Origin of the sequence: Paenibacillus sp. D9, assembly GCF_001188365.1 — a bacterium.
In the GTDB taxonomy this organism is placed as follows: Bacteria; Bacillota; Bacilli; order Paenibacillales; family Paenibacillaceae; genus Paenibacillus_O; species Paenibacillus_O humicus.
In genome coordinates this window covers 4,062,908-4,165,803 of the sequence record NZ_JZEJ01000001.1, presented here as the reverse complement: position 1 = coordinate 4,165,803, position 102,896 = coordinate 4,062,908, and the positions used below count along the sequence as shown (strand labels likewise).

The window sequence follows — 102,896 nt, the reverse complement described above, 5'->3', positions numbered from 1 at the left end:
GGCTTGGACTTCCATGCGGAAGGCTACGTCCACAAAGTGCTGGACTGGGCGCCGGAGCCGAACGCTTACGCGAGGAAATTCATCGAGGATGTTGCCGTGGAGGAGCATCTGGATGCGATGGAGAGAGAGCAGGAGGAGGACGGCGGCTGGCCGATGTCCTTCCCTGCCTTGAGTCCGGCGGCGGAGATGGAGTGGCGCGGCATCGTCACGCTCCAGCGCCTGCTTACGCTGCGGGCATACGGCAGGCTGTGAGATGGCCTTCTAAGCTCGGGCGGCGTTGAATAAGCTGGGGAAGACATTCACCTTACACGAAGGGGGAATTCCATGTCTTCCCACATTCAGCCGTCCCGGGCGGAGATTCGCGCGGAGGCCCGCTCCGCCCTGTCCGGCAGATGGGCCCGGGCGATCGCGGTCAGCGCCATTCCGGTGGTGGTCAGCTTCATCCTGCAGGAGTTCGGCAGGTTCGGAGGGCTGCTCGAGCTGCTTGTCGCCGGTCCGCTCGCGCTCGGCTCGGCCCTCTTTTACCTTGCGCTCGCGCGCAGGCGGGAAATCGCCGTCGGAATGATCTTTGACGGCTTCCGCTACTACGGCAAAGCGCTCGGGCTCTATCTCCTGATGGCGTTGTTCGTGTTTCTGTGGACGCTGCTTCTGGTCATACCCGGTATTATCGCGGCATACCGCTACTCCCAGGCCTATTATATTCTGGCCGACAATCCGGAGACGGGAGTGCTCGAGGCTCTGGACCGCAGCAAGCAGCTGATGACCGGCCATAAATGGCGGCTTTTCGTGCTCCAGCTCAGCTTCCTCGGCTGGGCCATCCTGGCCGTGATTCCGTTCGGGCTCGGCCTGCTGTGGCTGATGCCTTACGTCTCGGCGTCCGCTGCGGTTTTTTACAGGCATCTGATCGAGGAGCCTCTTGTACCCGCCACTTTTTGATCTGTCCTTGCCATCGTCGTCTTGAGCCGCCATCCCCGGCATGAGGATTGAACCGGCGTGAACGGCAAGCAAACCTGACAATCCTCGTCCCACCTGCCCGCAAGAACATTGAAGAAGCATGCGCACAATTTCATGAAATTTGTCTTGACATTTCCGTTTCTCAGCCTTAAATTTAGAACATACGATCGTACGACATGTGTAGGAACATGCGGAAGCACCGCAGCCTGCGGCTCTCCTAGAGAGCTGCTTGCTGCGGTGCTTTTTCGCGTTCTATCATTCGTGCGGAATTAGGAGGAGATTGGATTGTCGACGACCATTTTTCCGTCTTTACGCGCTTCGGACTGGCGGCGCGCAGGCTCGGTAGCGGCTGCCCTCGTTGTTGCACTCATGCTGCTTGCGGCCCCGTCCCCGGCGGCTGCCGCTTCTCTCGCCGTCAGCCCCGCAGCCAAGAGCGCCTTCGAGCGGACGGCCGCCGCCGCAGCAGCTCCTGCGGCAGCCAGATTGAACGCCCATTATGGCGCTTACGTCTCGCTCACCGCCCAGTTGGAGGAACGAAGCCTTCGTGCCGCCGAGCTCCATCTTCGCAACAGCCGGGACGCTGCCGCCATCCGCAAGTCGATTCCTTCGATTGACACCGATCTCATCGCCAAGCAGGAGGCCGCCGTGCAGAAGGCGAGGTCCGCCTACGAGCCTTTGTACGCGGCTTATACGGCCATGAACCATCAAGCTAGCGCAGCTTCCAAGTACGGCAGCAAGGAATTGGCCAAGCTCGTCCGCATGCAGGCAGATACGATGAAGGCCGCCGTTCAGCTGGCCCGGCAGCAGATCCGGATCCAGGAGGATCGGCTGAAAGCTCTCCGTGCAGAGCGAACCCGCAAGATGAACGCAGCACGCAAGGCATTGGGAGGAATGGACGAGTTCTCTCTCTCGATCCGATCCCGCCAATCCGCTGCCAAAGTTCCCGAATCCGCCGCAGCGGCCGCTCTCAAGGATTTTGGAGCCGCCGCACGCAAGAACGATGCCGCGGCCGTGGAGAACTCGCTGGCGATGATGAACGGTTATGCCAAGCAGCTGCTCGCCCACAAGCAGGCTATCGTCGATCTGGAGCTTAGAGGCGCATCCGTCGCTGCCGACGTGAAGAAACAGCTTGCGGCCCAAGGCATCCAGGTTCAGGCCTGATCGCCGAGGAGCACTGGAATGCGTGTGTTCCTGCCCTTATGAAGATCAGAGCCGTACCGGAAATGCCCCGCAATTCTTGCTCGATGGCCTTAAGGTTTTACGGGTAGATTCCCTATGTTTGCCCGGTGTCGGAAGCCTCGTCCCGAACAACAGCCTGCCCCTGGAACCTGCTTCGGTTGAGTCCGGCCAGGCAGGCCGTCAGCAGGTAGAAGGAACCCGTCATGGCATAGACAGCCGAGATGCCCCATCGGTCCGCCATCCAGGACAGAAGAACGACCGACAGGCCGAGCAGGGAGTATACCAGCGTATTTTCGGCGCTCATCACTTTGGGGAGCTGCTCGGGAGGGCAGGCGCTCTGGAAGACGGTTCTGCGCGTCACCTCGCGGAGCTGCTGAGGCGGCCCCATGAGGATGACCAGCAGCAGCGCGACCCATGGCGTTTCCGTGGCGGCATAGCCAAGCGTCATCAGGCCCATCAGACCCGCTCCGGCCATGATGGACAGAGCAGGCCGCCGCATCAGGCGTTTGGTGAAGGCAACGATGAGCAGGCCGCCGATGATGCAGCCGGCAAAATAACCTCCGTTGATGATTCCATACCATTCGGTCCCCCTGCCCAGCTGCTCGGTCGCATAGACGAGCATGAGCGCGCCGATCCAGGCCGCCCCGACCGTGCCTTCGATGGTATCCATCACAATGAGCAGCCGCAGGGTCTTGTTGCGCCAAATGTTTTGCCAGCCTTCCTTGACCGACGCCCAGGCACCGATCTTTTGGCCGCCGCTCCGGACTCCGCTGTCGCCGAGCTCCGGCAGGCCGGCAGCCGCCTCCAAGCCGGCTTCCCCTGCCGGGTCAGGTTTCTTTTGGCCAAGCGAAGCCGTTGAAGAAGCGGCCGGCTCCTTGAGCTGCAAGGTCAGCACAAGCGCCCCGGCATACATGGCAAGGGTCAAGCCCATGACAGTGCCTCCTCCCAGCCAGGTGACAAGGATGCCGCCCACTGCCCATCCGAGCAGCATGACGGTCTGGTCGGTTGTGGACATCAGCCCGTTGGCTTTCATCAGCTCGTTTTTGCCTGCATACATGGGGATGAGCGAATTGCGGACAGGCGTCGTAATGCCATCCGTGAACGACAGCAGGGCAATGAGGAGGAGAGCAATCGGAATTCCGCTGACGCTCATATTCGCCGCCACCAGAGCGAGTACGGCGAACAAGGCGACCTGCATCAGCTGGGACAGCTTGATCAGCGACGTAAGCCGGAACCGGTCCATGATGAGCGGTGCCATGATTCCGCAAGTGAGCTGGCCGGCAACCCGGCAGAGCGCCACGAATGCGGAGAACAGCGCCGAGCCGGTCAGCTTGTAGACCATTGTAATGACCGACAGCAGATACAGCGCATCAGCAAGATTGGAGAGGCTTTGTCCGGCCCACAGCAGCCGGAATAGTTTGGGATGGGTCATCTTCCTGCCTCTCTTTCTCGTTGATGGAGGATGATCGATTTAAAAAATCCTCTACTTTTGAAATAAATAACTTTATAAAGTCATCATATCTGTACCCTCCATGTAATGTCAACGATTTCCGGCGAAAGCCTCTGCGTCCACGTATTCGAACTCGCATTACGCTTGCCGACGATCATGATCCGTTGGACCCGATAAGCATAACGGTCTAGCGCACCAGTCCATAAGAAAAAAGCGGCCGTCCGGGATAGCGATCCCTGAACGGCCGCTTTGCAGCTGCCTCGATAGATTTACTTTATCCGTATCTTTCTGCTCCGTATCTGCTCCGTTTCTTTCTGCATTATGCTCGGCCTACAGCCCAAGCCTTTGTTCCAGCTCCCTCTGCTGGGCCCGATGATGACGGAAGTGCATGCCGGACAGCTCGAACCACTCCCGGGCGTTCAGCCAGCCGAATCCGCCATGTCTGACTTTGCTGTCCGGATGGATCCGATTCAGCTTTTTCTCCCATTCCTGCATCCGTTCCAGTACATGCTCCAGCCTGCGTGCCAGCTCCTCCTTGCTGTCCGAGTTGCAAGGCGAGTTGGCCGGCCCGTCAGGCAGCTTGATTTTCACCGGCGGGAAGCTACCGAGCGCAAACAGCCGCTCGCCCGCCTCCGTCTTCACTGCCTGCTCCTTCTCGCCTCCGTAGGCGCATTTCTCCACTTGATCCAAATAATCAAGGGCCGCAGCGATCATATGATCGTACATCTGGCCGAGCGACCAGACCTCTTCCGAGAATTTGAACCGGAGCTGCTCCGCCGTGTATTTCTGCAAATCATGGATGTAAGACTTGATCAGATCCGAATAAGTCATGGACTTATGGAGCTCCTTTCAAGACCGTCTTTATCCCGAAGCTATCGGGAAGCTTCTCCTCAAAAAGCTCTTCCCGCATGGGAGCCGGCAGTTCTGCTGCTTTTCAGTGATGTGCCGATAGCGATGTGTGGACCGTCAAAGGCTGCCGGACCGAACTCCGGTTCAGGAATCCAGCCACACCTTGCCCGTCTCGGAGCTGTCGCAGCCCGTAATGGCGCCCAGTTCCCTTCGGAAAGCTTCCGATTGAAGAATATCCATCAGCTTGCCGATCCACGGAGCGTTTTCCGGCTTTTTGACCACAACCAGATCATAGCGCTCGCGGATCAGCGGGATGAATTCCACGTTCCCGACCATCGAAGCCGCCTTCTCCATTCCGACTCCCGCGTCCGCATCGCCGGAGGCCACCTTGGCCGCCACTCCAAGATGGCTGTTCTGTACTCTTCCATCCTGCTCAAGGCTATGCGGAGGAATGCCGAGCAGGCGCAGCTGCTCATCGACGAGCACTCGGGCTCCCGAACCGCGCTCCCTGCTGACGAAACGGATTCCCGGCCTGGCCAGGTCGGCCCATCCGGAAACGCCCAGCGGATTGCCCGGCTGTACGTACAAGCCCGCTCGGCGAACGAGCAGGTTCACCACAAGCAGCGGGAACCCGGCAAGAATGCGGGTGATATACGGGAGATTGTACTCACCCGTATCCCCATCCCATAGATGCGTACTCACGATATCCGCTTCTCCCCTGTACATTTGAATCAGGCTGTCCAGACTGCCGGCATGGGAGCGCAGAGGCCTGGATCCGGTCGCCTTCTCCATGAAGGAAGCCAGCAGATCGAGACTGATGTCCTGTCCGGTAATGACGAGCTGATGCTGCGGAGTTCCCGCATGCGAAATTCTTCCCGCATGAGCAGAAGCCAGGTCTTGCCCATAGAGAATTCCAGCGCCGCTTATCCCTGCGGGAAGCCCCCCGAACCTAGCGGCCGGCTCGGGCCGGCGGTCCCGCGAGCCCCCTCTCCCCGTACCGTCCGCTCCCGCCCCGTCATTCATTGCTTCCATGCCGCTCTCTGCCGCATCCTTAAGTGCCGAGACAGCCGTCTGGCTCTTGGATTTCGCCTTGTAGGCCTCCAGATCGGAAGCGTCCACACGCATCTGCTTCCCTACCCGGTAAGCGGGAAGCCGGCCTTTCTTGACAAGGTCGTAGACAGTAAGCTTCGAGATGCGAAGCAGCTGGGCCACTTCCTCGACCGTATAGGATGGTTCCTGATTCATGGTTTGATCTCCTCTTTTGTCCCGCTATCGCTCTATGCCGTTTATTATAGCGGATGATGCCGGTTTAGGGATTTACAGCTTCGCTGCATCTATATATAATCATTCTAATTATAACTAGACCATACAAAACCATACTTGGAGTGAGAGAGAATGCTGAAATCAAAAAGAATCAAAACTTTCCTGATTCTTCTAGCCGGCCTCATGCTGCTGGTTGCCTCCGCTTGCGGCAGCAAGCAAGCCAATACCCAGCCGGACGGCAGCGGCGGCGCCTCCGCATCTCCGCCGGCCTCCTCCGCCCCGACCATCGAGCTGACGGTGTCCGCGGCGGCCAGCCTGACCGGAGCACTGGAAGAGATCAAGACCGCTTTTGAAGCCGCCCATCCAAGCATTTCCCTCCAATTCAACTTCGGCGCTTCCGGCACCCTGCAGAAGCAAATCGAACAAGGAGCTCCCGCAGATCTGTTCCTGTCCGCCTCGTCCAAAAACATGAAGGCTCTCGTCGATCAAGGTCTCGTCGCCGGAGAGGATTCCCGCGATCTTCTCGGCAACTCGCTTGTCGTCATCGTGCCCAAAGACGCGAACCCAAGCATCTCCTCCCTCGATGCGCTTGCCGGTCAGGCATTCAGCAAGATCGCCATCGGCATTCCGGAGAGCGTCCCGGCCGGACAATACGCCCAGGAAGCACTGGCCAAGGCCGGCCAGTGGGACGCCTTGAAGGACAAGCTTGTTCAGGCCAAGGATGTAAAAGCCGTCCTGCAGGCGGTGGAAACCGGCAACGCGGATGCAGGCTTCGTCTACCGGACCGATGCGCTGTCTTCCGTCAAAGCAGCCGTCGCCTACGAAGTGGATCCCGCATCCTACCCGTCCATCCGTTATCCCGCCGCCATCGTCAAGGCCACCCCGCACCGGCCCGAGGCGGAGCAGTTCTACTCGTATCTGCAATCCGAAGAAGCTATGGCCGTGTTCAAGAACTACGGCTTCACGGATCCGAAATAATGCCGGCGTCGATAGACTGGCAGCTGTTCTGGCCACCGGTCATCCTCTCCCTGAAAGTAGCTCTGCTGGCGAGCGTTGTCGCGCTCGCTGCCGGCACGGCTGCCGCAAGGCTCATGAGCAGATCCGGGTTCAGGGGGAAGCTGCTGCTTGAAACCGCGTTCCTGCTCCCCCTCGTGCTTCCCCCGACAGTCGTCGGTTTCGTGCTCCTCGTTGCGCTCGGCCGCCGCAGCTTCCTAGGCAAGGCGATCGAAGCGGTATTCTCCGCTCCGCTCGTCTTTACGCCATGGGCAGCGGTCGTCGCGGCCGTCGTGGTCTCCTTCCCGCTGGTGTACCAGACGATGAAGGCCGGCTTCGCCGGCATCGAGCCGGAGCTGGAGCAGGCAGCCCGGTCCGCCGGCGCAAGCGAGGCTCAGGTGCTTATCCATGTCGCGCTTCCGCTGGCTGCCCGGTCCCTGCTCAGCGCTCTCCTGCTTGGATTCGCACGCAGCCTCGGCGAGTTCGGCGCCACGCTCATGATCGCAGGCAACATTCCCGGCATTACGCAGACCGTGCCGACGGCGATCTACGTAGCGGTTGACGCCGGCCGCACTGCGATGGCCTGGGCATGGACCGCCGCCATCATCCTGATTTCCTTCCTGCTGCTGCTCTTCACCGGCAGCAAGCCGGTCAAGCGTTAGGCAAGCCGTCTGGACGCAAAATACGGAAAGCAAGACGATAGACTTATCCAAACACAAAAAGGCCGGGCAACGTCATTTGATGACGGTGCCCGGCCTTTTTTTCCTTGCTTCCATAACGTTTATGACTGCTATTATTGCTGCCGTTCGTTATTTGCCGGCCAATTGAGCCAGCTCGGCTTGCTTTTGCTTGTATACTTCCTGCCATTCTTCCTGGTAGCGGCGGTAGAAGGCCGGATAGCGGAAGCGAAGCTGCAGGATGCCGTGCATCAGCTTCTCGGGCTCGGCATCGATGCGGGACAGCACTTCTTCCGGAAGGCTCGCGCGAAGGCTGACGGCCGCCTCCTCGTTGAATTCGGCATAATACCACTCCATATTGCGGATGGCGATGCCGGGATGGATGCCTGCATCCTTGCGCATTTTCTCCAGCTCTTTGCTCAGTCCGTGCATCTCCTGCATCTGCTTGCGCAGCTCGCGAACCTCTTCGTTATGGCTGTCCATGCCGTAGGCCAGCTCGGCGTAGATTTCCGCTTCGCGGAAGCGTCCCGCCTGCATGTAAGCCTGGCACTCCAAGAGAAGCACGACGCGGGCGCGGAGCTGCTCGTTCTCGTCGGTCAGCGACTTGAGGTAACGGCGGACGCGAAGCTGAATCTTGGCCCACACATCCCATTTCTTGAGGTCGATGACACGGTTGACGGCCGATACGACCAGCGGAAGATGGACAACCGATTCCTGGCCTTCTTCCGGCAACGCCTGCTCGATGATGCTCCACGATTCTTCCGGGCGTCCCAATCTCACGTAGACGGCCGAGAGCAGCGGAACGAAGTCGGCCTCGCGTCCGGGAAGCTTCGCGATCAGAGCTTCCAGCTTCTCGGCAGCGCGGCCGTCATGGCCGAGCGCGCTCAGCTGGCTCGCCACCATGCCCTGGAAGTCGCCTGCCTGCTCCGGATTCGCAGCCATCTGGAGCAGCACTTCTTCCTGCTCCTTGACGCGGTCCCATTGCTGCTGCGCGATAATCGTGTATACAAGGGCTCCCTGAAGAGGAGCCATCCCCGGTTTGCGTTCCTTCATGGAGGACAGGAACCCTTCCGCCGCCGCATGCTCGCCGGCTTCCAGCGCCTGCCGCGCTTCGCCAAGCATGCCGAGCAGCGCTTCCGCCTCTTCTCCCGGAAGGCCGTTCTCTACTTCACGATCCAGTTCGCCGGAAATTGCAGCCAACAGATTGGCGATTCCAGGCTCTAATGTCCCTGCTTGTGTTTGCGGGGAAGTTTGATTTTCCATGTAAAGGTTCCTTCCTCTCTGCTTCCCGTAAGCAGCCTCGCTGAACGGGGTAAGGGGCTGCCCCATAGGGATAAGGGCAGATTCCCTAGTATTATACCATAGCCGGACCGAGATGCGGATACTGGTAGAATCAACTAGGACTCTGCTATTTGACGCCTTTTGCATGCAATTGGTTGCACGGCAAGCCCAACAGCCCCGGCCATGAAGGCAGAGGCTGGTTCAGAACGATAGACAGCTCCCAGTCTCCCAGCCGCACACCTCAGCGAACAAGTTCGCCGCCAGCAGCCGCCGGCTCTTAGGCGCGGACGTCGGCGTAGTCCTTGCGGCGCTTGAACTGCGCAGCTGCATAGGAGCATGCGGGCTCGATCTTGACGCCGGCTTTCCTGGCGTCGTCGACGACAGCCTGAAGGAGACTTCCAGCCAGCTGCTGCCCGCGGAATTCCGGATCCACGAATGTATGGTTGACGATCCATATTCCGTCTGACGGAATATACGTAATTTCTCCAGCAATCGAGCCTTCATGACGAATGACATAGCCGTTGCCTTCCTTGACCGGCTGATCCTGCGGCATGAACGCCGCCCCCTTCCCGGATTACCGTAGAATGCCTTGCCCGTTCATTTTTACCCGGAATCGGCCGGACTAAGCATCCGCGCGGTAATTCGCCGGACCCGATCGGCGGAATTTTTCTTTGATCGCGCTGCGCGGCATGGCCGGGGAAGCCTGCTTCCCGGGATTTTTCAACGCCTTGATATAATCGCTGATGCTGACGCCGTAGTTCTCCTTGAACAAGCGCATCAGATGCCGCGGGCTGATTCTCGACATTTCGGCCAGCTTCTTCACGGTCAGCTCCTGCTCGTAATGCTGCTCGATATAGGTGCGGACGACTTCCAGCGCCGCATCCAGCTCCTGGTCCGTTCCCGACTGGGCTTCCTTGAAGAGACGATGCAGCAGGTCAACGAACACCGATTGCCCGCGGAATCTCTCCAGCATGTCCAGACTGCCCCAGCAGGCGCAGATGGACTTGCACAGGGAGGTCAGCGCGACGGCGGGATACGCCGCCACCTCCTCTACACGGGGAAAGGGGTCCTGCACGGCCTCCGTTGCTCCTCTGTCTGCCGCGGAATCCTTCATGACCGAGAACCGGAAGATGAACATCTCCATCCGATGCGCCGAATCCGCCGTTGCCCGGAGCGGCTCCCCCGGAAAGCTGATGTACACCGATCCCGCGCGCAGCGGAATGCTCCGTTCCCCCGCTACAAGCCTGCCGGCTCCCGCCGTCAGGGCGATCAGCCGGAAGTCTCCCTCCCACTCCGGCTTCAGCCGGCCGTTATCCACTTCGATGCCGCATGGAGCGGCATCCCGCAGCTTGAACCACAAATCGTCCAGTGTATGAGGCACCGGCGCATCCAGTCTATGTCTCTCCACTCCGCTCATGAGCCTCCACCGTCCTTTCCTGCCATTCCGTAGTCGCCGGGCAGTCCAGCGCTCATCTCCGCCGGGCGACGGCCCGGGAAGACGATGCCGATTGTTCTCATCATAATTGATAATGATTCTCAATGTCAATTGAAGAAAAGCCCCGGCACGGGGATCTTTTCCAGCGTCTTCCTGCAAGAGAAATGCGCCTTGTTTTCCTATACGATCCGCAGCCGGGGAAAGATTGCAGGTTGCGAAAAGCTTCACGCAGCTGTCACAGTTGGGAGCGCTTCACCCGCGCAAGCCGCCCTTATTCTTCTTGGGCAGGAAGCCATTTCCTCCGGCTTCAGACTCCGGGAGGTTAGACGGCCAAAGTCCGGACGGCTTCGTAGCGGCGGGCGCTGAAGCGGGCGTCGAGCTCGCGCACGAGACCGAGCCGCTTGAAGACGCGCAGATAGCTGTAGACCATCGTCGCTCCCAGCATGCGGTGACTGCCGGACAGAATATCCACGAGCTCCTCCACCGAGACACTGGCATCCGAGCTATATATGCATTGCAAGAGATCGTACCTGGCGGCCGTCAGTGCGATTCCCTTCCTCTCCAGCAGACGCAGCGCTTCTTGAAATCCAGGCGGCCTGACGGCTGGATCTTCAAGCACAGAGACAGGCAGACGTTTCATCCTCAGGTCAACTCCTTAAATATAATCAATACTAATTTGTAATTATTATAATATAAGTGAGAATGATTTTCAACCTCTTGCCGCAAACAACTATGGCAGCGGGCCAGCCGTCATCCTGGTCGCGGGAGCGTTCAGCCACCGGAAATTCCCGCCTTGATCCGTGCACTTCCTCCGGCAATTTCCGTTTCAGGTAATCCGGAAGTTAATCGTAGCTATACGTCATTTAATCCCGGTTCATTTTCGGAACTCGGCCAAGAAGTTCCCATTCGGCCTGAGTCAATTGAGCGCCGTCGATGCTTGCCTGAGCTGCTCTTTTTTTGCCTTTGGCAACGCTCGCCACGACTCGTATGCCGATGCGAACGGCTCGCAAGCATCAGGTGGGCAGCAGCCGTTTTCCCAAGTCCCCCCGTATCGTTCACATTCAGTCCATAATCCTTCGGTAAAGTAGCCTCATTCCAATATTGAAGCGAGGTTGATTTCTATGTCCCTGCAGCCATCCGCGGCCTCCGCCGCCCGTCCCGCTGCCGGAGCGGCGACAAGCAGCCGCATCGTGCTCGCGGGAATACTGATCGGGCTGATCTTCTCCGAGCTCGACGAAACAATTGTCACGACCGCCATGCCTACCATCATCCGGGACCTGCACGGCATGTCCCTGTACGGCTGGGTCGCCGGCATCTACGCGCTCGCGCTGACCGCCTTCATGCCGATTCTCGGCAAGATGGCCGATCTGTTCGGCCGCAAGAAGATTTATCTCGCCTGCATGGCTCTGTTCATCATCGGCTCGATCGTCAGCGGAGCATCCGGCTCCATGCTGATGCTGCTGGTCGGCAGGGGCATCCAGGGCATCGGCGCCGGCGGCCTCATGCCGATCGCCATGCTGATCATGACGGATATGTATCCCGTAGAGAAGCGTGCCAAATTAATGGCCCTCGTCGGGCCGATCATGTTCATCCCGCAGCTTGCGGGTCCGCTGCTCGGCGGCGTCATTGTGGATGCCATCAGCTGGCATTGGGTATTCTTTATCAATATACCGGTCGGCGTCGTCGCGGCGATTCTGATCGGCAAAGGACTGCGGGAATCCAAGGGCGAAGGCAAGCCGGCCATCGACTGGGCGGGAGCCGCGCTTATCCTGGGCGCCATCGTCTCGCTCCTGCTGACTCCCGAGCTCGTCAACATGGGCTCATACACGTGGCATTCGCCGCTGATCGTCGGCCTGCTCGCCGCAGGCGCCGTCCTGCTCGCCGCCTTTGTCTGGGTGGAATCGCGCGCCAAGGAGCCGGTCATTCCGCTGCATCTGTTCCGCAACCGTACGATCGTCGCGCTGGGGGCTTTGATTTTCCTGACGATGCTCGGCATTCAAGGCTCCCTGGCTTCCTTTCCGTTCTACGCCCAGCATGTCATCGGCTTGTCGCCTACCGTATCCGGCTATATGACGCTCCCAGTCATGGCCGGCGGCATCGGAACCAGCATCGCCGTCGGCTGGGTCATCACCCGTCTTCCCTACAAGGATTTGATCGTGGCCTCTCTGGCGCTGCCGATCGCGGCGTTCGCGATGCTCTCGACGATCCATGCGGGCACCTCCATCGTCTTTATTCTGGCCGCGTTCCTGCTGCTGGGAGCCGGCTTCGGCGTGCTGTTCGGCTCCGACAACCTGATCGTCCAGGAATCCGTCGACAAGCGGGACGCGGGCAGCGCCATCGCAACGGTGCAGCTGTTCCAGTCGTTCGGCGTAACGATCGGCTTCAGCCTCTTCGGCAGCCTGCTGTCCGGAAGGATCGAATCGGGCATCGCAGGCATCGCGGACCGGCTGCCCGCAGGCTCCGAGACAGCCGTCGCATCGGGCGCCATGCCTGACGGCCTGTCCCAGACTCTCGTCCATGCCGTCGAGTCCGTTTACTGCAACGCCTTCGCCTTCATCTTTACGCTGGCCGGCATCATCGCCGCAATCGCCTTCGCCGCGAGCTGGCTGCTGAAGCGGGAGACGCTGTCCTCTTCTCCAGAGCCGTCCGGCGAGGAGCAGGCCGCTTGATTTTGGGGTGTCCCAAACGCTAAACTAGCTGTTATAACGAAATGGTTTAGTTCTAAACAATAAGCAGGGAGAGGATCCGAAGGATCGCAGCCCTCGAGAGGAGAGTCGAAATGAAACTGACCGACCGCATCTCGGCGCTGGTCATTCCCATGCGGGAAGGCCAGCCCGAGAGCGCCATTCACCCCGTTCTGCTCCAGGACGAGGACGGCGCGACATTGATCGATACCGGCATGATGGGGCAATACGACCTGCTGGTCCGCGCCATCGAAGCCGAGGGGCTGAGCGTATCCGACGTCAAGCGGATCATCGTCACCCATCAGGACATCGACCACATCGGCTCGCTGCATAATCTTCAGGTGTGCACTCCGCATCTGGAGGTGTACGCGCATGCCGATGAGCGGCCTTATATCGAGGGCGAGCTTCCTCTTATCAAGCTCAGCCGCGAGCGGTTGTCCAAGGCGATGCCGCCTGAGCAGCTCGAAGCTCTGCTCGCGAACCCGCCTCGCGGCCATGTCAACCGCCTCGTCGTCGACGGCGAGAGGCTCCCTTTGCAGGGAGGGATTCAGATTATCCACACGCCGGGCCATACGCCGGGACATATTTCCCTCTTCGTGGAAAAGGAGGGGCTGCTCATCGCCGCCGACGCCCTGCGAGTCGTAAACGGGGAGCTGGTCGGACCGAGCGAGCCCGTCACGCCGGATATGCCACAGGCGCTCCGCTCCTTGCTCAAGCTCGCGGAGCTGCCCGTCCAGCGCGTCCTTTGTTATCACGGCGGCTTGTATGAGAAAGAAGGAATTTCTGCACGAATCGCGGAAATAGCGGCGGAAGGGCTGCGCGACTGAATGCCAAAAGGGGTGGCTGCAGTGCTTCATGCGCTGCGGCCGCCCCTTTTGCTTCTGCGGGCTTTTCGGAGATGCTTCTTCGGGTTCTGCTTCCTCCGAGTTGGCATCTTCCGTTATGCTTCTGGCATGCATCGATGCCGGCTTGCTTATTCCGGCATGCTGCCGCTGCAAAACCATGAGCCGCCGCTTCTTATTACTGGCTGTAGCTTTCCCCCTTGGGCTTGGCTATCGTTCCCGGTGCCGGAAGTCCCGACCATGGCTTCACCATGGCGTTGTAATCCATGACCGCCTTCTCGATAGCGGCGCGAATCGTATCCGCTGAAGCCGTTATGCCGGTTCCCGCGCATTGTTCCTGGGCGTAGCCGATCGCAAGCGACAGCTTGCGCGGACCGTTGCCGTCCGCAAACGCCGCTTCGGCCAGAGCCGCCGCCTCGGATGCGATGCGATGCAGCGTTTCCCGCTGTTGATCGTTGCGTCTGGCGGTCAAGTATCGGAGCGCCCTGACGCTGAGGATGGGAATCAGCGCAGCCGCCGTCAGCGACAGCAAGACGGCTGCCAGATCGGCCATGAAGCCGGCCCAGTGCTGCCATGCATCTGACAATTTCATCATCGTTCTCCTTTGCTGATGGAAGATTCCAGGACGCCCTCCGTCCTTTCATTGCCGCCTTGCGCAAGCAAGGGCCTCATCATCCCCTCCCTTTCCTTGTCCAATATCGCCTGGAGCCTGTCCCGCTCCTCCTCGGCGCGGTCCAGCCTTTCCCTCGGCACAAGAGCTCCCGTTACGATAAGCTTCACCAAATGGAATACCGTCCCAAGCAGAATAAGCAGCAAAACGACGGAAAGGCCGTATTTATCCGCGACTCGGGCCGTCTGCTCCAACAACTCCAGCTGTCCCGTTTCCAAGTGAGTCCGCCTCCCTCAAAAGGCTGGATGGAATTCTGTATTAACTACTCTCCCTCCTCCCGTTTCCCTTCTTTCTCTCCGAATGTCAGGCGGCATCTCCTCCTTTCCCGATAAAGATAAGCTGTTTAGATAATTAATTTATCCAATTCGGCAAAGGATCGTTCTCTTCCTTTTATAGCGACTTTACAGGAACATGTGTTCGTGTTTTAATTATAGACAGCCATTCGCATTCCCGTCAAGATTTGGAATTTCAGAAAGGAGGCTCCCTCCGATGTCGTTCGCAAGCGTTCTGCTCCGGCTGCGCGAGGAGAAAGGCTGGACCCAATATGAGATCGCCGCCCGCCTCGGCATCAAGCGGGCCCGTTACAACGCCTGGGAGAACGGACTCGCGAAGCCCCGGCTGGACATGCTGATCAAGCTGGCCGGCTTTTTCGAGGTCACCCCCGGCTTCCTGCTGGAGCAGGATGCCATGGCTCCGATGCCTTCCTGGGCGACGGCGAGAGACCGCCGCGACATCAAGAAATTCATCCAGATGCCCGAGGTCCTTTATTTTGACGGCCATGAATTCTCGGCAGAGGACCGGCAGAAGATGCTGGAGCTCATGGAATCGATCGCCTGGGAGGCCAAACGGCTGAACAAGGAGGCGCGGAGGAAATCCGGCCCAGGAGGCGCCGGCCCGGACAGTCCAGACTAAGCTCGAGAAAGGGGCCCCGCGCATGATGAACATCAGACAGCGGACGCGCAATCTGTTCCGCACATACGGCGTGACCTGCCCTTTCCGGCTGTCCGAAGAAATGGGGATCTCCGTTCTGCGGCATCCGCTACCATCCGGAATGAAAGGCTTTTGCCAGCATGCGTTCAGACGCCGGTTCATCGTGCTGTCCGATCGTCTGGAGGAAGCCGAGGCCGTATTCGTCTGCGCCCATGAACTCGGCCATATGCTCCTTCACAAGGGCTTCAGCCATTCCTTCATCACGCTCCGCACCCGCTTCGTCCTGTCCCGATACGAGCGGGAAGCCAACGAGTTCGCCGTCAAGCTGCTTACCTGCGGGGAACGTCCGGAGGAGGGAGAGCAGCTCCAATCGTTTTTGCGGCGCTGCGGCATTCCTCCAGGCATGGACAAGCATTTCTGGTAGCGGCGGCTTTAATGCCAAGGAGGAGCAAGACGGCCCATTGGGCAAAGCGGACATGTCCGCTCTCTTGCTTCCCTGCTCTCTTGCTCCCTTGCTCCCTTGCTCTATTGCTCCCTTGCTCTCCTGCTCTCCTCCCTTTCAAGCTACGCATCAGAGGGTCAGTAAGCGAACAAAAAAACGCCTCTCGCCGCGCAAAGGCCCGTCCCTCTTGGACGCCCTTCACGCCCGCTAGAGGCGTTTCGTTCAATCGTTTCATTCCTAACGAGCGGCTGCTCCGCCCGCTCTTCCCGTGTCCGCAATCCGGTAGACGCAGCGGCGCCCGCCGGAGAGCATGTGCTCTGTGCGCTCGACCTCGACCCCTTCGCCGAGCACGCTGCCGATCATGCCCGTCTCATAGCGGCACAGGCTGACGCAGGCCGCGGCGGCGTCGCAGATGGGACAGTGCTTCTCCGTGAACGTATACGTTCCGTCCGCCTGCCGTTCGTATTCGGCCATGTAGCCCTCGGCCGTGCGGGCTTCGGCCAGACGCCGCAGCTTCTCCTCAAGCGCGGGCTCCGTTCCGTCCTCGCCGGGCGGCAAGGTGTAGACAGCGATCTGCTTGCCGTTGCGGACGGAAAGCAGCTTCTCCAGCCCCTCCTCGCCGAATGTTTCGCGGACGGAATCCATAAGTCCGATGGTCAGCTCCGCGTATCCCGCCGGGAAGAGCCGGTTGGCTTCCGCCGTCAGGCTCCACAGCTTGGCCGGGCGCCCCATCGCGCGGGGCTCCTCCTCGAACGTGATCAACGCCTCATTCTGCAATCCGTACAGATGCTGGCGCACGGCCATGCCGGAGACGCCAAGCATGCCTGCCAGCGTGCCGGCGTCCAGAGGCCCGTGCTGCTTGAGCAGGTTGACGATCGTTCTGCGGGTGCGGGTGGCGCTCGCGCCTTCCTGCTTGTTGTCGGACGGTGACATCTGCATCTCCCCCATTTGCCGGTCTTCTTGCCGTGCGTCCAGCGTAGTACTTATATACTAAAGAAATACGTTGACAAAGTCAAAGAAAAGCCGTTACGATGCTCCATAGCTGACATCATACGTTAAGGAGGGATGCCTGTGTCCCCCGTTAGAACGAATCGGAAAATCGTGACGGCAGGCTTGCTGCTCGGCCTGTTCATCGGCGCGCTCGACGCCACCGTCGTCAGCACCGCGACCAAGAGCATCTCGGCCGACCTGCAGGGCCTGTCGCTGCTGAGCTGGATTTTCTCCATCTACACGCTCACTACATGCGTCTCCACGCCCATCTTCGGCAAACTCGCCGACCTGTTCGGCCGCAGGAGCATCTTCGCCATCGGGCTGCTGCTCTTCGTGCTCGGCTCTGTCCTGTGCGGAGCGGCCGGCAGCATGGAGCAGCTCATCGTATTCCGAGCCATTCAAGGGATTGGAGCAGGCGCCCTGTCTCCTGTCGCCTTCACGATCGCCGGAGACCTGTATCCGGGCGAGGAACGAGGCAAGATCCAGGGCGTTTTCGCCTCCGTGTGGTCGGTAGCCGCTCTTCTGGGGCCGCTTGTAGGCGGCTATTTCGTGGACCAGATCAGCTGGCGCTGGATCTTCTTCATTAATGTTCCGATCGGCATCGTCTCGTTCGCGCTCGTATTCGGGTTCCTGAAGGAAACCGTGAGCCGAAGCGGCAAAAAGATCGATTACGCCGGCGCCGCCGCCTTCACGGTCAGCATCTCGGCCCTGCTCTTCGCCCTGCTCACGGGCGGAGAGACGTATGCCTGGGATTCTCCGCTCATTATCGGCATGTTCGCGGCTGCCGCCGTCTTCCTGATCGTCTTCATCCAGGTGGAGAAAAAAGCCGCCGAGCCGATGCTGCCGCTGGCGCTGCTGGCCGACCGCAGACGCTCCATCCCTTACACCATGGGCTTCTTCATGTTCAGCGTCTCGTCGGGCCTGACGATCTACGCGCCGCTCTGGATTCAGATGCTGCTCGGCAAGTCCGCCACCTTCTCCGGCCTGGCCCTCATGCCGATGTCGATCGCCTGGCCGCTCGCCTCCAATTTGTCGGGCCGCTATCTGCATCGCCTCGGCCCCCGTCCGTTCATCACGGGAGGCGTCATCCTGATCGCCGCCGGATCGATGCTGCTGCTCGCCCTGCAGCCGTCATCGCCGCTCGCCTATCTCATCTTCATCCTGTGCGTCATGGGCTTCGGCATGGGCTGCGTGAACACGCCGATTCTGGTCACGGTCCAAAACTCGGTCGGCTGGGAATCGAGAGGTGTCGCCACCTCGACCAATGCGCTCATGAACGCGCTCGGCCAGACGATCAGCGTTGCGATTTTCGGCCTCGTATTCAACCGATTCTACCGGGAAGGCGGTACCGCTCTTCAGCTGGAGAACGGCCTGCACATGATCTTCATCCTGCTGCTCGGCTTCGCCGCCGTCAACCTGCTGATGCTGTTCCTGCTTCCTTACGGACGCAAGAACGGCCGGCGGATGGCTGCGGAAGGCTGAACATTACGTCAGGCTACAGGACGGCATTTGCGTCCGGCTTGCCCTAAAACCACCCCCTGGCGAAGCTTCCTGCTAATCTGCGCACGGCGTCCGCCACCCTGTAAAGGGAGCTGCCGCAGTGCCTGTCTTGAAGGGAGGCCGATCATGAAACTTCGCGACTGGGATTCCAACCTGAAGCTGCGGCTCGGAGGCGAGTTCGTCCTGAACATCGTTTTCTGGACGTTCTTCCCGTTCCTCTCCATCGTATTCGCCCGCGCCTTCGGCAAAGGCACGGCAGGCCTGCTGATGGTGCTGTCGCAGTCTCTCGCCGTCGCAGCCAACCTGCTCGGAGGCTATTTCACCGACCGCTACGGCCGCAAGCGGATGATGGTCATCGCCGCCTCCGGCCAGGCGATCGGCTACGGCATTTTCGCGGCCGCTTCCTCATCCTGGCTGCCGGTCCCGGCTCTGGCCTTCACCGGCTTCACGATTGCCAGCACCGCTTCTTCGTTCTATTATCCGGCCAGCCAGGCGATGGTCGCGGACGTCGTACCCGAGAAGCATCGCTCGGAAGTATTCGCCGTCTTTTATACCTTTGTCAACATCGCCGTCGTCATCGGACCGCTGCTCGGCTCCGTGCTGTACGTCGGCCATCCAGCCGCCATGCCCGCAGCCGCGAGCGCCGTCTGCGTCACGATGGCCGTCCTCCTGTCGGCCAAGCTGCGCGAGACCAATCCGGCCCAGACATCCTCTCCCGAAGGAGGCACGGCTGCCTCCTCCTGGAAAGAAGCGATGCGGTCTCAGCTGCGGAATTACCGCATCATCGGCTCCGATCGGGTATTCCTGCTGTTCATCGCAGCCGGAATTCTGCTGTCGCAGACCTTCATGCAGCTGGACCTGCTGCTTCCGGTATATCTGGAAGAGACCGTCCATTCCGCAAGCGTATGGAGCAGCTGGGATCTGAAGCTGACCGGCGAGCGGCTGTTCGGCCTGCTTGTCTCGGAGAACGGGCTGCTCGTCGCGCTCTTCACCGTCGCCGTCGCGCGCTGGTCCTCGCTGCTGAAGGATCGCTGGATCTTCATCGGCGGCGCCCTCTGCTACGCCGCCTCCATGGCGCTGTTCAGCCAGGCGGGCGCCGTCTGGAGCCTTGCCGGCGTCATGGTCGTCTTCACGCTGGCCGAGCTCATGTGCGCAGGGCCGCAGCAGATGTTCGTGACGAGGCTTGCGCCGGAGCGGATGAGAGGCCAGTATTTCGCCGCCTCCAGCCTCCGCTTCACAATCGGGCGTACGCTGGCTCCGCTGTCCATTCCTCTGTGCGGCTTGATCGGCTTCAATTGGACGTTCGCGCTGCTGGCGCTGCTGGCCGTCGCGGCGGCCGTCCTGTACAAGATCATGTTTGATTGGTACGACGGCGCCGCTCCTTCCCCCGATGTCCAAGCCAGCGGCAAAACGATCCTCCCGTAGAGGCTACATTCGCCGGTAGAAGGCGCTGCGGTCCGCTCGGATAGACTAGACGTCCCTCCACTTGAAGACGGCAAACCAAAAACGGCCACCATGTGAATGGGAGACCGTTTTTTTTTCGTTTCATGGACAAGCATCCGAAACCATCAGGAATGGCGGGCAAAAATCTGCGCCAAATGATGATCCAGATGGTCGACATAATCATCTGCAAGCCAAGCCAGCGTGACGTTTCCATTCGGGCCTCCGGAGCACACCTTGTCCAGCTCCTCCTCCGACAGCCCTGCCATGACAACGGAAACCTGCCGGTTGAGCGAGGTCCATAGGCTCAGGATATCCTCGACGGGCTGATGATGGTAGTCCATGATGGATACCCACTTGTCCTGCTCATACTTCAGGATGGCATGCGGCTGAGGCTCGTATTGCGCCCGGACGAAACGCTGAAGATTCGTAAGCGCCGAATCGCATAAATGGCCCAGAATCTCCTTTCCAGACCATTTCCCCTCCTCCGGCCTGCGATCGAACCAATGAGGCGGAAGGCTGCGGATTTGGGCGGGCACCTCCCGAATTCTTTCCTCCAGCCGCTCCCTTGCACGGCACATAAGCATCCCTCCGGTTTTTCACCCATTCTACCACGCGTCCTGCGTTCCGGCATCTGCACCTGCCCTCCCTCTGTGTCGATGCTCCCTCCTCCCCCGGCAGCTACCCGCCCGATGCCGCCCGTTCCGCATTTACCCGTCCATGCGCCCAGTACATGCCGGTTCCCTCTATGGGATCGGCGGAAGCCAGCAGGCGTTCCCGGATAGCCGAGGCGTCGAGCCCTTGTCCAGCGAGCAGAGCGGCAACGCCAGACACATGCGGAGCGGCCATGGACGTTCCGCTCAGATACGTATAACGTCCGTACCTGTAAGTCGATACGATCTTTTCTCCCGGAGCGGCCACATCCACCCAGGCGCCGTAGTTGGAAAAAGCCGAATGGACGTCCTCCGCGCCTACGGATCCGACGGAGATGACCTCGTCGTAAGCTGCGGGATAAAGCTTCGCCGGGCTGCCGTCATTGCCGGCCGCCGCCACGATGACCGCGCCTTTGGATGCCGCATAGCGGATCGCATCGCGCAGAACCGCTGATCGGCCCGCTCCGCCGAGGCTGAGATTGATCACCTTCGCGCCTTGATCGGCCGCATAACGGACTCCGGCAGCGATCGTCGCGATCGCCCCCGATCCGTTGCGGTCCAGAACGCGAACCGGCAGCACGAGAGCGTCCGGAGCGATGCCGGCGATGCCGATTCCATTGCCGGTAGCTGCGGCCGCGATGCCGGCTACGTGGGTACCGTGGCCGTTCTGATCTTCCGGCGGCTGTCCGGGCTGCACGAAGTCTTGTCCAGCCAGCAGCTTGGCCGACAAGTCAGGGTGGCTGCCATCCACTCCCGTATCCACGACGGCAAGGATAACGGAAGCTTCGCCGGCAGCCTTGTCCCATGCCTGCTCCGCATGAATCAGCTTCGGACCGTACTGGAGCGGATAAAAGGCATCGTTCGGAGCCAGGCAGCTCCGATAGATATAGTTCGGCTCCGCGTACTCCACCTCCGGATGCTCGTGGTAGGCGTCGCGCAGCAGACGCGCGCTGCGGGAGGCTCGTCCGCCTTTGACATGATGCAGCTTCCCGTTTCCGCGCTCCGCGATGACCTTGCCGCCGCATTGCTCGTGAATCCGGCAGCGGGCCTCCTGCGCCACTCCGTCATGAAACTTCACGAGCAGTTCGCCGGGCACGTGCTCCGGCATGCTCCTCTCTAGTCTCCACCCTCGCCAAGCCGCGCCCGACCATGCGGCGGCAGCCAAAACCGCCGCGCCGGCGGCAGGCAGCCATGTCATGACATCCATTCCGATCACGCCTCCTTCGACCTTGCAGCCTCGACTGCCCTACTACTCTATGGATGCCGGGGAGGCATGGCATGGATGGATGCCTTTGAATCTATTAAATATGCGGATGCCCGCCGCTAGCTGCCCGCCAGCAAGTCCGAGCCGTCAAAAGAGGAAAGGAGTCCTTTCGCTTTTCCCCTTTACGCGCAAACAAAAACCCTCCTGTACCGGAGTGCCCGGCAGGAGGGCTGAAAACCTGCTTATGCTTTCTCTATCTCTATGCTCAATTCCGGCAAAGGCGAGGCAGCCAGCTGCAGACGCGGCGGCCGCCTTCATTTCCGGATCAAGGCGCCGAGAATCGCCAATGCATGCCATGTTTTCTTGACCGGCCGCCGCCGTGCCGCTCCCGGGCCTTTTTCAATGTCTTCCCACATTCGGAGCGGGTTCTCCCCCCTCATCTCCGACTGCTTCAGCTCCGCCATTTTTTCCATGAAGTATTCCTCCATCATCCATCATTCCTCCTTGGCTTCCCTGCTTTTATTATGCTCTGTGCAAAAAGGGTTAAAAAGCGTATAATCACCTCAATACTTTTCCCCTTTTAAACATCCGCACTGCATAGGAGGCCAACCTCAATGTATGCTCAGGAACGCTACTTGACCCTGCTTGGCCGATTTTCGGGCGATACGGACACGGCCCTGCCGGTCGAAGCGACGCTCGAGAATATTGCCGCGGCGCTGTTCTGCACTCCGCGCAACGCCAAGCATATTCTGCGCAGGCTGGAGGATGAGGGGCTTATCCGCTGGCTGCCCGGCCGCGGGCGCGGACACCGCTCGCAGATCGCATTTCTGGCCGACAAGCGCGAATACCTGCTCGAACTGCTGAGAAGCCTTGCAGGCAAAGGCGATTACAAGCAGGCCTTCGAGCTTTTGGAAGGATACGGCAACGAGGTCGAAAAGGCCGAATTCATGGCCTGGCTGGACGGCAGCTTCGGATACCGCAAGGAACAGGGAGAGGGAGGAGCCTATGCGGCGGATACGCTGCGCTTTCCAGTCGTCTCGTCCTTCTCGACCTTCGATCCGGCTCAAATCAACTATGCCCTCGACGGTCATTTGGCTCGCCAGATCTACGACCGCCTCCTGCAGTTCGACGATCTCGAGCAGGTCATGCTGCCAGGAGCGGCGCATCATTGGACTTCCAGCGACGACGCCAGGGAGTGGACCTTCTTTCTCAAGAAAGGCATCCGGTTCCATCACGGTCCGGAGATGACCTCCGCCGACGTGAAATTCACCTTCGACCGGCTTCGGGCCTCTGTGGACAACGGCTGGCTGATGAGGGGGGTGGACGAAATCGAGACGATCGGACCGCGCGTCGTCCGCTTTCGCCTCCGCAAGCCGAACCATATCTTCAGCCGTTTCGTCTGCGCCGCGGCCGCTTCCCTGCTGCCTGCCGGCTTCGGAGGCCGCAGCGAGCAGGACTTCTGGAAACTGCCGTCCGGCAGCGGCCCTTTCCGGATGATCCATGCCAGCGACAGCTGCGTGGAGCTCGCTGCCCATCCGTCCTATCACCAAGGCCGGCCTTACCTCGACGGCGTGGACATCGTCATCATGCCCAAGGATTTTCGGCCCCGGATCGAAGGCACGCCGGAGATCTTCCGGCCGCGGGACGGATTGGGAAAGAGCTGGGCGGGCGAACATGCCTCCGCCACAGCCGACTGGCTCGCGCTGCAAAAGCTGTGCCGCGGCTGCACCCTCCTGTCCTGGAATCTCCAGCGCTCAGGCCCGCAGCAGTCCGAAGCCTTCCGCAGGGCGGTAAAAATGATTTTGGATCCCGTCCAGATGGTCGCGGATCTGGGGGGAGACCGCGCGCTGCCGGCTTACAGCTTTCTTCCCGATGTCAGCATGGCACGCACGCCCGAGCCGCCGCGCACCGAACGCATCCGTGCGGCTTTGCGGGATTCGGAGTATGCCGGAGCTCCTCTGCGGCTGACTGCCAACCCCAAATACGCTGAAGATGTCCAATGGATCCAGAAGCGCCTCCAGGAATGGGGCATCGCGCTCGACACGCGGCTCAGCCCGACTGCTTCCTGCCGGAATCTAGGAACGCCGGAGACCGATGTGACGGTTTTCGGCCTTGTCCTTGCCGATGACGAGGTCGATGAAATCGAAGCTTACGAGCATGGTGGCTGCGTCATGTCGAACTACTTCGACGAAGAGAGAAGGTTCTGGATCCGCGAGCGGGTCGATGCCGCCCTGGCCGAATCTCTTCCGGAGAGGCGCAGCCAGATCATGCGGCAGATCGAGGAGCAGCTGCGCGACGAGGCCTCGCTGATCTTCCTTCATCATCAGCAGCTCCAGACCTACCTTCATCCCAGCGTTCAGGGCGCGAGGCTGAATACGCTCGGCTGGATCGACTTCAAGGAAGTATGGCTGGAGAGCTGCCTGGACGTCGGCGGCACCAGGGAAGCCGGGAAGCTTGTGTCCGGCTCCTTGAGCTGAATTGGACACGAAAAACTGCTAGCAAAAGACCCGTTCGCCATCAACGAACGGGTCTTTGTTATGGGCCTCTTGTTTAAGGGAAGAAGAAGTCATTCCGTCCGTTAAAAGCCAGAATTTGCTCGCGAGCAGCCCACGCTCAGGACTAGAGGGGCAGCCGCACCGTCATGACGGTCCCCCGCCCGAGCTCGCTCTCCGCTTCGACCGAGCCCCCGTGCAAGTTGACGATCCGCTGCACGATGGACAGTCCGAGCCCGCTGCCGCTGCCTCCTTCTCCATCGTGGCGGCGCGATTTGTCCGCTTTGTGGAACCGCTCGAAGATGCGGGAAAGCTCATCCGGCGCGATGCCCGGTCCCGTATCGCGGACCGATACGCTCCAGAAGCCGTCCTCTTGCCTGAGCTCGATGCCCAGGACGCCTCCCCGGCCCGTAAATTTGACGGCATTGCCGATCAGATTCAGCCATACCTCGTACATAAGGCTCTGGTCGGCGGCCACGGTCGTCTCGGGCAATTCCAGCTCCAGCTGAAGCTCCTTGTCTGTCCACTGCCACTCCAGCATGAGCAGCGCTTGACGCAGCTGCTCATCCAGCCGGTACGGCTGCCGGTGCAGCACCCGCTCCTGACGGTCGACGTCGGCAAGCATCAGCAGCTGGCGGCTGAGCGAGGACAGCCTCCGGCTCTCCTCGTCGATGACGGCCAGATAACGCCGGGTCTCCAGCGCATCCGGAGCCGGCTTGCTGTCCAGAAGGGTGCGGATGAAGCCCCGGATGGACGTCAGCGGAGACTGGAATTCATGGGACACATTCGCCACGAACTCCTGGCGCATCCGGTCCAGATCGCGGATGGACCGCGCCATCGTAGAGAAGCGGCGGCCGAGCTCGCCGATCTCATCGCGCCGGGACGTGTCGATGCTCACCTCGTAATCGCCTCCGGCGATGCGCTGCGCCGCTCTCGTCAGCCGCTTCACCGGCTGCACGATGAGGCTGCTGAGCGCGGCGATCAGCAGCAGGCTGATGCCGAACGTGCTGACGAGCAGCACCGCCACGATTACGCGCACCTCCCCGATCTGGCGCTCCAGATCGGGACGGATGAAGACGGCAGCCGTTCCTTCCGCCGTCTTCAGCGGAAAGCCGTACGTATTGCGGGCGCTGTTCTCGAAGTAGGCGAACAGCTTGAAGCGCCTGTTCTCCTCCGACATGCCATGGTAGGCGCCCCCCTCCCTCACCTTCTCCACCTGGCTTGCCGAAGGAAACCGCTCGTGGCGGAAAGCTGTCCCGTAGGCGTGCCTGTCGCCTGAGGGACCGACTGTATACAGCTGGTAGCCAAGGCCCGCAATGCCTCCGAGCAGCGTCGGCAGATCCTCCTGCGGCGCTCCGTCATGCAAGGCCTTGACCTGATCCGCCGCCTGCTCCATGTTCGCTTCATTATTGGCATTGAGCCGGTAATCGTAATAAAGGCTGGTGAGCAGCATGCCTCCGATGCTGCTGAGCAGCGCGATCAAGACAAAGGTAAGGACGATGCGGAAATACAGGCTCTTCACGATGGGCCGCCCCCGGTCTCCAGCTTGTAGCCGAGGCCCCGGATCGTCGTGATGACGAAGTCGTTCCGGCAAGGCTCGAATCTTTCCCTTAAACGCTTCACATGCACGTCGACGGTCCGGCTGTCTCCCTCATAGTCCGTTCCCCAGATCATGGAGATGAGCTGCTCCCGGGTATGGATTCGGCCCGGCTGGCTGGCAAGCTGAGCCAGCAGCTGAAATTCGCGCAGCGGCAGGACGATGCTCTGCCCGGCGGCCGTCACCTCGTAGCTCCCTCGGTCGATCGTCACGCCCCCCAGCCGGATGACCTCCGAGCTGGCCATCCGGTACCGGCGCAGCAGCGCCTTGATCCGGAACAGCAGCTCCTGCGGCTCGAAAGGCTTCACGAGGTAATCGTCCGTTCCGGCCTCGAAGCCCCTTTCCTTGTCCTCCATCGCTCCCTTGGCCGTCAGCAGGATGACCGGCAGATCGTAGTGGCGGCGAATCTCCTCCGTCAGCTCCAGTCCGTCCTTATGGGGCATCATGACATCGACGACGGCCAGATGTACCTGCCCGGCTTCCAGCATGGACACCGCTTCTTGTCCGTCCGCGGCTTCGCTCACGGCATATCCCTCGCGTGTCAGCACGAGCCTCAGCAGCTCGCGGATATGTGGATCGTCGTCGGCGACCAGAATATGGATACGCATAGGCATGAGCCTCCCGGTGGTTGGAATCCTTCAAATCAACTGTTGGTATCATGACGGATGTATGCTCCGATTTCAACTTTCACCTTAGACGGAGGATCAAAAAAAGCCAGGCAGAAATTCTGGCTGGCCTGATCGTACGAAAAGCCTCCTGCAGGCTTTCCGTAAAAATGGAGCGGATTTAGTTGATCTTGATCAGAGTCAGAGCGGCTCCTTGTCCGCCCTGCAGAATAATCGCTCCCAGCATGCCGCTCGCACTCAGCTGAACCGTAGATCCGGCTGAAAGGGTTACGATTCCGCTCGCTTGCCAAGTCGACCTCGACTGGTTAGGGATAATGGCCAAGCTGTTGACGCCAGTCCCGTTGACGAGAAGATTCGAACTCACCAGGCTAACCGCGGTCGTCTGGATCGAGTACGAAACATAGTAGGTTCCGGATTCATTCACGGTGACTTCCGTGTTTCCCGCATTCATGGTAAAGGAAGAATTGTATTCGACAGAGGGCAGCGGAATTGCAGTTCCCCCTAAGACAACGGCAACGACCGATCCGCTCGTATTGGCCGCGTAAAAGGCTTGCAGAGCAGCGGCTCCAGAAGGGCCGGGAAGGCCTTGTTCTCCCTGAATGCCTTGAGGTCCCTGAACGCCTTGAGGCCCCTGAGGTCCCGTTGCTCCAGCTGGGCCCGTGTCGCCTTTATCGCCTTTGGCGCCGGCAGGGCCCTGAGGACCTGCCGGACCCGCTGCTCCTGCTGCTCCTGTCGCACCAACAGCACCTGTCGACCCCGCCGGCCCCGTCGCTCCGGTGTCGCCCTTATCGCCCTTGGCACCTTGGGCCCCAGTCGGACCTGCCGGGCCGGCTGCTCCCGTCGACCCCGCCGGTCCCGCCGCTCCGGTGTCGCCCTTATCGCCCTTGGCACCTTGAGCCCCGGCCTGACCTTCCGGGCCGGCTGCTCCTGGCGTTCCCGCCGGTCCCGTCGCCCCGGTGTCGCCTTTATCGCCCTTGGCACCCGTGTCGCCCTTATCGCCCTTGGCCCCGGTATCGCCTTTTTCCCCTTTGGCACCGGTATCGCCTTTTCCAGCGGAAACAGAAGCATCCTTCTTGGACGGAAGAATCAATTGCTTCGCCGCAGCATTCCACTCCACGGTTATACCGAGTGCCATGGACAGGGCTCGCACAGGCAAGTACAGCGTGCCGTTAAGCGAGAGGGGCAGCACCTGCTTCCCGGCGGCATCCGTCAGTTGGGTCTGGATTCCGTTCAGATAGACCTGGACCGCTACCGGTTCCGCCGCGACCTGCTTACCGGCAGGAACCGATTCAACCGCAACGGGGGAAGACGCATCTTCCGATGAGGTCAGATAAACAGCCTTCTTCGCGCTGTCCCAATCGGCCTGAATGCCTGTCGCAGCGGCAATCAGCCGCAGCGGCACATACAACGTCCCATTCGCGTTGATGGAATTCGCCACCAACCGACTCTCGCCAAACACGATTGGCGTAGTACCCGTAATCGCCTGCTGCTTCGGCGCAGCCCCTGCAATCGTTGCCGCCAGAACGGAAGCAAGCAGCAAAGCGGACACGGCAGCGCCCGTTTTTTTCACCAGCATACCTAAACCCCCCGCAAGTGTGGAAATAAGCCCTCGAAAGAATGCATCGCCCAAATAATCTGAAGTAAGATAGGTATGGATGGAGCCCGCAATAATTGAGAGTCTGCATCTCACTTAGGACCATTTAAATATACCATTGCATGATAATCGTGAATATATATCCATAAATAAACACCTGGAACACAACTGCAGGCGGCAATCGGCGATGCAATCGTTGCTGTCAGCCGAATTCCTTCCTCTTTTCCTGCCGGAGTACTATACTTGCAAGAGAATAATACGCTCAGAAAGGAAGCCGCCCATGTCACCTAGCAAAACCGATCCGCGCGTGCTGCGGACGCGCCGGCTGCTGCGCGAAGCTCTCGTCCAGCTCATGGAAGAGCGTGGAATGGACAACTTCTCCGTCCAGGAGCTCGCGGATCAGGCGACGATCAAACGAGCGACATTCTATTTGCATTACGAGGACAAGCAGGCTTTGCTGGACGAATATATCGGCGAGCTTCTGCAGGAGCTCCGGGATGCCGTCTCGACCTCCGAGGCCGATGGCGAAGGGTTCGATTATCTCCGCGGCGAGCCGCATCCAAGCTTTGTGAAGCTGTTCCATCATATAAGCGACCGTTATTCCGTCTACTATGCCATGCTGGTCCGCAATCGAGTGCCCCAGCTTGCTTCGGGAATGCTGAATGTTATCCACGACTTCGTATCGGACGGCATGGCCTTTGCCCAGCCCGACGACAGCCTGCTCACGGCAAGGCGCGAGGTTGCCGTCAAATACGCAGAAGCCGCCATTCTCGAGGTCGTCATCTGGTGGATTGAGAAGCAGATGCCGTACGAGGAAAGGGATATCGCCGCCCAGCTGATGAATCTGTCCATACTCGGTCCCTATAAGGTGCTGCCGGAACAAAAAGACCGTACGACGTAAAAAAGGCTGTTCCTGATCACGCAATGCGATCTTGGAACAGCCTTGCTGCTTGTTCTGGCTTAGAGCGCCGTCCAGCCGCCGTCGATGACCAGCTCGGCGCCGGTCATGAAGCGGGCTTCGTCGGAAGCGAGGAACAGCACGCCGTAGGCGACATCCTCCGGCTTGCCCATGTAAGGAAGCTGTGTGAACGTCTGGTAGAACGGCATCGCGTCCTTCATGGAAGGCTCCGTCATCGGAGTGACGATGATGCCGGGATGGACGGAGTTGACGCGGATGCTCTGCTTGGCGTACTCGACCGCCGCTGCTTTGGTCAGCGTGCGGAGGCCGCCCTTGGCCGCCGTGTAGGCGCTCGATCCGGCCATGCCGACGATTCCGCCGATCGAGGAGATGTTGACGATAGAACCGGAGCCGGCCTTCTGCATCTCCGGAATGACAGCTTTCATGCCGAGGACACAGCCGGTCAGGTTGATGTCCAGGACGCGGTTCCATTCCGTCAGGTCGAAGCTCGCAATCGTGCGCGTCGACGCAATGCCCGCATTGTTGACGAGGATATCCACCTTGCCGTAGAGGCGGACAGCCTCGTCGACGACATGCTGCCACTCTTCCTCGGAAGCTACATTATGCTTGATCGCTGTTGCCTCGCCGCCAGCCGTCCTGATCTCGGCAGCGACCTTCTCCAGCTCGGAGATATTCACATCCGTCATCACGACCCGGGCTCCCTCGCGGGCGAACAGGCGGGCCTCCTCCGCTCCCATGCCGGTTGCCGCACCGGTTACAATGGCTGTTTTACCCTCTAAACGCGCCATATAAAAATCTCCTCTCGGATAAAGGTTGGTCCTGCAGCGGCTCTTGTAACCGCTTTAGCCTTGCAGGTTAAGTATAAGACATTACGTCCATTTTGTGAAGTAATGATCAATATGTATATTAAGTTGGGTTTGGAAAAAAATTCATGATCTGCTCCGCAGCCGCCTTCCTTCGACATTCCGTCTGTCATTTCCCAGGAAATCGACTTTTGATTCGCAGGAACATTACGGGGAGAAAGGGAAAGCCTAGATTCGCTTAAGACGGCCTTGATGGAAATGAACAGCGCAACGATTTTTGAAGCGAACCACAGCGGAAGGGAAGAAAAAACGCGGCGCAGATGAACTGCGGCGCGCTTTTGGATGGATTTATTTGGTATCCTTTTCAGCTTTATCGTTTTTCTCTCCTGTGCGGCATGCTTGTCCCAGAGCCTCGGCGAATTCAACCTCGTTGCTGGAGCCCAGCTTGGCTCCGAACTGATCCAGCCTTCCGGGATGCCCTGCGGGACCTGAGTTTTTCGGCTTGCTGTTTCGTCCTGACATAGATGTCGGCCTCCTAAGGAATCATAATGATTGCCCTATAGGTTCCCCGAGTGCGGGAGCGGATTATTCAGCCCGTCGATGATTTGAGGCGAGCTTGCCTCGCTTTCATTGGAGCCGGCCCGCTCAAACAAGCGAAGGGATGCCCCTCAGCCATTTTCATGACTTATGGGACATCCCCAATATGCGGGACAGGCAGGCCTTATGGCCTGTCCGACTAGGCTCTACTCGCGGATTTCGGCGATCAGCTCGATCTCTACGGGCGTATGGAACGGCAGATCGCTCGTGCCGATGGCGCTGCGGGCATGGCGTCCGTTCTCGCCGAACACCTCGATGAGCAGATCGGAGGCGGCGTTCATGACGTAAGGCTGATCGCCGAAGCCCGGAGCGCTGTTCACGAAGCCGAGCAGCTTGACGATTTTGACGACGCGGTCAAGGTCGCCAAGATAAGCCTTCATCGCCGCAAGCAGGTTGATGACGATCTGGCGGGCGGCCTCCTGGCCTTGCTGTATCGTCAGGTCGGAGCCGACCTTGCCCTCATGCATGAGAACGCCGTCGATGCGGCAGTCGAAGCCGGATGTGTAGATCAGGTTGCCGGTCTGATTGACCGGTATGTAGGAAAATTTCGGCGCCGGAAGCTCCGGGAGCGTGATGCCGAGCTCGGCGAGGCGTTGGTCGATTTTAGACATGTTCATCGATCCTTTCATCAGGAACTAGTAATGGGCAAGTGTTTGCGGCCTCAAAGGACTGCATGGGATGACGGCAGCCCGTTCATCCCGTCATGCTGTTCGGCAAGCTCGAATTGAATGGTCCGACTCCGAGACCTTGGCCGTCCGTTCGGCAGGGCCGTCTCATGGATGTCCATGCCCGCTGCCGCAGGCGCATGAGGCTGCGCGGAGGAAGCCTCCGGCGCGCTCTCCGGTATGCACGCCGTCCTGCATGGCGACGCGCCCGGAGACGACGACATGCGAGATGCCCTCCGGCTGCTGCTTGGGATCGGCAAAGGTCGCGGTATCCTGGATCGTATCCGGATTGAACACGACGAGGTCGGCGGCATAATCCGGCACGATCAGGCCCCGCTTGCCGAGACGGAAGCGCTGCACCGGGAACGAGGTCAGCTTGCGCACCGCATCCTCCAGCGTCAGCACCCGCTCCTCGCGCACGTATTTGGCAAAGACGCGGGGAAACGTTCCATACAGCCTCGGATGCGGCTTGCCCGTCTCGCAGGTGAGGCTGTCCGAGGCGATCAGGGAGCGGGGATAGGCGATGACCTGGCGGACGTCGTCATCCGACATGTGGAAGTAAACGATCGGCACCTGGCCGTCCTCTTCCAGCAGCAGATCCATCATGCAGTCGGCGGGATGGACGCCGCGCATCGCGGCGATCTCCTCGATATGCTTCCCCTCCAAGGTCGCATTGGCGCCGCCGGCCGAGGCAACGAACACGCTCTGCCAGCCGGTGGAGCAGACCAGATTGTCCCAGCCGTCCTGCTCCCGGCCGAGCTCCTCGCGGATGCGGCGCCGCAGGACGGGGTCGCGGAACGCTTCCAGCGCTCCCGGAATGCCTCCCTCCAGCACCCATGGAGGCAGGATCGTCGTCAGCGATGTCGATCCCGCCGAATAAGGGTAGACGTCCACCGTCACGTCCATGCCTCTGGCACGGGCGTCCTCGACGAGCTCCATCGCTTCAAGAACCTTGCCCCAGTTGATTTTTCCGGCCGCCTTGAGATGGCTGATGTGGAGCGGGATGCCCGCCTTCCCGGCGATCCAGATGACCTCGCGCACCGAAGGCAGCAGATTGTTGCCCTCGCCGCGGATATGCGTGCTCAGCAGGCCGTCGTAGCGTGGCAGCACCGTGCACAGCTCCGCAAGCTCTTCCTTGGACGTATAGCTGCCGGGGGAGTAGAGCAGGCCGATCGACAGGCCGATGGCGCCGGCGCGCAGCCCCTCCTCCAGCAGCTCCTTCATCCGGCGCAGCTCCGCGGCAGTGGCCGGGCGGTTGTCGAAGCCCATGACGGCGATCCGCAGGGCGCCATGGGCGACGTAGGTCGCCATATGTTCAGCCGGAGCGGATCGGGCGACATAGTCCATGTATTCGCCGACCGTATTCCACTGCCAGTCATGCCGGGTACTGCCGATGACGGGGGAAATGTAGCTGCGCAGCAGCTCCTCCCGGTCCGGGAATACCGGCGCCGGAGCGAGTCCGCAGTTGCCGACGACCTCGGCGGTGACGCCCTGGCTGAGCTTGATCTCGCTGAGCGGATGGTCGAGGATCATGAGATCCGAATGGCAGTGGCCGTCGATGAAGCCGGGGGAAATGACGCGTCCCTGAACATCGATCGTCTGCGCCGCCTCCGCGTCCACGCGGCCGACAGCGGCAATCATTCCATCCTTCACGCCTACGTCGCCGCGGAACCACGGATTGCCGCTCCCGTCCACGATGCGTCCGTTTTTGAGCACTAAATCCAGCATGTCGCCTTTCGCTCCCTTCTATTGAATGCAGCCGCGCGCGGCGACCGGAACTCTCCGCAGCCCGCCGTCTTTATCGCTGATGTACACGCTGGAATGAAGATTCACCGTGCTGCAGATATGGTTCGGGATGACGCGCAGCAGGTCGCCCGGCTGGCAGTCGTCCTCCGGCCGTACCCGGATGACGCCATGCTCCTCGTTCATCCGCTCGAACACGGCATGCGGCAGGCCGACGACATGGCCGAAGCCCTGCAGCTGCAGCGGCGCGCCGCCCGGCTGCACATCGGTCGCGAACGTCTTGCTGCCGCCGTCGATGACGATGCGGTCCGTCGCCGGCCGGCTGACGACCGTCACCCATACCTCGGCCGCGCAGTCGTCCAGCTTGCAGAGGCCGAAGGCCGCCTGCATCCGGTCGTGGAACACGTACGTGCCGGGCCGGATCTCCGTGACGCCCTCGATCTCGGCGGCATACACCGCCGTCGGAGTCGAGCCGACGCTCACGTCGCGGATCGGCACGCCTCCCCGGCGCAGCTCCTGTGCGACGGCAGCCATCATGCGGCCTTCCTCGTGGCCGGCCGCCCGCAGGTCCATCGTCGGCGCCCCGCCGAGCATCGCGCCGCGGTACGTGAAGATGCCCGTCAGGTCCAGGCCGGGCATCGCCGCGATCTCCCGCGCCAGCGGCAGCGCCGCCTCCGGCGCTACCCCCGTGCGCCTGAGCCCCGTCTCGATCTCGAGACGGACCTCCAGCGCGATGCCGGCGGCCTCGGCGGCCGCCGACAAATGCCGCGCTCCCGCGGCGCTGTCGACGCCGACGGCGAGCCGGCACCGCTGCGCCAGGCTTGCGGCGCGCCGCGCCTTGGCGGCGCCCATGACGGGATAGGCGATGAAGATATCGCCGATCCCGCCATCCGCCATCACCTCCGCCTCCGACAGCTTGGCGGCGGTGATGCCGACGGCTCCCGCAGCAAGCTGCCGGGCCGCAAGCTCCGGCAGCTTGTGCGTCTTCACATGCGGGCGCAGCTTCACGCCGCGCCGCGCCGCCGCCTCCGCCATGGACGCGATATTGGCGTCCACGCGGGCGCTGCGGATGAGGATGAAGGGCGTCTGCGGCCCTTCATCGCCGAGCTCCCCGCCCGGCAGACAGCCGCGCTCCGGCGCTGCCTCGACAGCTTGCCCCGCCTTATTTCCGCCATCCATCCGCTCCGGCGCCGCCCCGACAGCTTTCTCCGCCATATTTCCGCCATCCATCCGCTCCGGCGCTGCCTCGACAGCTTGCCCCGCCTTATTTCCGCCATCCATCCGCTCCGGCGCCGCCTTCCTTTCGCCATCCAGCCGACCGTCGCCTGACCCTATCGGCCCCTTCGACGCTTCAATCACCGCCTGGGCGGCGGCCTCCTGCCCCGACCGTTCCTCCTCCCGCTCAGGAGCGCCTGCTTCCATTGCTTCCCGTTCCTTCTCGCCCATCAGCTCTGCTCCCCCTCCGCATCCGTCCCCTTGGCTTCCTCCAGATCGCTGTACAGCGTGTACTTCGAGATGCCCAGATAGGCGCATACCTTCTCGCCCGCCTTCTTGATCAGAAACGCGCCTTTGCGGTCCAGCAGCGCGATGAACCGGATCCTCTCCTCGCGGCTCATGAGCGCAGGCGGCCTTCCGACGGCGTCCTCCGCCTCCTGGATCAGCGAATCCAGCAGATCGCCGACGTTGCTGACGAACGACTCCTGGACCGGCGGCAGCTCCTGCATGCCGACCAGCCCCTGCAGCGCCTTCTCGGCGGCGAGCAGCTCCGAGATGTCGAAGTTGATGCACAGGGCGCCGATCGCTGTTCCTGCGTCATTTTTCAAGTAGATCGAAGTCGATCTCAGCAGCCGTCCGTCCTTGGTCCGGGTGACGTAATTCTGCCGATGGCCGCCCTCCGACGTGCCTCTCATGACCTCGAGTCCGAGGTTCGTGCCGGGATCGCCGACCTTCCGTCCCGTCACATGGCCGTGCTCGATATGCACGATCGTGCTTTCATAAGGCTGCGACCAGTCGTGCACGACGACCTCGCAGCGCTCTCCGAACTGGGCCGCGATGCCCTGCGCCAGCTCCCGCAGCAGCGGCAGCGTTTGCGATACCGATTCCATTCCCACCGCTCCTCATGACCGCTTGAATTCTCTTTGCCTCCTATCCTACACCCGCTCCTTCTTCTCGGCAAACTTTTTTTCTGTTTTCTAACTTTTATTCATATCAAGATGGGCAACCAATTTGAAATTCAGCCGAGACGGATAAGCCGATCCCTCCCAACGGCCGCGTCCATGTCCCTCTGAGAACGCGGCGCCAGACCGGCGCCGCGGCGTCCGTCGACTGGGATCCGAAGCCAGGCCAGGTGCGGATCAAAATAAAGGAGGAGCTGCAGTCCTGCTGGAAGGAGCTCGTCTTCCCGATCGGCAAGCCGGGCCTTCTCAGCCCGCAAGGCGACATCATCGCGGACCCCGAGACTCCGGCGCCATTCCTGAGCAAGGGCATCACCCGTGCCGGTCGCCGCGATTGGGCATAAGCCCTTCCTACGCGGACGGAATGGTCCGACTGAACTGGAGCAGCAAAATGATGGAGAAGCTGAAGCCGTCCTGGAGCACCGATTCTGCCGAGACGTCCTTCGCCGTCCTCTATGAGAAAGGCTTCTACTCTCCAGATGTCATGCAGCCGCTCGGAGCCGGCGGAGGCGGCGGATCGAGCGGAAATTCGGCGGGCAAGGACATCAAGGTGGACGGACGCGTCTACGATCGCGCCTCCTTCACCGTCAAGCTGCTCCCCGTCGCCAATCTGTTTACCGTTGGAGCCATTTCGGCCGGCAGCGTCCCCATCTCCGTCGGCCGACCGTCTCCGATCCCGACTCCATTCCAGTCTCTTATACGGAAGAAGGGACGCTGAATCTGTCGCTGCCGGAGCCTTCGCTGCCGGAGCCTTCCTCCGGTTACGTGAAGCCTTCGCCGCCAGCGTGACGCTGAAGGAGCCGGGCCAGTACCTGATCTCGGTCATCAGCCCGGATGATATTCCCGCCCCGGGCGGTGCGGCTCCCACGACCTGGGCAGAAGTAGTCGTAGAGGTTGAATAGAAAAGACAAAAACGGGATGAAGCCGAATTCTCGGCTTCATCCCGTTTTGGTTCCAAAATCTAGAAGGAATTGATTTCTCTGATCTTCTCCAGTGCAATCTTGGGCTTGCGGTCCTCCGTCAACAGGCCGTTGACCTCCTGCTGCACATCCGTGATCTGGGTGTAGCAGTAGCCCGAGATATATTCGGTCTGCTGGATAGCCTCGTGGATGCTGCGGAACCGATCCAGGAAGCTTTCCTCCGAGCCGACCTGATTGCCGTAGCCCCAGCCTTCCTCGGATTGGAAGGCGATGCCGCCGAACTCGCTGACGATGACCGGCTGCCCCTTGTAGGCGTAGCTGTCCGCAAATGCGTATTTCCAGTGGTTGAAGCTGCGCAGGTTGCCGGTGATCTCGTCCTTGCCCGCATACCGCCGGCGGAATTCCTCTCCGCTCTCGACATAGTCATGCAGCGTGAGGATATCGGAGACGGTATGCTCCCAGCCGTCGTTGGACACGACCGGGCGATTCGGATCGAAAGCCTTCGTCAGATGGTAGATCGCTTCCGTGAACTTCTGCTGCCGGACATCCTTGGCGATGTTCATGACGCCCCACGATTCATTGAACGGCACCCACGTAATGATGGACGGATGATTGTACTGCTGCCTGACGACCTCCATCCATTCCCGGGTGAACCTCTCCACCGCCCGGTCGTTGAATTCGAAGGTGGCGGCCATTTCCGACCATACGAGCACGCCCTTCACGTCGCACCAGTACAGGAAGCGGGCATCCTCCACCTTCATATGCTTCCGGACGCCGTTGTACCCCATTTCCAGCAGCTTGTCGATATCCTCGAGAATGGCTTCCTCCGAGGGCGGCGTCAGATGCGTATCCGGCCAGTAGCCTTGATCCAGAATGAGCTTCTGGTAGATGGGGGCATTGTTCAGCAGGATGCGGTCTTTCTCGATCGAGATTTTCCTCATGCCGAAATAGGCGTATACATGGTCGACCTCGGCGCCGTTTTTGTACAGAATAAACTCGACGTCATACAGATTCGGATGGGCCGGCGACCAGTGGCAATGCTTCCAGGGGCCGTTGGCTTCATGGACGAGGTCGACATCGAGCTGCAGCCATGGACGGTCGATCGCGAGGCTCACCCTTTTGACCGGCTTGCCTTTCAGGCTGACGAGCGTCTCCAGGGTGATATCGTCCGCCGCTCCGGCCCCCTGCACCTGGTATTCGAACCGGATCGACCGCGCATCCAGATCCGGCGTCATCTTGACGGCCTCTACATAGGACGGCTCCACATACTCCAGCCAGACCGTCTGCCAGATGCCGGTCGTCTGGACATAGAAGCACTCGAAGCTGTCCTTCACCCAGCGCTGCTTGCCGCGCGGCTGGGCCGCGTCGAGGCTGTCCTCCGCCTTCACCGTAATCACGTTGCTCTGCCCGTACTTCAGATAAGGGGCGATGTCGAAATGGAACTCTGCGTAACCGCCTTGATGGCTTCCCACATAACTTCCGTTGATCCACAGCTTGGCCTTGTAATCCACCGCCTGGAAGTGGAGAAGGGCAAGCTTGCCCTCCGCCTCGGCCGGAACGTCCAGCTCGCGGCTGTACCAGACATAGGCATGATGGGACTCGTCGCCGATGCCGCTCGCCTTGGTCTCATAGGTGAACGGGACTTCAATCGTCCGATCTCCGCCGAACCGCTCCGGCCAGCCCAGCCGCTCTCCTTCGTTGCCGTCGTCGAAGCCGAACTGCCAGGCTCCGTTCAGATTGATCCAGTTGTCCCGCACGAACTGCGGCCTCGGGTAGTCCTTGATGTATCTTTTCGTTGTCATTGTCTTCTCTCCCGTTCCATTAACGCGCCTGGTCGCAGCGTTCTCTGTCATTCATGGCGGACCGGCCGCACTTCAAGACCGGAAAGGATCCAGTCCCGGGACGAGGAGCGAAAGCCGATTCTTCCTTGCAGGATCGCATCGGGGTCCAGCACATCCAGAAGCGGCTCCCCGTCTTCCCGAAATACCCGGATCCGGCTGCCCTCCAGCTTCACGGATACGTTGGACGGCTGGCCGGGCCGCAGCTCCAGCAAGGCCGAATCGAGCTCTTCCTTCCTCTCGTACACGATCTTCTCGAGGATGATCCTGCCGCTGCGGAACAGAAGCTGATACCCGATGAACGAGTCCGCCACCTGAGCCGGGTAGTCCGATTCCCGGCTCGTCCGCAGCAGCACAGCCGCTTCTCCGGCATCCTCCCCGTCCGCCTGAAGGCGGAAATCGAGCTCGTAGTCGCCCCACCGGACGTCGCCCGCGAGCAGCTTGCTGTCGCGGCCGGCTTCCGCGATCCGGCTGCCGGCCTCGCTTTGCTCCCAGCTGCCGAACAGCTCCTGCTTCTCCAGCTCGGCCTGCGCCGAGCCGTCTACCTCCGCCGATTCCAGCAGCTCGATATAACGGAGGCGGGAAACCCCGGAAGACGTCTGCTTGACGGTCAGCCACTGCAATCCGCCCTTCAGCTCCAGCTCTCCGAGCGGCACCTTCGTCCAGTCCGACTCCGAGGCGAACAGGGCGGCATCAAGCTCCGCCTTGAGCTTCCGGCCTGAGGCCTCCACCTCCAGCACGGCTCCTTCCGAGCCGAGCTCCGCCATGACGGCGATCCGGTAGCGGCCGTCCTTCTTCACCTGAACGGGAAAGGCCAGCTCCCCGTTCCCCCCCAGCTCCGCGGCCAGACTCCCGTCCGGCGTGCCGGCCGCGCCGGCCTTGATCGGAGAGGAAGGATTGCCGGAAGCATGGGCTGCCTCCAGCGTCCCGGGCACAGGCTTGACGGCGCTTCGGTCGCTGCTGCCTCCGGCTTCATTGGAAAAGGCGGTATAGGCAAGCTGCGGCTGAGAGCCTTGCGGCCATCGGTAGCCGATCTTTCCGGGCTGTCCCGTCCACGCCTTCACGTCGGCAAGCAGCAGGCCGTCCCAATAAATTCTCGTCCCGTCGCCATCCGATTCGGCCCGAAGCGCGTGGAGGACGTTCAGTTCCGTCCCCTGAGGCAGATCGGCCGAGAAGACAGTCTTTTCCGCCCCGCCCGCCTGCTCCGCCATGACCAGCTTTTTCTGCCGGCCGTCTACACGCAGGACTCGGCTGTTGCGTTCGTCCCGGTAGGAGAGCAGCACTTCCAGAGCCGCCTCGCCGCCCGCTTCAATCTCCTTGCCGTCCGGCTGGACGACGGCATTGAACTCGGCCGTATAGCGTGTGTCGGTGCTCAGCTTGCTCACCCAGGCATGGCCGCCGGAAGCAGGCATGGCGGCCTGCTCCCACTTCCCGGGCGAGGGAGCCGAGCCCGGCCGGTCATGGAAAATCGGCAGCCTGGGCGCTTCCGTCGGAATGCCCCAGGTCGGGCCCAGCACGCCCATCTTGTCGCCGCTGAAGGCGAGCCGGTCCATATTGAGATGGCGGACGGGAGGCCCTTCAGCCGATTTTCCTTCCAGATTGTGATAGAAGATATAGTAGGAATCGAGATCGGGTCCGAGCACGGTGGAGCTGTGGCCGAGGCCGTTGAACCCTTCCTCCGTGGAGATCAGGATCGGATTGTTGTCCGGAATCCGGTACGGACCTGCCGGCGATTCGTCGGAGACGGCGTAGTTGACGCGGTAGCCGCGGCTGAACACATGGTTGCCCGTGTAGGTCATGTAATACTTGCCCCCGCGCTTGATGATCATCGATCCCTCGGTCCAGTGGCCGAGCGAGGCGCCAAGCTTCTCTCCCGTGCCGATCGTATAGGGATCGCTCATCGGCGCGGCCATGATGCCGCCGAATTCGGCATGCGTGAACGTCCAGCTGCCGTCGTCGTCGATGAACACCGAGCCGTCGATCGTGAGGCCCAGATTGTCGGTCTGCGCGAGGAACGGTCCGGTCGGCTTCTCGCTGCGCAGGACGTAATGCCCCTTGCCGGCCGGAGAGGTATACATATAGAACGATCCGTTCCAGTAGACGACCTCGGGAGCGTACGCCCCTTCCGTGACCGGCTCCTCGGCGACCAGTCCCTCATAGGTCCAATCCGTCAGATTGGCGGAGCTCCAGGCTTTCACGCCGATCCGTCCGTCCTTCGTGCTGCAGTACAGGTAATACTGTCCGTCATGCCGCAGAACATAAGGATCGCCGATGCCGTAATCCTCCCATTCCTGCGGGAGCGTCATCGGATTTTGATAGGAAGTCCCCATCTGCACCGTGGTGCGCGCGGCCGGATTCATATCCATTTCTCCCCTTCCCCAAAGGATGGCTGCCGCTCCTGCCGCACATGCCATGCCGCCAAGGAGCAGCAGAAGCCGATTCCTTCTTTTGATTTCTGACGGTTCCATCCCCGCGGCTCAGCCTTTGATTCCGCTGATCGCGAGCGATTCGATGAAGTAGCGCTGGGCCATGAAGAACACGATGATGACAGGCACGAGCGCGATGAGCGAAGCGGCCATGAGCGAGGGATAATTGGATGTGGAGATATAATTCGACTGCATGCTGGCGATGAGCACCTGAATCGTCTGCCTCTCCGGCGTATGCAGGTAGATGAGCGGTCCCATGAAATCGTTCCAGATGCCCATGAAGCCGAGAGCCGCTTGAGCCGCGATCGCCGGCTTGGCGATGGGCAGCGCGACGGTGGCGAACGTGCGGAAATAGCCGCAGCCGTCGATTTTGGCGGCGTCGATCAGATCGTTCGGGATGGAGCCCTGCATGAATTGCCGGAAGAAAAAGATCGTCACGATATTCCCGAACAGCCCCGGAACGATGAGCGGCAGCAGCGTATCCACCCAGCCCAGCTCGGAGAATCCGATGTACTGGGGAATCATGACGACCGAATAGGGAATCATCATCGTTCCGAGCAGGGCGAGAAAGATTCCCTCCTTGAACGGAAAATGGAATTTGGCAAAGGAATAAGCCGCCATGGAGGCGACGAACAATCCGACCGACAGCACCGCGACCACGACGATGGCGCTGTTCAGGAAGCCGTGCAGCAGCGGAGCTTTGGACCATACATCCGTATAGTTGCTCCATGTCGACGGCTTCGGAATCCATTGGGGCGGAACGTCGAATACATGCTGCTGGGTCTTGAGCGAGGTCGACAGCGTCCACGCCAGCGGCCCGAGCATGACGATCGAGCCGGCCAGCAGCAGCACATAGATTAAGCTGTTCATCAAGCGTCTTTCTCTGGCCATAGTCTACTCCTCCTGTAAGGAACGCTTAGTCCTGGTAGACCCAACGCTTGGAGAAGCGGAATTGGATCAAGGTCAGAATGAAGATGATGACTCCCAGCACCCAGGCGACCGAGCTGGCGAAGCCCATATTGAAGTATTTGAACGCTTCCTGGAAAATGTAGTACACGATCGTCGCGCCGCTGTACTCCGGCCCGCCGTCCGCTGCGAGAATATACATCTGGCTGAACGACTGGAACGTGCCGATGACGCCCATCACCACGACGAAGAAATGGATCGGGGACAGCAGCGGCAGCGTGATATAGCGGAATTGATGCCACCGCTTCGCGCCATCGACTTCCGCCGCCTCGTAGTAGCTGGAGGATATCCCCTGCAGTCCGGCCAGATAGAGAACCATCGTGCCGCCGACTCCTCCCCATAATCCCATCAGCAGGAACGACGGCTTGACCCAGTTCGGATCTCCCAGCCAGTTCGGACCCTGCACGCCGAAGATTTTCCAGATGAATTCGTTGATGATGCCGTAATCGTAGTTGAGCAGCCACTGCCAGAGCAGGGAGACCGCGATGATCGGCGAAATGACGGGGATATAATAGATCGTCCGGAAGAGGCTTACGCCCTTGAGCGGACGGTTCATCATGAGCGCCAGCGCCATGGCTGCGATCATGCCCAGCGGAATTCCCAGAAGCAGATAAAACGTGTTGTACATGGATTTGTAGAATTTCTCGTCCTGGGCCAGCTTCCCGAAGTTGTCCAGGCCGATGAACTTCGCCGGAGACATCATATCCCAGGACATGAAGCTGAGGCCCAGCGAGCTTATGAGCGGCGCGAGCCCGAAGATGAGAAAGCCGAGAACCGGCGGCGTGACAAACAGCAGGGACCAAAGCATTTCTTTACGCCGATAGCCTGTCATTAACGTTCCTCCCCGGCACGAAGCCGGAAGGGGAGGCGGCAAAAGCGCGAGACTGCTGTAAAAGGTGGCGCCGCGTGCGCGGAACATTCTTCCGATCGCCGGTTGTGCCGAATGATTCCGCGCCGTTCGCCTGTTTTTCAGCGGCCTCCGTGTGAGCCGCTCTCCTTCCGAGCCAAGCCTGTTACTTGTTGTCTTCGTCGTAGATTTTCTGCAGCTTCGGCTGCTCTTCCTTGACGAACTCCGCTGCCGTCTTCTTGCCGGTCCACACCTGGCTGGCATCCTGCCAGAACGTGTCGATCCACTTCACGCTCTTGGAGTTCACCTCGATCGGGGGACGTCCGTAGTCTTCAATGATATCGAGGAATACTTGACGGCTCTGCGGCGCTTTGTCCATCTGGAGGAACTCGCCCTTGGCCATGTCGACGAGGTTCGGCACCGCCTGCCCGAGCTCGTAGTTCTGCTTCTGCGACTCCCGGTCGAGGCTCAGATAGGAAGCCAGCGCGAACGCATCCTCCGGATGCTTCGTCGATTTGGACACGACGAATCCGAGAGAGCCGAGCCAGGTCGCGGTTTTGCCCGTATTCGGGCTTGCCGGCCAGGCGGCGATATCCCATTTGAACGGAACGTTCCAGAAGCCGGGCTGATCCCAAGGACCCATCGGGAACATCGCCACTTTGCCCGCGACGAACCGGGCGTAGCCGTTCTGGGCTTTCTCGTCATCCGGGGATGGGCTGACCTTGTGGACGAGGCTGAGATCCGCCACGAACTGCATCGCCTGGGCGAATTCCGGCGTATCGATCGTCACCTTGCCGGTCTTGTAGTCGATCCAGTCCCCGCCGTTGGCCCATACCGCGGACTCCGTCGAATAGGCGGCGACTCCGAACGTGTCGATTTTTCCGCGCGCGTTGGCCGTCGTCAGCTTTTTGGCGTCGGCGATCATGTCGTCCCAGGTGTACTCTCCCGCCTTGGCGCTCGGGTAAGGCAGGCCGGCCTTGTCGAACAAATCCTTGTTGTAGGCAAGCGCCCACGGCCCTACATCCTTCGGCAGGCCGTACAGGCTGCCTTGGCCGACGGTCTTGCCGTCGTAGCGGTAACGGTCCAGCCCCTGCTTCCACACATTGTCCGGATCGATCGTTTGGTTGCCTTCTAGATAGGGGTCCATGTTCAGCAGCAGGCCGCTGCTGGCGAGCTTATTGAAGTGCGCGCCGCCGGCATAGAACACATCCGGCGTTTTCTTGGCGGCGATCAGGGTGTCGAGCTTCTGGTAATACTCGCCCGACGGAACGACGGTGTACTTCACTTTTTTATCCGGGTGTTCCTTCATGTAGGCATCGATCAGCTTCTGGAAGACGGCTTTCTCGCTGTCCCCGCCCCACCCCATGAACTCGATTTCGGACTTGGAGTCCGCCTTGGGACTTGCCGCTCCCGATGTCGGCGATGGAGACGAAGCTTCTCCGCTCGGAGCCGGCGCGCCGCCCCCGTTGCCGGAGCAGGCCGACAATCCCATTCCCGATACCAGCACAAGCGCAAGCGATACGGCGGACCATTTGCTTTTCAGAACCATGGATACGCTCCCCCTGACAATAGTGGCTTGAAACAAATAAGGACCAAACACCGGAGCCGCGTTTCCGTAAGGATCGGGCGCCGATTGCAATGGGCCGGATCATCCACTCCGAATATTTGTTTTGTTACAACTTATTTGTTTATATCCAGAATATAACGGTTTCAATCCCTTTATGTCAACGCTTTCTTTCCGTTTTTTTGTTTTTAAACGAGAAGGATGAGTTCTCTATCTCCATCCTAGGCGCGCCAACGGAAAAGGCCCGCAGTCCTTGACCGGACGGCGGGCCTTGCGGGAAACCATCTTAATCGTGCTGCAGCCTCATGACGATTCCTTGCGGATAATCGCCGAAGCCTTTGCCGAACAGATTCATTCCTCCCTGATGCTTCGCGTCGGGCCTCAGGCCGATGCGGAAGCTGATGTACGGCTTGTCCTGCAGGTCCAGGTCGTCCAGCGTGACGGATGAGCAGCGCTCGTTGTCGATCGTGCTGCGCCCCTCATCGACGCCCCATGTCTTGAGCAGGCCGTGCTGCGTGCTGTTGTCGTTCCACCAGGCCGGATTCAGCTTGCCCCGGTGGTCGCCGAAATCGCCCGGCGAAATCCAGGAGCCGATTTCCTTGCCGTTGATCCAGGCCGTAATTTCCGAAGGCCAATCGTTGTTGTAATTGGGCGCCTCCGAGCACAGCTCCAGGGAGAACTCCAGGGATGTGACCTTGGCTCCCTGCGGGAGCTTTTTGGGAAAGCGGTATTCGACCCAGCCCTTGCGCAGCCAGATGATCTCCGCCGAGCGGCTGTCCGGGTGATAGAAGTTGTCGGGATCGTCCTCGGCGAACAGCATGCCGGTGCTGCTCGCCATGCCGCAGGTAGGCTGGATGTCGAACTGGATGAAGTGCCCGATCGGCATCTCGACCTCGATGAGCTTGCTCGTGTTGTGATAGAACGCGATCGGATTCAGAATCATGCGCACATCGTCGAAGTTCCGGCTGCACACCTTCATCGCCCCTCGCGTAGCCGGCTGCAGCTCGGTGAGGATCAGCTCCGCCTCCTCCAGCACCTTCACGTTCGTCGCCGCCGTCGATACGGGAATATCCAGAGCTTCGGCAATCTCGATAATATTCACGTTCGGCTTGGACAGCAGCAGCCGGATGATTCCGATCCGGGTATGCGTGCTGAGCGCATGCGCCACCTTGACCAGCCGGTCGGGGTCTTCAATAGACAGCTCAAGCATGATCGAAACTCCTTTCCTGACATTCTTCCAATAATATAAGGCTTAATCCACTCATATGTCCAGTTTTATTGGAACAAACATTAAATATTGTTTTAATACATATATTTTAAAATTATATCTTCCGCATCGGTTCCGGTTTTGCTATACTCCGATCTGCAAGCGCTATCAAATCAAACGAGAGAAAGGAGGAGAAGTGAAGCCAAGCTCTCTGTTTCCATCCTTGTATAGCCGCGTTTCTCCCATCCGCACTTGCAAAGGAGATGAAGGTCCCGATGAAGAAATGGAAATCGTTTCTTGCCGCTGCCGCGGCTCTGCTCCTGCTCCCTTCCGCCGCCCATGCCTACAGCAATCCGTATGCCCTCGCTTCCTCCTGGAAGTGGGCCAATGGGGATTTTTACGGAGAAGGGGATCCTTACATCCTGAAATTCAACGGCGTCTATTACCTCTATGTCAGCACCGTGGATGACCAGATCGGCGTGAAGGTATGGTCCTCCACCGATCTCGCTTCGTGGACTTACCGCGGGCTGTGCGCCACGGATCCGGTGACCAAGGCCGCCTATGCGCCCGAGGTCGTCTACTGGAACGGAATGTTCTACATGTACACCTCTCCGGGCGGCGGCGGGCATTACGTCCTTTCGAGCGGCAGTCCCGTCGGTCCGTTCACGCCGCAGACCGGCAATCTCGGCATGGGCATCGACGGCAGCGTCTTCATCGACGACGACGGGAAATGGTACTTCTATTCCACCGGCGCGGACCGGATCGATTCCCGTCCGATGACTTCGCCGACCGCCTTCGGAGCGGCGGGATCGACCGGCCTGTCGATGGCGGGGTGGACGGAAGGCTCCACGACGTTCAAGCGCAACGGAAAGTATTTCATGACCTATACCGGCAACCATGTCTGGAGCACCGCCTACAGAGTCGATTACGCGTCCGGAACCTCTCCTCTCTCCGGCTTCGTGCCTGCCCGGAGCCAGAACCCGATCCTGATTTCCACGGAGGGCTCCAACGTCGGCCTGGGACACAACTCCATCGTGAAAGGTCCCGATCTGGATTCGGACTACATCGTGTACCATAGCCACGCTTCCCAAGGCAACTCTGTCTATCCGGGGCGCAAAATGAATCTGGACCGCATCGTCTGGAACGGAGACCGGATGTCCGTCCTCGGTCCGACGACGTCGAGCCAGCCGAATCCGGCCGCTCCTTCGTTCGAGGACCGCTTCGCTCGCACCGCGATCGGCTCCGGCTGGACCAATGTCGGCGGCGGAACCTGGGGCATCTACAACCAGGAGCTGATGTGGCAGGATACGATCGGGACGACGGCCTGGTACCGGCAAGTAACGGCGGCCTCGACAGCCGCCGATTACACGGCCGAGTTCCATGCCAAGCAGATGAAGATGGGAACGAGCTCCTCGCCGCTGTATGGAGCCGTATTCTCCTATACGGATGAGAACAGCTACGGAACGGCCGTCCTGAACCGCAGGCTGAATCGTCTCGAAACCCATTTCGTGGTCGGCGGCGTCAGCCAGGGCTGGGAATATTCCTCCCTCCCTGCAGGCTATGACTATACCAAGTGGCATCAGATCCGGGTGGAGAAGAGCGGTTCGGCCTTTGCCGTCTACGTCGACGGCATGAAAAAGCAGTCCCGCACCGTGAACGGTCTGGGCGGCGGGAAAATCGGCTATGCGACTCAAGACGCCCATGCCGACTTCGGCTACACGGCGTTCAGCAACGACGTCGGAGGGAGCAGCGCCTGGAATGCGTACAAGCCGCTTCCAGGGACGATCGAAGCCGTCCACTACCGCAAAGGCGGGGAAGGGACCGGCTATCACGATCTGACGCCTGCCAATATCGGCGGCTCCTATCGCAGCGATGCGGTGGACATCCGCTCCTCCGCGGCGGAGGGCAAGGAGGTCGTCGGCTGGAACCAGACGGGGGAATGGCTGCTCTACCGGGTCAATGTCGCGGAGAGCGGCACGTATGATATGACCGCGAGGCTCGCCACAACCTTTCCGAACGTCAGCTTCCGCGTCTGGGACGGGGCGGCGGATTTGACCGGAGTCGTGCAGGCGGCCGGAAGCGGCGGCTGGGAGAATTGGGTGAACGTCTCCAAGAAGGGCCTCTACCTGACCGCCGGCTATCATGAGCTCCGCTTCGAGACGGTCCAGGGCGAGTTCGACTTCAGCAGCCTGTCGTTCGAGAGGGGGCAGGCGCCCTCGCCGCTGGCCGACGACTTCAACGACGGCAACGACAACGGCTGGACGCGGTATGAAGGCGATTGGTCCGTCGTATCCGGCGAGCTGAGCGCGGCTGCCGGGGGTCCCGCCAAGACGGTCATCGGCTCCGGCCTTTGGTCCGATTACACGGTGGAGGCGGATGTGAAGCTGGTCGGGACGACCGGGGACGCCGGCGTGCTGGTCCGGGCGGCCAATCCGTCGAACGGCAAGGTGCTCGCGAACAATCCCGATTACATCCAGGCCTACTATGCGTTCATCAAGCCCGACGGGGTTTATCTAGGCAAAATGAATTACGGCTACCAAACGCTGGCCTCGGCGCCGGCCGCGCTCGCCGCAGGGGTCTGGCACCGGATGAAGGTGTCCGCCGAGGGGAACTCTATCCGCGTCTATGTGGACGATATGAATGCCCCCAGGCTGAGTTATGCCGACAACAGCGCCCTTCCGTTCCTGCATGGCAAGGCCGGCCTCCGCTCCATGAACAATGCCGCCCGGTTCGACAACTTCTCCGTCTACGCCAGCCCTAGCTGAACAAGCAAGGTTCAGGCTATAAAGCAAGCTTCAAGCATTCATTCGAAAACCTCGGGCAAATAAGCAAGCCCTGCCGGACCGCGATCCAGCGCGGTCCGGCAGGGCTTTAGGGTCGTTCCTTCGCATGCGGGCCCGTCAAGACGACGGCGTCAGCGCATTTTCGTCATGCTCGCCGCGCCGCCTTGTTGGACATGGCCAGGATCAATTGAGCTTCGCTGCCGGTCTACCTGCCGTCAACCGGCACATCCTGCGGATGCGGCTCCGTGACGAGCTTCACCGCATCTGCGTTGCCCTGCACCTGCTCGGGATTTTTGCAGCCGGGAATGACGGAAGTCACCGCAGGATGGCGAAGGCACCAGGCGAGCGCCCAGGCAGCCATGCCGACGCCTTCCGGCACTTCCTCCTCCGCGATCCGGCGAACCTCCTCCAGCCGCTGCCTCACCTGCCCGGCGTCCTGGCGATGGCGCACATCCGTCTCGCCGAATTCCGTGCCGGGCTTGTACTTGCCGCTCAGGAAGCCGCTCGCCAGCGGCACCCGCGCCAGCACGCCGAGATCCTGCTCCAGGCAGGAAGGGAATACCCGCTCCTCCGGCTTGCGGTCGAGCCGGTTGTACACGACCTGGATCGCCTGCGAGCCGACCTTCGAGGAGGCGGCCGTCTGATGCAGGTTGTCGTTGCTGCCGATGGACGTGCCCAGATGCCGGATCTTGCCGGCCTGCACCTGCTTGTCCAGCGCCGTCCACAGCTCGTCGCTGTCGAAGGCGGCATCGGGACCGGAGTGGAATTGGTACAGATCCACATAGTCCGTCTGCAGAGCCTTCAGCGACGCATCCAGCTGACGCACGACATCTTCCCCGGAAAATACGTCCGTACGCTTGAACCGCTCATGGAAATGATGGCCGAACTTCGTCGCGATGATCCAGTCCCCGCGTCTCCGCCTGCCGATGTAGTTTCCGATGAAAGCTTCCGACAGATGGTCTCCGTAACATTCGGCCGTGTCGATCAGGTTGATGCCGAGCTCGGCGCCCTTGTCCAAAATCGCGTCGACCTCGCCCTGCGCGAAATCCATGCCCCATTCCCCGCCGAACTGCCAGGTGCCGATGCCGACGACCGACACGTTCAGCTCCGTTTTGCCTAAACGGCGATACTTCATGTCCATCCCTCCTTATCCACAGATTACCTCCTGGAGAGATGCCCAAGCAACTTTCCCGGCCTGGCTTCCGGAATCTAGCCTGTCGGCCCGATTCATGCCGGTGTCCGCCTGCTGGCAATACTACAAAACCAACATATCCGCTAGGAATAATTATTTTTTCATTGACTTCTGTACCGTCCGGTCCGTATAGTAACGGCAGGAGGTGCGCCATGGCCGCCGCTTCAAAACGAAACGCCATTCTCCGCATCGCCTGCAAGGTGGTGCGCGAGCAAGGAGCCTCCAAGCTGACCTTGGACGCCGTCGCCCGCGAGGCGGGCATCAGCAAGGGAGGCCTCCTGTACCACTTCCCCACCAAGGAAGCGCTCATCCAGGCGACGCTGGACGATTTCCTGGACCGCTTCGAAACCCAGACGGAGGCCAGGGCTGTGGAAGGCTGCGGATCCCATCCATGGACGCATGCCTATCTGACCCAGAGCTTCCAGACAAGCTCCGAAGACCTGGAGACGAGCGCCGCCGTTCTGGCAGCCGCTTCCGGCAACCCCGCCCTGCTGGCTCCCATGAGGGAAAGGTACGAGGCTTGGCAGAGCCGGATCGTCTCCGAAAGCCGCTCCCCCGCCTTGGCTACGATCGCCCGGCTGGCTGCGGACGGACTGTTCTTCTGCGAGCTGTTCCATCTCGCCCCGCTGGAGCCTCGGCTCCGCTCCGAAGTGCTCGACGCGCTGCTTGAACTGGCGGATGCACCGTCGTCATCACCGGCACGGCAACGGCAAGGAGTTCCAACCGAATATCCCTGATTCGATCCGACCAACGGAAGCATCAATCCTCGCAGCTAAGGGATTGATTTTTTTGCGTTTCAGCCTATCTCATCCTGCAATTCCATCGTGCCCGGCGCCTGATTTCTCCATGCGCCGGCGCCGGAAGCCGCTTCGCCGGGCGGACTTGTTCCCCGGCAGGCCGTCCGTCTAGCGCTTCGGCGCCCCATTCCTTGCAGAAAGGAGCATCTCTCATGGCCATAGCCCCATCCGCCGCGAACAAAAGGGAAGCAAGGCGCAGCCGCGCCGAGTCCCGCTTGCTGCCGGCAGCCGTCTCGGCCGGCTCCGTCCTGGCCGTCCTCCTGCTCTGGTGGCTGTCCGGACGCTTCGGCTGGGTCAGTCCGCTGTTTCTGCCGCCGCCCGCCGACGTCTGGGCCGCCTTCGCGGATATCGCGCAGCACGGCTACAAGGACTCGTCGCTCGCCGCCCATGTCGGAGCGAGCCTGCGCCGGATTCTGATCGCCATCGCGCTGGCGGCCGTCACGGCCGTGCCGCTCGGAATCCTGTGCGGACGCAACCGCTGGCTGAGGGCCGTATTCGATCCGTTCGTCGAATTCTACCGCCCTCTTCCCCCGCTCGCTTACTACTCGCTGCTCGTGCTCTGGTTCGGCATCGCCGACGAGTCCAAGATCGTCCTGCTCTTCCTGAGCGGCTTCTCGCCTCTGTTCATCGCCGCCGTCCACAGCAGCCGCCAGGTGCCGGCGGAGCGCATCAACGGCGCCCGCTCCCTGGGCGCGCGCGGCTGGAGACTGTACGCCTACGTCATCCTGCCGTCCTGCCTTCCCGATGTGCTGACCGGCCTGCGTACCGCCGTGGGCGTCACCTACTCCACGCTTGTCGCCGCGGAGATGGTCGCGGCCATCTCCGGCATGGGCTGGATGGTGCTGGACGCCAGCAAATATCTTCGCAGCGACATCATCTATGCCGGCATCATTCTCATGGGAATCATCGCGATCATCATCGATTCCTCTCTCCGGCTGCTGATCCGCAAGGCATCGCCGTGGGCTCGGGGCTGACAGCTTCCCAACCCGTTCAGCCGACCGTCCCCCTCTCTTTTCCAAGCTCCCCATTCCCCGATCAGATCAGGAGGCTCCATCCTATGAACAGACTTTCCCATTCCACCGGATTCCGCCGACAAGGACGCGGATTTCTCTATGCCCTTTCCCTCGCGCTTCTCCTGCTTGCGCTCACGGCATGCGGCTCATCCAGCGAAGGAAGCTCAGACCAAGGCGGCGGAAGCTCCGGCCTGCCCAAGGAAATCCGGATCGGCTATCAGGTCAGCCCGAACGGCGAGCTGATGGCCAAAGCTCTCGGACTGGCCGAGAAGAAATTTCCCGGCGTCAAAGTCTCGTGGCTGAAGTTCGACGCCGGCCGCGACGTCAACACTGCCATGGCGGGCGGCAGCATCGACTTCGGCATGGTCGGCACGCCGCCGGGAGCTTCCGGCATCGCGCAGGGACTGCCCGACGAGATCTATTACATCCACGACATCATCGGCGAGAGCGAGGCGCTCGTCGTGAAGACTTCCGCAGGCATCGGCAGCCTGGAGGATCTGAAGGGCAAGACGATCGCCACCACATTCAGCTCTACTTCCCATTTCAGCCTGCTCTCCGCCTTGAAGCAGAAGAACATCGATCCGTCGGGAATCAAGATCATCGACATGCCCGCCCCCGAAATGGCCGCAGCGTGGCAGAGGGGCGACATCGACGGAGCCTACATCTGGCAGCCCGTGCAGTCCAAGCTGATCGCGGACGGCGGCAAGGTCATCGTCACCTCCAAGGAAGTGGCGGCCGGAGGCGGCATTACCGGAGAATTCGGCGTCGTGAGCAAGGAGTTCGCCTCCAAGTATCCGGAAGCCGTCAAAGGCTACATCGAGGTGCTCGACGAGGGGACCAAGTATTACCGGGACCATGCCGAGGAAGCGTCCGGCCTGCTCGCCAAGGAGCTCGGCCTGTCCCCGGAAGAGACGCTGACGGCGATGAAGCAGATCACCGTGCTGGACGCCTCCGAGCAGACTCTTCCCGAGTATATGGGCACGCCCGACAAGCCCGGCGCCTTCGGGGCGCTGCTGAAGGAAACGGCCGATTTCCTCGTCGAGCAGAAGTCGATCAAATCCGCGCCCGGCCTGAAGACGTTCCAGGAAGCGATCCGAAGCGATCTTTATTTGAAGTAACGGCCTGAGGCGGGCGTATCGCCCGCATGCCATTACCGTCCTTAAGGAGGATCCGCCATGACCGTGACAGCCCAACGAACGGGCGCCGCATCCGTGCCTGTGCCGCCGCCCGGCGAAGCCGCTGCGGGCCGCATCCGTCTGGAGCATATCTCCCTTCGCTACGGCCCGGCTTCACCGACTGCCCCTTCCGTGCTGCAGGACATCGGCCTGGAGCTGGCGGGAGATGAATTCATCTGTGTCCTCGGTCCGTCCGGATGCGGCAAGTCCTCCCTGCTGAACCTGATCGCAGGGTATATCCAGCCGTCGGAGGGACGCATCGTCATTGACGGAGCACAGCATTCCGCTCCGGACACCAAGGTCGGCGTCGTCTTCCAGCATGCCAACCTGTTCCCGTGGCTTTCCGTTGCCCGCAATGTCGAGTTCGGCCTGAAAATGGCCGGCATGCCCAAAGCCGAGCGCCGCCGCAAGGCACAAGCCTATCTGGAGCTGGTCGGCCTTGCCTCCGCAGCGTCCATGTATCCCCACCAGCTGTCGGGAGGCATGAAACAGCGGGCCGCCATCGCCCGCACGCTGGCCGCCGACCCCAGCATCATCCTCATGGATGAGCCGTTCAGCGCGCTGGACGCCCTGACGCGCGAGTCCATGCAGACTCATGTCGGCGAGATCTGGAGGAAAACGGGCAAATGCATTCTTTTCATCACGCATGATGTCGACGAAGCGCTGCTGCTCGGCCGGCGCATCCTGCTCCTGCATCCGTCTCCGGGAAGGATCGTCGAGGACTTCGCCAATCCTCTGCATGCGGAAGGAAAGGCTCCGCTGCGATCCAGCCGGGAGTTCGCCGAGCTCCGCGAATGGCTGATCGGGCGCATCGCGGACGGGGCGCCGTCAGGCGCAGCCCGGCAAGGGCGCACCGGACGAGCGGAAGCCATGCCGCTGGGAGGCCCGTCCTCCAGGCAGGAGCCGTACCGTCCTTAGATTCATCGTTCAGACGGAAAGACGGGAGCTATTCCATTCCTAGGTTGCCAGCCTGCCGGGTGCTTCCCGTTCATAAATTCGACATCAGGCAAATCGGACAATAATGCAGGAGGAGACATCATGGAACTATTCTGGTACCTCCCTACAATGGGAGACGGGCGCTACTTGGGCACGACGCAAGGCGCCAAAATAACCGACTTGCCTTATTTCCGGCAAATCGCCCAGGCCGTCGACAGGCTCGGCTATACCGGCATGCTCGTGCCGACAGGCCATGCCTGCGAGGACGGCTGGGTCGTCGCATCCGCGCTCATGACCGCCACGGAGCGCCTGCGTTTTCTCGTGGCGGTCCGCCCGGCAGGCGTCTCGGTGACGATCGCCGCCCGCATGGCCGCTACGTTCGAGAGGCTCTCCTCGGGCAGGCTGCTCGTGAACGTCGTCACCGGCGGAGATCCGCATGAAATGCGGGGTGACGGCATTTTTCTGAGCCACGCCGACCGGTACGAGGCTACCGACGAGTTCCTGCAAGTATGGCATCGCCTGATGGCCGGCGAGGAGGTCACCTTCCGCGGCAGGCATATCCAGGTGGAAGGGGCCCGGCTCCAATACCCTCCCTTCGGCCGCAAGTCGCCGCCGCTCTATATCGGAGCCTCCTCGGAAGCCGGCCATGCCGTCGCCGCCAAGCATATCGACACCTATCTGACCTGGGCCGAAACGCCGGAGATGGTTGCGGCCAAAATCGCCGACGTCCGCTCCCGCGCCCAGGCTCTCGGCAGGCAGGTCGACATCGGCCTGCGGGTGCAGATCATCGTCCGGGAGACGGCGGAGGAAGCCTGGGCCGCAGCCCGCCGGCTCATCCGCCATGTCAGCGAGGAGGACGCCCGGAGCGCGCAGGCCGTGCTGGACCGGTTCGATTCGGTCGGGCAGCGCCGCATGACACAGCTGGTCCGCGACAGCGAAGGGCAGGACGAGATCGCTCCCAACCTGTGGACCGGCATCGGCCGCGTGCGCGGCGGCGTCGGCACCGCGCTCGTCGGCGATCCCGAATCGGTGGCGCTTCGCCTGAAGGAGTACGCCGCGCTCGGCATCGACAGGTTCATCCTGTCGGGCTACCCCCACCTGGAGGAGGCGTACCGCATCGCGGAGCTTCTGTTCCCGCTGCTGCCCGTGTCCAGCCCGACCCGCCCCCCGGAGCCGGACTGGTCGCCGATGGGCGAGCTGCTCGCGGAAAATATCGCTCCCCGCTGACCGCCGGCCATAATCCCTCTTGCCGCTTCCCGATTTTCACGTTATAGTAAGGACAATTTCCATAGCATGCATGGGGGCTCGATGAAGTCGGGCTGAGACTGCGGCCGTATGCCGCTGACCATTGATCTGATCTGGGTAATGCCAGCGTAGAGAGAATGCACCGCGCCGCCGGGCTTGCGCCCATCCTGCGCGGATATGCCTTTATTCCCTCTGCCCGCCGGCTTCCGGCGGGCTTTTCCTATGCCCCCGGAGGAGGTCGGGCCGGGTCAGCAGCCATCTGTGGGGAACATTCCAATTTTCCTTGAGAGGGAGTCTGATTTCTTATGTCCACCGCCATGCCCAATGCCGACCGTCCAAAAGGACTGACGCTCGCCGACATTCTCGTCACGCTTGTCGTAGCCGTCGTTTTCGGCATCATCTACCGCATCTGGAATCCGATGTACGACATTCTCAAGCCGCTCGGCCTGCATGCGGAGCAGCTCAGCTACGGCATGTGGTTCATGGCCGGCACCTTCGCCTTCCTCCTGATCCGCAAGCCCGGGGCCGCGCTGCTCGCCGAGACGGCCGCGGCCGCGCTGGAAGCGTTCATGGGCGGATCGTGGGGAGCCTCGACGCTCGTCTATGGAGTGCTGCAGGGTCTCGGAGCCGAAATCATCTTCGCCGCCTTCCTGTACCGGAAGGCAGGTCCGATCGTGACGGTCCTTGCGTCCCTGGGCTCCGCCGTCGTCTCCATCTTCATCGACGCGCATTACAGCTACATCGATAAAATGACCGCCTGGAACTACACCTTGTTCGTCTCCATGCGTCTGCTCGGCAGCGTCGTCATCGCCGGCCTGTTCGCCTGGGCGCTGGCCAAGGCGCTGGAGCGCACCGGCGTGCTGAGCCTCATCCGCCCGGCATCGGCCAAGGATTACGAGGCTCTCGGATAAGGCGATGAAAGCTGCAGACGTCATCCTAAAAGGCTGCATTCGCAGCCACACTCCGACGAACGGCGGGGAGATCGGCGCGGCTTCGACGCCGCTTGCAGCTCTCGCTCCCGCCATCGGGAGCGGCCGCTTGCCCTCTATGAATGCCTCCGGAACCGGCACCGAACGGCAGCGTCATGCCGACGAGGCTGTGCCTGCAGCGAAACGGCCGATGGCGCCCGTCCAACATGCCGGGCCTGCGGCGCGCGTAGAGAACCTGCGGCTCCGATATCCCGGAGAAGACACTCCGCTCCTCTTCAAAGGGCTGAGCCTGACCATCGAACGCGGCCAGAAGGTGCTGCTGCTCGGACCGAGCGGCTGCGGGAAGTCGACGCTGCTGCAGGTGCTCGGCGGCCTGGTGCCGGCGGCCATCCGCATCCCGATGAAGGCGGACTGCTGCCTTGTTCCCGCCCGGCCGGGCTATGTGTTCCAGGATCCGGATTCCCAGTTCTGCATGCCGTATGCCGACGAAGAAATCGCCTTCGCGCTGGAGAACGCGGGCATTGCGCGCGAGGAAATGCCGGCCCGCATCTCTCGCTGTCTCGAGGCTGTCGGCCTGTGCCTGGCAGACCCCCATTTCCCGGTAGCCGGCATGTCCCAAGGAATGAAGCAGCGGCTTGCCATCGCGGCCATGATCGCCATGGAGCCCGATGCTCTGCTGCTCGACGAGCCTACCGCCCTCCTGGACGAGGAGGGCACGCGGCAGGTATGGAGCTCGCTCCGCTCCGTCTGGGGCGGGCGGACCGTCATCATCGTCGAGCACAAGATTGCCGGCATCGCGGAAGATATGGACCGGGTCATTGTATTCGGACCCGACGGAAGCATCCAGGCCGACGGCTCTCCTCGCCTCGTGTTCCGGGAGCACCGGGATCTGCTGCGGGAATACGGCATCTGGTACCCCGGCTTCTGGGAGGACTACGATCGGAATGCCGCCATCCGCCCCGCAGCGACCGCTCCGTCGTCTGGCGTCCGTTCCGCCGAGCTGCTGCTCGAGCTGGACGGTCTGGAAGGATGGCGGGGCGGCCGGCCCAAGGTGCGGACCGGCCCGCTCGCAGTGAACGCCGGCGACTGGATCGCCGTCACCGGCGTCAACGGAGCCGGCAAGAGCACGCTGCTGCTCGCCATCATGAAGCTGATCAAGACCAAGGGAAGCCTGTACATTCCCGGCATTCCGGTCCAAAGCCTGAAAAAGCCCGGGGATATGGCCAAGCATGCCGCGCTGAGCTTCCAAAATCCCGAGTTCCAGCTCGTGACGGACTCCGTCCTCGACGAGCTCGCCTACTCCTTGCCGCGATCGCTGCGGGAACCGGAGCGCAGCAGCCGGGCAAGGACGCTCATGGAGAACTACGCGCTCGACGGCCTCGGCGGCCGCCATCCCTATCAGCTGTCGATGGGACAGAAGCGCAGGCTCAGCGTCGCAACGGCCATGGTCGGCGGCCAGCGCCTGCTGCTGCTGGATGAGCCGACCTTCGGCCTCGACGCGAGCGGCACGGTGCGGATGATGGAGCAGTTGGAACGGCTTCGCTCGGGCGGCTGCGCCATTCTCATGATCACCCACGACCCGGAGCTGGTCCGGCGCTTCGCGACCCGGCAGTGGCTAGTCGACGGCGGGCTTGTTGCGGAAAGGAGCGGCGGCACGGCATGCATCTGACCTTTTCCCATCGCGAAACCTGGCTGCATCGCGTCAACCCGACGCTGAAGCTAGCGGTGTCCGTGCTGCTGTTCGTCGCCGCCCTGTTCGTCCACAACCCCAATGTCATGGCCCTGCTCGCAGCCGCATCCCTGCTGCCGCTGCTTGCAACCGGACATCCGCCTCTGCGCGTGCTGCTGTACGCTTCCCCGTTCCTGCTTGTCTTCATCTCGTCAGCCTCCGGCATGATCATGTTCGGGACCGGCGCTACGCTCTGGTTCGAGCTCGGCCTGATCCGGATCACGGAGGAAAGCTTCTATCGCGGGCTGCATCTGGGGCTCCGCTCGCTCCAGGTCGCGGCGGTCGGACTCGCCTTCGCGCTTACGACCCGTCCGGTCGCCTTGTTCTACTCGCTCATGCAGCAGCTCCGGATGCCGTCCAAGTACGCCTACAGCTTCCTGGCCGCCCTCAATATGGTTCCGCTGCTGGCGGATGAATTCTTCACGCTCCGCCAAGCGCTCCAGATCCGGGGAGCCGGCCCCGGACGCAAAGGAATCTACGGCCGCCTGCGGATGTATGCCCTGCCGCTGCTGGCCCAGAGCATCCGGCGCGCCCACCGGATGGCCGCCGCCATGGAGGCGAGGCGCTTCCGCAGCGGCAGCGGCAAGCGCACGTACTATTACGTCTATGGCTGGTCGCGCATCGATGCCCTGTATGCGGTCTCCATCGCCGCCCTCTGGCTGCTGGCTTGGCTGCTCGGCACCCATTATCCCTTGCTTGCCGCAACCGACGTTCGTTGACGGACGAAGGCAGGAGGCAGCCGTCGCGGCGGTTCCTAAAATACCCAAACAGACCCTGGAGAACTGCTCTCTCCAGGGTCTTTTTTGTGTATGGACGTTCCTGCTATTTAAAAAATGGCTGCCTAATATGCCCTGGGGGAATCTGCGCCAATCTCTATTCCCTGAGCAGGGCATCCGTTATCCTCAGCGCCGGCGTCGGCTCTCCCATGCAGTTCCCTTGACTCAAGTCAGGCCCTTCCAGTCGATTCCCTTCAGCAGCGCGGCCGTCTCCGCATCGTCAAGCTCCCATTTTGGAGACATCCCCGTATCCGTCATTACATAGGCAACCAGGCTGGCTTTGTAGTCCTTCCCTCCGGAGTTGAACGGGTACAGCACCGAAAAAGCCGTTCCGGCGCGATCATAGACCGTGAATTCCAATCCGTTTTTCAGAACCTCTCGAGATGGAATTGTATCGGAATTCTGCATGGACGAGCTTCCCTCTCCGTTCAGCACGGATAAAAACAGAACCGAACCATTCTCCCCTTCGTAGCTGAGACTCAATTCATTGATATCCTTTTTTTCAACTGTCTTGTCCGACGTATAAATCCGATTCGGCTCCAGATCATCCAGATTGCCCGCTCCGAAAGCTTTTTCGTCCAGGATGGCAATCACGCTCCGGAGAGAATAGCGCCCCACGCTCTGCGGGAGAGAATAACCCGGATATCGATTCTGGAACTCCACTTTATCCATGTTTTGATACGGGTTCGAGACCAGCTCCCGAATGTTCTGCTCTTTATTCTCGAACAGCTCGTACTGCTTGAACGCCAGTTTGGCCATCTCTCTTTGCACCAGCTGCTGCTTGACGTCCTGGTATTCATACATCGATTTCTCCCGGCCGAACGGATATAGCTCCGCGTGGTTATGCTCCAGCTTCGCCTCTTCGTCCTGCTTTTGGACAAAGTCGAGAATGATGCCGGAAATTCGCGACAGCTCCCCGTAATCAAGATTCTCTGCCCGGTCCCGGACCGTCCGCACGCTGTTCGGCTCCTCCAGCCCGAACGACACCGCAGGGAGCGAATAATAGCCGAAGGAAGCATGATCGCCGTCAAAGTTGTGGCGTATATCCGCATTGAAGCCGTCCTGCTTCAATACATCCGCCAGTGAGGTTACAAAACGATTCTTCGTGTTGTCGGTTAGCAAGTTGAGCTTGCCGCCTTTGACCCCCACCGCATCCAAGCTGACCGCAGAAAGGTGTACATTGGAATCATAGAGGGAATCGACGAGAGCCTGGCTTCCCTGAAGCCCGTTTTCCCTCCCATTGAAGGCGCAAAAGACGATGTCGGAATAAAACGGCCTCTCTTCCGAAAGGGCCTTCAGCGATTCCGCCAGCCCCGCGAGCACGCTGACAGCCGCAGCCCGGGAAGCGCCCTCATAGATCTGCCCGGCGTCCGAGCCCAGGGAATCGAGAGGCGCCGAAAGGACGAGGACATGGTGATCCGGTCCGCTTGCAGACGTGCCTGAGATTTTGCCGATGACGCTGGCGGCCTTCGCCTCTTCCTTGTCCTCATACTTCATTCGCAGAGAGATGCTTTCAATTCCCTCCTGCTTCTTCTTCAGAAAGATATATGTATCGTCATTGATCTCCACGACGGGCACATTAAGATTCCGCCGGGCGGGATATTGCTTGAGCATGTCGGTGCGGGCCAGGATGAACCGAGTGCTCCCCTTCTGCGCCCGATCGAGCTCCTCCTCCGATGCCGCCACGAATGCGGTACCGGCCGTCAGCGAGCCGATGGAATCCTCGCCCAGCTTCAGCTCGGCCGTAGCGTCGAGATCCATCCGGATGACGCGTTCCCGGAAATGCTTACCATACACCAGCTCCTTGACGCTGCCGTCCTTCATCGTCACCTTCAGGCCGATCTCCCTGCGTTCTGCCGATCGGTACGGAAATAGGACCGGGTAGTCGTCTCCGCTGTATTTCTCCAGGCCGATACGGGCAAATTCCTCTCCGATCGCTTGGACAGCCTCTTCGTTGCCGGCCGTCCCCGCCAGCCTGCCCTCCATCTTCTTCGCCGTCAGCAGCTTGACGATCCGCTCCTGAGGCGGCCGCTCCCCCGAGGCCTCGCAGGCGGCCAGCAGGATGGCCGAGGCGATGGCCAAAAGGAGTAAAGCACGCCATGCTCGCAAGCGATTTCCCCCTGTCTATTCATTAGTCAGGGCAATTTTACCAACAACAGGCCATTTTTTCTACCTGATATCCCCTATTGTTGTCGTTTTCTACCGCATTCGAGAGAAATCGACAACCCTATCTTAGGTTTCCTTTTCCGATTCCGGCCATAACCGCGGCCTCCGATCCATGTCCAAAAAGGGAATAAGTGATGCTGCTGTCTTTGAATCAATAGGCAGGATTGGGTTCATATCCATCCCTTGCTCAAAACAAAAAAACCGGGATCCCAAGATCCCGGTTCTCTTCGCAATCAAGCTTACAGCTTAACTACGTTTTCAGCCTGCGGTCCGCGGCTGCCTTCTACGACGTTGAACTCCACGCTTTGACCTTCGTCAAGCGTTTTGAAGCCTTCGCCCGTGATTGCGGAGAAGTGGACGAATACGTCGCCGCCACCTTCAACCTCGATAAAGCCGTAGCCTTTCTCGGCGTTGAACCATTTCACAGTTCCTCTTTGCATGTTGACACCTCCTGCCCTGGTTACCCTGGTGAAGATACGACATAAGCGAAGCGGGTTACGGCAGGCCTTTCGGTACGCTCAAGTAACTGTTCAGCTATGCGAATTCATCCGAGTAGATATTACGCCTATACTACCATAGGCAGAATTGTCACGCAACAAGTCTGTATCAATCCTTGCCCGAAACGGCCGAATTCTCCTCCAGCCGCCCCGTCTGTCCGTCCCAGAGCCAAGCCGGGCGGCTGCCCGCAACATGCGCGCCTCCGTACCAGTCGTCCCACTCCCCGCCTTCGCCGCGGTTGGCCGCGCCGTCCAGCACCCGTCGCCCGAATGCCGTCAATGCGAGCGTCCCCTCCCGGAATACCGCACGGTCAGACGGTGAATCACAGTCGCCGTCCATCCAGGCAAGCAGAGGCTCCGGCTGCTCCGCCAGCCCGTTCAGGATATGGCGGAATTGCAGATCGCCCATGCCGAGCAGCTGCATCTTCACGGTGAATATGCGGAACATCCCATCCGCCGCGAGATTTCCCTCCCTTGCCAGCTCCAGAATCGCGCGCTCTGCGCTGCCAAGCCCGTCCCGGGAGGAAGGGAAGCGCGCCAGATGGGCCCGGAACGCATCGTGGGCCAGCGGAAGAGCGGACGAATCGCCGTCCAGCAGCCGCTGCAGCCTCATCGGATCTGCGGACGCATACGCCTCCCATAAGCCGCTCCCAAGCTCAAGCTGCTCTTTCCCGATCGGCTGCCAAGTGCCGGACAATGCTCCCAGCTGCCTGCCCGAGAGCTGGCCGAGTCCGATGAAGGGCTCCACGCCCGGATACTCCCCGATGCAGAGCAGGCTGAGCCTGACCGATTCCGGCTTGCGCCGGGCAAGCTCATGCAGCAGATAGGCAAGCATGCTCTGGTCGTACAGATCATGCTCGAACCAGAGCACGACCTCGCCGAAGCGCTCCAGCTCTCCCAGCTTGGCTTCCTGAGCCTCGCAGGCAGACAGATATTCCTCACGCGGCACTCCCAGCGTCTGCTCCAGATAGTGCGCGCGAATCTCCCTGCCGTCCTTATCTGCGCCGTCTGCGAAGACAGGGCCGTGGTTGTACGCTTCCCGCCAAGCGACGATCTCGCCGCCGATGCCGGACTCCCGCAGCTTCTGCGCGGCGCAGTCTCCGTTCGTGATATGAAGCATGTCGTCTCCTCCTTCATATAGTTCCTTCAGCATGGCAGCGGCATCGGCTACCGGCATGGCGCGCCTGAGGGAACGGCGGGCATCGTGCAGCCTCTTCTTGAGCGTTGACGGAGACACGCCGAGGAAGGCCGACATCTCTCCGAGCGAATACCCTCGCCAGTAATACAGCTCGGCGGCAGTCCGCTGCTTCGCGGGGAGAGAGGCCAGCGATTGACGGAGCTCCTCTGCCTCCAGGCGCCTCTCCACCTGTTCTTCCAGCGACTCCCCGAACGCCGCCAGGAAGCCGTCGTCATAAGGGGCCGAGGGCAGCTTGCGGCGCCGGGTCATCCGGTAGCACTGACGCTCCACGATCCGCCGGAACCAGCCGGGAAACGCCCCTGGGTCCTGGAGAGAATGCCTGTGCAGGTACGCCTGCGTGAAAGCCTCCTGCACGGCGTCCTCGGCGTCGCCGGAGTCCATCAGCTTCTCCCTCGCGATGGCCATCGCCATCGGCGTGAACTTCCGGACAAGCGGCTCAAAATCCGATTGTTCCAAGATTGCCGTTCCCCCTTCGTCTCCATGCTCTCCTTAAGTGCCATCGAAGCGGCCGAAGGTTACCCGGAGGCAAAAAAAGAACACCTCTCCGTCTCCATCACAGGAAAATCCGGTAAGGCGCCTCTGCCGATGCTAAATATAAAGGGTCTCGGGGGCATGCAACGAGCTTACGTCCACGCCCAGAAAAATCCGTCCCGGTCCCAGGCGACTCTGCCCCGGTGCAGCTTGCGGAAGGCCTTCTTCACTTCCTTCTCCAGCGAAGCATGACCCTGCTCGTTGGTGAACACATACTGCTCCCCGAACTGCTCGCGCACATGGGCAACAGCTTCTTCCTGGCGAAGCATGCCGCGATTCTCGATCTCCCCGACCATCCACTTCGCAATCTGCTGCTCTACCTGCGTATCCTTCACTTCCTGTGAATGCTGCAACTGCTGTGCCGCATCCGTTTGCTGCGTCTCCCTGTTTCCCTTCGTTTCTTGCGTCTCTATCCTTTCCTCTGTCTCGATCGTTCCCTGCTCGTCCTGCTTGCCTTGCTGCTCCATCGTTTCCGCACCGCCTTCAGCCTGATTCTGTTGCCATCAGTATAGCATGTTCGGCTTCCGCCGCCGAATCCGGCAGGAGCTCGCGGTCCAGAAAAGGATACTCATATAGGGGCCCTTCAAAAATTTTATCGAGTCCGGGATGAAGGAGGAAATCATGCGGGGCTACCAGCGCTGGCGGCTTTTCGAACAGACCGAATCCGCTCCGTTCCAACGCCTCGGCCACGAACTGCGAGCAGAAGTAACGGTCGCGGGGCTCGATCCGAATATTCAAGGCGATTCCAAGCAGTCCGATCAGGTTGTATTTGCATCGCTCTCCGGCCCTTCCAAAGCCTTCAAGCACCGTGCCTGCATGCTTGTACTGCTCCTCGCTCAGACGAAGCAGCACGCATCTTGTATCGGGGTGTCGGCGGAATATGCCGCCATATATATCCTCTTCCACAAATCCGGCAGCGAGGGGGTTCGACAGGCTCTTGCGTCCAAAGCTGTACGCCCGATGCAGATCCAGATCAAGCGCCAGCGACGCGTGATTGTAAGGCGCTCCGGTAAAGCTTTTGATCAGCTTCGTAAACAGAGTGCCCGTGTCCGTAAGCAGAATGTACACATTTCTCGGCTTTCGCTCTTCTTGGCCGCCCATCCGTCCGCCCCCCTCGCTTTTTTGTTGGCTGAGCCTCAGGATAGCATGGCTGCGACCGGAGCATAAGCGTCTGGAGGTTGAGGATGCTCTGGACCTTAGGCGGGCATGTTCAGCCGCCGAAGTCCGGCTTATATAGGAGGAGAGGCTCTGCAAAGGGGCTTTGGCGCCCTTCGATATGCCGGCCTGGCCGGACCGAAACCTGAAACCCCCCGCCTGCTTGATCGGTACTATAGACATACCGCAACGAAAGGTGGACGCTTATGATCAAAAAACATCTGCTGCCCCTGCTCCTCGTTCCCGCCCTTTTCCTGCAGGGCTGCTCCTTTCTCGGGGGCGTCAGCGACTCCTTGAGCTACACGAACGAAACCGTCGCCTATATCAACGAAGCCGCCGACTTCTCGCAGCAGCTGCCCGAGATGACGCAGCAAGCCCTGTCCGATCCCGCCGCCCTGGACCGGCTCACGGCGGAGCTGCAAGCCATGCAGGCGGAAATCACCGCCTTCAAGGATCTCCAGGCGCCCGAATTCGCCTCGGAAATCGACCAGCAGCTGACCGCTTACAGCGATACGCTGAACACACAGATCAGCGGCCTGCTGAAGCAGGCGGAGGCGGGCGCCGTCAGCCTGCAGGCTCTGGAGCAGTCGCAGATCATGCAGACGGCATCGCAGATCACGGAGATTCTTGATCAGGTCAAGCAGTTGGGGTCGTAAGGCTCCATCTGCTTGGCCAGGGCCCGATTTTGCAACCCGGAAAGCAAGAGACCGTCCCGAAGCCAATGGCTGGCTCTGAGACGGTCTCTTTTCCTTGCTCCGGCAAGCCGGCTTCAGCTCAATAATAAGGAGCCATGAACAGATACACGATGACGCCCGTGAAGCTTACATACAGCCAAATCGGCATCGCCCAGCGGACGATCTTCTTATGCTTGGCCACCTGCATCGTCCATCCCCATACGAGCGCGAACAGCGCGAGGGGAACGATGACGGCCGCCAGGAAGCTGTGGCTGATCAGGATCGTGAAGTAGATCGGGCGCAGAATGCCTTCGCCGCCGTACTTCGCCGTCTCGGGAGAGACGTAATGGAAAGTCAGGTACGTGACAAGGAACAGCAGCGTCGAGGTGAATGCGGCGAGAATGAAGCCCTTGTGAAGCCGGATATTTTTCCGGATGATCGCGATAAGCGCGGCCACGAGGAAGATGAACGTGAAGCTGTTCAGAATCGCGTTGATCCGCGGCAGGATCGTGACGTCGAAGCTGACCTCGCCGCCGTATCCGATCGGACCGAAGAACAGCAGCAGGATAATCGCGTTGGCCGCGATGGATATGCCGATGATCCACGCCGTGAAGTTGCGGGTCGTGGACGGCTTGTACGAATCGGGGGATTGGCTGCTCAAAAGGAAACCCTCCTTGGGATGCCGCCGAACCGGCTGCGGCCGGATGCGGACTTGTCTTGTCTTCATTATAGGCCAAGACGAACAGCCGCTCCGCCGGCTTCTGTGACAACAACTTGAATCTTGCCTCTGTCAGGGCGGGCTGAGAGGCTCCCGATTGCCGGTGCGCTCGGCTGCTTCAAGCCGTATCCCAGCCAGGCCTGATCCGCGATGCCGGATGCACCGCCATCGGCGGAATCAGATCTTGTCCGCGACGAACGCATGCACGGCCATCGGCCTCATGGGCCGGCCCGATTCGGCATAAGCCCTCAGCAGCTTCAGCTGGGAGCGGACCAGCTGCTTGGCCTTGTCCGGCATCGGAAGCGGCGAATCGAGCTCCGCCGGGGCTTCCGCGAGAGTCAGCTCCGTCTCCCACCTCGCGTCGTGCATTTCCGGCGAGTGGACGGCCGTCTGGCGGGAGACGGTCCACCCGGCTTCGGACGCCAGCTCGCGTATATCCTCGGGCGTGAACAAGGTCCGGACGTTGGAGAAGCTGTTCATTTTGTAGCATTCCACCTGCGATTGGATAAGCACGGCCATATAATGCGCCAGCTGTTCCGGTTCGTCGACTCCCATATCCCACTCGGCGAAGCAGAGCTTGCGCGCCCAGCGCCGCACCTTCGTCAGGATAGCGGCCAGCTCCTCGAACGACTTCAGATACCAGGAGCAGTGGGAGAGTACGACGAAATCGAACTCGTTGTCCTCAAAGCCGACTTCATCCGACAAGACGTCGATGCCATAATCCATCCGGATTCGGCTTCCCAGCGGGGACGCCTTCAGCTTCGCGGCCGCCTCTCCAACCGTCATCGGCGACCCGTAATCCGGCGGCGCGATGTCGACTCCGTGCACGAATCCCCGCTCGCCGGCAAAGTGCGCCAGCACGGCCGTCGTGTCTCCTTGGCCGCAGCCGATTTCCAGAACTCGGCTTCCTTCTTTTATTTCCCAAAAACGAGCCAGCTTAATACGATGCTCGGTCTGAATCTGCTGGACGTCGGACAAATGGCCTTCCAGGCCCATTCCCTCCACGATCGCTTCGATAATGTCCTTATTCATAAGCAGCCTCTCCTTCCGCGAATCGTTTCTCGCTCTGCTCCCACTTTAATCCTCGACAGCCTTCAACACAATCCCTGAAAGGGCGGCCAACTATCAAGAAGAGGCGATCCACGCCAGTTATCGCGAGATTAGACGCATGGGCTTATGCAGTCAGAGGGACAGTTGTCGCGAGTTCAGACGCAGGCTAGAAGGACTTAGGGTCCGTTCGTCGAACAAATGCTAACCAGAACATGGCATAAAGGGAGTGTATCTCTAGATGGACAAAACGAACAAGGAAAGTTGGATAGAAGCAGACATCGTTTCGCTGCAGGCAGCCATGAAATCAGGCGCGCTGTCGGCGGCGGCTTGCGTCCGCTGGTACCTGGAGCGGATCGAACGGCTCAACCCGAAGCTGAAAGCCGTGCTGGAAGTCAATCCGGACGCGATTGCGGTCGCGGAGGCGCTTGACGCGGAGCGGTTGGAGCGCGGATCCCGCGGACCGCTTCACGGCATCCCGATCCTGCTCAAGGATAATATCGATACGGGCGACCGCATGCACACAAGCGCCGGCTCGCTCGCTCTTGCGGAGCATTTCGCTGGGATGGATTCGGCCGTCGCCGAGCAGCTGAGGGCTGCCGGAGCTGTATTCCTGGGCAAGGCCAACATGACGGAGTGGGCGAATTTCATGTCGGGCACGATGCTGTCGGGGTATAGCTCGAGAGGCGGCCTGACGCTCAATCCTTACGGTCCCGGCGAGCTGTTCGTCGGCGGCTCAAGCTCCGGCTCCGGTGCGGCGGTTGCCGCAAATCTGTGCGCGGCCGCCATCGGCACCGAAACCTCGGGCTCGATCATCAGCCCATCGTCGCAGAACGGTATTGTCGGCCTCAAGCCGACGATCGGACTCGTCAGCCGCAGAGGCATCATCCCGATCGCGCACAGCCAGGATTCGGCCGGTCCGATGGCTCGTACGGTCCGGGACGCCGCAATTCTGCTCGGCGCCATGACGGCGGCGGATCCAGCCGATGCGGCCATGCAGGAGAAAGGGCGAAAAGCATATGCGGATTATACGCCTTTCCTGGACGCAAACGGTTTGCAAGGCGCGAGAATCGGCATTCCGCGGCATTATTACCAAGGACTCGATGACGCACGGGCGATGATCATCGAGCGGGCGATCGCCATGTGCAAGGATCGCGGGGCGATCATCGTCGACCCGGTCTCCATGCCTTGCGAGAGCGCGAAATGGGATTGGGACGTGATGAGGTTCGAATTCAAAAAAGGGCTGAACGATTATCTGGCCCAAGCAGGCCCCGGCGCTTCCGTCCGGACGCTGGATGAACTCATTGCCTTTAATGAACAGAATCGCGAAGTCGCCCTGAAATACGGGCAAGACACGCTGATCTGGTCGAACGAAACAAGCGGCACTTTGTCTGAACCGGTGTATGCCGAGAGCTTGCGCCTTAACCGCGAATTAGCCCGGAATCAAGGCATCGATCATGCGATTCGCGCTTACAGGCTCGACGCGCTGTTGTTCCTGGGCAACGAGGAAGGGCTCGATGTGTCCGCTCGCGCGGGATACCCCGTTATCACCGTGCCGGGCGGGTACGCGGAAACAGGCATCATCGCTGAAGACGGCTGTACGACCAAAGGGCCCCAGGGGATTACTTTTGTCGGAACCGCCTACAGCGAGCCCGTGCTTCTACGGCTGGCCTATGCCTACGAACAAGCGAGCCTGCACCGGCTCGCGCCGGCCGATCCGGACTGAAATCGAAGCCGGAATAGAAAGGCTGAAATCGTTCATGCAGACGTTCTCCAAACGGGAGCGGAATAAAACAGCGGCGGAAGACAGGGCTCGCGCCCGGCTTCCGCCGCCTTTGCTTGGTTCAGGAGAACATTTATGGCGCCGCTATTCCAGCGTCACGTCGTCGATAAACACCTTGCCGCCGCCCGACGCCTTGGCGATCTGCACGCCGACCGCCTGGATGAACGACTTGTCGATCTTGCCTCCATTGGCATCCTTCGTGCCGTTGAGGTCGAGAGTGATCCACTGGTATTCGTCCGTCAGCTGAACGGTTCCCGAGGATGCCCAGGCCCATCCGCTGCCATGCTTGATGAACAGCTGGGCCGAAGCGCTTCCGCCGGAGATGCGGGCCTTGACCTTGATCCTCGAAGCGTTCGTGAAGTCGAGCGCCCCGTAGCGGGTCAGCTCGCTCGTCGCTTCCCCGGAGACGCTCGCCGGAATGGCCGAGCTGAGAGCCTTGCCGGCGCCGTCGTCCTCCAGAGCCGGAGCGGACAGGTTCAAGCCGTTGCTGTCGACGCTCCAGCTCGATGCCGAGGATTCGAAGTCGTACAGAACTCCAAGCGGAAGGCCGCCATTTGCGCTGCCGTTCGGCACCGTGCCCGCATTGGGGTCGGTCAGCGCCTTGATATCGTCGAAGTACATCGAGCCGGTCAGCTGATTGCCGTTCGGCACGGCGTTGGTGTAGATGGAGAACGCCTGCACGTTGGCCAGCTTCAGCTTGGTCAGCGTGCCGGTCGCTCCGTTGGCCGGAGCGAATTCATTGAAAGGAGCGATAATGAGCTTCGCTTCCGTTCCGGTCGTGTCCGGGTAATACTCGTAGGTTTTGCCGTCCGCATTGATCTGCATGACGAGCTTCTGGCCCTTGCCGTCCGGCTGGTACCAGAACTGGAGCGCATTGAAGCCCGACCAGTCCACGCCGCCGAGCGACTTGGTGATGCCGGCATACCCGCTGCCGGCAAGCGTGTACGTGTATTTTAGGCCGTAGCTGCCGCTGCTTTTGTGCGCGCTGTCCAGCGCGGTACTCGTGGAATCGCCGCCGGCATGGACGAATTTGGAGCCGAGTGCTTCGTTGCTGCCGAGATAGCCCTCGAAGTCGTCGACCATGGCCGGATCAAGCACGGCATCTGCATATGTGCTGTACAGCTTGATATTGTCGATGTAGACCGGAATGGAGTTGTCCGCATTCAAGCCGCTGCCGACAATGGACAGGGCAATCGAGCCGGCCTGCTTCAGCTTATCCTCGTTGGGGAAATCAATGACTGGCGTATACCGGTAGTAGTCCACGCCGCCGATTGCGACGATCGGAAGATCGCTCAGGGATACTTGAGTCGTGCCCATTCCGTATTTGTCTTCCCAATCCGGGGGCAGCTGGCCGACAGCCTGAAGGCTGCCTTTCCCTTCGCTTTTCGCCCCTGCGGACACAGGCACATAAGCCTCGAATTGGATTCGCTTGACGCCGCCCAGGTCTGCCGATCCCGCGACTTCCTTGGCGTTCTTCAGCTCCAGCTTCATCTCCTGCCAAGTATCGCTGTAGACGAGGTCGCTAACCGTCAGCTTCAGCGCCGTGCTTCCGTTGAAGTCGGCGGCATCGATCGCATCGACGCTAGCTTGATAGCCGCCGTTGTTCTGAACGCCTTGAATGCCGGACTCGAAGTCGTACGTCCCGATCTCAATCTCCGGAACCTTCACGAACACCGTGTTCGTCTGTTCATGCAGCACGGAGCCATCCTCTCCGTATACTTTCACGGTCAGGGCTGCCGTCTTGCCGTTCAGGGAACCGGCCGGCGACCATACAGCCGTATAATAGCCGGTGGCGGCATCCAGGGTCAGAGGCATCTCCCGGTTCGAGCCTTCGACGAGGTACACCGCTTTGGACGGCGCCGCGTCCAGCACCCGCACCCGGATCACGGCCGTGTTGGAGCGGATCGTGCTCTGGTCGGTCGGAGAGGCCACATGGACGAACGGCTGCTCCTCGGACGTGTCGGCCTTGCGGTTATAGGCTCCCGTTACGCCGGCCGCGAACAGGGAGTACGGCTCGTTGTAGAACTGGATGAAGTCGGGCAGCATCTGGTTCTCCTGCCCATCCGGCAGCGGGTAGGGAACATAGGTGGAATCCGGCCCGAAGTTGGCCCATGTCAGCATGTAGGCCATTCTTTTCGCGTCGGGATCCGATTGCAGCGCCGCGGACAGCTTCGTGAAGAAGTCCGGCGTCGAGTTGCCGCTGGTCATCATCTTCTGGTAGCCGAATTCCGTCAGGGCGGCGACCTTGCCCCGTTCGTCCGCGATTCCGGAGACCGTCCTCGCTTCCGTCACGACGCCGTCGAACCAAGTCTGTCCTTCGCCGTTGTAATAGCTGTCGAAGCCGATGATATCCGCATAGTCGTCGCCCGGATAGGTTTCCATGTAGCGGCTCTCGTCCGTGCCGAAGCCCCCGCCCGGCGAGAAGCCGTACAGGAAGTTGCGGACTTCCTTCTTGTCCCGCAGGTACTCCACGGTATAGCGGTAGATTTCCTTGTACTCGTCCTTGGTCGTGAAGGCGGCGCCCCACCAGAACCAGCTGCCGTTCTGCTCGTGGAACGGACGGAAGATGACCGGAATCGGATTGCCGTCGTCATCCTTGAGATGATGGGCGAAGTCGGCGATGTTGTCGAGGAAGGCGTTGAACTCCGCATTCTTGTCCCCGCCGGGGAGAATATGGGAGACGACATTGCCTTTCACGTCATAGAAGCTGCCGCCCGTGACGAAGTTCGGCATATGCGAGCTGAGCGTCAGCACGCCTCCGTCGTCATAAGCCTTTTTCATGACGCCGACCAGGTTGTCCCGGCTTTGCTCGAAGTCGCCGGCTACGCCCGGCTTCTCCTTGCCTTCCAGGCTGAGCGTGTCCCAGCCGAAGAGCGCCGGATAGTCGCCTACGGCGTTTTTGGCGTCGGACTGCGTGCCGTCGCGATCCGTGATCGACAGCCCTTCCGTCGTTGCGTGCTGCTGGCCGAACAGGATGTTTTTGCCGCGCAGCTCGTTCAGGTACAGAAACAGCGAGCGCGTCTGGGCGCTTGCGTTGCGGTCAACGAGATTGACCGCCGGAGGCGCCGGCGTCACGGTTGGCGCCGGTGTCGGCGTAGGGGCAGTCGTCGGCGACGGAGCGGCCGTCGGTGCCGGTGTTGCCGTTGGCTCTGCCGTCGGCGACGGATTGACCGTCGGCGCTGCGGTAGGAGCCGCAGTCGGAGCCGGCGTGACGGAAGGAGGCGTTGACGGCGCCGGTGTCGCGGTCGGAAGCGGACTTCCGGACGGCTTCAGAGCCCCGTTCTCCACGTAGTAGACGCCCCTCTCGATTGCGCTTCCGTTCCAGGTCGCTCCGGAGACATTCACGGCCAAGCTTCCGATGGAGAAGCTGTCGCTCGCCGTGATGGAGGCTGCCGCGTTGATCTCCACGGAACCGACTTTTGTCCCTCCTTCAAGCTCGACCTTGGACGGGCTGCCCACGACCAGACGGCTGATCTCCGTTCCGCTTGCCCATACGCGGACTTGTCCGTCCGGACGGTTGACGAGCACCTCGTTCAGCCTGGAATCGCGGATATGGACGGAGTTCGGGCCTCCGCCAGCTATAAAGGTTTTGCCTGCGGCCTTGACGCCGTCCAGCGTCGCGTCGCCGCTGCCGATGCCTGGCGTCAAATACAAATTGCCGCTAATGGACAGTCCCTTCAGGACGACGCCGTCATGATTGACCAGCGCATTGCCCGCCACCTTGCCTTCAGTGGATGTGCCTGCTTGCGCGTAGTACCCGGCAACGAGCTTGTTCAGCAGCGTGACCGCCTCGGCTCGGGTCATGTCGCCGGACGGACGGAATGAACCGTCCGGGTACCCGCTCACTATTCCTGCCAGCGCCTGGACCGCTTTTCGGGCGTAACCGCTGATTTGAGCGGAGTCGATGAACGTCAAGCTTTCGGAAGCGCTGTCATTTGCCTCCAGCTGAAAAACCCGGGAAAGCATTGCTGCGGCGTCCTGGCGGGAGATGGCGGCCAGCGGGAGCGCTTTGTTCCCGTCGCTGCCCTCATAATAGCCGGCGCTTCTGGCCGAGGAGAGCGCGGCCTGGTACCAGGCGCCTTCCTTGACGTCGCTGAAGGGCTGGCCGGATGAGCCAGAGAAGCCGAACACCTTGTTGATCAAGGTCGCGAATTCCGCCCTCGTAATGCTTCCATCCGGCTTGAAGGTGCCGTCCGGATATCCGGCTGCGACGCCGTTCGCCATCCATTGGGAGATCGCCTCGCGAGCCCAGTGTCCTTGCGTATCTGTCGCGCCTTGGCCGGCTGTCTGCCCTGCCGGTGCTGCGGCCGCTGCCGCCGACAGGACGGGCGCTGTCGCCAAAGCAGCTGTAAGGAGCGCAGCGAGCATTTTGGGAGTCCTCTTCATCTATATCCTCCTCGACTGGATGGAATTGAAACCGCCGCTGAAGCCTGCTTCGATATGTAAGCGGTTTATTTTTCCATTATATAAGTCCATGGCTAGCGAAAAACATGCTCCCGGTTATGATTAATAGCTCTCAGTTGTCTTTCTTTGTTAGGCCTCGTTAGCTGGCTCCGTTGCAGCGCCCAAGCATATAAGCAACAAAAAAAAGAGTCCGGATCCGGACTCTCTTGTTGCCTGAACGGGGCGGCAATGCCCGATCCGCGCCTGCAGCGCTTGGAAACGAGGCGATGCCCCGGCACTCCCGCGGCTATGGGCGCATAGGCTAAAAAGCATATTCAAGGATGGGGGAATGACCATGCACTGGCTCAGCATCATCGGCATCGGGATTGCCGCCAATCTCGACAATCTCGGCATCGGGATTGCTTTTGGCGCGAAGAGAACGCTGATTCCATTCCGATCCAACCTTCTGATCGCGCTCCTCTCCATGGCCGCGACATGCGCCGCTATGCTTGGCGGCCATTTCCTCGCCGACTTTCTCGATCCCGATGACGCCAACAGCATCGGCGGCGCGCTCATATCCGTCATGGGAATGCTGGCGCTCCTATCCGGCTTGAGAGAAGCAAGGAGAACTGGCCGGGCGGCTTCTCCAAGCGGAGGAACCCTCCTCCAAAACCCTCTGCAGGCCGACCGCGACGGCAATCAGATTCTGTCCTGGAGCGAATGCTGGGCTCTGGGGCTGGCCTTGTCGCTCAACTGCATCGCCAGCGGCATCGGAGCCGGAGCCACCGGACTGTCCGCAACGGGCGTGACGCTCTCGATCGGAATCTTCTCGCTGATCACGGTCGGAATCGGGGCCGGAATCGGCGTCCGCTTGGCCCGAACATGGCTGGGCCGCTACTCCAACGCGATCGGAGGCCTTCTGCTCGCGGCCATCGGACTCTACGAAATCTTCATCTGACCGGCTACCAGCGGATCTCCTTGAGCGCCGCCGCATACAGCCGCTTCCGTTCCTCCGCAAGCTCCCAGCCGTCTATCTCTTCCAGAATCCGCTGGCGGTTCGTATATCCTTTGGCCAGCCCGTTGAGACGGGCTGCCAGCGTGGAAGCCTCCCATTCCTTGCGGGACGGGAACAAGAAGTCGAGCTTGCTCACCGCATCGGGAAACCTTTTGAGGGCATGCTTCTGATGCCGCTCCTCCGCCACCCAGAATTCCGCCGCCTCGGCAATCTCCGTATCCGGGACGGGCTTTCCTTCGAGCGCCAGGCCGCTCAGCTTCTCCCGGATCGCCTCCAGCTGCTCCCGGCCGCTCCAAAAGACGATGGACTGGTACTGCCTGTCCTTGTATCCGTTGATATTGGCCGGATTATGGCTGCTCCAGAACAAATCGAGCAGCTCGCGATAGGAGATGACCGACGGATCGTATTCAAGCTGCACCGTCTCCGAATGGTCGCCCATGCGCCTGTAATCCGGGTCCGGCGACGTCCCTCCGGCATAACCGGTCACCGTACGCAGCACCCCGGGCAGCGAGCCGAACAGCGCCTCCGGCCCCCAGAAGCAGCCCATGGCGAAGGCGGCCGTTCCGCTCAGCCCCGCGTTTTGGCGGCTGCCTTGCTCCTGCATGTCTTTCCCCCCTCAAAAAGCTGTTTTTTCAATCTTAGTAGGTATACCCATTGCCGCTCCGGATTAAAAAAAGGCTAGCCCCCAAGTCATGAAATGACCGGGGACAGCCCTTGACTTGTTCCGGCGCATCCAAGCCTCAGGAGAGGAGGGATGCTTCTACCGGGTTTTCCGCCTGCTCAATGAGCCGCATGAGCGGACTGGCCGTCCTTGGCTTTCTCCGAATCCCGCTGGATCCGCTTGCCTCCGACCAGCAGCGCAACGAGGATGCCGAGCGCAACGAACACGAGCCCGGTCAGAGCGACCGTTTCGAAGGAATCGACCCAGGCCTGCTGGATGAACAGCACGACCTTGTCCTTGAGCTCCGCCGGAAGCGGGAACTTGTCGGGATACACGATGACGCTGAACAGGTCCACGCCGCTCTTCTCGATGCCCTCGACCGTCTGGACGACAGCTTCTCCGCCGCCGGCCTTCGCCTCTGCGGACATCGTCTCGACATTGGAGCGGAAGGTGTTGTTCATGACGACATTGAGCACCGTGACGCCGATCGTACCGCCGATGGAGCGGAAGAAGGTCGAAGCGGACGTGACCGTGCCGAGCCGGCTTTTCGGGAATTCGTTCTGCACGGCGATCATCAGCGTCGGCATCACGAGACCCATGCCGAAGCCGAGAGCGATCATGTACAGATAAGCGGTCCATTGGGCCGTGTCCAGCCCCATCGTGCTGACCAGATAGAAGCCGAGCGTCGTAATGATCATGCCCGCTGCCAATACGGTACGGTACTTGATGCGGAGCAGAAGCTGCCCGCCGACGACGCTTGCGACGATCAGAGCGATCATCAGCGGTGTCATCGTGGAGCCGGCTTTGGTCGGGGATACCCCCAGAATGCCTTGCATGTACAGCGGCACGAACATGATGGCGCCGAACATGCCCAGGCCCAGCAGGAAGCCGAGGCCGTTCGTCACGGAGAAGACGCGGTTGCGGAACAGCGAGAGATCGAGCACGGGCTCGGCCGCGAACTTCTCTGCCAGAAGAAATAGAATCGTAAAGAGCAGGGCGCCTCCGAAAATCAGGTAGCTTGTGCTCGATGCCCATGCGAACTTGTCGCCGCCGAAGGTCAGCCCGTACAGGAACAGGATCAGCGCCGGAACGAGCGTGATGATGCCCAGGTAGTCGATGTTGGCCTTGCCCTCCAGGCGGACCGTCTCCCGCTTCAGGCCGATGTAGATCAGAAGCGCGGAGATGATGCCGAAGGGCACGTTCATCAGGAAGATCCAGTGCCAGCTGACGTTGTCGACGATGACGCCGCCGATGAAGGGACCGATGACCGAGCTGAGGCCGAAGATCGCACCGAATACGCCCTGCCATTTGGCCCGCTGCTCCGCAGTGAAAATATCGCCGATGATCGTCTGGGACAGCGGCATCAGCATGCCTCCCCCGATGCCCTGGAGGCCGCGGTACAGCACCAGCTGCTCCATGGAGGCAGCTGTGGCGCACATCGCGGAGCCCGCTGCGAAAATAATGGCGCCGATCAAATACAGCAGCCTGCGGCCGTACATATCCGACAGCTTGCCGACGATCGGAACGACGACGGTCGAAGCGATCATGTAAGCGGTCGTCACCCAGGCGAAAATCTCGAAGCCTTGAAGCTCGGTAATGATGGTCGGCATCGCCGTCCCCACGATCGTCTGCTCAAGGGCGCTGAAAAACATTCCCATGATGAGGCCGGTAAGCACCCATTTCCGGTTGATGCCGGTTGATTGCATGTTGGTTCCTCCACTTTTTGACCGATCGGTCATGTGCTATAATGTTGGTAGAAAAGGATAGAAAATCTTGCTGATGACTGTCTTTACATTCACCCTTCCAGTCCTATCCATTCAAAACATAAAGCTTATTATAGTTCCGTTTGACCCGTCGGTCAACTGCTTTGGGGGCGAATTATTCATGGATAAAAGAGACCTGATCCTGCATTGCGCCATGGAGCAGTTCATGCAAAAAGGCTATCATCAGACGACCATGCAGGATATCGCGGACGCGGCCGGCATCGCCAAGGGCGGAATCTACTTCTACTTCAAATCCAAGGAAGAACTGATTCAATCCGTATTCGAATCCTATCTCGAACGGATGTCGGGCATATTGGCGGAAACGGCTTCCCGTTACGAGCCGGGCTCCAGGGAGAGCCTCTTCCAGCAGATCAAAACCCAACTGGACGAGCTGACCTCGCACAGCAAAATGCTGCTCCTGCTCTCCAGCGGCCAAATCAGCCTGAGCGAGCAGATGAGAGAGCTTTCCATGAACGCGCGGCTCCGCTCGTTCGTCTGGTTCCGCAACCAGCTGGTCGGCATCTACGGCGCGAGAATCGAGCCTCATGCCTTCGACCTGACCGTGCTCGTGACGGGATTGGTCCGCGAGTATATCGGATTCATCCTGTTGAATGGCGCGAAGCTGAGCTCGGCGAAGCTCGCCAGGATGATTGTCCGGCGGCTGGAAGACTCCGTTCGCGGGCTCGAGAATTCCGGGGACGAGCCTGTGCTGACTTCGGAGGCATTCCGCACCTTCTACCCCGAGGGGGACATCGGGGACGGGGCGGAACGGCGCCGCCTCGTCGAGGCGGCAGCAGCTCTGCTCAAGCGGCTGGAGCCGGAGCTCGAGAGCGATGCCGGCCGGCTCCATCGGCCTGCGGCCGGCATGCTCCAAGAGGAGACGGCTTCACCTGCTCCAAGGCCGGTCGTGATCGAGGGCATGCTGGCGCTGCTTCAGGCCGTGGACGGCTTGAGCGGATGGCCGGAGACGGCGGCGGTCCGGGCGGCGCTGGCCGCTTGGAAGGCTGTGCCTCAACACGAGCCGGATCCTATGGCGGCGCAGAAAACGTGAATGAATCGGAAAGCCCCAGCCCCTTTAGGCTGCGCTGCATGAATGGCCATGCGAAATGAAAAGGCCGCCAGCCGGATTACCGGCTGGCGGCCTTTCTTTTTGTTCACACCCATTTGCTCTGAAAATCCGCGATGCTCTTGTACTCGTCCTGCAGCAGCCGCGACACGCGGATATAGATCCGGGTAAGCTCTTGATAGATTTCCGTATGCCTTGGAATCGGCTCATGCCGGTAAGTGCCGCCGACCATCTCCGACACGACGCCGAGAGAATCGGCTTCCCCGATCGCGTACAAGCCGAGAATCGCCGCTCCGAGGCAGGAGCTCTCGACGCTCTCCGGCACATGCACCTCCTGGTTGAAGATGTCGGCCATCATCTGCCGCCACAGCTCCGAGCGGGCGAAGCCGCCGGTGGCATGGATTTTGCCCGGCTCTCCGATCAGCTCCTGCAGAGCCAGGAAGACGGTGTACAGATTGAGGATGACGCCCTCCATCGCGGCACGGATCAGATGCTCCTTCTTATGGTGAAGCCCCAATCCGAAGTAGGAGCCGCGGGCATTGGAATCCCAGAGCGGAGCCCGCTCGCCGGACAGGAACGGATGGAAGATCAGGCCGTCGGAGCCCGGCTTGACGCGCGCGGCGATATCCGAGAGCAGATCGTACGGATCGCGGCCGATGCGCTGCGCCGTCTCCTTCTCGGATGCCCCGAGCTGGTCGCGGATCCAGCGGAAAATCATGCCGCCGTTGTTGACCGGTCCCCCGATGACATACATGTCTTCCGTAAGCACGTAGCAGAAGATCCGTCCCTTGGGATCGACGCGCGGCTTGTCGGTCACGGTGCGGATCGCCCCGCTCGTGCCGATCGTCACGGCGACGACGCCGGGTTCGATCGCATTGACGCCGAGGTTCGAGAGGACGCCGTCGTTGGCTCCGACGACGAACGGAATCGCGGCAGGCAGGCCCATATGCTCCGCCCACGTCTCGTCCAATCCCGTCATGATATGGCGGGTCGGGACCAGACGGGACAGCTTGGACGGGTCGATGCCCGCCACCTTCAGGGCGCCGGCGTCCCAGTCCAGCTCATGGATGTTGAACAGTCCCGTCGCCGAGGCGATGGAATGGTCCACGACGTACTCCCCGAACAGCTTGTGGAACACGAACTCCTTGATCGAGATGAACTTGTCGGCCTTGCCGAACAGCCCGCTCTCCTCATTCCTCAGCCATAGCAGCTTCGCCAGCGGCGACATCGGATGGATCGGCGTGCCGGTGCGCAGATAAATCTCGTGCCCGTCATGCTCGCTCTTGATGATGTCCGCCCAGCGGGCGCTGCGGTTGTCCGCCCAGGTGATGCAGCGGGTGAGCGGCTTTCCCGTCCCGTCGACGGCGATCAGGCTGTGCATGGCGGAGCTGAACGACACGCATTTCACCTGTGCCGGGTCCACCCCGCTCTCCAGCATGACCTGCTTGATCGAGCCGACGACGGCGGCGAAAATCTCCTCCGGGTCCTGCTCCGCGGTCGCCGGCGTCGGCGAATAAAGCGGATACTCGATATGATTCACAGCCTTAAGCTTGCCGTCTGTCGTGAACAGGACGGACTTGGTGCTCGTCGTGCCGATGTCGGTGCCGATCATATAGGCTTGGCCCACTTTTCAACCTCCTCCGATGGATGACCGTCATGAACGCGGAAATGGATTTCTCCTTACGGCCGCTGAAGACGGATTGCTGCCCCTCGGCGAAGGCAAAGCTCGTCTTCAATGGCAAGCAGCTGCCGCTTACGGAGAAAAACGCTTCGTACGCATGCGACTGTTTCTCCTGAGCATCCATGTTCAGCGTTTTCCGGTCACCCTGCAAAGGGAAAAGCGAACGCTGGCGTCCGCCTCTCCCCGTTACTTCTTAAATAAACAGATCCAGCACAAGAATGAACCCGAGCGCCGCCACCGAAATGATCGTCTCCAGCGCCGTCCATGTCTGCAGCGTCTCCTTCACGGTCATGCCGAAGTATTCCTTGATCAGCCAGAAGCCGGAGTCGTTGACATGGGACAGGATCAGCGATCCCGCTCCCGTCGCCAGCACGAGCAGCTCGGGGCTGACGCCCGGCATGGCGACGGCGATCGGAGCCACGATGCCGGCCGCCGTCATCATCGACACGGTAGCAGAGCCCGTCGCGACGCGGATCAATGCCGCGATGCCCCAGCCGAGGAGAATCGGGGACAGATGGGACGAGGTCGCCAGCTCCGCGATGTAATCGCCGATGCCGGAATCCAGCAGCACGCGGTTGAACGCGCCGCCCGCTCCGATGACGAGCAGGATCGTCGCTGTCGGCGCCAGGCAGTCGTTGGAGAACTTCAGCACCTTCTCGCGGCTCATGCCGCGGAAGAAACCGAGGCTGAAGAACGAATAGACGGTGGCGATGAGCAGGGCGACTACGGGGTCGCCGACGAACTTGAAGAAATCGTACAGGCCGGCATAATCCGCCTTGTCCTTGAGGGATACGTCTGCGATCGATGCCGCCAGCATCAGGATAACCGGAACGAGAATGGTGAATACGGTGTTGAAGAAGCCGGGAAGCTCCTTGTTGTCCACGTTCTCCGTCAGCTGGTCGCCGATCGCCTTCGGCACTTCCTTATGGATGCGCTTGCCGATCCAGTTGCCGTACAGCGGGCCCGCGATAATGGCGGTAGGCAGGCCGACAAGGAGCGAAAAAAGAATCGTTTTGCCGACATCGGCGTTGAAGATGCCTACGGCCGTCATGGCTGCCGGATGCGGCGGCACAAGGCCGTGCACGACGGACAGGCCGGCGACGAGAGGCACGCCGATCTTCACGAGCGACACGCCTGTCTGGCGGGCGATCGTGAACACGAGCGGGATGAGCAGGACGAAGCCGACCTGGAAGAAGACCGGAATACCGACGATGAAAGCGACGACCATCATCGCCCAGTGGACGTTGCGCTGGCCGAACAGCCGGATCAGCGTTGTGGCGATGCGCTCGGCGCCGCCGGATTCGGCCATCATTTTGCCCAGCATCGTGCCGAGCGCCAGAACGATCGCCAGCAGGCCGAGCGTGTTGCCCATGCCCGTCTTGATGGAATCGATGATGCCGACGGGGCCGTCCTTGACGGAGAGCAGCGGCATGCCCGCCGCCAGTCCGACGCCGATCGCCGTGACGATAAGCGCGACGAACGGATTGATTTTCGCGACCGTGATCAGCAGGAGCAGCACAACGATGGCGAGAAGAACGATTACTAACAGCATAATACAATCACCTCTTGATTGTCATTTGGTTGGGGTGCCGGGTTGAACGTCCGCATACAGGTCCCGGTATTCCTGCGGCGTCATGCCGAACTGCTTCTTGAACGCGAAATTGAAGGAATGCGGCCTCTGGTAGCCGAGGCTGGCCGCGATTTCATAGATTTTGGCGGAGCTGCCCTTCAGCAGCTCCTCGGCCTTGGCCATGCGGGCCGCCTGCATGTAATCGCTCAGGTTCTCCCCCGTCTCCAGCTTGTACAGCTTGGAGAGATACACCGGGTGGAGATGGACCCGGTCCGCCACCGCCTGCAGCGACAGGCTGCCGGTAATCTGCTCCTCGACATACCTCTGGATTGAGCGGATCAGATCCGCCCGCGAGTCCTTCGTTTCCTTCTGCATGTCCTCCCGGATGCGCCGCAGCGTGCGCAGCGACCATTCCTTCAGCTGGTTCACCGAGCGGAATGGAGGCGCCTCGGTCATCGCCGCGTAATCGCCGCCGAGCAGATCCGACAGCTGGCGGCCGTTCTTGTGGGCGATGTAGGCATAAGCACCGGCCAGCGTGAAATAAACCTCGAGCAGCAGCTCCTGCGAGCCGGCTCCATCGGATTCCAGCTCGGTGAATACCCGCTGCAGCTTGTTCTCCATCTCGCTCCATTTGCCCGCGTCGAACAAGCGAATCAGCGCAGGCGGCTCATAGAGGCTCTCCAGCGGCTTGATGCCGGCATCGAGCCCCGTATCCTCGAGCCTCATGAACAGCTCCCGCTCGTCGCCGATGCGTCCGCGGAAGGAATCGACGAGCCGGCCGTACAGGCCGGGAATCTCCTCCGGGAACCGTCCTTCCTTGCAGACCATGACGGAAATCTTCGCCTTCAGGTACGAGGAGACCGCCGTCTGCAGATCCGCAGCCGTACGCTCGAACCAGGCGGCATCATGGCCATGCGGCGAATCCCGGCGCGGAGCCATGGCGTACACATAATATCCGTAGGCATCCTTGGCCGGCCAGATGGCGTAGCGCGGGCCGAACAGCTCTCCGGCCATGTTGCCGATCGCGTATTCCTTCCACTCCGGATTTTGCGGCCCGTACTGGAGGAACAGCTCGTCGAGCCGCACGACCATGAGCGAGCAGCGGCTCCACTCTCCGCCCGAGAGCTCCAGCATCCCCATCTTCTCCCGCAGGGCGGCCTCTTCGGGAATCCGCCCCTGCAGCAGATCGAGCAGCAGGGAAGCCCGCATGAGCGGCAGATTTTCCTTCACCACGTAGCTCAGCCGCTGCTGGGAGATGACCTCCTCCCATTCCTCCTCGAGCTTGCCGATGGCCGAGCGGACGGCGGCGGTCAGCTCCTCCTCCTTCACCGGCTTGAGCAGATACGCCTCCGCCTGATGCCGGATCGCTTCCTTGGCATAGTTGAAGTCGGAGTAGCCCGACAGCAGGATGCACTTCGTCTTCGGCCAGCTGCCGCGGATCTCCGCGATCAGCTCCAGCCCCGACATGCCCGGCATCCGGATATCGGATACGACGATGTCGATGGAGAACTGCCGCAGCAGCTCCAGAGCCTCCACGCCGGAGTAAGCCTTGAATACCTGCTCGACTCCGGCGGCCTGCCAGTCGACGGTAGCCGCCAGCCGGTCGACCACATGAGCCTCGTCATCCACGATGAGCAGCTGCGCCATCTTCTCCGCCTCCTTCTTCCTCGGTCGGGCCGCCGCCGCAGCGCCATCTCAGCTCCGCGCGGAAGCCCCCGCCTTGCCCGGCCTCCAGCAGCAGCCCGGAACGGTCGCCGAACTGGTACCGCAGCCGCTGATGCACGTTCCAGGTGCCGCAGCCGATCTCGTCCGACATCGGCTCGCTGAGCTGCCTGCGCAGCCGGTCCAGCCCTGCCGCGTCCAAGCCGGCGCCGTTGTCCTTCACGGTCAGGCTGCACCAGCCGCCTTCCTGCCGGCCTTCGATGACGATGCAGCCGCCTTCGAGGCGCGGCTCGATGCCGTGCACGATGGAGTTCTCCACGAGCGGCTGCAGCAGCAGCCTCGGGATGAGAACGTCCTGCATCTCTTCCGGCACGTTGATCTCATATTGAAGCCGGTCCATTCTCAGGTTGTGGATCGTCAGGTAGCTGCGGACCAGCTCCAGCTCCTCCCGCACGGGAACGAGCTGGTTTTCCAGGCGGGTCGAGTAGCGGTAGTAGTCGGCGAGATTTTCCGCCATCGCAATGACCGCATCCCGGTCCTCCATCATCGCCGAGTTGGCGATGAAGAACAGCGAGTTGTACAGGAAATGCGGATTGATCTGCGACTGCAGCTGCTTGAGCGTCGCCTCGCGGGAGCGAAGCCGCTCCGTATACACATCCTCGACCAGCACCTGGATTTTGCCCGCCATTTCGTTGTAATGCCCGATCAAATCGTCGAACTCGCTCCCCGCCTTGTACTCGATCCTCGAGGAGAAGTCCCCGCTGCTCATCCGGCGCACGCCCCGAATCATCTTCTGCAGCGGAATCTGCACGTTGCGGTAGAGCAGCAGCGCCGAGACGAATCCGATCAGCACGAGCGCCGCGATCGAGCCGTAAAACCAGTTGCGGACGGATGTAATGGGACTGAGAATCCGCTGGACCGGGACGTAATCGGCCAAATACCAGCCGAGCTGAGCGGATTTCACATAGCTGACCAGATAGGACTGGCCGCCGACCTCGATCGTCTGCTGGCCTCTGGGCGCCTCCGTCCGGCTCAGCAATCCGTCCCGGATCGCCTCCGCCATGGCGCGGTCCGAGCTGCTGCCCAGAATAAGCTCCTGACCGGAACGGTACAGGAAGGGATCGCTGCGCTTGTCCTTGCGGTACAGATCCAGCAGATCCCGCAGCGCCTCCGCGGGGAAGCGCACCTGGAACACCGCGTCCGCCTCGCCTGCAAGTCCGGCGTCCGCAGGCTCGGCCGTCTCGCGGAGGAACGTTCCCGCCGGGTTGCCCCGCGACAGATCCTCCTCGTACGTCCATTCCTTGCGGATGGGCTTGTCCCAGCCCCAGGCGTCCGCTCCGTTGACGTAGATGTTCGAGCTCAGCACCGAGCTCTGCCCCGGCAGAGCGATCGACAGGTCGTTCGTCCAGCTGCCGGAAGCGCTTTGCAGGCTGAGCTTCTCCCGAATCCGCGATTGCGCATTCAGCGGGTTGATCTGCGCCTCCCCCTCGCCGGCGACATAGTCGCGGATATGGGGGTCGTAGCTGAGGATGACCGGAAACAGCGACAGGCTCTCCATGACGTTGTCCATCCGGTTCGCGAAGAAGCCGAGCTCGCTGAGGTTGGAGGAGCGCAGCTGCTCCTCCACGACCTTTTCCGCCTGACGGTTGGAATAGCTGTACAGCAGCAGGACCGGAATCAGCAGCAGCGCCAGCACGGCGACTACCTTGGTGAACAGGGACACCCGGCGCCGGCCGGCGCTGCGGTTATTTGCGATCCAGAATCGATTGAAGAACCGCATTCTGCTCATCCGCCTTCTCCTTGATGTCCGGGTAGCCCGTCATCACCCGCTGCACGATTTCCCCTACCGCCTCCCTCGCTTCGGCTACATGGACCGCCACCGGACGGTCATGGTCGATGCCGGTATCTCCGTAGCCGCGAATCACAGCCGCCAGCTCCGGCGGAAACGCCGCCGTGCCTTCCGGCAGGCTCCATACGGACTTCCGGGCGCCGGTATTGCCCAGCGCCTGAGCGGCCAGGACGTTCTCCTTGCTGGTCGCCCAGCGGATGAACGCCCACGCCGCGTCCTTGTCGGCGGTCCGGGGGTTCATCGCCATGCCCCACGAGGTGATGCTGTAGGTTCGGGAGCCTCCCGAGCCCGCGGGGAACGGCGCGAAGCCGACCTTGTCCGCTACCTTGGAGCGTCCGGGGTCCGTCACGCTGTGGTAGATGGATGTCGCATCCGTATAAAAGGCCGCTTTGCCTTCTGCGAAAAACGCGATCGCCTGCGGCCAGGACATATTGATGACATCCGGGGGGCCGTAATCCCGGAGCAGCCCTCCGTACAGCTTGAACGCCCGGATCGCCTCGGGCGAATTGATGGCGGCCTTGCCGCCTTCGGTGAAGTCTCCTCCTTCGGAATAAAGAAACGACGAAACCTGCGTCACGAGCGGCGAGCGCTGGCCCCGAGAGACGAAGCCATAGATGCCGCTTGCCGGATCATGGAGCTTCCGTGCCGCCTCGGCCAGCTCTTGAAGCGTCTTCGGCACCGGAATTCCGGCCTGCCGGAGCAGATCCTTGCGATAATAAAGCACGCCCTGCTCCGTAACGACCGGAATGCCCGCCAGACGACCGTCCACCGTAGCGGAGCGGACCGCCTGGGGCGAGAAATCGCTCCAGTCGTACGCGAAGTCCTGCTTCACATAGCCGTCCAGATGCTCCAGCCAGCCGTTGCGGTCGAACATCCGACCTTCCTGCAGCGGCCGGTACATGAACACATCCGGCGTGCCCGTGCCGCTCGTCAGCTGCAGGATAAGCTTCTGAGTAAGCTGATCTTCAAAGTAACTTTGGACGATGACGTTCATGCCCGTCTCCGCCTCGAATTCAGGCAGGAGCGGCTTGATCGCATCCGCCCAGGGATGATTTGCCGCCGCGAACACGAGGGTTTTGCCTTGAAACGGCTTATCCGGCCCCGCTCCGCCTTCTCCGCCGGACCCTGGTCCCGCGCAGCCGGCGAGCAGCGCCATTGCCGCCAGCAGGCCTGTCCGGGCCGCTTTTCGCCCGTATTTCATGCTGCTTCCCCCTTGCTGCCCTTCGGCATGCTTAACGATACCCCAGCGCGCAAGCCCGGGATATAACGAATACTAAATATCATAACCACCGCTCAAGCAATTGTTGCGGGAAAGGGAGATTCAGGAAAAAGAAAGACTCCTCTCAATAGCGAAGATGCATTTTCACCAGGACTTAGGTCGACGCTGCACCCTTCGCATCCTGTGCACATTGGTGTATAGTCCTTCCCATTGCGAGGCCGTTATCCGATTGTTTCATGGATATCGCATCTCTATGGGTGATTTTGGCTCGGGTGCGGCTGCTTTGGGGTTGGAGGGGGTTGCAGGGGTTGTAGAACTTTAATGGTTATGAAACCTTTGGGTTTGCCGGTTTGTCGGGGTTGGGGTTTGGGGTTTGGGGTTTGGGGAACTTTAATAGTTATTAAACCTTTGGATTTTGTGGGTTTGTGGGTCTTTAAGGCGTTGTAGCAGTAATATGAGGTATTCGGCATACAAGACACGCCAGAAAAAGGGGGACTAGATGCCTTGCTGCCAGTTATCGGACATACGATCCGCTATTTGCACGAATTTACCCATTCAAAAAAATTTAACGGACATAGGATTCCTTATTTGGATGATTACCCCCTGAAAACAGGCTTTTTACCTCAAATAACGGATCCTATGTCCGATAAGTGCTCGGATTGGCGATTTCGCCAAAAATAACGGATCGTATGTCCGATACGATTTCATGGCCGACTCGATCCTAGTCCGATACGATCTTATGACTGACACGAAACCTCGGTCAGTTTATGGAGCCTTCGTCCTTTTCGACTCCTCTGCGTGCAACTGCAGACCCCGTCCGTTCAAATCCTCCGTGTGCAACTGCGGACCCTGTCGGTTTCAACTCCTGCGTGCAACTGCGGACCCCGTCCGTTTCAAATCCTCTGCATGCAACTGCGGACCCTGTCGGTTTCAAATCCTTTATGTGCAACTGCGGAGCCTTCGTCCTTTCCCAATTCTATCTACCGGAACCATGACTCGCATTCATATCCGGAACCTCGGCATCGCCAATAACCTCAGTGTGCAGCGCCCTTCAAATTCAGCACGACAACGCCGGCGACGATGAGCGCGATGCCGATCGCGGTCGTCATGCTCGCCGTTTCCTTGAACACGATGATGCCGATGGCGGCCGTGATGACGGTCCCGACGCCGGACCAGATCGCGTATGCGATCCCGAGCGGAATATGCTGCAGAGCGAGCGACAAGCAGTAGAACGCGATGCCGAATCCGGCCACCGTGCCGAGGCTCGGCCACAGTCTGCTGAAGCCGCTGGATGCCTTGAGCATGGACGTCCCGAAGATTTCGCTGACGATGGCCGCAGCCAGAAACAAGTACCCCTTCATGCCGAACACCTTCCCCGAAAGGCCCAAGTGAACACGGGCCGAATGACCAATCCGTTCCAGTATATCATCCTCTCCCGAGCCTCGCCCCTCGACCTCGCGTCCTTTCTTCTCAAACCGCAGGGCCAATGTCCCCTCGAAAAAGGCGTGCTCAACTACAAAAACCCCAAAACCCCGCTCAACTACAAACGCCAAAACCCCGGCCTCCCGGGCCGGGGTTCCTGTTAGCGAAACGGATTGTAGAACCGCGAGCCGTCGCGGAAGGTCAGCCAGGCCGTTACGGCAGCGATGGCGACGACCAGCGCCACAGCCGCGTAATCGCCCGTCCGGAAGGGACGGGCATTGTACCAGGTGCGGCCGCGCCCCCGCCCGAAGCCCCTCAGCTCCATCGCGGCGCTCACGGTCTCGATCCGCTGCACGCTCGTCAGAATCAGCGGCATGAGGATGCCGACGACGTTTTTCAGCCTCTTGAGCAGCTTCTCCTTGCGGGAAATATCGATGCCGCGAGCCTGCGCCGAGTGCGAGATGTTCTGGAAATCCCGCTGGATGTCCGGAATGTAACGAAGGGCGATGCTGACGGAATAGGCGATGCGGTAGCTGATGCCGATCCGGTTCAGGCTGGAGGCGAACTCGCCGGGGTGGGTCGTCAGGATGAACAGCAGCGCCATCGGAATCACGGTCATATATTTGAGGGCGATATTGAACTGGTAGAACAGCTGCTCCTCCGTGACCCAGTACCGTCCGGCCAGATGCAGCAGGTCGTGGCGGGTGCCGTAGATCTTGACGCCCTCCAGCGGTGAGAACAGGAAGATGGCGATATGGTTCAGCAGGAAGAAAAACAGGATCAGATAGAGCACGAAGCCGTAGTCGGCGAACTTGACCTTGGACACGGCAAAGGCGGCGACCGCAATCGCGAGCATGAACCCCAGCGCCCTCGTGTCGTACGTCATCATCGCCGTCACCGACCAGATGGCGAAGAACGCCAGCTTGGCGGCCCCGCCAAGACGGTGGATCGGCGAATCCTGATGGCGGTAAGCGATCATCCTGGCTTTCATGAGCGTCTCGCCTCCCTGTCGCGGACGATGAAGCGCCGCACGAATTCTCTCGGATCCCCGATGCCTGCGCGTGCTGCCAGCCGCTGGAGCGAAGTCTCCCGGAGACTCGCCTCCTCCACGAGAGCGGCATCCGTCAGCACATCCGCCGGCAGCGCGTCGGCGAGCACACGGCCCTCGCCGATGACCAGCGTCCGCTCCGCATACTCCAGCAGCAGATGCATGTCATGCGTGATGACGACGATGCTTTTGCCCCGGCGGTTCAGCTCCAGCAGGAATTCCATCATCTCGTTGTAATGGCGGAAGTCCTGCCCCGCCGTCGGCTCGTCCAGGATGATGACCTCCGGATCCAGGACGAGGATGGACGCGATCGTGACCCGCTTCTTCTGCCCGTAGCTGAGCGCCGAGATCGGCCAGCTGCGGAAGGGATGCAAGCCGCAGATCTTCAATGTCTCCAGCACACGTTCGCGGATCTCCTCTTCGCCGGCCCCTCGCAGCTGCAGGCCAAGCGCGACTTCGTCATAGATGAGATGCTTGGAGATCATATGGTTGGGGTTCTGCATCACGTAGCCGATCCGCTCCGAGCGCTCCTTGATCGTATCCCCTGCGATATCCCGGCCCCGATAAAGAATCCGTCCCGCGGTCGGACGTCCGAAACCGCAGATCAGCCTCGAAAGGGTCGACTTGCCGGCTCCGTTGCGGCCGACGATGCCGACCAGCTCGCCCTCTCCGATCGAGAGCGACAGGCCGGACAGCACCTCCTTGCCGGCATCGTAGGCATAGGAGATGCCTTCCAGCTCCAGCACCGGCTCCCGCGCCAAGAGAGGCTGCGCGGCCTCCGCCGCCTCGTGCCACGCGCGCAGCTGATCCGCTCCTCCGCTCTCCAGCGAGACGGTCTCGATGCTGGCCGGCTTCAGCTCCGGACCGATAGGGCATCCAGCGTATCTCAGCGCCGTCAGGTAAAGCGGCTCGCGCAGCCCCAGCTCGCGCAGCGTCGAGGAGCTGAGCAGCTCCTCCGGGCTAAGATCCGCGACAATCCGTCCTTCTCCCATGACGATGATCCGGTCCACGCTGCGATGCAGAACTTCCTCCAAGCGATGCTCGACGATGATGACGGTGCAGCCCGTCTGCCGGTGGATATCGTCGATCATTTCCACCGCGAGCCTTCCCGCTTCGGGATCGAGGCTGGCCAGCGGCTCGTCGAAGAGCAGGATGCCCGCCTCCCCGACGAGAACGCCGGCCATCGAGGTGCGCTGCTTCTGTCCGCCGGACAGCGACTGCGGAGATGACTCCAGATGTCCTTCCATGCCTACGCTGCGGGCAGCAGCCGCTACCTTCACCTTCATCTCGGCTTGCGGCATGCCGTCGTTCTCCAGAGAGAACGCGATGTCCTCGGCCACGGTCATGCTGACAAACTGCCCGTCGGGATCCTGCAGGACCGTGCCGACCTTGCGCGACAGCGCGAAAATATCCAGCCCGGCCAGATTCTCCCCGCCAATGAGAGCCTCCCCTTCCATTTCTCCGGCGTGGAAATGGGGGACAAGCCCGTTGATGCAGTGTGCGAGCGTGCTTTTGCCTGACCCGGAAGGACCGACGATGAGCACCTTTTCGCCTTCATGGATAACCAGATCGATATCGTGCAAGGTCGGCTCGCTCTGGGCGCGGTATTGAAACGAGAATCCTTTGAATTCGGCCGCCGGCCTGCGGTTGTCTCCCATGTTGATCGACCTCTTTCTGCTAGAGCCTCGGCCCTGTATATGAAGAAAAGCCGGCTGCTTGGCGCCGGCTTCGGAGCATGCTGGAAAATCCCATGGAGCAAATATGGAAAGCATGCGTTCCACAACCGCGGTCCAGCGCCGCGAATTACGCTTCCCGGGTCAGGCTGCCTTTCTTGACGCGGGTTCTGCCGTAGGCGGCCAGAAGGAGAGTGCCGAGGATGGCTACCGTCACCATATTGGATGCCCCGGCTACCAGTCCTTGCGTGTATACCTTGTTCGCCGGCTCGGCGTAGATGAGGATGTCCAGCGACGGTGCAATCACGAACCAGGCGACGGCATTGGCTGCGATCTGATAGAGATTGAAGCGAATGATCGTCTTGAAGCTGAAGTCCCCGTCGTCAATTACCGCTCTAACCTTGCCTGAAGCCAGGCCGATGATGAGGCCCACGGCAGCGGATGCGATGATCCAGCTGAACCATGGCGTGCCGTAGGTAAGATCCTTGAGCGTGTGTCCGATGAAGCCGATCAGCACCCCCGCCAGCGGTCCGTACAGGACGGCGAACAGCGCGAGCAGCGCATAGGTCGTCTCCACGTTGGTGTCCGGAATCCAGGTCGGAATCGATCCGAATCGGCCCAGAATGGTGAACAGCGCGGAGCCGATTCCGATCGCTACGACCGTCTCGATCGGATTTCGTTTGGAAAAAGCCATGCTTTTCTCCCCCTAATTAAGAGCTTGTCAGCTCGATGTTAGGAAGATTATATATCGGAATACTCGGAATTTACAATTCTTATTTTAGCCGCGTTCTGCGAAAATTCATTCATCCTCAGGGACGTCCAGCGACCAAACCAATCACGCTCTCTTTTTTTACCATGATGAGCCCAGTCTGTCCATGGGGATCTTTCCCGCCAGCCGGACAACGCTTCCCTGCAAAAAAATAGAGGAGCCAAACGCTGTGCAAGCCGCATGACGCCTCCAGACGGGGAAAACCCCCGCTCCAATCCGTCGAATCGGGAAAGAAAGTCTTCCTTCACCGACTCGCATGATCTCTCCGCTTTCCATTGAAGAAGCCTACCCCGCCTCAGCCTTTCTGCACCGTCTCCTTCTCCTGCCCTGTCCTCCGCGCCGCATAACGGTTCGCAGGCACCGGCAGGCCCAGATTGCCCCGCAGCGTATCCGCTTCGTACTCGATGCGGAACAAGCCGCGGGCCTGCAAGATCGGCACGACCTCGTCGATGAAGTCCTCCAGCGCGTTCGGGACGCCGCTGCCGATCATGAAGCCATCCGCTCCGCCGCCCTCGAACCATTCCTGCACCCGGTCCGCCACCTGCTCGGCCGTTCCGATGAAGAGAGGACGAGGCGTCGCCACCTGCAGAGCGGCCTCGCGCAGCGTCAGTCCCTGCTCCCGGGCCGTCTTCTTGATGCGGTCGGTCGTGCTCTGGAAGCTGTTCTTGCCGAGATCCCCCAGCTCGGGGAACGGCGCATCGGGATCGTACTGCGAGAAGTCGTGATGCTCGAAGAAGCGGCCCAGATAGAGCAGCGCGTTCTCGGTCGAGACAAGCGCCGCCGTCTCCCGGTATTTGCGCTCGGCCTCCTCCTCCGTTTTCCCGATGATTGGTCCGATACCCGGAAAAATGAGCACGTCGTCGGGATTGCGGCCGAAGGCGGCCGCACGGCGCTTGATGTCCGCATAGAAGGAAGCTGCCTCCTCCAGCGTTTCATGTCCGGCGAAGATGGCGTCGGCTTCCTTGGCCGCATAATCGCGCCCCACCTCGGACGCTCCGGCCTGGAAGATGACGGGATGCCCTTGACGGGAGCGCGAGATGTTGAGCGGACCTTTGACGGAGAAGAACTCGCCCTCGTGGTTCAAGGCATGCATTTTGTCCGGATCGAAGAAAACGCCCGACTCCTTGTCGCGCACGAAGGCGTCGTCCTCCCAGGAATCCCACAAGCCGCGCGTCACTTGCAGATACTCCGTCGCGATGCGGTATCTCTTGTCGTGATCGGGATGCTCCTTCTTGCTGAAGTTGGAAGCCGAGCCCTCCAAAGGAGAGGTGACAATGTTCCAGCCCGCACGGCCGTCGCTGATCTTGTCGATGGAGGCGAACTGCCTCGCTACCGTGAACGGCTCGCTGTACGAGGTGGACAGAGTGCCGACGAGCCCAATATGGGTGCTCACCGCTGCCAGTGCGCTCAGAATCGTAATCGGCTCGAAGCGGTCGAGGAAATGCGGTATCGACTTTTCATTGATGTAAAGGCCGTCCGCCACGAACACCAGGTCGAACTTCCCTTCCTCCGCCTTGCGGGTCCATTCCTTGTACAGCGGAAAATTGGTGCTCGCATCCGGCTTGATGTCGGGATGCCGCCACAGGGAAGTGCTGCTGCCGACGCCGTGAAGCATCGCTCCCAGCCTTAATTGCCTTCGTTTGGCCATCTCTATACCCCTCCTTGTCAGTGAACGGACTGAGCCGTCTGCTTGATTCGCTCGATCTGGCCCAGATGGCCCTGCACATGGCGGACGAATCCCCGGACGATATCCGGAATCCGAACCGTCTCTCCCTTGAAATTAACGCCTGTCTTGGCGAGGCCCGCTTCGTCCAAGCGGCTCAGCAGCAGGCTGTTGAACTGCAGCAGCGATTTGAAGACAGCCAGGATGTCTTCCGCCCGGCCTTGATTGGACTTCTGCCCCGATACCCAGCGGTCCTGATCGAAGGCCGGCAGCCTTGCTTCGGTATCCGCAAGGATGTCGCGGATTCGGAAGGAGACGACAATGCTGTGATCCGCCAAATGCGCCAACACCTCGGTTATGCTCCATTTGCCCGGAGCTTCACGGATCTGAAGCTGCTCTTCGCTCAATCCCTCGATAGCTCGCTGCAGCTGCTCATGCGTCTGCAGGAATGCCTGCAGATCGATTTGACTCACGCTCAAGACGATTCCTCCTCTGAACATTCATGGTTGGTTCCTTCTGCTCGCAGCCCGCAGCCGAGCGCTCCTGCTGCCCCGGGGCTGCCGCCTCGGCGTCTGTGCGCGCTTTCGGCTCTTGCCTATATGACAAGCGACGGCTGGCTTCCTGCCTCCGCCTGCTGCTGCTCATGACCCTATTCCCGCCCCTTCTGCTCCTGACCTTTGTGCCGCAGCACCCGCTCCGCCAGCTCTGCGAGGAAGGCCGCCGCCAGAGGCAGCGCGCGCTCATCGAGATCGAAGGCGGGATGATGCCATTCCTGCGGTCCGGAGGTGCCGAAGAAGGCGAACAAGCCGGGCACTTCCTTCTGGTAAAAGGCGAAATCCTCGCCGGCCGGAGATGGACTCGGCTCGATCGCCGCCAGCCCCAAAGCCTGGGCCGACGCTTCCGCCAGCTTTGCCAGCTCCGCATCGTTGTTCACCGGAGGCGGCCCCTCGACCCACCGGACCGACGCCTCGGCTCCGAGCGCCGACGCCACGCCCTCCGCCACTTCCCGGAACCGGCGCAGCACCCGCTCCCGCACCTCCTCGTCGAAGGTGCGGACCGTGCCGTCGAGCACCGCCTTGTCGGGAATGATGTTCCACGACGTTCCGCTGTGCAGCTTCGTCACGCTGACGACGGCGCTCTGCAGCGCTCCTACATTGCGGCTGGCGACCGTCTGCAGCGCCGTCACGATATGCGCAGCGGCTACGATGGGATCGATCCCGGCCTCGGGCACGGCCGCATGGGAGCCGCGGCCCGCCACCTCGACGACGAAGCCGTCGGCCGCCGCCATGAGCGGACCGTTCTTGATGCCGACGGTGCCGACGGGCAGATCGGGCTTGTTGTGCAGCCCCACCACGGCGGATACATTACTCAGCGCTCCGCTCGCGATGACCTTGCCGGCGCCTGTCGCCTTCTCCTCCGCCGGCTGGAACAGCAGGCGGACCGTACCGGGAAGGTCCGCTTCCCGCTCCTTGAGCAGAAGCGCCGCCCCGATCGCTGCCGCCGTATGGAAGTCATGGCCGCAGGCATGCATTTTGCCCGGATGCTCGGAAGCGTACGGCAATCCCGTCTCCTCCTGGATCGGCAGCGCATCGATATCCGCCCGCACAGCCACGACCGGCCCCTCCCGCAGACCGCCGATCTCCGCGACGAGACCGGTGCGCAGCGGATATTCGTCCGCGATCCGGATGCCTGCGGCCTGCAGCCATCCCCGGATGCGGCGGGTCGTCTCGACCTCCTCATGCGACAGCTCGGGGTGCCGGTGGAGCTCCCTGCGGATTGCCACCAGCTCTTCCCCCAGCTCTGCCGCCCTGTCCTTGAGCTTGTCGGAAGCAGTTTGAATCACAATTGCCCCTCCTCCCCTGGATCTGAGCCTGATCGGACTGCCGGCCTCTTCCTTCCCAACTATCCCGACAGGCTGACTGCTGAACTGCTCAGGCAAGCCTGCCGACAGCCGCTTCGCTGTCTGCCTCCGTCTCCTGGACGGCAGCTTCCGCAGCGAGCTCGGCCAGCAGCTCGTACGAGCGGATCCGCTTGCCGAAGTCCGGCACGTTCGTCGTCACGATGAACTCCTCGATGCCCGCCGCAGCCCGCAGCGTCTCCAGCCTGGTCCGCACCGTCTCCTTGGATCCCGCAACAATGACGGGCTCCTTTTCCTCGATCCGGTAGGACTCGCCGGAAGTGCGGCCGTACTCCTCGGCCTGCTCCAGCGTACCCAGAGTTACTGTCTTCCCGCTCGCCAGATGCACCTTGACCACCTTCTGCGACGGCAGCTGCGCCAGCGCCTCCTCATCCGTCTCTGCCGCGATGGCGGCTACAGCGAGCAAGCCCTCCGGGACGCCGCCGCCGGAAGCGTCGAAATTCTCTCTATACTCCCGCAAAGCCTGTACGGCCGCCTCTTCATCGGCCCCGATGAAGAGCGAGAAGACGTACGGCAAGCCGAGCAGCGCCGCAGAGCGGGCGCTCGCAACGGTAGCGCCGAGCACGTATACCTTCGGCGCGACGGCCGGGACGGGAGTCGCCCTCAGCCCCGCCTGGGCATGATCCTCGGGCAGCGGGGTTCCCCCGACATAAGCCGCCAGCTCCTCGATCTTCTCCGTCAGCGTCGGCTGCTCCGCCGCGGCATGCTTTTGCAGCGCCTGCGTGCTGCGCGGCAGGCCGCCGGGCGCCCTGCCTACTCCAAGATCGACGCGGCCCGGGGCCAGCGCGGCCAGGACGTGGAAGCTCTCCGCCACCTTGTACGGGCTGTAATGCTGAATCATGATGCCGCCCGATCCGATCCGGATCGACTCCGTCCGGGCCAGCAGATGCGAGATCAGCACCTCGGGCGAGGAGCCCGCCAAATGCTCGGTGTCATGGTGCTCGGATACCCAGAACCGGCGGAAGCCGAGCTGCTCCGCCTTCTGCGCGAGCCGGATTGTACGGGCCAGCGCTTGCTCCGGCGTATCGCCGGGATAGATTGGACTCTGATCCAAAACGCTTACCGCAAAGGACATGCTGCTCCCTCCCTACTCTCTCTTGCTTGCTCTCTGCCTTGCTCTCTGCCTTGCTCTCTGCTTTGCTTTTTTCCTTGCTTTCTGCCTTGCTCTCTGCTTTGCTCTCTGCCTTGGTCTTTTCCTTGCTTTCTGCCCTTTTCTCTAACTCTTTGTTTTCTCTGCCTTGCTTTCTGCTTGCTTTTTCTTGCTCTCAGACCCTCTTCTTGCTCTCTATCTTGCTTTCTATTTTGTTCTCTCGTTCCAGTTCCCCGCCTTGCATGCCCACGCCTCAGATCTGCACGGCTAAATCGTATAGCTGGCCTCCGGCGTGATCCGCTTCAGGAACTGGCGCGTGCGCTCTTCCTTCGGATTGCGGAACAGCTCCACCGGAGGTCCTTCCTCGACGATGACGCCGCCGTCCATGAACACGACATGGTTCGCCACGTCCTGGGCGAAACCCATCTCATGCGTCACGACGATCATCGTGATGCCTTCCCTGGCGATGCGCCGGATGACCGCCAGCACCTCCCCGACGAGCTCGGGATCGAGCGCCGAGGTCGGCTCGTCGAACAGGATGACCTCCGGCTCCAGCGCCAGCGCCCGGGCGATGCCGACCCGCTGCTGCTGGCCTCCGGACAGCTGGCTCGGGTAGGCGTCCAGCTTCTCGCCGAGCCCGACCTTCTCCAGCAGCCGGATGCTGCGCTCGCGGGCTTCCGCCTTCGGAAGCTTGCGGGCGACCAGCAGCCCTTCCATTACGTTCTCCAGCGCGGTCTTATGCCGGAACAGGTTGTATTGCTGGAATACCATCGCTGTCTTCCGGCGCAGCTCGTGAATATCCTTGCGGCTGATCGATCGGAAGTCGGTCGAGAAGCCGGCGATATGGATGCTGCCCTCGCCCGGTTTCTCGAGATAGTTCAGGCAGCGGAGCAGCGTCGTCTTGCCCGAGCCGCTCGGCCCCAGTATCGCGACCACCTCGCCCTTTTCCACCTGCAGGTCGATGCCCTTCAGCACCTCATGCCGGCCGAACGACAGCTTGATTCCCTTCAGCTTGATCATGCGACGCCTCCCCGGTTGTACAGATTGATCCGCCGCTCGACCAGCGCGGATATCCTCTCCAGCACGATGGTCAGCCCCCAGAAGATGGCCGCCGCCGCGAGGAAGGCTTCGAAGAACTTCCAGTTCGTCGAGGCGACGATTTCCGCTTGCGCATTGATGTCGACGACCGACACGACAAACGCGAGCGTCGAGGCATGCATCATGCCGATGACGAAGTTGGACAAGTTCGGCACGCTTGCCGCCAGCGCCTGCGGGAACACGATCCGCCGCAGCGCCTGCGCCGTCGTCATGCCTACCGACAGCGCCGCTTCCAGCTGGCCGCGGTTCACGGACAGGAGGCCGGAGCGGATCACCTCCGAGCCGTAAGCGGAAGCGGTCACCGAGAAGGACAGGAACGCGAAGCCGATCATCGGAATTTGGGCCGAATTCCATCCCCAGCCGTACTGCTGCGACAGCCCGTCGATCAGAAGCGGCAGCCCCGCGTAGATGAGCAGCAGATGCGTGAGCATCGGCGTGCCGCGAATGACCGTCACATAGCCGGCCGCCAGCCGGCCCAGAACGGGAACGCGAAAATAGCGGAGCAGAGCGAGCGCGGTTCCTGCCGACAGTCCGCAGACGACGGATACGAGCGTCAGGATGAGCGTTGTCGGCACAGCCGGCAGCAGCTCGAGAAAAGCGGTCCAGATAAAGGAGGGATCCAGGTTCATGAGGGCGTGCCTCCCTTCAGCTCCGCCGCCAGCTGCCTGAGCGAGACCCGCCTCCGCAGGCGGAATTTGCTTGCGGCCGCTTCGGAGCCGCGCTCATGCCGGAGCAGCCTCTTCTCGCCGTGCAGCAGCAGCTTTTCCAGCACGAAAGCAAGGACGAAATAAACGAAGGCCAGCGCCAGATACGCCTCGAAGAAATGCTGCGTCAGCGAAGCGAGCGTCTGCGCCTTGCCGGTCATTTCCATGACGCCGAGCGTGAAGGCGAGCGACGTGTCCTTGAGCAGCGCCAGAATCATATTGGAAAACACCGGCACGGCGATCGCTAGCGCCTGCGGCGCCACGATTCTCGCGAACGCCTGATGGCCCCGCATGCCGATCGAGTACGCCGCCTCCACCTGCCCCCGGTCCACCGCCAGGATGGAAGCCCGGATCGTCTCCGAGACGTAAGCCCCGGTATGGAGGCCGTAGGTCAGGATGACGAAGACGAGCACAGGCGTTTTAGAGACGTCGATGCCGATCCACTTCAGCACCTCCGGCAGCCCATAATAGAAGAGGAACAGCTGGATGAGAATCGGCGTCCCCCGGAAGAACGAGGCATACGCCTTGGACAGCTGCTCCAGCACCGGAATGCGGTACAGGCGGGGCAGCGCGGCGAGCAGGCCCGCCAGCAGGCCCGTCAGAAGCGAGCCGCCCACGATGAGCAGAGTCACGTTCAGCGTCGATGCCAGCTTCGGAATAAATTTCAGCACGTAGGAGAATTCAAACGGCAAGCCGCCCATTCCCATCCCCTCCTCTCCGCGCGATGGCTTACTTGCTCGCGCTGTCCTCCGTAAAGTCGCCTCCGAGCCATTGCTCGCTGAGCTTGGCCAGCGTTCCGTCGGCCTTCACTTCCTCCAGCGCCTTGTCGATGTCGTCGGACAGCTTCTGCGACTCGGGCTCGCCCTTGCGGAAGACGAACAGGATATCGGCTTCGCTGAGCGGTTTGCCCACCGTCTTGAGCTTGCGCTGCGGATCGATGAGCGACAGGGAGAAGTCCGCTCCGACAGCCGCGTCCACGCGGCCCGTCGTGATCTGGCTCACGGTATCGTTGGCCGCTCCGCTGGAGTAGACGATCTTGAGCGCGTCGCCATGCTCCTTGTTGTAGTTGAGCAGGATCTGGGCTTCCGCGCTTGTCGCGCCGGTAATGAACTTCTTGCCCTTCAGGTCGTCGAGCGACTCGATGGGGTCGTTGTTGTCCTTGGCGACGATGATCTTGTTACGCCAGTGGGCGTAAGGCACCTTATTGAACAGATATTTTTCTTCCCGCTCCGGATTCTTCTCGAATTCATGGGCGGCAAAATCGATTTTCTTCGCGTCCAGGCTCAGCAGGATGCTCTTGAACTCCATCGTCTGGAACTCGAACTCATACTGGGGCAGCCGCTTGTCGATCTCGCGCACCAGCTCCACGTCGAAGCCGGTCAGCTTGCCGTTTTCATCGATAAAGCATACTTTCGGGAACTGCGTTCCCGTGCCGACGATGATCTTCTTCACCGGCGCGGAAGTCTCCTGGCCTGCGGAAGCGGCCTTGACCCCCTCCTCACCGTTTTCTTTGGCTCCGCATGCCGCCAGCAGCAGCGTCAGCAGGATGGCGGCGGATACGCCGGCCGTTTTCTTTTTCATGAAAAATCCCCCTTATCGACAATCGAAATCAAAATCAAAATGGCTTCGGGCATATCGGCTTGAAGGCGAATCAAGCTGAAACAGCCGGTCTCCACGTCTGTCATCCAGCGACGATCTGCGTGCAGCTCAGACAGGCTCGAAGGCGGACCCGACTTCCTTGCGGAGCAGATGCATCGTGCCGTCGCCGTTGCCGGAATCGAACGCCTGAAACCGCTTGTAGCCTCTGCGCTCGTACATGGAGAGCAGCCACGGGTGCTTTTCGGCGGTCGCCAGCGTCACGGCCGGCTCGTGCAGCCCATCGCGTATGACCTGATTTTCCACCCAATCCAGCAGTCTGCCTCCCAGCCCCGTACCCTGGAATTCAGGAGCCGCCGCGAACCATTTCAGGAACGGAAGCCTCCCGAACGATTCCGGCAAAGGCTCTCTGTTCAGCGTGATCGTCGCGGCGATCACTCCGTCGAGCTCCAGCACGTAACAGTCATTGGCCTCGATGTTGGCCTCGATCAGCTCCACATCCGCATGCGCGGCAGGCCAGCGGAGCTCGAGCTCGCGAATCTGCGCATAAGCTCCGTAAACGACCTCCTGGAGACGCTCGGCGTCCCGCTTGACGGCTTTGCGGAATATTTCCCCCATGGACTTCTCCTCCTGCCCGGCACATTAATAATTGATAATTCCCATGCATTTAGTAAGGATTGTGTTTGTTCCACTGTACCATCGCCTGCCGGCGACGGCTAATAGAGAAGATCTATTCGTCGATAGAAAGTGCCGAAGACGATGCTGACTTGCTGAAGGACAGGCCTCGGCACCCGGAGCAAGGAGCGGACGAATGCTGTGGCCCAGGCTGCGGACCAATGGGTGCGGTTGATGGAACGCATGAATTTTGCGGCGCAAGGAATGCAAGGCTGGAGAGGGCTGAAGCCGGCTATTGCTGCGGGCGTGGAACGCACGGCTGAGCCGGCTTTTTGCTCCGGCGCCGGCAACGGGCGGGGCTACAGCTCCAGCTCCATTAACGCGCGGGGCTACAGCTCCAGCAGCGGACGGAACCCTCGGATCGTTTCCACGATCTCGATGTTCTCTCCGGCTGGGGCGATGAGGCTTGTATGGAGGGAGATGCCTGCGATTTCCTTGACTTCAACGGGAATCAGGCGGCCTTCGCCGACTTCGCGGCGAACGCAGATGCCCGGCAGGAAACAGATGCCGGCACGGTGCATGACCAGTTTTTTGGCCGTCTCGGAATTATCGGCTTGGAAAACGATGTCGGGGGGATGCTCCAGGCTCTCGAAGACGCGATGGACCCGCTGCCAGTCCAGCGAGCCGCATTCAAAGAAGATCAGCTTCTGCGAGCCGATCTCCTCGATCGGAATGATGCCTCTGCCGGCGAAGGGATGGTCTTCATGCACGTACAGCTTGATGGGATCCTCGTATAGGGGAATGGATTGGAGGGAGGGATGGGCAAGCCTGCGGACAAAGGCGAGATCCAGCTCCTTGTCCAGCAGCTTGGCCGCCAGCTCGTCGGATGTGCCCGTCGTCAGCTTGAACGTCAGCCGGGGGAACCGTTCCTGCAGGAGCGGCAGCAAGTCGGGAATCAAATAATTCGACACGGACACCGTGCTCCCGATCCGCAGCTCTCCCGGCATCGCCCGTCTCTGCTGGATATGGAGCTTGCCCTTGCGGAACGTCTGGAGAATCTGCTGCGCGTAAGGAAGGAACTGCTTCCCCTTATCGGTCAGCGCGATCTGCTTCGCTTGGCGGTCGAAGAGACGGCTGTCCAGCTCGCGTTCAAGCGTCTGGATGCGGGCCGTCACCGAAGGCTGCGACAAGTACAAGGCTTCGGCAGCCTTGTTGAAGCTGCCGTAGTGATGGACATAAACAAACGCCTCGATGTTCTCGATGTTCATCTGACCGGCCCCTTTTTTCTTATATTCCGCTGCGCTTAGTTGGAATTAGTTATCTGGTATCGTAATCCCAGATGGGGATCAGTGTCAATCGTGGATTCGGATCGCTTGTTCAATGCCCGCCGCCCGCCTGTTGCCCATTGCAAGAAGCAAGGAAAGCAAAAAAAGACAGCCTCCGAAAAAAATCCTGGAAGCTGCCGCACCTTCATTCACTTCTCCTGCTCGTCCAGAATGAACTCCATGATCCGGGTCTTGGTCCGGAACCCCTGCCGTTCATAGAAGCGGATAGCCGAAGGGTTGCACTCGAAGACGTTGAGATCGACCGCATCGGCGCCCTTGGCGCGGGCGTAGAGGATGACCTGCTCCATCAGCCTGGAGCCGAGTCCGAGTCCGCGATGTTCCTCGTTCACGACCAGATCCCGGACGAACACCGTCTTCCTCGGCTGGAACACCGGTCTGTCCGGCGCCTCCTGCCACTCGAGGGCGGCATATCCGAGCAGGCTCCCGCCGTCGGCTGCCAGCACCATGACGTCTATCGCCCCGTCGTTGAGCCATCCTTCGTAGACGGCCCGGGTGAACTGGCCTTCCACCTTGCGATGCAGGTCCGGTCTGGCATCCGCATGAAAGTCGAATACTTGCTTGTTCAATGCGGCCACCGCCGCATAATCCTTCTTTTCCGCCAAACGAAAGTCCATGACCGTCCCTCCAAAGCGGCAGTCTCCTCCACGCAAAAAAAGACCCGACGGATATCGGGTCTCCTCCTTGCGGCATCGCTGCCGAATCCCTACGTTTCCTGCTGGCTGGCAGCCGCTTTTTTCTTGGCCGCCTGCAGGGCGCTGGTCGATTCCATAAGGACGGGTAGGTCTCGCATGCCCGAGGTCATCGGAGAAGAACAGATGGAGCAGACCGGCTCTTGCTCGAAAGCGTAATCCTTCCGCATCCATCCATTGCAGCCGTCTTTGGAACAAGTCCAGACGGGGGTCATCTCGGTGGGCAGTTCTTCTTGCGTCTTCTTTCGGGAATAGTACATGGAAACACTACCTCCTCCTCTATGAATCTAACAAAAAGGCCCTGCATCTAGCAGGGCGCTGGCGATGATTAGTATACTTTTACTACGTCTGCAGCTTGCAGGCCGCGTTGGCCTTGAACAACGTTGAATTCAACGCGTTGGCCTTCGTCAAGAGTTTTGAAGCCTTCGCCAGTGATAGCGCTGAAGTGTACGAATACGTCTTCGCCGCCCTCAACTTCGATGAAACCGAAACCTTTTTCTGCGTTGAACCATTTAACTGTACCTGTTTGCATTTGTGTTACCTCCAAAATGTTTATTTGCATGTATGATCTTAAAAAGATCACCCATCGGAAAAGGCAGCGAAAGCGGCCCCTTCAAATACGTGACCCTTAACGTCTCATATACGATTTGTTAAGTATAACACACCTAATCGCAGATAGCAAAGCTTTGATTTGTAAATTTGCGGAAAATGAAGAAATCGGCTTGGGCCGGCTTTCCTGCGCGCTTCTTTCCGGCTATCGCGCGTTCAGGCTTCGGCAAAGCAGGCGGCCTCGCCCTGCCGCCTGCCGAAACCGCCTTCTCCGTTCCGGTCCGCGACAGCGGGCTGCAGCCGTCAGCCCTGCTGCGACAGCGCATTGCGAACGGCGAGGATGTAGCGGGACTGATCCAGCGGATTCACGCCGCGGCGCTTGCGCTCCGCCTGAACCTCGGCCGGCGCCTCCCGGTATCCCGAGAAGGAGGCCGACAGCGTGCCGCGGCCTTTGGTCAGCGACCCGAGCCGGGCCGGGAAGTCCAGGGAGGTGGCGACCGGCAGCAAGCCTTCCAGCTCCATGCGCTCGCCGCTCAGCACAGGCGGCTCGAACTCCCCTCGCATCGCGATGAGCTCGTTCATCAGCTTGCCGCCGAACTCCTCCGGCACGGACAAGCGGAAGCTCAGCAGCGGCTCCAGCAGCTTGGTCCCGACATTGGCAAGGCCGTCCATGATCCCCATGGGTGTGGCGACCACGAAGTCCAGAGGATGCGTATGCCACACATGATGCTCCCCTTCCAGCAGCGTCACGTTGAGGTCGGTGACTTCCCAGCCGTGCAGCCCTTGCTGGAGCGCCTCGGGAACGCGCCGCTCCACCTCGTTCTGATAGCTGCCGAGCAGCCGCTCCGGCTTGGCCAGGGAACGATACTGCAAGCCGCTGCCGCGCGGGGCCGGCTCGATGCGGAACCGGAGAATCGCCCAGCACGGCTTGGGCATCGTATAAGCGACAAAGCCTTCTCCGGCTGCCGCCGGCGTCTCCTTGTAGATGACGGATGGCGGGTCGAAGGAGACATCGAGCCCGAACCGGCTTTTGGCGACGGAAGCCAGCACTTCGATCTGAATCGGACCCATGACCTTCAGATGCAGCTCCCGATCCTCCGGAATCCACTGGAGATCGAGCAGCGGGTCCTCGTCGGCCAGCTCCTGGAAAGCGGCCACGACCTTCGGATAGTCGGCCTCGTTCTTCCATCGCGCCTGCACCGTCAGCAGCGGCACGGCCATCCGCAGGCTCCCCGGAACGTCCGCGTCCGTGCCCAGAATATCTCCGATGCGCGCCCGGCTGAGGCCGTACACCGCCGCCACGTCGCCCGCCTCCAGAATGCCGGCGTCTTCGGACCTCCGCATGTCGACGATCCGAATCTGGGTAATCTTCTCCTGGATGTCCTGGGTCTTGTTGTAGACGGAATCCCGGTTGCGGAGCGTGCCGCCGTAGAGGCGCACGTAAGCGATGCGGCCCATGGCGGGATCCTTCTCCAGCTTGAACACGAGGCCGGATACCGGTGCGCCGCTGTCTCCGCCGGCCTCGGGGAGCCATCTGACGATGGCGTCCATAAGGGCGGCGATGCCGATGCCGCGGCTCGCCGCGCCGAACAGCACGGGGAACAGCTCCGCCCCGGCGGCGCCGGCTGCAAGCCGGTCGGCAAGCTCCGCGGCATCGAGCCCGCCCTGCTCCAGATAGCGTTCGAGCAGGTCCTCGCGGCTCTCGGCGACCGTTTCCGTCAGCAGCTCCAAATACGGCCGCTGATCGTCGGACAAGGCGTCCGCTCCGCTAGCTGCATGGCCGTCGAGATCAGGCAGCAGACCGGGGCTCCCCGTAAAATGCTCCTCCAGCCCATGCGGAGCCTGGACAGGCACTGCTCCGGCGGTCAGCAGCCTGCGGATGCCCGCAAGAGCCTCCAGCGGATCGGCTCCGATGCGGTCCAGCTTATTGATGAAGAACACGGTCGGAATCTGCAGGCTGCGCAGAGCCTGCCAGATGACTTCGGTCTGCGGCTGCACGCCTTCCACCGCGGATACGACCAGCACGGCGCCGTCCATGACGCGCAGCGAGCGCTCCACCTCCGAGAGGAAATCCACATGGCCCGGAGTGTCGACGAGGTTGACCTGCACGCCCCGATGGACGAATCGCGTCGCCGCCGCGCGCACCGAGATTCCCCGCTCCCGCTCCACGTCGAGCGAATCGGTCTGCGCGGTGCCCGCATCCACGCTTCCGAGAGCGCGGATCCGTCCGCTTTCATATAAGATGTGTTCCGTTGTCGTCGTTTTGCCCGCATCGACGTGGGCGAAGATGCCTACGTTGCGGATCGGGGCTCGGGCGGAAGATGGCATAGGAAGCAAAGTCCCCCTGTCAGGCAGTATGTATCCGCCTATTATACATGATAATAGAGTCCGGAAGGCCAGAGGATCCGCCCATTCATGCAAAAAGCCCGGATTCCACATGCGGAATCCGGGCTTTTCGTTGGTTTCGGCCATCTTGTTCTCTTGCGTCAAGGAACCTTGATGATGAACGGCACGGTGAACACTTCGCCGCCGCGCTTGAACTGGCCCCATATTTTGTAGATCCCGCTCTTCGGGAACGTCGTCATGAACCGGGCTTCCGGCCCGGATGCCTTCTCGTCCATCGGATGCACATGCAGGTAGCTCTCCGCGTCCGCGGTCAGGATGACGACATGGCCGACCGCGCCGAGGTATGGCTGAAGGTCCGTGACCGGCTTTTCGGTCCGGGCGTCCGCAATCGTATACGTCAGCATGGCTTCCTCTCCGGCGGCCAGGCCGTCGATCGAGAGGGCGATCTCCTTGCCGTCCACGACCTTGGTCAGGTCGCCGTCCGGCTCAATCGGCTTGACCTTATCCGCAGCTCCGCCTATCGACACCCACTGCATCCTGCTCATCGCGCTGCCGCCCGCCGGCACGAAGTCGGCGATCAGCTTGTACTCTCCGCCGGCCGGAAATTCCGTTGCGATTTCAAAGACGCCTCCGCCCTTGTACTCCGGATGGATGTGGTTGAAGTAAGACAGGTCCTTGCTCACGATGATCATATGCTGCTTCTGCTCATGGGCGGTATCGAACTGCTCGACCGGCTTTTTTCC

90 protein-coding genes, 1 pseudogene and 1 riboswitch are annotated in these 102,896 nt (G+C 60.9%); of the genes and pseudogenes, 28 read left to right on the top strand and 63 right to left on the bottom strand.

All coding sequences use genetic code 11. The features are described 5' to 3' along the window. From VE23_RS27455 to VE23_RS18705, 3 genes and pseudogenes are all read left to right on the top strand, one after another. A pseudogene (locus VE23_RS27455) lies at positions 1–252 on the top strand (hypothetical protein); the annotation flags it as partial. A gap of 72 nt (positions 253–324) precedes the next feature. Next, positions 325–936 carry a DUF975 family protein gene (locus tag VE23_RS18710; RefSeq protein WP_048744658.1) on the top strand — a complete coding sequence of 204 codons (612 nt, stop codon included), beginning with the start codon at positions 325–327 and terminating at the stop codon, positions 934–936. Between the two features lie 303 nt (positions 937–1,239). Then, positions 1,240–2,115, top strand: coding sequence for a hypothetical protein (locus VE23_RS18705; RefSeq protein ID WP_049868780.1), 876 nt, complete (start codon positions 1,240–1,242; stop codon positions 2,113–2,115). Positions 2,116–2,227: 112 nt separating this feature from the next. Here VE23_RS18705 and VE23_RS18700 read toward each other — a convergent pair whose 3' ends face one another. From VE23_RS18700 to VE23_RS18690, 3 genes are all read right to left on the bottom strand, one after another. Continuing rightward, positions 2,228–3,565, bottom strand: a complete 1,338-nt coding sequence (locus VE23_RS18700; protein ID WP_048744661.1) for an MFS transporter — start codon at positions 3,563–3,565, stop codon at positions 2,228–2,230. A 348-nt stretch (positions 3,566–3,913) separates the two neighbouring features. Further along, positions 3,914–4,414, bottom strand: a complete 501-nt coding sequence (locus VE23_RS18695; RefSeq protein ID WP_049868779.1) for a DinB family protein — start codon at positions 4,412–4,414, stop codon at positions 3,914–3,916. A gap of 162 nt (positions 4,415–4,576) precedes the next feature. After that, positions 4,577–5,677: a substrate-binding domain-containing protein gene (locus VE23_RS18690; RefSeq protein ID WP_049868778.1), complete on the bottom strand. Its 1,101-nt coding sequence runs from the start codon at positions 5,675–5,677 to the stop codon at positions 4,577–4,579. 150 nt (positions 5,678–5,827) lie between these two features. Here VE23_RS18690 and modA point away from each other — a divergent pair, with 150 nt between their 5' ends. Continuing rightward, complete coding sequence (gene modA / locus VE23_RS18685; protein WP_049868777.1) at positions 5,828–6,673, top strand: molybdate ABC transporter substrate-binding protein; 846 nt, start codon at positions 5,828–5,830, stop codon at positions 6,671–6,673. Continuing rightward, positions 6,673–7,350, top strand: coding sequence for a molybdate ABC transporter permease subunit (modB, locus tag VE23_RS18680; protein ID WP_049868776.1), 678 nt, complete (start codon positions 6,673–6,675; stop codon positions 7,348–7,350). The genes modA and modB overlap by 1 nt, the downstream gene beginning before the upstream one ends. Positions 7,351–7,497: 147 nt before the next feature. On the opposite strand, the gene VE23_RS18675 is transcribed toward modB, so the two are convergent. The 4 genes from VE23_RS18675 to VE23_RS18660 all read right to left on the bottom strand — a co-directional run bounded on the left by VE23_RS18675 (position 7,498) and on the right by VE23_RS18660 (position 10,721). Continuing rightward, a complete protein-coding gene (locus tag VE23_RS18675) occupies positions 7,498–8,628 on the bottom strand; it encodes a hypothetical protein (RefSeq protein ID WP_157053995.1) in 1,131 nt (376 codons plus the stop codon). 295 nt (positions 8,629–8,923) lie between these two features. Further along, positions 8,924–9,199 (bottom strand): GNAT family N-acetyltransferase, encoded by a 276-nt coding sequence (locus tag VE23_RS18670; RefSeq protein WP_021879867.1) that lies wholly within the window; start codon positions 9,197–9,199, stop codon positions 8,924–8,926. A gap of 69 nt (positions 9,200–9,268) precedes the next feature. Next, entirely contained in the window at positions 9,269–10,054 is a 786-nt protein-coding gene (locus VE23_RS18665) for an AraC family transcriptional regulator (protein ID WP_164763110.1), read from the bottom strand. Between the two features lie 349 nt (positions 10,055–10,403). Next, positions 10,404–10,721, bottom strand: a complete 318-nt coding sequence (locus tag VE23_RS18660; RefSeq protein ID WP_048748625.1) for a transcriptional repressor — start codon at positions 10,719–10,721, stop codon at positions 10,404–10,406. 481 nt (positions 10,722–11,202) lie between these two features. Here VE23_RS18660 and VE23_RS18655 point away from each other — a divergent pair, with 481 nt between their 5' ends. Both VE23_RS18655 and VE23_RS18650 read left to right on the top strand, forming a co-directional pair. After that, complete coding sequence (locus tag VE23_RS18655) at positions 11,203–12,750, top strand: MDR family MFS transporter (RefSeq protein WP_084781585.1); 1,548 nt, start codon at positions 11,203–11,205, stop codon at positions 12,748–12,750. Between the two features lie 110 nt (positions 12,751–12,860). Continuing rightward, positions 12,861–13,592, top strand: coding sequence for an MBL fold metallo-hydrolase (locus VE23_RS18650; protein WP_048748624.1), 732 nt, complete (start codon positions 12,861–12,863; stop codon positions 13,590–13,592). A gap of 193 nt (positions 13,593–13,785) precedes the next feature. On the opposite strand, the gene VE23_RS18645 is transcribed toward VE23_RS18650, so the two are convergent. Both VE23_RS18645 and VE23_RS18640 read right to left on the bottom strand, forming a co-directional pair. Then, complete coding sequence (locus tag VE23_RS18645) at positions 13,786–14,202, bottom strand: phage holin, LLH family (RefSeq protein WP_021879863.1); 417 nt, start codon at positions 14,200–14,202, stop codon at positions 13,786–13,788. Next, complete coding sequence (locus tag VE23_RS18640) at positions 14,199–14,495, bottom strand: hypothetical protein (RefSeq protein ID WP_021879862.1); 297 nt, start codon at positions 14,493–14,495, stop codon at positions 14,199–14,201. Before VE23_RS18640 ends, VE23_RS18645 begins: the two co-directional genes overlap by 4 nt. A gap of 271 nt (positions 14,496–14,766) precedes the next feature. Between VE23_RS18640 and VE23_RS18635 the strand changes: the two genes are divergently transcribed. After that, complete coding sequence (locus VE23_RS18635; protein WP_049868773.1) at positions 14,767–15,189, top strand: helix-turn-helix domain-containing protein; 423 nt, start codon at positions 14,767–14,769, stop codon at positions 15,187–15,189. Between the two features lie 22 nt (positions 15,190–15,211). Continuing rightward, entirely contained in the window at positions 15,212–15,631 is a 420-nt protein-coding gene (locus tag VE23_RS18630) for an ImmA/IrrE family metallo-endopeptidase (protein WP_021879860.1), read from the top strand. 255 nt (positions 15,632–15,886) lie between these two features. Here VE23_RS18630 and VE23_RS18625 read toward each other — a convergent pair whose 3' ends face one another. Next, a complete protein-coding gene (locus tag VE23_RS18625; RefSeq protein ID WP_048748629.1) occupies positions 15,887–16,582 on the bottom strand; it encodes a helix-turn-helix transcriptional regulator in 696 nt (231 codons plus the stop codon). 138 nt (positions 16,583–16,720) lie between these two features. On the opposite strand from VE23_RS18625, the gene VE23_RS18620 reads away from it, so the two are divergent. Together VE23_RS18620 and VE23_RS18615 are read left to right on the top strand one after the other, a co-directional pair. Continuing rightward, positions 16,721–18,121: an MDR family MFS transporter gene (locus VE23_RS18620; RefSeq protein ID WP_232316995.1), complete on the top strand. Its 1,401-nt coding sequence runs from the start codon at positions 16,721–16,723 to the stop codon at positions 18,119–18,121. Between the two features lie 144 nt (positions 18,122–18,265). Beyond that, the gene (locus VE23_RS18615; RefSeq protein WP_049868771.1) at positions 18,266–19,564 is read left to right on the top strand and encodes an MDR family MFS transporter; all 1,299 of its coding nucleotides are present in this window, start codon (positions 18,266–18,268) and stop codon (positions 19,562–19,564) included. Between the two features lie 143 nt (positions 19,565–19,707). Here the strand turns inward: VE23_RS18615 and VE23_RS18610 are convergent, their stop codons facing one another. The 3 genes from VE23_RS18610 to VE23_RS26630 all read right to left on the bottom strand — a co-directional run bounded on the left by VE23_RS18610 (position 19,708) and on the right by VE23_RS26630 (position 21,927). Next, on the bottom strand, positions 19,708–20,160 hold the full coding sequence (locus VE23_RS18610) for a DinB family protein (RefSeq protein WP_049868770.1): 453 nt from the start codon (positions 20,158–20,160) through the stop codon (positions 19,708–19,710). A 100-nt stretch (positions 20,161–20,260) separates the two neighbouring features. Continuing rightward, positions 20,261–21,439 (bottom strand): S8 family peptidase, encoded by a 1,179-nt coding sequence (locus VE23_RS18605; RefSeq protein WP_049868769.1) that lies wholly within the window; start codon positions 21,437–21,439, stop codon positions 20,261–20,263. A 311-nt stretch (positions 21,440–21,750) separates the two neighbouring features. Then, entirely contained in the window at positions 21,751–21,927 is a 177-nt protein-coding gene (locus VE23_RS26630) for a hypothetical protein (protein ID WP_157053994.1), read from the bottom strand. Positions 21,928–22,050: 123 nt separating this feature from the next. Here VE23_RS26630 and VE23_RS18600 point away from each other — a divergent pair, with 123 nt between their 5' ends. Then, positions 22,051–23,913, top strand: coding sequence for an ABC transporter substrate-binding protein (locus VE23_RS18600; RefSeq protein ID WP_049868768.1), 1,863 nt, complete (start codon positions 22,051–22,053; stop codon positions 23,911–23,913). A gap of 142 nt (positions 23,914–24,055) precedes the next feature. Here VE23_RS18600 and VE23_RS18595 read toward each other — a convergent pair whose 3' ends face one another. The 3 genes from VE23_RS18595 to VE23_RS18585 form a co-directional block, all read right to left on the bottom strand. Beyond that, a complete protein-coding gene (locus tag VE23_RS18595; RefSeq protein WP_048748620.1) occupies positions 24,056–25,450 on the bottom strand; it encodes a sensor histidine kinase in 1,395 nt (464 codons plus the stop codon). Further along, a complete protein-coding gene (locus tag VE23_RS18590; RefSeq protein ID WP_049868767.1) occupies positions 25,447–26,133 on the bottom strand; it encodes a response regulator transcription factor in 687 nt (228 codons plus the stop codon). The genes VE23_RS18595 and VE23_RS18590 overlap by 4 nt, the downstream gene beginning before the upstream one ends. A 178-nt stretch (positions 26,134–26,311) precedes the next feature. Then, positions 26,312–27,727 (bottom strand): BclA C-terminal domain-containing protein, encoded by a 1,416-nt coding sequence (locus VE23_RS18585; RefSeq protein WP_049868766.1) that lies wholly within the window; start codon positions 27,725–27,727, stop codon positions 26,312–26,314. Positions 27,728–28,025: 298 nt separating this feature from the next. Between VE23_RS18585 and VE23_RS18580 the strand changes: the two genes are divergently transcribed. Next, a complete protein-coding gene (locus VE23_RS18580) occupies positions 28,026–28,646 on the top strand; it encodes a TetR/AcrR family transcriptional regulator (RefSeq protein WP_049868765.1) in 621 nt (206 codons plus the stop codon). A 59-nt stretch (positions 28,647–28,705) separates the two neighbouring features. On the opposite strand, the gene VE23_RS18575 is transcribed toward VE23_RS18580, so the two are convergent. The 6 genes from VE23_RS18575 to VE23_RS18555 all read right to left on the bottom strand — a co-directional run bounded on the left by VE23_RS18575 (position 28,706) and on the right by VE23_RS18555 (position 34,577). Beyond that, complete coding sequence (locus VE23_RS18575) at positions 28,706–29,452, bottom strand: SDR family NAD(P)-dependent oxidoreductase (RefSeq protein WP_048744496.1); 747 nt, start codon at positions 29,450–29,452, stop codon at positions 28,706–28,708. 363 nt (positions 29,453–29,815) lie between these two features. Beyond that, complete coding sequence (locus VE23_RS27120; RefSeq protein WP_021881835.1) at positions 29,816–29,989, bottom strand: hypothetical protein; 174 nt, start codon at positions 29,987–29,989, stop codon at positions 29,816–29,818. A gap of 221 nt (positions 29,990–30,210) precedes the next feature. Next, positions 30,211–30,675, bottom strand: a complete 465-nt coding sequence (locus tag VE23_RS18570; protein ID WP_048744495.1) for a RidA family protein — start codon at positions 30,673–30,675, stop codon at positions 30,211–30,213. 162 nt (positions 30,676–30,837) lie between these two features. After that, positions 30,838–32,457 carry an N-acyl-D-amino-acid deacylase family protein gene (locus VE23_RS18565; RefSeq protein WP_048744493.1) on the bottom strand — a complete coding sequence of 540 codons (1,620 nt, stop codon included), beginning with the start codon at positions 32,455–32,457 and terminating at the stop codon, positions 30,838–30,840. Between the two features lie 18 nt (positions 32,458–32,475). After that, positions 32,476–33,918, bottom strand: a complete 1,443-nt coding sequence (locus VE23_RS18560; RefSeq protein ID WP_232316994.1) for an alanine racemase — start codon at positions 33,916–33,918, stop codon at positions 32,476–32,478. Continuing rightward, entirely contained in the window at positions 33,918–34,577 is a 660-nt protein-coding gene (locus VE23_RS18555; protein WP_049868764.1) for a helix-turn-helix transcriptional regulator, read from the bottom strand. The genes VE23_RS18560 and VE23_RS18555 overlap by 1 nt, the downstream gene beginning before the upstream one ends. Positions 34,578–34,819: 242 nt before the next feature. Between VE23_RS18555 and VE23_RS26625 the strand changes: the two genes are divergently transcribed. Both VE23_RS26625 and VE23_RS18550 read left to right on the top strand, forming a co-directional pair. Beyond that, positions 34,820–34,990: a hypothetical protein gene (locus VE23_RS26625; protein ID WP_157053993.1), complete on the top strand. Its 171-nt coding sequence runs from the start codon at positions 34,820–34,822 to the stop codon at positions 34,988–34,990. Positions 34,991–35,037: 47 nt separating this feature from the next. Next, on the top strand, positions 35,038–35,364 hold the full coding sequence (locus VE23_RS18550) for a hypothetical protein (RefSeq protein WP_049868763.1): 327 nt from the start codon (positions 35,038–35,040) through the stop codon (positions 35,362–35,364). A gap of 243 nt (positions 35,365–35,607) precedes the next feature. Here VE23_RS18550 and VE23_RS18545 read toward each other — a convergent pair whose 3' ends face one another. The 6 genes from VE23_RS18545 to VE23_RS18520 form a co-directional block, all read right to left on the bottom strand. Continuing rightward, entirely contained in the window at positions 35,608–37,368 is a 1,761-nt protein-coding gene (locus VE23_RS18545; RefSeq protein ID WP_049868762.1) for a glycoside hydrolase family 2 protein, read from the bottom strand. A gap of 47 nt (positions 37,369–37,415) precedes the next feature. Then, the gene (locus VE23_RS18540) at positions 37,416–39,770 is read right to left on the bottom strand and encodes a glycoside hydrolase family 43 protein (RefSeq protein WP_198156190.1); all 2,355 of its coding nucleotides are present in this window, start codon (positions 39,768–39,770) and stop codon (positions 37,416–37,418) included. A 111-nt stretch (positions 39,771–39,881) separates the two neighbouring features. Then, complete coding sequence (locus VE23_RS18535) at positions 39,882–40,721, bottom strand: carbohydrate ABC transporter permease (protein ID WP_021879436.1); 840 nt, start codon at positions 40,719–40,721, stop codon at positions 39,882–39,884. A 25-nt stretch (positions 40,722–40,746) separates the two neighbouring features. Further along, positions 40,747–41,628 carry a carbohydrate ABC transporter permease gene (locus VE23_RS18530; RefSeq protein WP_048748266.1) on the bottom strand — a complete coding sequence of 294 codons (882 nt, stop codon included), beginning with the start codon at positions 41,626–41,628 and terminating at the stop codon, positions 40,747–40,749. Between the two features lie 181 nt (positions 41,629–41,809). Next, positions 41,810–43,192 (bottom strand): ABC transporter substrate-binding protein, encoded by a 1,383-nt coding sequence (locus VE23_RS18525; RefSeq protein ID WP_048748267.1) that lies wholly within the window; start codon positions 43,190–43,192, stop codon positions 41,810–41,812. A 301-nt stretch (positions 43,193–43,493) separates the two neighbouring features. Further along, the gene (locus VE23_RS18520) at positions 43,494–44,417 is read right to left on the bottom strand and encodes an ArsR/SmtB family transcription factor (protein ID WP_048748268.1); all 924 of its coding nucleotides are present in this window, start codon (positions 44,415–44,417) and stop codon (positions 43,494–43,496) included. 272 nt (positions 44,418–44,689) lie between these two features. Between VE23_RS18520 and VE23_RS18515 the strand changes: the two genes are divergently transcribed. After that, positions 44,690–47,179 (top strand): family 43 glycosylhydrolase, encoded by a 2,490-nt coding sequence (locus VE23_RS18515; protein ID WP_049868760.1) that lies wholly within the window; start codon positions 44,690–44,692, stop codon positions 47,177–47,179. 223 nt (positions 47,180–47,402) lie between these two features. On the opposite strand, the gene VE23_RS18510 is transcribed toward VE23_RS18515, so the two are convergent. Beyond that, positions 47,403–48,332 carry an aldo/keto reductase gene (locus VE23_RS18510; protein WP_049868759.1) on the bottom strand — a complete coding sequence of 310 codons (930 nt, stop codon included), beginning with the start codon at positions 48,330–48,332 and terminating at the stop codon, positions 47,403–47,405. Between the two features lie 209 nt (positions 48,333–48,541). Here VE23_RS18510 and VE23_RS18505 point away from each other — a divergent pair, with 209 nt between their 5' ends. The 8 genes from VE23_RS18505 (at position 48,542) to VE23_RS18470 (ending at position 56,932) form a co-directional block, all read left to right on the top strand. Beyond that, entirely contained in the window at positions 48,542–49,126 is a 585-nt protein-coding gene (locus VE23_RS18505; protein ID WP_048748271.1) for a TetR/AcrR family transcriptional regulator, read from the top strand. Between the two features lie 212 nt (positions 49,127–49,338). Next, positions 49,339–50,160 carry an ABC transporter permease subunit gene (locus tag VE23_RS18500; RefSeq protein ID WP_049868758.1) on the top strand — a complete coding sequence of 274 codons (822 nt, stop codon included), beginning with the start codon at positions 49,339–49,341 and terminating at the stop codon, positions 50,158–50,160. 83 nt (positions 50,161–50,243) lie between these two features. Beyond that, positions 50,244–51,317, top strand: coding sequence for a taurine ABC transporter substrate-binding protein (locus VE23_RS18495; protein WP_049868757.1), 1,074 nt, complete (start codon positions 50,244–50,246; stop codon positions 51,315–51,317). Positions 51,318–51,374: 57 nt separating this feature from the next. Continuing rightward, on the top strand, positions 51,375–52,292 hold the full coding sequence (locus VE23_RS18490) for an ABC transporter ATP-binding protein (protein WP_021879428.1): 918 nt from the start codon (positions 51,375–51,377) through the stop codon (positions 52,290–52,292). 120 nt (positions 52,293–52,412) lie between these two features. Continuing rightward, positions 52,413–53,537: an FMNH2-dependent alkanesulfonate monooxygenase gene (gene ssuD, locus VE23_RS18485; protein WP_049868756.1), complete on the top strand. Its 1,125-nt coding sequence runs from the start codon at positions 52,413–52,415 to the stop codon at positions 53,535–53,537. 60 nt (positions 53,538–53,597) lie between these two features. Continuing rightward, positions 53,598–53,707: riboswitch (TPP riboswitch) on the top strand. A gap of 153 nt (positions 53,708–53,860) precedes the next feature. Beyond that, on the top strand, positions 53,861–54,466 hold the full coding sequence (locus VE23_RS18480; RefSeq protein WP_049868755.1) for an ECF transporter S component: 606 nt from the start codon (positions 53,861–53,863) through the stop codon (positions 54,464–54,466). A gap of 4 nt (positions 54,467–54,470) precedes the next feature. Next, entirely contained in the window at positions 54,471–56,153 is a 1,683-nt protein-coding gene (locus VE23_RS18475) for an ABC transporter ATP-binding protein (protein WP_232316993.1), read from the top strand. Beyond that, positions 56,144–56,932 (top strand): energy-coupling factor transporter transmembrane component T family protein, encoded by a 789-nt coding sequence (locus VE23_RS18470; RefSeq protein ID WP_048745007.1) that lies wholly within the window; start codon positions 56,144–56,146, stop codon positions 56,930–56,932. The genes VE23_RS18475 and VE23_RS18470 overlap by 10 nt, the downstream gene beginning before the upstream one ends. Positions 56,933–57,154: 222 nt before the next feature. Here the strand turns inward: VE23_RS18470 and VE23_RS18465 are convergent, their stop codons facing one another. The 5 genes from VE23_RS18465 to VE23_RS18445 form a co-directional block, all read right to left on the bottom strand. Next, positions 57,155–59,098, bottom strand: a complete 1,944-nt coding sequence (locus VE23_RS18465; protein WP_157053992.1) for a M28 family metallopeptidase — start codon at positions 59,096–59,098, stop codon at positions 57,155–57,157. A 296-nt stretch (positions 59,099–59,394) separates the two neighbouring features. Continuing rightward, positions 59,395–59,595, bottom strand: coding sequence for a cold-shock protein (locus tag VE23_RS18460; RefSeq protein WP_048745005.1), 201 nt, complete (start codon positions 59,593–59,595; stop codon positions 59,395–59,397). Between the two features lie 166 nt (positions 59,596–59,761). After that, entirely contained in the window at positions 59,762–61,306 is a 1,545-nt protein-coding gene (locus tag VE23_RS18455; protein ID WP_157053991.1) for a sigma-70 family RNA polymerase sigma factor, read from the bottom strand. A 167-nt stretch (positions 61,307–61,473) separates the two neighbouring features. Continuing rightward, a complete protein-coding gene (locus VE23_RS18450; protein ID WP_373864547.1) occupies positions 61,474–61,716 on the bottom strand; it encodes a DUF6953 family protein in 243 nt (80 codons plus the stop codon). 148 nt (positions 61,717–61,864) lie between these two features. Continuing rightward, positions 61,865–62,482: a hypothetical protein gene (locus VE23_RS18445; protein WP_069202494.1), complete on the bottom strand. Its 618-nt coding sequence runs from the start codon at positions 62,480–62,482 to the stop codon at positions 61,865–61,867. A 260-nt stretch (positions 62,483–62,742) separates the two neighbouring features. Between VE23_RS18445 and VE23_RS18440 the strand changes: the two genes are divergently transcribed. Next, positions 62,743–63,192 carry a DUF6376 family protein gene (locus VE23_RS18440; protein WP_021878877.1) on the top strand — a complete coding sequence of 150 codons (450 nt, stop codon included), beginning with the start codon at positions 62,743–62,745 and terminating at the stop codon, positions 63,190–63,192. Between the two features lie 118 nt (positions 63,193–63,310). On the opposite strand, the gene VE23_RS18435 is transcribed toward VE23_RS18440, so the two are convergent. Together VE23_RS18435 and VE23_RS18430 are read right to left on the bottom strand one after the other, a co-directional pair. Beyond that, the gene (locus tag VE23_RS18435; protein ID WP_049868752.1) at positions 63,311–63,871 is read right to left on the bottom strand and encodes a DUF420 domain-containing protein; all 561 of its coding nucleotides are present in this window, start codon (positions 63,869–63,871) and stop codon (positions 63,311–63,313) included. Positions 63,872–64,105: 234 nt separating this feature from the next. Beyond that, a complete protein-coding gene (locus tag VE23_RS18430) occupies positions 64,106–64,960 on the bottom strand; it encodes a class I SAM-dependent methyltransferase (RefSeq protein WP_049868751.1) in 855 nt (284 codons plus the stop codon). 256 nt (positions 64,961–65,216) lie between these two features. Between VE23_RS18430 and VE23_RS18425 the strand changes: the two genes are divergently transcribed. After that, positions 65,217–66,701, top strand: coding sequence for an amidase family protein (locus VE23_RS18425; RefSeq protein ID WP_049868750.1), 1,485 nt, complete (start codon positions 65,217–65,219; stop codon positions 66,699–66,701). 141 nt (positions 66,702–66,842) lie between these two features. Here VE23_RS18425 and VE23_RS26620 read toward each other — a convergent pair whose 3' ends face one another. Next, positions 66,843–71,144, bottom strand: coding sequence for a glycosyl hydrolase (locus tag VE23_RS26620; RefSeq protein ID WP_049868749.1), 4,302 nt, complete (start codon positions 71,142–71,144; stop codon positions 66,843–66,845). Positions 71,145–71,490: 346 nt separating this feature from the next. Here VE23_RS26620 and VE23_RS18415 point away from each other — a divergent pair, with 346 nt between their 5' ends. Next, positions 71,491–72,099, top strand: a complete 609-nt coding sequence (locus tag VE23_RS18415) for a manganese efflux pump (protein WP_232316992.1) — start codon at positions 71,491–71,493, stop codon at positions 72,097–72,099. A gap of 4 nt (positions 72,100–72,103) precedes the next feature. Here the strand turns inward: VE23_RS18415 and VE23_RS18410 are convergent, their stop codons facing one another. Both VE23_RS18410 and VE23_RS18405 read right to left on the bottom strand, forming a co-directional pair. Further along, positions 72,104–72,760 carry a peptide-methionine (S)-S-oxide reductase MsrA gene (locus VE23_RS18410; protein WP_049868747.1) on the bottom strand — a complete coding sequence of 219 codons (657 nt, stop codon included), beginning with the start codon at positions 72,758–72,760 and terminating at the stop codon, positions 72,104–72,106. Positions 72,761–72,936: 176 nt separating this feature from the next. Further along, positions 72,937–74,523 carry an MDR family MFS transporter gene (locus VE23_RS18405; protein WP_048746354.1) on the bottom strand — a complete coding sequence of 529 codons (1,587 nt, stop codon included), beginning with the start codon at positions 74,521–74,523 and terminating at the stop codon, positions 72,937–72,939. A gap of 178 nt (positions 74,524–74,701) precedes the next feature. Here VE23_RS18405 and VE23_RS18400 point away from each other — a divergent pair, with 178 nt between their 5' ends. Further along, entirely contained in the window at positions 74,702–75,631 is a 930-nt protein-coding gene (locus tag VE23_RS18400) for a TetR/AcrR family transcriptional regulator (protein WP_049868746.1), read from the top strand. A 103-nt stretch (positions 75,632–75,734) separates the two neighbouring features. Here the strand turns inward: VE23_RS18400 and gntK are convergent, their stop codons facing one another. The 24 genes from gntK to VE23_RS18280 all read right to left on the bottom strand — a co-directional run. Then, positions 75,735–77,258 (bottom strand): gluconokinase, encoded by a 1,524-nt coding sequence (gntK, locus tag VE23_RS18395; RefSeq protein ID WP_049869795.1) that lies wholly within the window; start codon positions 77,256–77,258, stop codon positions 75,735–75,737. Between the two features lie 262 nt (positions 77,259–77,520). Then, positions 77,521–78,879, bottom strand: a complete 1,359-nt coding sequence (locus VE23_RS18390) for a GntP family permease (protein ID WP_048746359.1) — start codon at positions 78,877–78,879, stop codon at positions 77,521–77,523. A 21-nt stretch (positions 78,880–78,900) separates the two neighbouring features. Further along, entirely contained in the window at positions 78,901–80,544 is a 1,644-nt protein-coding gene (locus VE23_RS18385; protein WP_049868745.1) for a response regulator transcription factor, read from the bottom strand. Further along, complete coding sequence (locus VE23_RS18380) at positions 80,519–82,348, bottom strand: sensor histidine kinase (RefSeq protein WP_232316991.1); 1,830 nt, start codon at positions 82,346–82,348, stop codon at positions 80,519–80,521. The genes VE23_RS18385 and VE23_RS18380 overlap by 26 nt, the downstream gene beginning before the upstream one ends. Further along, entirely contained in the window at positions 82,305–83,609 is a 1,305-nt protein-coding gene (locus VE23_RS18375) for an ABC transporter substrate-binding protein (protein WP_049868744.1), read from the bottom strand. Before VE23_RS18375 ends, VE23_RS18380 begins: the two co-directional genes overlap by 44 nt. Before the next feature lie 1,052 nt (positions 83,610–84,661). Next, a complete protein-coding gene (locus VE23_RS18370; RefSeq protein WP_048744404.1) occupies positions 84,662–84,988 on the bottom strand; it encodes a DMT family transporter in 327 nt (108 codons plus the stop codon). A 221-nt stretch (positions 84,989–85,209) separates the two neighbouring features. After that, positions 85,210–86,040: an energy-coupling factor transporter transmembrane component T family protein gene (locus VE23_RS18365; protein ID WP_049868743.1), complete on the bottom strand. Its 831-nt coding sequence runs from the start codon at positions 86,038–86,040 to the stop codon at positions 85,210–85,212. Beyond that, positions 86,037–87,755 carry an ABC transporter ATP-binding protein gene (locus VE23_RS18360; RefSeq protein ID WP_049868742.1) on the bottom strand — a complete coding sequence of 573 codons (1,719 nt, stop codon included), beginning with the start codon at positions 87,753–87,755 and terminating at the stop codon, positions 86,037–86,039. Before VE23_RS18360 ends, VE23_RS18365 begins: the two co-directional genes overlap by 4 nt. Before the next feature lie 145 nt (positions 87,756–87,900). Then, entirely contained in the window at positions 87,901–88,464 is a 564-nt protein-coding gene (locus tag VE23_RS18355; protein ID WP_021881213.1) for an ECF-type riboflavin transporter substrate-binding protein, read from the bottom strand. 370 nt (positions 88,465–88,834) lie between these two features. Beyond that, positions 88,835–90,187: an LLM class flavin-dependent oxidoreductase gene (locus VE23_RS18350; protein WP_048744400.1), complete on the bottom strand. Its 1,353-nt coding sequence runs from the start codon at positions 90,185–90,187 to the stop codon at positions 88,835–88,837. A 17-nt stretch (positions 90,188–90,204) separates the two neighbouring features. Further along, positions 90,205–90,675 (bottom strand): DinB family protein, encoded by a 471-nt coding sequence (locus tag VE23_RS18345; protein ID WP_083436209.1) that lies wholly within the window; start codon positions 90,673–90,675, stop codon positions 90,205–90,207. Between the two features lie 176 nt (positions 90,676–90,851). Beyond that, entirely contained in the window at positions 90,852–92,042 is a 1,191-nt protein-coding gene (locus VE23_RS18340; RefSeq protein WP_049869793.1) for an amidohydrolase, read from the bottom strand. 91 nt (positions 92,043–92,133) lie between these two features. Beyond that, complete coding sequence (locus VE23_RS18335; RefSeq protein ID WP_049868741.1) at positions 92,134–93,195, bottom strand: LLM class flavin-dependent oxidoreductase; 1,062 nt, start codon at positions 93,193–93,195, stop codon at positions 92,134–92,136. 282 nt (positions 93,196–93,477) lie between these two features. Next, on the bottom strand, positions 93,478–94,230 hold the full coding sequence (locus VE23_RS18330) for an amino acid ABC transporter ATP-binding protein (RefSeq protein WP_048744393.1): 753 nt from the start codon (positions 94,228–94,230) through the stop codon (positions 93,478–93,480). Further along, positions 94,227–94,937, bottom strand: coding sequence for an amino acid ABC transporter permease (locus tag VE23_RS18325; RefSeq protein ID WP_021881453.1), 711 nt, complete (start codon positions 94,935–94,937; stop codon positions 94,227–94,229). The genes VE23_RS18330 and VE23_RS18325 overlap by 4 nt, the downstream gene beginning before the upstream one ends. After that, a complete protein-coding gene (locus VE23_RS18320) occupies positions 94,934–95,713 on the bottom strand; it encodes an amino acid ABC transporter permease (RefSeq protein WP_049868740.1) in 780 nt (259 codons plus the stop codon). Before VE23_RS18320 ends, VE23_RS18325 begins: the two co-directional genes overlap by 4 nt. A 28-nt stretch (positions 95,714–95,741) precedes the next feature. After that, positions 95,742–96,593 carry a transporter substrate-binding domain-containing protein gene (locus tag VE23_RS18315; protein ID WP_021881451.1) on the bottom strand — a complete coding sequence of 284 codons (852 nt, stop codon included), beginning with the start codon at positions 96,591–96,593 and terminating at the stop codon, positions 95,742–95,744. Positions 96,594–96,719: 126 nt separating this feature from the next. Beyond that, complete coding sequence (locus VE23_RS18310) at positions 96,720–97,226, bottom strand: GNAT family N-acetyltransferase (protein WP_049868739.1); 507 nt, start codon at positions 97,224–97,226, stop codon at positions 96,720–96,722. A 386-nt stretch (positions 97,227–97,612) separates the two neighbouring features. Continuing rightward, a complete protein-coding gene (locus VE23_RS18305) occupies positions 97,613–98,491 on the bottom strand; it encodes a LysR family transcriptional regulator (RefSeq protein WP_049868738.1) in 879 nt (292 codons plus the stop codon). A 206-nt stretch (positions 98,492–98,697) separates the two neighbouring features. Then, positions 98,698–99,183, bottom strand: a complete 486-nt coding sequence (locus tag VE23_RS18300; protein ID WP_048744386.1) for a GNAT family N-acetyltransferase — start codon at positions 99,181–99,183, stop codon at positions 98,698–98,700. An 89-nt stretch (positions 99,184–99,272) separates the two neighbouring features. Continuing rightward, on the bottom strand, positions 99,273–99,518 hold the full coding sequence (locus VE23_RS18295; protein WP_048744384.1) for a cold-shock protein: 246 nt from the start codon (positions 99,516–99,518) through the stop codon (positions 99,273–99,275). A gap of 68 nt (positions 99,519–99,586) precedes the next feature. Beyond that, positions 99,587–99,790, bottom strand: coding sequence for a cold-shock protein (locus VE23_RS18290; protein WP_048744382.1), 204 nt, complete (start codon positions 99,788–99,790; stop codon positions 99,587–99,589). Between the two features lie 320 nt (positions 99,791–100,110). Continuing rightward, on the bottom strand, positions 100,111–102,135 hold the full coding sequence (locus tag VE23_RS18285; RefSeq protein WP_049868737.1) for an elongation factor G: 2,025 nt from the start codon (positions 102,133–102,135) through the stop codon (positions 100,111–100,113). A 158-nt stretch (positions 102,136–102,293) separates the two neighbouring features. Then, on the bottom strand, positions 102,294–102,896 hold a 603-nt coding region (locus VE23_RS18280), incomplete at its 5' end, for a hypothetical protein (RefSeq protein ID WP_198156189.1).

Coding starts and splice junctions, on each gene's coding strand:
- VE23_RS18400 (WP_049868746.1), top strand. CDS start 74,702: ATGGATAAAAGAGACCTGATCCTGCATTGCGCCATGGAGCAGTTCATG.
- VE23_RS18525 (WP_048748267.1), bottom strand. CDS start 43,192: ATGGTTCTGAAAAGCAAATGGTCCGCCGTATCGCTTGCGCTTGTGCTG.
- VE23_RS18585 (WP_049868766.1), bottom strand. CDS start 27,727: ATGCTGGTGAAAAAAACGGGCGCTGCCGTGTCCGCTTTGCTGCTTGCT.
- VE23_RS18560 (WP_232316994.1), bottom strand. CDS start 33,918: ATGGGCGAGAAGGAACGGGAAGCAATGGAAGCAGGCGCTCCTGAGCGG.
- VE23_RS18540 (WP_198156190.1), bottom strand. CDS start 39,770: ATGGATATGAATCCGGCCGCGCGCACCACGGTGCAGATGGGGACTTCC.
- VE23_RS18530 (WP_048748266.1), bottom strand. CDS start 41,628: ATGACAGGCTATCGGCGTAAAGAAATGCTTTGGTCCCTGCTGTTTGTC.
- VE23_RS18505 (WP_048748271.1), top strand. CDS start 48,542: ATGGCCGCCGCTTCAAAACGAAACGCCATTCTCCGCATCGCCTGCAAG.
- VE23_RS18500 (WP_049868758.1), top strand. CDS start 49,339: ATGGCCATAGCCCCATCCGCCGCGAACAAAAGGGAAGCAAGGCGCAGC.
- VE23_RS18590 (WP_049868767.1), bottom strand. CDS start 26,133: ATGCGTATCCATATTCTGGTCGCCGACGACGATCCACATATCCGCGAG.
- VE23_RS18670 (WP_021879867.1), bottom strand. CDS start 9,199: ATGCCGCAGGATCAGCCGGTCAAGGAAGGCAACGGCTATGTCATTCGT.
- VE23_RS18630 (WP_021879860.1), top strand. CDS start 15,212: ATGATGAACATCAGACAGCGGACGCGCAATCTGTTCCGCACATACGGC.
- VE23_RS18430 (WP_049868751.1), bottom strand. CDS start 64,960: ATGAATAAGGACATTATCGAAGCGATCGTGGAGGGAATGGGCCTGGAA.
- VE23_RS18440 (WP_021878877.1), top strand. CDS start 62,743: ATGATCAAAAAACATCTGCTGCCCCTGCTCCTCGTTCCCGCCCTTTTC.
- VE23_RS18645 (WP_021879863.1), bottom strand. CDS start 14,202: ATGATGAAATTGTCAGATGCATGGCAGCACTGGGCCGGCTTCATGGCC.
- VE23_RS18320 (WP_049868740.1), bottom strand. CDS start 95,713: ATGGGCGGCTTGCCGTTTGAATTCTCCTACGTGCTGAAATTTATTCCG.
- VE23_RS18330 (WP_048744393.1), bottom strand. CDS start 94,230: ATGATCAAGCTGAAGGGAATCAAGCTGTCGTTCGGCCGGCATGAGGTG.
- VE23_RS18390 (WP_048746359.1), bottom strand. CDS start 78,879: ATGCTGTTAGTAATCGTTCTTCTCGCCATCGTTGTGCTGCTCCTGCTG.
- VE23_RS18570 (WP_048744495.1), bottom strand. CDS start 30,675: ATGTCTAAAATCGACCAACGCCTCGCCGAGCTCGGCATCACGCTCCCG.
- VE23_RS18695 (WP_049868779.1), bottom strand. CDS start 4,414: ATGACTTATTCGGATCTGATCAAGTCTTACATCCATGATTTGCAGAAA.
- VE23_RS18655 (WP_084781585.1), top strand. CDS start 11,203: ATGTCCCTGCAGCCATCCGCGGCCTCCGCCGCCCGTCCCGCTGCCGGA.
- VE23_RS18425 (WP_049868750.1), top strand. CDS start 65,217: ATGGACAAAACGAACAAGGAAAGTTGGATAGAAGCAGACATCGTTTCG.
- VE23_RS18615 (WP_049868771.1), top strand. CDS start 18,266: ATGAAACTTCGCGACTGGGATTCCAACCTGAAGCTGCGGCTCGGAGGC.
- VE23_RS18335 (WP_049868741.1), bottom strand. CDS start 93,195: ATGTCCTTTGCGGTAAGCGTTTTGGATCAGAGTCCAATCTATCCCGGC.
- VE23_RS18690 (WP_049868778.1), bottom strand. CDS start 5,677: ATGAATCAGGAACCATCCTATACGGTCGAGGAAGTGGCCCAGCTGCTT.
- VE23_RS18535 (WP_021879436.1), bottom strand. CDS start 40,721: ATGGCCAGAGAAAGACGCTTGATGAACAGCTTAATCTATGTGCTGCTG.
- VE23_RS18405 (WP_048746354.1), bottom strand. CDS start 74,523: ATGCAATCAACCGGCATCAACCGGAAATGGGTGCTTACCGGCCTCATC.
- VE23_RS18635 (WP_049868773.1), top strand. CDS start 14,767: ATGTCGTTCGCAAGCGTTCTGCTCCGGCTGCGCGAGGAGAAAGGCTGG.
- VE23_RS18385 (WP_049868745.1), bottom strand. CDS start 80,544: ATGGCGCAGCTGCTCATCGTGGATGACGAGGCTCATGTGGTCGACCGG.
- gntK (WP_049869795.1), bottom strand. CDS start 77,258: ATGATCGGCACCGACATCGGCACGACGAGCACCAAGTCCGTCCTGTTC.
- VE23_RS18565 (WP_048744493.1), bottom strand. CDS start 32,457: ATGCTGGATTTAGTGCTCAAAAACGGACGCATCGTGGACGGGAGCGGC.
- modA (WP_049868777.1), top strand. CDS start 5,828: ATGCTGAAATCAAAAAGAATCAAAACTTTCCTGATTCTTCTAGCCGGC.
- VE23_RS18310 (WP_049868739.1), bottom strand. CDS start 97,226: ATGGGGGAAATATTCCGCAAAGCCGTCAAGCGGGACGCCGAGCGTCTC.
- VE23_RS18650 (WP_048748624.1), top strand. CDS start 12,861: ATGAAACTGACCGACCGCATCTCGGCGCTGGTCATTCCCATGCGGGAA.
- VE23_RS18350 (WP_048744400.1), bottom strand. CDS start 90,187: ATGGCCAAACGAAGGCAATTAAGGCTGGGAGCGATGCTTCACGGCGTC.
- VE23_RS26620 (WP_049868749.1), bottom strand. CDS start 71,144: ATGAAGAGGACTCCCAAAATGCTCGCTGCGCTCCTTACAGCTGCTTTG.
- VE23_RS18315 (WP_021881451.1), bottom strand. CDS start 96,593: ATGAAAAAGAAAACGGCCGGCGTATCCGCCGCCATCCTGCTGACGCTG.
- VE23_RS18605 (WP_049868769.1), bottom strand. CDS start 21,439: ATGGATGTCATGACATGGCTGCCTGCCGCCGGCGCGGCGGTTTTGGCT.
- VE23_RS18515 (WP_049868760.1), top strand. CDS start 44,690: ATGAAGAAATGGAAATCGTTTCTTGCCGCTGCCGCGGCTCTGCTCCTG.
- VE23_RS18365 (WP_049868743.1), bottom strand. CDS start 86,040: ATGAAAGCCAGGATGATCGCTTACCGCCATCAGGATTCGCCGATCCAC.
- VE23_RS18285 (WP_049868737.1), bottom strand. CDS start 102,135: ATGCCATCTTCCGCCCGAGCCCCGATCCGCAACGTAGGCATCTTCGCC.
- VE23_RS18495 (WP_049868757.1), top strand. CDS start 50,244: ATGAACAGACTTTCCCATTCCACCGGATTCCGCCGACAAGGACGCGGA.
- VE23_RS18380 (WP_232316991.1), bottom strand. CDS start 82,348: ATGAGCAGAATGCGGTTCTTCAATCGATTCTGGATCGCAAATAACCGC.
- VE23_RS18555 (WP_049868764.1), bottom strand. CDS start 34,577: ATGGAATCGGTATCGCAAACGCTGCCGCTGCTGCGGGAGCTGGCGCAG.
- VE23_RS18410 (WP_049868747.1), bottom strand. CDS start 72,760: ATGCAGGAGCAAGGCAGCCGCCAAAACGCGGGGCTGAGCGGAACGGCC.
- VE23_RS18550 (WP_049868763.1), top strand. CDS start 35,038: ATGATGGAGAAGCTGAAGCCGTCCTGGAGCACCGATTCTGCCGAGACG.
- VE23_RS18675 (WP_157053995.1), bottom strand. CDS start 8,628: ATGGAAAATCAAACTTCCCCGCAAACACAAGCAGGGACATTAGAGCCT.
- VE23_RS18300 (WP_048744386.1), bottom strand. CDS start 99,183: ATGGACTTTCGTTTGGCGGAAAAGAAGGATTATGCGGCGGTGGCCGCA.
- VE23_RS18325 (WP_021881453.1), bottom strand. CDS start 94,937: ATGAACCTGGATCCCTCCTTTATCTGGACCGCTTTTCTCGAGCTGCTG.
- VE23_RS18510 (WP_049868759.1), bottom strand. CDS start 48,332: ATGAAGTATCGCCGTTTAGGCAAAACGGAGCTGAACGTGTCGGTCGTC.
- VE23_RS18355 (WP_021881213.1), bottom strand. CDS start 88,464: ATGGCTTTTTCCAAACGAAATCCGATCGAGACGGTCGTAGCGATCGGA.
- VE23_RS18580 (WP_049868765.1), top strand. CDS start 28,026: ATGTCACCTAGCAAAACCGATCCGCGCGTGCTGCGGACGCGCCGGCTG.
- VE23_RS18625 (WP_048748629.1), bottom strand. CDS start 16,582: ATGTCACCGTCCGACAACAAGCAGGAAGGCGCGAGCGCCACCCGCACC.
- VE23_RS18545 (WP_049868762.1), bottom strand. CDS start 37,368: ATGACAACGAAAAGATACATCAAGGACTACCCGAGGCCGCAGTTCGTG.
- ssuD (WP_049868756.1), top strand. CDS start 52,413: ATGGAACTATTCTGGTACCTCCCTACAATGGGAGACGGGCGCTACTTG.
- VE23_RS18445 (WP_069202494.1), bottom strand. CDS start 62,482: ATGGGCGGCCAAGAAGAGCGAAAGCCGAGAAATGTGTACATTCTGCTT.
- VE23_RS18600 (WP_049868768.1), top strand. CDS start 22,051: ATGTATGCTCAGGAACGCTACTTGACCCTGCTTGGCCGATTTTCGGGC.
- VE23_RS18470 (WP_048745007.1), top strand. CDS start 56,144: ATGCATCTGACCTTTTCCCATCGCGAAACCTGGCTGCATCGCGTCAAC.
- VE23_RS18520 (WP_048748268.1), bottom strand. CDS start 44,417: ATGCTTGAGCTGTCTATTGAAGACCCCGACCGGCTGGTCAAGGTGGCG.
- VE23_RS18475 (WP_232316993.1), top strand. CDS start 54,471: ATGAAAGCTGCAGACGTCATCCTAAAAGGCTGCATTCGCAGCCACACT.
- VE23_RS18610 (WP_049868770.1), bottom strand. CDS start 20,160: ATGTGCCGTGCAAGGGAGCGGCTGGAGGAAAGAATTCGGGAGGTGCCC.
- modB (WP_049868776.1), top strand. CDS start 6,673: ATGCCGGCGTCGATAGACTGGCAGCTGTTCTGGCCACCGGTCATCCTC.
- VE23_RS18290 (WP_048744382.1), bottom strand. CDS start 99,790: ATGCAAACAGGTACAGTTAAATGGTTCAACGCAGAAAAAGGTTTCGGT.
- VE23_RS18710 (WP_048744658.1), top strand. CDS start 325: ATGTCTTCCCACATTCAGCCGTCCCGGGCGGAGATTCGCGCGGAGGCC.
- VE23_RS18415 (WP_232316992.1), top strand. CDS start 71,491: ATGACCATGCACTGGCTCAGCATCATCGGCATCGGGATTGCCGCCAAT.
- VE23_RS18360 (WP_049868742.1), bottom strand. CDS start 87,755: ATGGGAGACAACCGCAGGCCGGCGGCCGAATTCAAAGGATTCTCGTTT.
- VE23_RS18575 (WP_048744496.1), bottom strand. CDS start 29,452: ATGGCGCGTTTAGAGGGTAAAACAGCCATTGTAACCGGTGCGGCAACC.
- VE23_RS18480 (WP_049868755.1), top strand. CDS start 53,861: ATGTCCACCGCCATGCCCAATGCCGACCGTCCAAAAGGACTGACGCTC.
- VE23_RS18460 (WP_048745005.1), bottom strand. CDS start 59,595: ATGCAAAGAGGAACTGTGAAATGGTTCAACGCCGAGAAAGGCTACGGC.
- VE23_RS18490 (WP_021879428.1), top strand. CDS start 51,375: ATGACCGTGACAGCCCAACGAACGGGCGCCGCATCCGTGCCTGTGCCG.
- VE23_RS18295 (WP_048744384.1), bottom strand. CDS start 99,518: ATGTACTATTCCCGAAAGAAGACGCAAGAAGAACTGCCCACCGAGATG.
- VE23_RS18370 (WP_048744404.1), bottom strand. CDS start 84,988: ATGAAGGGGTACTTGTTTCTGGCTGCGGCCATCGTCAGCGAAATCTTC.
- VE23_RS18375 (WP_049868744.1), bottom strand. CDS start 83,609: ATGAAATACGGGCGAAAAGCGGCCCGGACAGGCCTGCTGGCGGCAATG.
- VE23_RS18700 (WP_048744661.1), bottom strand. CDS start 3,565: ATGACCCATCCCAAACTATTCCGGCTGCTGTGGGCCGGACAAAGCCTC.
- VE23_RS18660 (WP_048748625.1), bottom strand. CDS start 10,721: ATGAAACGTCTGCCTGTCTCTGTGCTTGAAGATCCAGCCGTCAGGCCG.
- VE23_RS18305 (WP_049868738.1), bottom strand. CDS start 98,491: ATGAACATCGAGAACATCGAGGCGTTTGTTTATGTCCATCACTACGGC.
- VE23_RS26630 (WP_157053994.1), bottom strand. CDS start 21,927: ATGATGGAGGAATACTTCATGGAAAAAATGGCGGAGCTGAAGCAGTCG.
- VE23_RS27120 (WP_021881835.1), bottom strand. CDS start 29,989: ATGTCAGGACGAAACAGCAAGCCGAAAAACTCAGGTCCCGCAGGGCAT.